We start from the raw sequence: 95,420 nt of genomic DNA, 5'->3' as shown, positions 1-95,420 counted from the left end.
CGTTCGGCTAGCGGTTCCCGTCATCAGGGTCCGCAGAGGACTTTCACCTCCAAGTCACCATTTGGTCACCACAGCCAAATGGATGGTGCTTGAGCACCACGCGCCCTGCCGGGCGCACATAAAAAAAAAGCAAGGCCCGGCGTAATAACACCGGGCCTTGCTTTATCTTTAACTGTCCAACAAACTATCCAGCCAGAACTTCCTTCATCTTATCAAAACCAAGGCTGTAGGCCTTTTTGTTCAGGTCCTTGAAGGCTTCCGGTACTTTCGCCAGAACAGCCTGCTCACCGGACTCGCGCTTAACAACGTCGGTCAAGGCAATCATCGCCCCCAGGGCAATAACGTTGGCTACAATTTCACGGCCGACATCAACCTTTGCGGTCCGCATGATCGGCAGACTGTAAACCTTGTAATTACCCTGTGGCGGGTTTTTAACAAAATCACTGTCGACCAGCAGCACACCACCGTCCTTAATACCAACGGCATATTTATCAGCAGCTTCCTGGGTCATTGCCAGACAGGCATCAACAACGGTTGCCTTAGGGTAATCGATCGGCTCATCGCCAATGATAACTTCTGACTTGGAAGCTCCACCACGGGCTTCCGGCCCATAACTTTGTGACTGTACGGCATGACGCCCTTCAATAATCGAAGCGGCTTCAGCCAGGATAATTCCGGCAGTGATCAGACCCTGACCACCCGCACCGGAAAAGCGAAGTTCATATCTTTCTGCCATGATTCTCGTCTCCTTATGGATGTGATCAGGCGCCTTGTACACGCGCAATGATTTTTGCGTAGCTTTCGCAGTATTCCGGACGGTCTTCCTTGTGGAGAACACCGGTCAAGGTCTTACCTTCGAGCTGCTCGGGTGTCATTTTTGCCGCTGCAGTCACCGGAACCGCGATTTCCTTGAGACGCTTCATCATATCCACGACACTGCGGAACTTGTTACGCCGCCCGTAAGTAGTGGGGCAGTCGTCCAGAACTTCGATAATAGCCATGCCTTTGTGCTTGATTCCCTCAGCGATCAATTTGTCAATCTGGTTCGCATGGAAAGCCGTCGTCCGGGCAACAAAGGTTGCGCCGGCACCGATCGCCAGTTTTGCCAGATCAAAACATGGATCAGGATTGCCGTAGGGAGTTGTCGAGGCCAAATGTCCGGTCGGAGTAGATGAAGAGAACTGTCCACCGGTCATGCCGTAGATGTAGTTATTCATCAAAACGTAGGTCATATCAATATTACGCCGGCAGGCATGAATAAAGTGATTGCCCCCGATCGCGGCACCATCCCCATCGCCGCCACAGCAGATGACTGTCATTTCCGGCTTTGCCATTTTTATACCGGTAGCAAAAGCTGCTGCACGACCATGAGCAGTATGCAGGGTATTAAAATCCAGGTACCCGGGCATCCGGCTGGCACAGCCGATACCAGAGACAATGGCGGTATTCTTTTTTTCAAGACCACAAGCATCCATGGCCCGAATCAGACCCTTCATGACAATGCCATGGCCACAACCGGGACACCAGATGTGAGGCAGCTTTCCTGGACGGATTGATTTTTCGTAATCGTAAGCCATTTAGAGAACCTCCTTAACCTGGTCGATGATTTGGCTTGGGGTGAGCGGATCGCCGTCAACCCGGTGGACGCCTGCGAGCTTACAGGAATTTTTCACAACCCGCTCCACCTCAAAGATCATCTGGCCAAGGTTCATTTCAGGGACAACTATCGCTTTGACCTGTTCGCCAATCTGAGCAACACGCTGTTCCGGGAACGGCCAGAGGGTAATGGGACGGAACATGCCTGCCTTAATGCCCTGCTCGCGCAGTTCATTGACAGCATACCGGGCTGAGCGAGAGGTAGATCCGTAAGCCAGGACAACGACCTCGGCATCATCAATCAGATATTCCTCATTTGACTCTATATCTGCACGGGCTTCCGGGCACTCAACCTTGCGGATCTGACGGCGCTCTTCAGCATCGACCAATTCGGCCTTGGTAGTTGGAAAACCATCCTCGGCCTTGTTTAACCCAGTAACATGGAAACGGTAGTCTGAGCCGTAAGCAGCCAGCGGTGGGACATCACCGAAAGAGGTATCAAACGGCTTATATTTCTCGGGCGGAACCGATGGCGCCGTGCGATCGATTACTTCGAGCTCACCTGGTTCCGGGAAGACAATACGCTCACGCATGTGACCGACGATTTCATCATACAGAACCTGAACCGGCATGCGATACTTTTCTGCCAGATTGAAGGCACGAACAGTCTCGGTAAAAATTTCCTGACAGGACGCCGGACACAGTGCAATAGCGGCATGGTCACCATGGGTACCCCACCGCGCCTGCATCACGTCAGACTGTCCGGGGCCGGTTGGCATCCCGGTTGAGGGACCACCACGCATAACATTGATGATAACGCAGGGAACTTCAGCGATACAGGCGTAGCCGATCAATTCCTGTTTCAGCGAAATCCCGGGACCGGACGATGCCGTCAGGGTTTTGGAGCCGGCGAGGGAAGCACCGATAATCGAGGCCATGGCGCCGATTTCGTCTTCCATCTGAATAAACTTACCACCAATTTTGGGAAGTTCACCTGCCATAACTTCCGCAACTTCAGTGGAGGGAGTAATTGGGTAGCCGCCGAAGAAGTTACATCCGGCATAAAGTGCGCCCTGGGCGCAAGCCTCATTCCCCTGTAAAAGAGCAATTTTTTTTGCCACGAACTGACCTCCTCTAGCTATTACAGCTTGTGAACTTTAATGGCGAAGTCAGGGCAACGCAATTCACACTGATTACATGCTATGCAGGCATCAGCGTTTGCAACCTTGACAACAAATGCATCCATCTCCAGGACCTTTGTAGGACAGAACTCTACGCAAATACTGCATCCCTTACAATAGGCTTCGATGATTTCAATTTCCGCTTTCGCGCTCATGAACGATTATCTCCTTTACTATATAGTGACTGTCGACAAACAGCTTTTCAAAGCGGCGGAATGCTAACATAAGCGACAACTCTACGCCAGCAAAAACATCCATCCCTGAAGCACCTGGAACAATGGTGCTTTCCTCATAAAAGCAGCGGGTTAGGTTCAACCCTGGGAATCGAATAAAAGATTTTCACAACAAAAAAAACGCTGCAACAGGTTTTTACAGGCATCTGATCCCATACCCGAACAATCACTACCCTGTTTGCAGCACCCCTGCACCATCGTTATTTAATTACCAGAGTGGAGCCTAAAACAGAAGGGCAGTCAAACGACTGCCCTTCTGAATCAAGAGCAATAATTCAATTAGAGATTCATGCTGCCGACGAGTTCTTTGACTGCGGCCACCGAGTTGTCCATCAGTGCCTGCTCTCCAGCATCGAGTTTCATTTCAATGATCTTTTCAATGCCACCGGCACCAATGACACAATGAACGCCAACGTAGAAGTTATCAACACCGTACTGACCTTGCAGCAAGGCGCAGGTCGGCAGTACCCGTTTTTGGTCCTTAAGGAATGACTCGGCCATCGCTACAGCTGACGAGGCCGGGCTGTAGAAAGCACTACCGTTACCAAGAAGCTTAACGACTTCGCCGCCGGCATTCTTGGTGCGCTCAACCATGGCGGTCATCACTTCCTCGGCTTTGGCTGCATTACCGTACTTCTGCTCAAGCAGTTCCATGACCGGAATGCCCGCAACATTGGCGTAACGTACCAGGGGAACCATGGTATCCCCGTGACCACCAAGGGTAATAGCAGTAACGTCCTTGACAGAAACACCCAGTTCCCAGGCAATAAAAGCAGCAAAACGAGCAGAGTCAAGGACACCGGCCTGACCACAAACACGCTCAGAGGGGAAGCCGGTAACCTTCTGGCACAACGTCACCATCGCATCAAGGGGGTTAGAAATAACGATAACAAAGGCATTCGGAGCATTTTCACGAATACCTTCAGCCACGCTGGTCATGATCTTTGAGTTAACACCGATCAGGTCATCACGGCTCATACCAGGCTTACGCGGCAGGCCGGCAGTAACGATAACAACGTCTGAGCCAGCGATATCTTTGTAATCATTGGTACCAGTAACACTGACGTCAAAGCCGTCTACAGGTGATGCTTCAGCGATATCAAGGGTTTTTCCCTGGGGCATATTTTCGACGATGTCGAACATCACCACATCACCCAGTTCACGCAGGGCACAAAGTTGAGCCAGAACACCACCAATTTGTCCGCCACCGATCAAAGCAATTTTTGGTCTCGCCATTTTCTCTCTCCTTGTTATTAATATTTTATATTTAATTAAGCCGGGACGACCGTTCGCCCCGGCTCGGCTGATTTACTAAAGACCACTACATGTTGTCGATAATAGCATTCAGAGTTGCACTTGGACGCATTTCCTTTTCGGTTTTGACTCGATCCGGACGGAAATAACCACCGATATCAATCGGCCTACCTTGCGCCGCAATCAATTCAGCATCAATTTTGTCGGCATTGTCAGTCATTTCCTTGGCAATCGGAGTGAAACGGGCTTTAAGATCCTGATCCTGACTCTGAGCAGCCAACGCCTGAGCCCAGTACAGCGTCAGGTAGAAAGTGCTGCCACGGTTGTCAAGCTCATTGACCTTACGTGACGGCAGCTTCTGGTTCTCCAGATAGGTACCAATCGCGGTATCCAGCGTTTCAGCCAGCACCTTGGCCTTGTTGTTGTTGAAATTTTTTGCAACCAGTTCCAACGACGGAACCAGAGCACAATACTCGCCTAATGAATCCCAGCGGGTGTGCCCTTCTTTCAGGAACTGCTGGACATGCTTGGGAGCAGAACCGCCGGCACCTGTTTCAAACAGACCACCACCGGCAAGCAACGGTACGATAGACAGCATCCGTGCACTGGTACCCAGTTCCAGAATCGGGAACAGGTCGGTCAGGTAATCCCGCAGCACGTTGCCGGTTGCTGAAATGGTGTTAAGCCCTTTACGAATCCGCTCCAGTGAGAACGTCATCGCTTCACGGGGAGCCATCACCTTGATCTCGAGACCGGCGGTATCATAGTCGGGAAGATATTTGTTGACCTTGGCAATAATCTGGGCATCGTGACCGCGCTTTTCATCCAGCCAGAACACGACCGGCTCACCCGATTCACGGCACCGCTCAACCGCAAGACGAACCCAGTCTTTGATGGCGATATCCTTGGTCTGGCAGGAGCGATAGACATCCCCCTTCTCTACCTTCTGCTCCATCAACACCTGACCGGCTGAATTGACAACCTGGAAGGTTCCGTTGCTCGGCGCTTCGAAGGTTTTGTCATGGGAGCCGTATTCTTCAGCTTTCTGCGCCATCAGACCAACGTTAGAAACACTGCCCATGGTCGAAGGATCGAACTGACCATTGGCACGAGCATTATCAATGATCTCTGCATACATGGTGGCATAGCAACGGTCAGGAACCATGGCGATAGTGTCCTGCAACTGATCTTGCAGATTCCACATTTTACCGCCATCCCGGACAACGTTAGGCATGGAAGCATCAACAATCACGTCGTTGGGCACATGCAGGTTGGTAATATTCTTGCGGGAGTCAACTATGGCGAGCGCCGGGCCGCTTTCGTAACATTTGTTGATGTCGGCTTCAATTTCGGCCTTTTTCTCAGCGGGCAGCTTATCCAGCTTAGAAAGAATGTCACCCATACCATAGTTGGGGCTGGCACCGATCTCTTTGAGGGTCGCAGCATGCTTTTCAAGGGCATCTTTGAAATACACTGAGACACAGTGACCAAACAGAATCGGATCAGAGATCTTCATCATCGTGGCCTTGAGGTGCAGTGACAACAGCACACCCTTTTCTTTTGCTTCGGCGGCGGTAGCAGTATAGAAATCGCGCAACTTGCGCACATTCATGGTAGAGCTGTCAAACACCTCACCGGCCAGCAGCTTGAGCTCTTTTAGGACCTTGGCATGACCACCTTCATCAACGAATTGGATCTTGACGGTATCAGCGCCATCCATGGTCACCGATTTTTCTGACTCATAGAAATCACCGCCATCCATGAAAGCCACACGGCACTTGGATTCACCGGCCGGCGGCCAGGGCTGCATCATTTTATGGGGATTTTTCTGGGCAAACTTTTTAACCGATGCGGCAGCACGACGATCCGAGTTGCCTTCGCGCAACACCGGATTTACCGCGGATCCGAGCACCTTGGAAAAACGCTCCTGCAGCTTGCGGTCCTCGTCGTTTTCCGCTTCTTCCGGGTAGCTGGGGATATCATAACCCTGTTGCTGGAGTTCCTTGATACAAGCCTGCAGTTGGGGAATCGAGGCACTGATATTCGGCAGCTTGATCACGTTGGCTTCGGGGTTCTTGACCAACTCACCCAACTCTGCCAGGTGGTCAGCGACCCGCTGTGCTTCGGTCAGGCGCTCCGGAAAAAGTGTCAGGACACGGCCGGAAAGGGAAATATCACGGGTTTCCACCTCGATGTCACAGCCTTTGGTGAAGGCTCGAACAATGGGCAAAAAGGCATAGGTGGCCAACGCCGGTGCTTCATCAATTTCAGACCAGATAATTTTTGCTGCCATTCGTCTCTCTCCTTGATTAATGTAGTGTCAAAACAAACCAGCTTATAACAAAGTTATAAACTGAGAATCCCGCATGGGAAAGCGTTGTATACAGTATACAAATGATGAGGGTCTGTCAAGAGGGTTCGGGGCCAACCGGCGATTAAAACTCTCCATTAAAAGACAGCTTAGCGCGGGTCACGCCAACTGACCGGAATCTCCAAAAAGCTTAAAGCGCAAACACTGTAACCAGGCTGCGCCCAAGCCATCAGAACAGATTCAGCTCCCGTGCTTCTTTGCGCGCCGATTCGAGCTCTTCACTGTTTTTATCGCGCGGGATATCAAGCATCTGGCCTGGCGCGATTTCCTGAGGGGTTTTAATCTGATCACGATTCGCGCGATAAATCAGCGGCCACAACAGCCTATCCCCATACACTTCGGGCAGATGAGCAATCTCGGCCAGATTCTGCCCGGCCCTGACTTCATAACGCTCAACCTTGGCGGGTTCGACTGGTGGTGATGGTGAGGGTGGTGGTGGCTTTGCCACACTGGCAGCGCTAGTTGCGCGTGCTGCTGCCTGCCGGGCTTCCTCCTGGCGGCGCTGTTCCAACTGCCGTTGACGCAAAGCTGCCTCCTGTTCAGCCAGTTCGCGTAAACGCTGATCTTCCTGCAAGCGGGCTTTTTCTGCTCGCTGCCGCTCCAGTTCGGCCTGGCGCGCAAGAGCTTGTTCCGACTCACTGCGCGCCTCTTCGGCGTAACGCCGGGCCAGACTAATGGTTCGCGCTGCAGCACGGTATTGCTGCTGTTCCATCTGCTCTTCAGCAGCGTCCAGGGCGGAGCGGGCCAACTGGTATTCACCCGGTGACCAGTCCGCGGCACCGATTTCAGCAGCATGGCGAACCAGATAACGTGCGGTTTCCAGCTCAGCCAGCGGAGGCTTGGCACAGCCGGCGAGAACCATGGCTGCGATACTGATGATAAGTAAAAATCTGACGGTCATTTAGACTCTTTTTTAGGATCTATTCCTGCTTTTTCCGCAGCCGGATACCAAGTTCCTGCAACTGTTTTTCGTCAACCGCATTTGGCGCATCCGACAACATGCAGGTCGCTTTCTGGGTTTTGGGAAAGGCAATCACATCACGGATCGAATCAGCAGCGGTCAGAATCATCATCAACCGATCCAGACCAAAAGCGATCCCGCCATGAGGTGGTGCCCCATAGCTCAAAGCATCCAGCAGGAAGCCGAACTTCAATTGTGCCTCCTGTTCACCGATACCCAAGAGCTCGAACAGGCGCGATTGTACCGCCTGGTCGTGGATCCGGACACTGCCGCCACCGACCTCCGAGCCATTCAGCACCAGATCGTAGGCTTGAGCCCGCGCCTTGCCCGGATCGCTGTCGAGTAACGGGATATCCTCTTCCAGGGGTGAGGTAAAGGGGTGATGGACGGCCACGTAACGTTTGGCCTCGGCATCCCACTCCAGCAGCGGAAAATCGGTCACCCAGACAAAGCGATACGCATCCTTGCTCGCCAGCCCCAGACGTTGCCCTAAATGACCCCGCAGACGCCCCAACGCCTCATTCGTAACCCCGGCCGTATCTGCAACAAACAACAACAGATCACCATCCTCGGCGGACAGTGCCTGATTAAGGCTGACCAACTCATCACCGGTGAAAAATTTGGCGATGGGGGACTGCCAGCCCTCTTGCGTCACCTTGACCCAGGCCAGCCCCTTGGCACCGTAAATCTTGACAAAATCGGTAAATCCGTCAAGGTCCTTGCGTGAAAAGTCGGCACCACCTTTAACGTTAATGGCTTTGACCAAGCCGCCGCCGGCAGCGACCTCAGCAAACACTTTAAACTGCGAATCAGCAACCAGGGCCGTCAGATCGACCAGCTCCAGATCGAAACGCAGGTCGGGATTATCAACCCCAAACCGGCGCAAGGCTTCAGCATAGGTCAGGCGCTCCATCGGCAGCTTAACCTCAAGCCCGATGGCTTCTTTAAAGATCGCGGCAATCAGCCCTTCCATGGTAGCAATAACATCGTCACTCTTAACGAAGCTCATCTCACAGTCGATCTGGGTAAATTCGGGCTGGCGATCAGCCCGCAGATCCTCGTCACGAAAACATTTGACGATCTGAAAATAGCGATCAAAACCGGACACCATGAGCAGCTGTTTGAACAACTGGGGGGACTGGGGCAGGGCGTAAAAATTACCGGGATTGACCCGGCTTGGTACCAGATAATCGCGCGCCCCTTCCGGGGTGCTCTTGGTCAGCACCGGGGTTTCCACTTCAAGAAATCCCTGGCTATCGAGGTAGGTTCTAACCGTTTTGGCAACCAGATGGCGCATCATCAGATTGCGCTGCAAGGCCGGCCGCCGCAGATCAAGATAGCGATATTTCAAGCGGATATTTTCAGCCACCTCGGTATATTCATCAATCATGAAGGGCGGTGTTTCTGAGCGGTTGAGGATCAATAACTCCGCCACCTCAATCTCAATTTTACCGGTTTTCATGCGTGGGTTGACCGTTCCTTCCGGGCGCGCCGAAACCGTTCCGCTGGCAGCAACAACATATTCGGTTCGCACTTGCTCAGCTTTCTTATGTGAAGCCGCATCACGATCAGGGTCAAGAGCCAGTTGCACAATCCCCTCACGATCACGCAGATCGATAAAAATCAGGCCGCCGTGGTCACGGCGCTTCTGCACCCACCCCATGACACAGACCTCCTGACCGATCAATGCTGCCGTCAGTTCGCCACATCGATGTGTTCGCTTCCAGCTTCCCAGTTTATCGTTTTGCACGGTGCCTCCAGATGCGCCCAAACAGCGCCTAAATAGTTATTGTTAAACGTGTTATTATATGGATTTCAATGACTGTCGGTCAAGCACTAGAAATGGGCATGAAAAAATTACGTCAGTAGGTCCAGCAGGGCATCAAGGCGAACGCTGGTCTGGCTGCCATCTGCCATCTTTTTGAGCTGCGCCTGACCGCTGCGCAATTCGTCGTCGCCGATGATCAGGGTATGGACGGCACCCAGCTTGTCCGCCCGTCGCATTTGTGCTTTCAAGCTTTTGCCCTGGAAATCCATGTCCGCGCGCACGCCCTGAACCTGCAGTTGCGACATCAGAATAAAGGCCTGCTCGACGGCAGCATCCCCAAGGGCAGCAATAAACAGTTCCGGCGCGGCAGTGCTGACAACATCCTGATCAAGCATAAGCACCAGCCGTTCGAGGCCGATGGCAAAGCCGATACCCGGCAGTGCCGGGCCGCCCAGACTTTCGATCAGCCCATCATAGCGTCCACCCGCTGCCACGGCGTTTTGTGAGCCCAACTGATCCGTCACCAGTTCAAAGGTTGTGCGCACATAATAATCAAGACCACGTACCATCCGCACGTTGACAGTGTAAGGAACCTTAAGCAGATCAAGATAATGCCGGACCTGACTGAAATGCTGATCACACTCGCCGCACAGATGTTCGACCACTGCAGGCGCATCAGTCGTAGCCGCACGGCAGGATTCCACCTTGCAGTCAAGCACGCGCAAAGGGTTGGTCTGATAACGCCGTTGGCACTCACTGCATAGCGGCTCCAGGCGTTGTTCAAGATATTGGATCAATTGCCGGCGATAATCGGGGCGGCAGGCCGGACAGCCCAGGGAATTAATTTCGAGGGAGACGGCATTGATGCCGATACGGTTAAAAAAATGATGCAGCATCATCAGTATTTGGGCGTCAATCTTGGGATCTTCGACCCCAATCGCTTCGACCCCAATTTGATAAAACTGCCGGTAACGTCCTTTCTGTGGACGTTCATAGCGGAACATGGGGCCGATATAAAAGAGCTTGGCAACCGGATCCTGGGCCGCCAGACGGTTCTGGATAATAGAGCGCATCACCGGAGCCGTCCCTTCCGGGCGCAAGGTCATGGAGTTGCCACTCTTGTCAGCAAAAGTATACATCTCTTTTTCAACGATATCGGTCGTTTCACCGATAGAACGACAGAAGAGTTCAGTCTTTTCCAGCACCGGGGTTCTGATTTCAGCAAACCCATAAGTACCAAACACCTCGCGCGCACTGCGTTCAAGAAACTGCCAGACCCCAACGGCATCCGGCAGCACATCGTTCATTCCCTTGATTCCTGAGATACTCAACGCTTTATCCTTTCATACTTAGGCTTGCCCTGATAAACGGCAAACCACTGACCATCATGACTGTGACCATACTCCGTTTTATCAGCGGCCAAAAGGGGATTAACAGGGGGCGAACGATCTGCAGATAATAACTGAAGAATGTCCGCCGATGTTATAAATCAAAGAAGAGGGAACAGCAAGAACTCGCTTTTTTAGGGGATGACTAACATTGAGGTTAACGAGTATCTACCAGATCGACGGCACTGCAGATGCTGTTACGCGATTCCTTGCCGGCGTACATGGCCTGATCAGCAAGACCGAGGAGGCGTTCCTGACTGGTGGCGTCATCGGGAAAGGTCGCAATACCGATAGAGAGGGTGACCTGTGATGGCTGATTGTCTTTTTCCAGAAAAATATGCTTTTCAATCAGCCCGCGAATCCGCTCGGCAACCACTCGGGCTGCACGTTGATCGGTCTCTACCAGCAAGGCGGCAAATTCATCGCCGCCAAAGCGGAACAGGGTGTCGACATCACGAACACAACCACGCATCAGCCGCCCCACTTCCTGCAGAGCCGCACTGCCGGCCAGATGCCCGTACTGATCATTGATCTCCTTGAACCGGTCCAGATCCATAAACAAAACAGAAAACTTCAAACCATAACGCTGCGAACGCATCATCTCCTGATTAAGGGCGATCTGAAGATAACGATGATTATAAAGACCGGTGAGGTCATCGGAATACATCAGTTGCTGGGCATTACGATAACGCGAGGCGTTGGCAAACCCCAGGGCAATCTGATCGCACAGGTAGCGCAGGTCAGCCGGAGAGAAATCGGTATCGTTAGAAACCGCATCACTGATCAGAATGCCGCCCTTCAACAGATCTCCGTCGCGCAATGGCAGCATCCAGATCTGTTCAGGCCGTTTATTCAGGCTGCGCAAACCTTCCAGGCAGTGTCCCGACGGCTGAACAACTCCACCCGCCTGATAAAATTCCGGCAGCAGCAGTTCAATCAACTGCTCGGCATCGCCGGCGTGGATCTTTTTAAGACCCGTCAGGTAGGTTGCCTCATCGTCGGCCAGGGTAAAGGAAAATCCCGATTCAGAGCCCAGTTTGCGCATCAGGGCTTCAAGGGATTGAGGAATCAGACACTCCAGGTCGATCAGCGAGGAGAGCGTCTGGCCGGTCTGAAACAGATTGATCTGGCGCTTAAGATGGGCATTTTCAGCCAGCAGGCGTCGCTGTTCCAGGCAGGTTGCAATCAGATGTTTTAACTCTTCCGGATTAAAGGGTTTGACCAGGTAGTCGCGGGCACCATTTTTGAGGGATTCAATCGCTGAATCGAGACTGGCATAACCAGTCACCATCACCACCTCAGGAGGGGACGGCAACCCTTTGGCGAAACGCAGCACGTCGATACCGCTGCGACCGGGCATGACCACATCACTTAAGACCAGATCAAAGGGGTCTGATTCCAGCAACCTGACAGCTTCATCACCATTAGCACAGATCACCACAGCGTAACCGGCATCTTCAAGGAGATCACGGTACAGATGACGAAAAAAAAGTTCATCATCAACAACCAGTATTTTAGCTTGTTCTACCATCATAACCCCTTAGCAATATTGTCATTTAAGTATCAGTCTTTGCCCCGCAAAGTCAACGGAAAAGGCCATTCTGCCATTTTTGCGGACGCCACCCGGCATCATCCAGCTGCACCCGAACCGTCCCGTCCAGGTCGGTTCGATATATCCTCAGCCCCTCTTCTTCTAGATGTTCCAAAAGGGTTTTTGACGGCAGCCGATAGACATTCTGGTAACCGACGGATACCAACCCGATCCCAGAACCGAGCAGAGAAAACAGGCGCTCGGTCTGTGATTTACCACTGCCATGATGGGGAAGCTTGAGCAAGGTTGCGGGACTCCGAATCCCTGCAGCCATCAAGCGCTGCACCCCCTGCGCCTCGAGATCACCGGCCAACAGCATCCCCTGCTCGCGTCCCGTCGCATCAACAGTGCGCAAAGAGAGGACCAGAGAGGCATCATTGGCATTAGCGGCCACAGCACCGGCATTGTATATCTCCAGCGTCCCCTCCTGCCAGTCGGCGAAGGAACTCCACCCCGGTTCTACCACCCGCACCGGAACATTGCGTTGCCGGACGGCGTCAACGAGGACCGGATGGTATTTTTCAAGGGGCTCACCAACGACCAGTTCCGCGACCGGAAAGCGTTCAAGCACATAAACCAGTCCTTTCCAGTGGTCTGCATGATCGTGGGTGAGGATAATCCGGTCAAAATGCTGAACGCCTAACTCACCAAAGGCCGGCGCCAGCAAACGCTGCCCGACATCAAAACGATCACCATAGAGGCCGCCCCCATCAATCAGAATATTCTGGCCGGTATTGTTTTGTAACAGCAGCGACTCCCCCTGACCGACACTGAACATGGTCAATGTCACCGGAGCATGTGACCCCAGGGGCAACTGCCACAGCAACACTGCCGACAGCAAACAACCAACTGTCAGCTTAAGCCATGGTCGGCGGGCCAACTGGGGAAACAAGAGTGCAGGCACCAAGAGTAAAGCGACGGCAAGATACTGACTGCGCGACCAGTAGAGATAGTTTCCCGCCAACGGCGAAAAGTCGGTCAGCCACAAAGAAAATTGATAGAGCTGTTCCAAAAAAAATCCACTGACACGAAATAAAAGCGCAGCTGCGGGTGGCCAAAGGGGAAATAAAAACAGCCCGACAAACCCGACCGGCAGGGCAACCAGGGTAACAATCGGCACACAGATCAGATTAGCCACCAAAGCTGCGGGTGCGAACAAGTGAAAGTTAAACAGGACCAAAGGCAAGGTTGCCAGGGTTGCGGCGAGGCTGACGAGAAAAATCTGGACCAGATAGCGCAACCCTGTCCATGGCAATTCCGAGACGTGCGCATGTTGCCACCAGGGTCGCCACAACAAAATGCCGGCAGCGCCGCAAAACGACAGCTGCCAGCTTGCTGACCACAACAGCAGCGGGTTATAGAGCAAAAAGATCAGCGCTACAGCGGCCAGCAGGTGGAGCGGATGCACCGGATAGCGCCACCAAAACAACAGTGACCCGATACCGGCCAGGGCAAAAGCACGGCGGGTCGACACCGCATCACCGGTTAACAGTAGATAAACAAACAGCAACGGCAACAGCAACAGCGGCAACACCCGTTGTGGTGGCTGCCAGTTAAGCAGCCAGGTTGAGCGTCGATAAAACGTCAGCAATAAACGATAGCCAAACGCCCCCAATATGCCAAGGTGCAGTCCGGAAATGGCAAACAGATGACTGACCCCCGCACCAGCCAGGGTTTCGCGTACGGCTTCCGGCAGTTGCCGCCCCTCCCCCAGTACCAGGGCCCGGACCAGGGAGGCGCTCTTTGCTGGCACCTTAGCCGCAATAAAGCCTGCAACCCGGATTCGCCACTGGACAATCGATCTGCGCAGCCCTCCTTCCCCCGCGGCCACGAGAGCGACCTGATCGATATTTTTAACCCAACTGGTCATATCGATATTCTGACTGATCACATAACGCGGCCAGTGAAATTCACCCGGGGTGCCGAACAACCGAGGCTGGCGCAGTCGGCCGGTAAAACGAATACGATCCCGGGGCAACATGGCATCATTGGTGCCGCCCTCTTCAACACTCAGGCGCAATCTCAACGGGCGTTGGAGTTCCAGCGCTTGCTGTTTATCCCATACCTCATCAATCAGCAAATCAATCCGGCTACGCCCATCGGTCAGCTGACGAACATCGGTTATTACCCCAACAGCAGTGGTTCTCCGGGACAGCTGGTCGATCCTGGTCACATCATCCACAAATTGTAACCGGGCAGCATATTGGCTGTTGAAAAAAAACGAGACAGCAAGGCAGGTCAGAAGCAGGGAAAGTCGTGGAAATCTCGAAAAACAACGGAAATAAAATGCCAGGGACAGACAGAGCAGGATAGCAATCCAGGCGGTCGTCGTCCCGACAGAAGAAACACTGGCAACGGCCAAACCACCAATGGCCGCCGCCAGCAAATAAAATAATAACGGCAAGGCCCCCTCCCCGTTCAAGACTGTTGAGATAAAGTCTCGTTGTAACTACTCAGCACTATCCTGGCACCGGGTCGGGAATCCTGTGGCAAGAGTTTTTGTCGCTATGGACGGCGACCAAAAGCGGTCATGGCTGACGAAAAGCGTCCCTTGACATAGGATTTCCGACCCGGGGCTGAACAGATACGTCTCATTTAAGAAAACTTACCCTGACGCCTTAACTGAGCGTCCTTTTTCGGCGGGAACGTCCTTTTTCCCCTCGTAGGTGCGCAGCATTTCTTCAGCCAGGGCAACATCGTCCTTGCAGCCGATAAAGACCGGGGCACGCTCATGAATCTGGGTCGGCAGCAGATCGAGAATCGGCTGGTGGCCATCGGACGCTGCGCCACCGGCTTGTTCGACCAAGTATGCCATGGGGCTGAGTTCAAACAACAAGCGCAGTTTGCCTCGGGGCAGGTCTTTGAGGTGCGGGTAGAGGAAAACCCCTTCCCCCTTGAGCAGCACCTGATTAATGTCCGGCACAAAACCGCCACTATAGCGCAACTTCACCCCGCGCTTCTCCAGCGTAGAAACATAGTTTTCAACCCCGGGAGTGTACTGATTACGCAAACCACCCGGTGAGTAAAGGTTGCCTTTTGGCTTCAGAGTAATGTGTTCTCGCAGCAGCGTATATTCCATCAGGTTGTTCATCCCGAATTCATAAACGCCGTCCCCGACACTATAAACCAGGGTGGTGCGCGGACCGTAAAGAATATATATGGCCGCTACCTGCTCACGCCCGGGGCGCAGCAGATCATAGCCGGGGAAAATAGCAACGATGGTGCCTACCGCCAGGTTAACGTCAACCAGGGATGAACCGTCCAGAGGATCAAAAGCAACCGAATATTTACCCTCCCAGTCGGTCGAAACAGGAATAATCTGATCCATCTCCTCCGACATCATATTAACGACCACGCCTGAATGATCAAGGCGTTTGCGCAAGATCCGATCCGCCAATACATCCAGAGCCAACTGTTTTTCACCATAAAGATTGGAGGTACCGGCAACCCCGAGGTCGCCGGTTCGAATGGAATGAATAATGTATTTGGATGCCTCGGCTATCTCACAAATGAGATGGGTCAGATTATCTTCAACACCGGTTTCACGCAAATGACGCCGCAGATCGACCTGAAACTTGGTTTTACCCGGTTCACTCATGAGATACGCTCCCCTTATCTAGTTATAAGCAATAATCGACCCTCAGGGTCAGCTGCCAGCTTCGACTTGAGTAACTACTTTAGCCCACCGGAAGATTTCCAGCAACCGTGAACTGACCTTAATGACAAAATTAATCAGCATTACTCGTCTGTGGACTTGCTTACGATGGCCTGCGCTTGATCACCTTGACGGCAGATCGCCAGCCCCTCTTCGAGGGTAGGATACAACAACCTGATTCCAAGCTTTTCCAGCATATGTCGATTGGTCATCCGCCGCGATTCTTGCAGAAATGACAATGTCAGGGGATTCATGATCTGTTGCGCTTCGTCCCAGGTCAACTGCTGTGGGCGCGGCAGATCATACAAATCGGCGACCGCAGTAAAATATTCGCTCATACTGCTGTGCTGACCATCGCAGACATTAAAAATGTCCCCCGCCTCCCCCCGTTCCATAGCAATCAGACAGATACGCACCAGGTCAAGGCTATGGATACGATTGGTTACCGGTGAATCTTCCGGTCGCAGCACCTGATGCCCTTTGTGCAATTGTGCCAACGGCAGACGTCCAGGGCCGTAAATCCCCGTCACACGTAGAATGATCAGGTCAAAACCCAGTTCTTTGGCTTGGTCGCACAACTGGCTTTCGGCGCTGGCTCTTCTTTTGGCGCGACTGGTTTGGGGATTGATCGGTGTTTCTTCGGTCACCAGGTCACCACCACAGTCACCATAAACACCGCTGGTACTGATGTAGACAATCCGCTGCGGACAGTTATCGGCGTTCAGCATACGGCAGAAATTTGCCATGCGGGCATCGATTGATCCCCCCCCTTGCGGCGGCATAAAATAATAGACCCGTTGGCGCTGGAGTAGCAGGAGCGGCAGGTCATCCCGACAATCGAAGTTGGCGACAATCGGCGTCAACCCCAATGCCAAGAGCTCTGCGGCCCCTTCGGCGTCGTGGGCCGTGGCCTGCACCTTATGTCCCTGGTTCAGCAGCTCCCTGGCTACCCGTTTACCGATATCTCCACAACCAATGATTGTGTAATCCATCATCCGCTCTCCTCTTCGCTTCAGACCAGACTTTTGTTGACAATTTCGTATAGGTCACGCGACAGATTCTCCTGTTGCAACGCCACCAGTTCCTCACGCAGCAGTGCCCGCCGCTGTGGTTCCAGGCGTTTCCAACGGGTCAGGGGGGTAGCCATGCGCGCCGCCACCTGGGGGTTGCGCTTGTCAAGGCGCCTGATCTGCTCGGTTAACAAACGATAACCATTGCCGTCTTGACGGTGAAAAACAGCCAGATTCTGGGCAAAAGCACCGAGTAAAGAGCGCGCCCGGTTCGGGTTGCTCAGGGTAAAATCAGGGTGCAACAGCAAACGTTCAATCTCGAAAAAGGTGTTTTCGTGACGCCCTGATGCCAGGGTTGAGAACCACTTGTCGAGCAACAGCGGGTAGTGCTTCCACTGTCGGTAAAAATCCTCTTTGACCTGATCACGCAGCGGACTCTGCCGGCAGTCAACCAGGGCGGCAAATGCTGCCAGCCGATCGGTCATATTGCCGGCTTGTTGATAATGACGCAGGCAACGATCCTGCAGCAGTTCATCTGGTTCCAGCATCAGCAGCGACAGGCAGCCATGGACCAGACGGCGGCGACCAACTGCGACAGGATTGAGGGAATATTCCCCTGCGCTCGAATAGCGGTCATAACACTGCAGCAGTTTCTCACGATGGACCGACAACAGGTGCCGCAGAGCCTGTTCACGCACCGCCCTGATCCGTTGTGGATCGACCTCATCCAATTGATCGGCAAGATACTGTTCGCTGGGCAGTTGCAGCATGCGCGCCAACAAGCTTTCATCCGCCTCGTTATCAGTCAGGACAACCCCCCAGGCATCAACAAACACCTGACTCAGGCCGGTGGACAGTTGCCCCTCCAGTTGCTGCCGGTAAAGTTGCAACAACTCAGCAACGGATAACTGCTGCCCCGCCTCCCAGCGGTTAAAGGGGTCACTGTCGTAAGCCATGCGAAACGCCAGGTCTTCGGGCCGATCCTCCATCGTCAAGCGGACCGGCGCGGAAAACCCGCGCAACAGCGACAGTACCGGTTGCTCCTGAACCCCGACAAAAGAGAATTGCTGGCGGGACTGGGTCAGCTCAAGGACTCGACTGGTGCCGCCGGGGGCTTCGTCGCTGGCCAACTGCAAGGCCAGGTCGGTACCATCATGACCAAGCAATCCCATCACCAGGGGCAGATGAAACGGCTCCTTGTCGGGCTGGCCAGGGGTGGCTGGGCAGCTCTGCTGACAGTCGAGGGTGAAGGTTTGAGTAGCGCAATCGTAATGACAGACCACCTGTACTTCAGGGGTGCCGGCCTGGGTGTACCAGCGGCGGAACCGGGTCAGATCGACCTCACCGGCCTGTTCCAGTGCGGCGACAAAATCCTCACAGGTCGCGGCCTGACCATCGTGACGCTTCAGATAGAGGCGAACCCCTTCGACGAACCGTTCCCGTCCCAGCAGGGTTTCGAGCATCCGAATGACCTCTGCACCCTTATTGTAGATCGTCGTCGTGTAAAAGTTATTGATCTCTACATAGGACTCCGGACGCACCGGATGCGCCATGGGTCCCGCATCTTCGGGGAACTGATACTGGCGCAGCAGGGCGACATCATCAATCCGCTTGACCGCAGCAGACTGCATATCGGCCGAAAACTGCTGATCGCGCAGCACCGTCAGCCCTTCTTTCAAACTGAGTTGAAACCAGTCGCGGCAGGTGACACGATTGCCGGTCCAGTTATGGAAGTATTCGTGGGCGATGACCGCTTCAATCCCCAGGTAATCATTATCGGTTGCCGTTTCCGGGCGGGCAAGCACGTATTTTGAGTTAAATACGTTCAACCCCTTATTCTCCATCGCTCCCATGTTGAAATCGTCCACGGCGACGATCATATAACGGTCAAGGTCATATTCCAGCCCGTAGACCTGCTCTTCCCACTTCATCGCCTTTTTCAACGACTCCATGGCAAAGTCGCAGTCGTTGCGGTTGCGCTCCTCGACAAAAATCTGCAGCAGAACCCGACGCTCGGACAGGGTAATGAAGTGATCTTCCAGACAGACCAGGTTTCCCGCCACCAGAGCAAACAGATAGCTCGGCTTGGGAAACGGGTCCTCCCAGCAGGCAAAGTGACGACCATCATCCAGCACTCCCTGGTCCACCAGATTGCCGTTACTCAACAGCACCGGGCAGTCGGCCGGTTCCCCTTCGATCCGTACCCGAAAGGGCGCCAGGACATCGGGGCGATCCGGGTAGTAGGTAATTTTTCGAAATCCTTCCGGTTCACACTGGGTACAGAAAATCCCGTTGGACTGATAAAGCCCCTCGAGCGCCGTGTTGTTCAGCGGATCAATGCGGGTGATGATGTGCACAGTGAGCTGCGCCGGCGGTGCAGGAATCGTCAAGCTGACATCATCGCACTGATAATCAGCCGGCTCCAGGGAAACACCGTCTACCTCGACTGCCACCAGCTGCAGATGTTCACCGTCAAGCACCAAGGGCTCAATAACCCCGTTGCGGTCCGGGTTCAACCGTAGTGCGAGGGTCGAGGCCACCTGGGTTGCGGTCGGGCTCAAATAAAAATCGAGCTCAACCTGATCAACCAGGTAAGCAGGCGTCAGATAATCCTTAAGATATTTGGTTTGTGGTGATTGGGTTGTCATAAGACTCCGAACGAAAAGGGTTGATATAGTAGCTGCCTCTTGCGCAGCAATCAGGCTTGAACGTTATAGTCGCGGTACAGCAGGCTCGGCTGAATCCCCTGATTATCCTGATATTTGCCGCTGGCGTAAGCATCACTTTCCCCCTGCAGGGCATGGTAATAAATCTGGCATATCTGCACTCCGGCATAAATCCGGATGGGCTGGACACTGAACATTTCAAGGGTCCAGAAGCCGCGAAAACCAACGTCACCAAACCCTGCCGTGACGTGCACGAACAAACCCAGACGCCCGACCGATGAACGCCCCTCCAGCATCGGCACCAGGTTGCGGGTTTCCGTATATTCCCGGGTCCGGCCGAGATACAGCCGGTTCGGCTCCAGAACAAAACCATCCGGCGGAATGGTCAGAGTGGTCCAGGGATTATTTTTTTTCATATCGAGCTGATTTTCGGTATAAATGAGCAACTCGTCATGTAATTCCAGATTGTAGCTATTGGGATTCAGGCGCGACTTGTCATAGGGACGGATAACAATGTCCTGACCCATACGGGCGTCGATTTCCCTGCCGGAGAGTATCATCTATGTTCCTCCCTGTGACCCTCATTAACGAACCATTAAAAAATCAGGGCAGCCGTTCCGACTCGATTATTGTCCTCTGCCCAGACAACCCTGTTCAGCATCATAACGATATGGTATCTATCCATCTACACGCAAACAACCACAACGCCAGCAGGCACCAAAGTGCCCTTCAAGGGTCTCCTGACATTGTGGGCAGCGCCAAGCAGGTGCGAGCGGATCTTTTTTGAGCCAGGCATCTACAAACATTTTCGCCCGGGGCCAGGCTTCATTATCAACTACCCAGAGTTCCGGACAGCACTCAATAAAGGGAATTTCACCAACAGCGGCGGTCAGCTCGACATTGCGCAAAACACAGTCAATCTCCTCGCGGATCAGGATATCCCGCAGCAGGCCGGCAAGGTACGCTTCATGAAAACCGAAAACATGTAGTTTTTTCATAGGTCGACAGTATAACAACAGCAACACAGGGAAAGAAACAGACCGGCATAAATTCAGGCCAGCAACGATGATACCGACGACGAACGGAGACGATGATGACCGACCTGTCCACCAACTATATGGGGCTTGCCCTGAAAAATCCACTGGTTGTCGCCAGCTGCTGCCTGACCGGCACCCTGGATGGAGTCCGTCAGTGCGCCGCAGCCGGTGCCGGTGCGGTGGTTCTGCGCTCCCTGTTTGAGGAACAGATCAGGGGTGACATCTCGTCCCTGAGCCGCCACGCCGAGGACTACTCGGGTTACGGTGAAGCGTTCCAGTATCTGCAAAGCTATGGGAACGCATTCGGCCCTTCGCAGTACCTCAAACTGGTCAGGGACGCCAAAAAGGCGGTAACGATTCCCATTATTGCCAGCCTTAATTGCGTCAGCGCTGATTCCTGGGCCAGCTACGCCCACCAGCTCCAGGAAGCCGGAGCTGACGCCATCGAGCTCAATATCAGCATCCTGCCGACCGACTCATCACGTCCCTGTGATCATATTGTTGCTGACTACCTTAACATTCTGCGTGAGGTCAAACACCAGGCCAGCATTCCGGTGGCGTTGAAAATCGGCCCCTACTTCACCTCACTCGCCCATGTGGCCAAACGCCTGACCAGCGACCAGGCCGAAGCGCCGAACTACAGCGTTGGCTGGATGGGGAAGGATCGTCAACCCGGCAAGATGATCCGTAAAGGAGCCGATGCCCTGATTCTGTTCAATCGCTTTTATCGTTTTGATATCGATATTGACAAGCAACAACTAACCCATGGTTCGCCCTACAGTTCCCCCCATGATATGGCCGACACATTGCGCTGGATCTCTCTGCTCTATGGCACCGTCAACTGCGATTTTGGCGCCACGACCGGCATCCATGACAGCACCGGAGTGATCAAGGCACTGCTCGCCGGCACCACCGTGACCCAACTCTGTTCGACCCTCTACCTGCATGGCCTCAGTTCCATCAAGGTCATCGAAAAAGAACTGCGCCAGTGGATGGAAAACAACGGCTACAGTACGTTAGCTGATGTGCGCGGACGCATGAGCCGTCACGCCAGCAACGCTCCGAAAGATTACGAGCGGCTGCAATATGTGAAAATGTTTATCGAACAAGATGGTCGAACACCTGGTCTGCGCTACGAATAACTTCAAAACCAACAGGAAAGAACCTCCATGCAGGAAATGATTCGCAAAATTCTGACCTCACGGGTTTACGAGGCGGCAGTCGAAACCCCCCTCGAAGAGGCCACCGAACTCTCACTGCAACTGGGCAACCGGATTCTGATCAAACGCGAAGATCTGCAACCGGTTTTCTCATTTAAAATTCGTGGGGCCTACAACAAAATCGCTCAACTCCACGAAACCGAACAGATCCGTGGGGTGATCTGCGCCTCCGCCGGGAATCATGCCCAAGGGGTCGCTTTTTCGGCCAAAAAGCTGGGCATCAAGGCGTTGATCGTGATGCCGGTAACCACTCCGAGGATCAAAATTGATGCGGTTAGAAGACTCGGCGCCGAGGTTGTCCTTCATGGCGATAATTATTCAGAAGCCGCTGACCACTGCGAACAGCTGCAACAGCAGCGTAACCTGACCTTTATCCCGCCGTTTGACGATGAAATGATTATTGCCGGTCAGGGAACCGTTGCCGATGAAATCCTGCGCCAGAGTGCCGGCAAACTCGATGCGATTTTTGTACCGGTGGGTGGTGGCGGTCTGATTGCCGGCATTGCCACCTATTTCAAGGCGCTGGCACCGCAGGTCCGGATTATTGGGGTCGAACCCCTCGACAGTGACGCCATGTACCAATCCCTGGTCGCGGACAAACGCATCACCCTTGAAACCGTTGGTATTTTTGCCGATGGCGTAGCGGTACGGCAGGTCGGCAAAAAAACCTTTGACCTGTGCCGCAAGCATGTTGATGAGATTATCCGCGTCTCAACCGACGAGATCTGCAGTGCGATCAAGAGTATTTATCAGGCCAGCCGCTCTATCGTCGAGCCCGCCGGGGCCCTGGCCATGGCCGGGCTCAAACAATACGTCAAACAACGGCAGGTCAGCGGAGAAACCCTGGTCGCCATCAACTCCGGCGCCAACATGAATTTTGAGCGGCTGCGTTATGTTTCAGAACGCACCCAGGTTGGTGAAGGGCTTGAATCCCTGTTTGCCGTCACCATTCCGGAAAAACCGGGCGCTTTGCGCCACTTTTGCAGCGAGCTGCTGGCCGGTACCAGCATCACCGAGTTTAGCTATCGCCTTGCCGATCGCGACAAAGCCCACCTGTTTCTCGGCGTTGCCATTGGTGGGGAACCGGCACGGCAAGCCTTTTGTGACCAGCTCAGCCGGCGCGGCTATCCGACCATCGATCTGACCGCCAACGAGCTGGCCAAAACCCATCTGCGCTACATGGTTGGCGGGCGCTCGACGGCAGCGACCAGGGAGCGCCTGTTCCGCTTCTGGTTCCCGGAACGTGCCGGCGCCCTGACCCGCTTTCTGGCCGACATGGGAACCAACTGGAATATTTCCCTGTTTCACTACCGCAATCAGGGGGGGGAATTCGGCCGCGTGCTGATCGGCCTGGAGTTGCCGCTCGGTGATGAAAACAAACTAATGGCGTTTCTTGACCGCATCGGCTATCGGTTTCTGGAACAGACAGATGATCCGGTTTACCAGCTGTTTCTTTGAATGATGGGGCCTGAAATGGTCAAAAGCGCCCTCTCACCCAATTTCTCTAAACTCATGAATCCATCTGCTGCTGGATATGATCAAGGGTGGTTCCCGGCCGCAACAAAATATTGCGAATTTTATAACAAAGCTCCATCTGCTGATCTGAACAAACCAGGGGTAGTGCCAGCCGATCTTCGATCCGCTTGGCGCAAACCTCGAAGTTCAGTGGTTCCTCACCACAGGCAACCAGCAACAAAGCAAAGGTCAGCTCATCAAAGCTGGTAACGAAATCTTGGTGCCGTACCTGGGAGATAATGCGTTGCGCCACCTCCTGCATCACCTGCCGGCGATCGGCAGGAGCAACCATCGCCCCGAAGGGAGCAAGGGTAACCGTCAGCATCAGGGGTTCTCCTGATTCACCTTTCGTCTCGACCAGCACCTGTTTCAGGACCTCGATAAAAGACCCCTTATCAACCAGGCCCGCGAAACGCCCTTTAAGGGGTTGGTCCTTGCTGAAATATCGTGGGTCTTTGCGGCGGGCACGGGCTCTTTCAATCTTTGTCAGATCGCTATCTACCCGGCGCATCCGTTCGGAACACTCAGGACAAGCCACCAGCCAGCCACATTTCTCGCAACCACCTCGGCTGAAGATCTTCTTTAATGCCTGGATCATCGTTGATTCCCTGTTGTTAGGTTTTGTTGGTTAGCCATTGCCGGGGGTCACGAGGTCAAAGAGGCTATTTTTAAGAGCAGCGGTATCAATTTTCAGTCTTGTTGGTACGGTGTGAATGCTTGACCCGGTACATTGCCTGATCTGCCCGGTTGAGCGCCACGTGAGGTTCCTCACCGGGGGAGAGTCTGACGGTACCGATGCTGCACCCAACCCTGATCACCTGATTCTTGATCGTCATCGGCAGGCTTAATTGCTCTTCAACCCGCATGGCTATCATCTCCGGATCGAGAGGATGCAAACCATCCGCCATCAACAACAACACAAATTCATCACCGCCCATCCGCGCCGCCAAATCCCCTTCGCGCAGCAAGTGACGAATCCTTCCAGCGACCACCTGCAGCACCAGATCGCCCGCTTCGTGCCCCATGCTGTCGTTGATGGGTTTGAAATTGTCCAGATCAATGTACAAGAGCGCCGCCGGTTGCCGATCCCTGAAAGGCAACCTGAGCACCTCACGAAATTTTTCCATAAAATAGCGACGATTAATCAAACCGGTCAGGGTATCGGTATTGGCCAGATCGACCAGTTTTTCCTGCGAACGGCGGCGCGCTTCAACCTCCCGATTCAGCTCGCGAGTACGGCGTGAAAGCGCACGCATGGCACGATTGAACGACAGCGTCAGTTCAGCAAATTCACCCCAGAACCGTTCTTTGATATGGACGTCGCTTTGGCCGATATGCAAGATTGAAGTCGCCTTGGTCAGTTCCCGCAGCGGGCGGGCGATCATGCGCGCCAAGGCAAGGGCCATCACAGTGACCAGGGCCAGAGCGAACAAGGTCATCACCAACAGATAGCGCATCTGACCCCAGAAAACATCATTCAACGAGGTCGGAGGAACGTGAACCAGCACATCACCGAAGCCATAACTGAGTTGCCGAACCAATGCTATTTGGTCGTGTTGGTAAACCGGGGGCATATTGTCCCCACCAGCAATTAATGAGCCGTCAAGACCGGGCGATTCTAACAAACGATAAAAAGCCTGATTAGCTTCCCCATGAACCGGACACTGGGTTCCCAGGATTTTTACGTTGTGATTCTCAGTCGGCAGCAGCAGAACATTTCCCATCCCGGAGTGCTCACAACGAAAATCTTCAAGCACGGCAACGATGTCGGCCATAGTGACCAGCAGATGAAGACTGCCGAGGTATTGATCTTCAAGATAGAGGGGTCCACTCACCCAGATGCAGGGGGTATCTTCGGCTAACCAGTGCAACTGCAGTTGCTCCGCCCCTGACTGCTGAACAGGGGGAATCAGTGAGCAGAGAGCCTCCGGATCCTCATTGTGAACTCCCGTTACCAGATCATCAGCGGGATTACGAATCCAGATACCGACAAAATGCTCCATGGACGCAAGGGCATCGCCGATAATCCGGTTCAATAGTTCCAGGTGGTGATGCTCACCGGTCTGGTGATAAGCCCTTAAACTGATCCGTAGCTGGGTTCGACTGTTTACCAGTTTCAGTTGTTCAAAAAGCCGCTGCAACTCCAGATTGATACGCCGCTGTTGCCCCTCGGCAATCTGGATCAGGTTCGATTCGATCTGATCAAGCGTGTTACGTTTGGAGATTTGATACTGGGCAAAAAAGAGAATCACTAAAGGAATCAGGGAAACCAGTAAAAAAGCCCCAATCAGGCGCGGACGCAAACCAACACCTGACCAGAAGCTCAGGGCACGGCAACGCAGCTTCTGCAGTCTGACCCTGCGCTGGAACCTGTCATCCTGAGCTTTGCCCATTGCTGTCCGCTCCCAATCATAAGTTGGTCACTTCGCCCTAAAGCAACAAAGGCCCCCTGACTTACAAAAAAAGACCCAGCTTCATACCGAAGTGGGTCCGACAACTGACTCTTCGGCAACCCGGCTGTCCGCGTGGGACCCGTGGCTTTGCGTCCCCGGATCGCGCCGGGTTTGCCCTTATCGGAAGCTTATTTAAATTTAACCAACTATAGCTCAAATCCATCCATTGTCAAATATAATTCAGCAACAATGACTGATGAATCGAATCATGTTGGCTCATATGCCCATCATGTCAGACCAGATGGCCGACCCCCAATCCTCGGTATAGCGATCCTACAGGACAAAACGGCCGGTCACCCTTGCCACAGAAACTCCGACCCTGCGCAAGGACAGTGGTAAATTAAGTTACAAACCATTTTGACATAACAGCTCCCTGGGCATTTAAGTTATCCCGCTATGGTTAAGGAATTAGCGCTGACCCTGATCCGATCATTCACCATGCTAGCATTCCTGCCATTGCGCAGAGCGTTTTTCAAGAAAGGCGCTGATCCCCTCTTCAGCATCGCTACAGGTAGTCAACGCAGCAAAAAGGTCATCCATATTTTCCAGGCCCTGATGGTAAGGGACATCCTGCAGGCGCCGCAAACCTTCTTTACCGGCCCGCAGGGCCAGCGGGCTTTTTGCGGTCAGGGTCTGGGCCAGCTTAAGGGTCTCAGCTGCCAGCGCATCGTCAGCGACTACGCGGTTGACCAGGCCCAGTCGTTGTGCTTCAGTCGCGCTCATGGTCTCACCAGTCAGAACCATCTCCATCGCCTTTTTGCGCCCGACCAGACGTAGCAGGGGCACTGCCGGCCCCAGACAGATCAGCCCAACGTTGATAGCAGTGGTACCGAACACGGCACTTTCAGTCGCAACCGTCATATCACAAGCGAAGGACAGCCCGGCACCGTTAGCCGCAGCATACCCCTGCACGGCAGCAATCGTCGGCTTATTCAGGCGATTCAGGGTATGGTAAAAAGCGTCAATCCGATGGAGAAAACGCCGCGCTTCCAGAGGGGTCTTGCCACGAAACTCCTCAAGGGAAATCCCCACACTGAAATGCTTTCCTCTTGCTTCAATCACGATGACCCGAACATCATCGTCCCGCTCCATTGCCCAAAGGCTCTGATCGAGCAGATCGGAAAATTCCGGGGTGAAGGTATTCAAGGCCTGCGGACGATTAAGGGTAATGTAGCCGATGTGATGTTCTACCCGGCTTAAAATTGGTGTTTCTGTCATAACAACCTCCCTGTGAGAAAGAATAAAACGGCGTTAGTATATATCAAAATGGCTTTGCGTCTATGGTTGAATGTGAAGGTTTCGGATAAAAAACGATCGGGCTACCTGCTTTCTTTGACCCGAACAAAGAAACGATCAAAAAAAGGCTTGAAAACAAACAAAGCCATATATATACTTATATGTATATTTACATCAAGGAGGAGCTATGCCGATTTTCGAGTATCAGTGCCCGCAGTGTGGAAAAATAACAGAAAAAATTCAGACAAGGTCGCAAACCGACATCCCCTGCCCGGTCTGCTTTAAACCGGCAGTACGCAGGGTCTCGCGCTCAGCGATCAGCACGTCCGGCAGTTCGTGTGGCTCGAGCAGCGGAGCAGGTTTTACCTGAGGATGACAAAAAAGGTGGCGTGACCACCTTACTACCCGGATTGAGCACAACCCGACAACCCGTAACCATCACCGAAGGAGAAAAATTTTGCTGAAAATAACTGATGTTGCCCGTGACAAAATCAAGGAACTGATGCAGGAGCACCCCGGAAAACACCTGCGGATTGTATTTGAAGGCTTTGGCTGAGGTGGCCCCCGTTTGGGGTTGGCTCTGGATGAGCTACAGGTAAGCCGGCAGGTTCACACCATCAATGACATTAATCTGTTGATCGAAGAGTCGGTCCTCCCTTTTACCCAGGATCGTCAGATCAACTATATCGATAACGAGTACGGTCAAGGCTTTTCTATCGGTGCCGCCAGCGGCGCAAGCTGCTGATCCGACAGAGGAGACAGTGAGCTTCGCACCCAACCTATGGACGACGGGTGCGAAGCTCTGTTTATTGGTGAATCTATAGCAGATTCCAGCGCTTGAGCAGCTTCACCGCACCAAAATACGACACCACAATCGATCGCTTGGCAAACGGAAGATGACGCTTTTTCAGCAGATAAAAACTGGAAATACCGATAACAAACAGCGAAGCAAGCAGGAATCCTGAGCTGGTGGCATGGCTGTCAGGGTGAAGGTGGCACGGGCCCAGCTCACCGTGCCCATATCGATCGACTCAATCGCAATTACCTCCCGCAGTTACTGTTTACGCTCACTAGAACCAGCGCTGTTGTGGTATCCAATAGGGGTACTATGGTTTTCACTCTAACAACAACAAACCACCGCCAAGAGGTCGGCATGTTACCATGACTATCAACCTGCCGGGACATGATTCAGAGCCGTTGCCAACCTGCCGCAAGGAGATGTCCAGGCGTGGCTGGGAGCAACTTGATGTGCTGTTTATCAGTGGCGATGCCTATGTTGATCACCCGGCCTTCGGTGTTTCCCTGCTGGCACGCTTACTCGAAGCAGCCGGTTATCGGATTGGTGTGATTGCCCAGCCGGATCTCAAGCAGCCTGAAGAACTCCAGCGCATGGGACGCCCTCGACTTTTTGCTGCCATCTCCGCCGGCGCTATGGATTCCATGGTCAACCATTATACGGCAGCAAAAAAAATCCGCCACAATGATGCTTATACCCCCGGTGGGAAGCCCGGTCTGCGGCCTGATCGCGCCACCATTGCTTATACCGCCGCAGTCAAAGGGGCCTTCAAAGGGGTAGCTACAGTGATCGGTGGCATTGAAGCGAGCTTACGCCGACTGGCCCATTACGATTACTGGTCTGACCGGGTCAGGCGCTCAATATTGGTCGACAGTAAGGCGGACCTGCTGATTTACGGGATGGCGGAAACCGCTATCCTTGAGGTAACCCGCCGACTCGATCGCGGGGAGGAGATGTCTGCGCTACGCGATATCAGAGGGTCGGCATATCTGTCCGGCCCAGAGCAACCACTACCGGAGCACTCGCTGCTGCCGAGTTTTGAGCAGGTAAGTGCGGACACCCAGCTCTACAACCAGGCTTTTCGCCTGGCAGCAGAGCAGTCCAATCCGTTTTCAGCCAAATCCCTGATCCAGCCCCACGGCAACCGCCAACTGGTTGTGCTGCCCCCGGCTTTGCCGTTAAGCGAAGAGGAAATGGACCGGATCTACGCCCTCCCCTTTACTCGTCAGCCCCACCCGGCTTATCGCGAACCCATCCCCGCATACTTGCAGATTCGTCACTCCATCACCAGCCATCGCGGCTGCTTCGGCGGCTGTTCCTTCTGCGCTATCGCCTCCCACCAGGGAAAACGGATCCAGTCACGCTCGCTTGCCTCAATCGTCAAAGAGGTCGATGCGATGAGTGCACAGCCCGACTTTAACGGGACCATCAGCGATGTCGGCGGACCAACCGCCAACATGTATGGTCTGGCTTGCGCCAACCCCGCCCAGGAACGCACCTGCCGTCGCAGCAGTTGCCTCTATCCTGAACGCTGCCGCCATCTGCAGATCGACAACCGCACCAACCTTAAGTTGCTGCAACAGGTGCGTAACCACCATAAGGTCAGGCACGTTTTTGTTGCTTCCGGTATCCGCTACGATCTGCTGCCGTTACAGCCTGATTATTATGATGCCCTGCTGGATCATCACATCAGTGGATTGCTCAAGGTGGCCCCCGAGACCTTCAGCGATTCCGTCAGCCGGGTCATGCACAAACCAGGGGCGGCAGTATTTACTGCCTTTCTCGATGATTATCGGCGGCGTTGCCGAGCAAAGGGCCGTTTTCCCGGTATCATTCCCTATCTGATCAGCGGCCATCCCGGCTGTACCCTGCATGACATGATTGAAGTGGCCCGGTACCTTAAACATCATCAACTTCGGGTTGAACAGGTACAGGATTTCACCCCAACCCCGGGCACCCTCTCGACCTGCATTTATTACACCGGGAGCGATCCCTTTAGTGGCAGTCGGATAGAAGTCGTGCGCTCAGCAAAAGAAAAAAGATTACAGAAGGCGCTGCTCCTTTACCACCGACCGGAATCCCATCGTGATATTGAGGAGGCTTTGCGCCTGTGCAGACGCACCGATCTGCTGCCGCTGCTGCTTGGCTCTCACAAACCGCGCAAAGCTGCTAACAGGTCTGAAAAAAACCGAAAATAGCCCGCTCTCATGCCCTTAACTTCTTGCTGTCATTTATAAAACCGGGTCTCGCTTCAGCCAAACGGTATGCCAGAAGGATTCAAATCGGGATAAACATATTCTGTAATTTTTTACCCTAAGTAAAATTATCCTTGACAATTTGCCCTATTTTTTGTTTGTTAGCGCTGTAAAAAACAGCGTTTTATGTTTCACTGGTGAATCATGTTGACTTGTCCCGGCGCTCACCTGGGGGCAAATCAAAAAAATCTTATTCCCATGAACCACCTGATCAACTTTTTAGTGCTTTAGTTTGTTTGATGTCATTGAGCTACAACAACATCAGACAATCGACTCAAAAACTTTTGTAAAGGGATGCCAACGATGTCAAACAACAAAATCAAACCCTCATTGCAAAACCCGCTCGCCGAAAAACACCAGGTCGACTTCAATATTCCCGGTGAAATTGCCGGCAAAGCAGGGGCGTATGAAGAGGTCATGCGTGAAGGCTACGAACTGATTGAGCGGCCGGTCAAGTCTGTCAGCGTCGCCCAGATCGAAAAACAGCACTTCAAAAAACGGATGACGGTCTGGGAACGCATCAACTTTTTAACCAGTCACGAACCCAATATCCTTTTCCAGAACTGGGGGAAAAACCTCGATGGCGCCTCTCTGGTCACCGGCATTCTCAACATCAATGGTCGAGATGTCGCTGTTTACGGGCATGATTTCACCGTCCGTGCCGGCTCTATCGACGCCACCAACGGCCAGAAACTGGCGCGACTGATGTACATGGCCGGCGAAAAAGGGATCCCGCTGATCGGCATGAACGACTCTGCCGGCGCTTTTGTCCCCGCCGGGGTTGGTGGTCTTGACGGTTATGCCGAAGCGTTTACCGCCCTGCGCAAGATCAGTGGCGTGATTCCGACGATTATGTGCATGTTCGGCTTTAATGCCGGTGGTGGCTCCTACCTGCCGCGCCAGGGCAGTTTTGTGATTCAACCGGAAGACACCTTCTTTGGTCTGACCGGACCCGGGGTTGTCAAATCGGTTCTGGGCGAAGACATCAGCCCCGAGGATCTGGGTGGACCCAAGGTTCATGCTGCTTCCGGGGTAACCGATCTGACCGTTTCCGATGAAATGGCCGCCCTGCGCACAGCTATCCGTTTGCTCAGTTACATCCCCGACAACAATCACAGCATGGCCCCGTTCCAGGAGACCAGCGACCCTCTTGATCGCAAAACCTGGGAGATCAACACCCTGCTGAAAAAAGCCTTTAACTCACCGACCGGCTTCAATACACCTTTCGATGTTTCCATCGTCATTCAGCAGATCTGTGACCATGGCGATTATTTTGAAATTCAGCCGACCCGTTCGCGGGAGGCTATCACCGCCTTTGGCCGCCTGGGCGGCAATGTGGTTGGTTTCGTAGCAAATAACTCCGCGGTTTCCTCCGGTCAGATCGACTGTGATTCGGCCCTGAAAATTGCCCGCTTTGTGCGCTTCTGCAACATCTACAATATCCCGTTGATTTTCATGGAAGACACCACCGGCTTCCTCCCCGGACGTGAACAAGAGGCGCGCGGTATTGTCCAGGCCGGTCGTTCCATGCTTGATTCGATTGTCGATGTCCGCACCCCACGGATCCTGCTGATCCTGCGCAATGCCTTTGGTGGCGCCTATGCCTCCTACAACAACTACCCGACCGGTGCCGACCTGGTGCTGGCATTGCCGACCACCCGCCTGGCCGTTATGGGCCCGGCCGGCAAAGAGTTTGTCTACAAAGATGAACTACGCAAGCTGCGCGGCTCGATCAAGGCACGCATCGCCCAGGGTGTTGCCGAGCGCATCAAGGCCGGTCTCGATGGCGCTGATGCCAAAAAAGATGCCGAGAAGGAAGCGGCTGAATGGCTCAGACGTGAGGAAGCCGCGCTGAATCTGCGTTACGAAAAAGAACTGATGAATCCGAGGGAAGGACTGGCGCTCGGCTCCATCTCCTCCCTGGTGATGCCGACCGACCTGCGCAAGGTGCTGGGGGAGAATCTCAATTTCTTCCTGCGTCATTATAAGCCATCGGCCTGGCAGGGCGTTCAGCGCGAATTCCATTGACCCTGTTCGCCATTAAACCTGTTGAGTGCTATTTTTCATCACATGAAAATTGGAGATAAAACTCATGCAACAAAATACCAACCTGTACTTTAATAACCCCTTGATCCACAAGGATCGTCGACTCAGCAAATCACCATCGAAGTGGATCAGTTCTTTTTCCTGCGAAGAATTAAAGCCGCTGATTGTCTGCCGTGGCCCGATCCGCAAAGAAGCGATGGACGTTTACGAAGAGATGGGGATCAGCCACTACGGCATCCTGTTGTCAGAAAAAGATTCCATTGTCTACCCGAATGCCCTCTCCCCGGAATTGCGTCAGCTGACTGATACCAGCAGGGTCCATCGGGTACCCGACTACACCGGAGCCTCCAAGGAAGAGCGCATTGAAAGGATCCAACAGATCATCAGTATTGCCATAGACAATGGCTACGACTCGGTTTTTGCCGGTTACGGCTTTATGGCGGAGGATGATGAGTTTGTTGCTGCCCTTGAAAATGCCGGTTTGCGCTTTATCGGGCCCTGCTCCGGCACCCAGCGCGCCGCAGGAAAAAAGGACGAGGCCAAGCGTACCGCCTTACAGGTAAATGTGTCCGTCACCCCGGGCGTCGATAACGTCACCGCCCGCACCTTGCTCAAGAAAAATAAAACCCGTGAACAATTGCGCGAACTGGTGAAAGCTGAAGGGCTGGACCTTGACCCGAAACTGATCAACGACAAGGACATTGCGCTGGAAGATCTGGCGGACGCCATCCTGTTCGCATCGTACAGCAAGGGAATTGATCTGATTTCCATCGAAGAGCTCGGCAATCAGGTGCAATACGAATGTGCGGAAATGTTCAAAAAATATCCCGGCGCCCGCATTCGCCTTAAAGCTATCGGCGGTGGGGGCGGCAAGGGACAACGGATCCTCGGCGCTTCGCTGTTGATGGTCAAACAACCGACGGAAAAACAAATTCAGGAGGCCGCTGCCGCGGCCCCCGGTCTGGTGCGGGAAATCCTCGGCGAAGTCAAAGCCAACGGTGTCGGCGACAATAAGAACGTGTTGATCGAGCTGAACATTGAGCAGACCCGTCACAATGAGATTCAGTTGCTGGGTAACGGCCAGTGGTGTATCGCTTTAGGTGGCCGCGATTGCTCATTGCAGATGCACGAGCAGAAACTGCTGGAGATTTCCGTTACCCAGGAGGGGCTGGCGCAAGAGATCGCCAAGGCGAAGAAGGCCAGGAACAGCAAGCAGGTCAAAGCCCTCGAGTCTGACCTGACCGTACTTAAGCGCATGGAAGAAGAATCCGAGCGTTTCGGCCTCGCGGTCGGGCTCGATTCGGCATCGACCTTTGAATGTATCGTTGATGGTGCGCGCCACTATTTCATGGAAGTCAACACCCGCATCCAGGTGGAACACCGAGTAACGGAACTGGTCTACAGCCTGAAATTTACCAATCCCGACAATAAAAACGAGTTCTTTATCGTCGAATCCCTGGTTGAGGCGATGGCGCTGCTGGCACTCCACAAGGATCGCCTGCCCCGCCCGGAGCGCGTTCCACGTTTTGGCGCTGCCGCAGAAGCCCGCCTGAATGCCACTGACGCCTCCCTGTCGCCGAGCGCCGGCGGCTACATCCTTTATTGGTCTCCCCCGATTGAAGGAGAAATCCGCGATGATCAGGGGATCAGCACCCCCAACCCCGACACCGGTCAATTCATGTTTTATCACCTGGCCGGAGCTTACGATTCCAACATCGCCCTGCTGTTAACCAAAGGGGAAGATCGCCTCGACAGCTACAATCACCTCTCCAAGGTGTTGTGCAGTACCATCCTGCGGGGACGCAACCTGGCTACCAACCTGAAGTTTCATTACGGCCTGGTCAACTGGTTCATTGGTAACAATGTCATGGCTAAGCCGACCACCCGCTTCATTGTTCCCTATCTGACCCTGGTCGGAAAACTCAAGGAAGAAGCACAGAAAATCGATATTGTTCACGCCTTCCTGTCAGCTAAAAAGCATTACGGCAAGCTCTTTGCTGATGACGCGGAAGGGGCCAAGGCGGCATCTGTTGCCCTGGATCGCAAAGGAACCTTGTTGACCCGGCCGATGGAAATGCTGCTGAACGATCCCCACCTGCTTTCAGGCTGGCTCAGCCTAAATAAATGCAACTACCGCATGGAACAGGGGAAAATTGTCTGGTTGCGCAATCCCTTGCTGGTCCTTGAAGATACCTACCGCTACCTCAACATGGACTGGCGGGCCGATGCGCCGGCGGCGGAAGTGATCTGGACCCATGACCGCGATCTGCTGGCAGATGCCCTTGCCTTCTATGCCAAACTGCGTGAAAAACTCTCCCTGACGGCACAGGACTTCGTAAAGCTCAACGATATGCTCGCCAAGGACAAGCCACAAGGGGGCTACGACAAGGAAACCTGGGCACGCATCCAGTCCGCCCATGCCGGTTACGAAATCGGCAACGAGTTACTTGGCCTGCTCTTTCTGGTCGCTGAGCATACCAATTTTTATGACCTGAAGGTCGAAGAAGATCTGGAAGTGACAATTCCTGAGTATCTCCACGATACCGACCTGCAGGCGGCGATGAAAAAGATTCTGGTTCCACCGCCTTCGACCAAGGCCGATGAGATCGTATCGCCTGGAGGCGGCATGTACTACGGTCAGGAAGCCCCAGGCCTGCCGCCCTTCGTCAGCGAAGGAATGCACTTTGAGAAGGGCCAGCCCCTGTTTATTCTCGAGGTCATGAAGATGTTCAATAAGGTTCCTGCACCCTTCTCCGGTACCATCGACAAGATTCTCATCGACAGTGGCGACGGGACCATCATTCAGAAGGGACAACCCCTGTTCAAGGTCACCCCGGACGAAAAGTTCGTTGAGGTTGATCCGCAGGAGATTATTCGCCAGAAGCAGGCTCAGACCAACGCCTACCTGGAGGTGGTTCTCTAAGCAACAGATACCATCAGGTAGATACAAGCATCGGTCCACCTGATGGGGGCTTGGCGTAAGATAATAAAAAAGCAGATACCCACAACCGGAGGTATCTGCTTTTTTGTTTCGTCAGCGCAATGGCAAGTTACGCCTGGGCCGTCCAGTGACCATGCAGATTGCAGTATTCACGGGCAGTGACTTTTTCTGCGGTGACTTTGAAGGTTGCCTCCGGGGTTTCACCGGGTTTAAGAAATTTACGATAAACCTTATCGTCAGCAATCAATTCAATCCACTCGATATAATGCGCTTCTTCCATTGGGTGAGATACGCTGCCAACCTTAACAGTAATTGTGCCATCACCTTTTTCAATCACTGGTACGTGCTTTTCGGTAGCAGCATCGACCGTGTTTTCAGTCATTAATTCCATGTTTTTGCCACAGCAAACCAGAGCGCCGGCTCCTGCGTGCATCACTTCGACAATATTCCCACAGATACTGCACTTGTACACTTCGAGACGTTTGGGCATCGTTTTCCTCCGTTAGTTTGGTGCCATGAGGGCACAGATCAATGAAAGGCCAATTAATCGACCTAACTTAACGCAACATTGTAGCACTAAATCAATCGCATTTCATCCCTTAGGATAACGCTTATTTTTTATCATTTGCTTTGATCTTTCCCGGCATTTTATCTATACTGAGCAGCAAAGACGATGATCGACTCTCTGCCCTGCAGGTGAGGTCAGAACGTCCACTCGGAATAGCAGTAATTCGGGGCACACTTTAGAAACCTGGTGAGCCAGCCCACCTCCAGAGTGGGACGCCTGAAAGGTTTACAGCATGCCCCACCTCATTGGCACTCGATGTGAGTCCAATGACCCACGGTAGCGGTGGAGAGTCGTCTGAAGCAAGGGGATCCGGCAACACACCGGGTCCTTTTTTTGTCTGCTCCTGTTGTTCCCCTGCTCCCCTTGGCAAACCGCTGAAATTCTGAAATCATGGTCCCCTTTAAGTCATTATGTTAATATGCACGTCTGTTTTTCTCTGTTGTGTCATTGGCCTGGATTTTCCTGGAGGAACCTGTGAACGAAACCCCCTTGCCCTCAGATGTCGTTCATCTGACGGTCGACAATAAAAACATCACCCTGATTGGCACCGCCCACATCTCCCAGGAATCGGTAGATACCGTTATCAAGGCGATTAACGACCTGCATCCTGATACCGTCTGTGTCGAACTCGATCAGCAGCGCTATCAGTCACTGATCAACAAAAAGGGGTGGGAGTCCCTCAATCTCAAAGAGGTGATCCGCAAGAAACAGTTGCCCTTTCTGCTCGCCAACCTTGCCCTTTCTTCCTACCAGAAACGCATGGGGCTGGCGACCGGAGTACAGCCTGGGGCAGAACTTGCAGCTGCCGCTCAAATTGCCGAAGAACGGGGGTTAAAAGTCGAACTGGTTGACCGCAATATCCGCACGACCCTGTTGCGGGTGTGGCGTATTACTGGTCTGTGGAACAAGATGAAGGTACTGGCCAGTCTGTTTGCCAGTCTGTTTGAAAAGCAGCAGGTCAACGAAGCGGAACTGGCCAAGTTGCGGCAGGCAGACAACCTTGCCGGCATGCTCGAAGAGATGGGGGAATTGCTGCCCTCGGTCAAGCAGATTCTGGTTGATGAGCGCGACACCTATATGGCTTACCATATCCGCCTGGCTCCCGGTGACAAGATAGTCGCCGTCGTCGGTGCTGCTCACCTGCCGGGAATCGTGGCGCGGTTACAAGGCGAACCGTCCAGCGCCATCGACATCGATCGCATCAGTACCATTCCGCCAAAATCCCTGACCTCGAAATTGATCCCCTGGGTTATTCCGATCCTGGTATTGACGCTTTTTATCGGTGGTTTTTTTTTCGCCAACCCTGAGCAGATGGCGCAGGCCGCCTGGGCCTGGATTCTCGCCAATGGCCTTTTTTCCGCCGCCGGCACCCTGCTTGCCTGGGGGCACCCGGCTACCATTATAACCGCTTTTATTGCTGCCCCCTTGACCTCCCTCAACCCGACGATTGGCGCGGGCTTTGTTACCGCCCTGGTACAATCCTTTGTTGCCCCACCCCTGGTGTCCGACATGCAACGGGTCGGCGAAGACCTGCTCAGTCTCAAAGGCTGGTGGCATAATCGCCTGGCACGAGTGCTGCTGGTTTTTCTGTTTTCATCCCTTGGTTCGTCCATCGGTACTTTCTTCGCCCTGGGCTGGATCAAAAGTCTGTTTTAATCCGGATATTTTGGAGTGATCAATGAACCAACCGTCTCGTCATCTTTTTTTTCTTAAAAACTCCCTGCGCGGGCGCTCACTTGTACAGATTCTGATTTATACCAATCTGGCCCTGTTCACCCTGGTTGTTCTCCACGGCACTATCCTCGGCCTGGGCATGCAGGTGATGTTCCGGCCACCGACAAATCTGCTGGTTTACTGGGGAGGTCAGTACTGGCCGTTGGTGCTGGAAGGCGGACAGTGGTGGCGTGCCATAACCTACGCCTTTACCCACGGTGGGCTGATTCATCTCGGTTTCAACATGATGGTTCTGTATCAGGTAGGTCCGTTACTGGAGCAGGAAATCGGCTGGAACCGTTTTCTGTCGGTCTATATGGTAACCGCTCTGGCTGCAACCGTTGCCGGACTGTTCTGGCATCCCCAGGTCGTAACGGTGGGAGCCTCCGGCGCGATCTTCGGACTGATCGGTTTTTCCGTCAGCTACTATCACCGTATCGGTGGTCATATCGGCATTCAACGCCGCAACTTCATGTTTCAGTGGGCAGTGATGGCTTTTGTTTTTGGGATTATTATCGGTGCCGACAATGCCGCTCACCTGGGCGGATTGCTCTCCGGCGCGGCCATCGGCTGGTGGATGCCGATCAGCATTCGCGGTGTGCGTCAGACCGATCGCCTGTTTCACATCAGCGGATTGATTTTCGCTGCCGCGACCGTCATCAGCATTCTCTGCATCCCGTTATCGTGGCTTGCCCGCTGACCATCAATCATCGGCTCTGAACAGCCATGGAGACCCAACATGAGCAAGCTCAAGATTTCGGCAACCAATGCCATCCGCTTTCTCAAACAGCATAAGGTCACATTTGTTCCCCACCTCTATCCTTATGAAGAAAAAGGGGGAACCAAGGCCAGTGCTAAAGCATTGAATGTCGATGAGTTTTCGGTGATCAAAACCCTGGTCATGGAAGATGACGAACAGCACCCCTTTATCATTCTGATGCACGGCAGTTGTGAAGTGTCTCTCAAGCATCTGGCCCGCCAGTTGAAAGTCAAACAGATCACCCCCTGCAACCCCGACAAGGCTGACCGAGTCACGGGCTACCAGACCGGAGGCATTTCACCTTTCGGCACCCGCCAATCGCTCCCCATCTATATGGAGGCCTCCATTGAACCACTGGGAAAAATCTGGATTAATGGAGGCAAGCGCGGTCTGCTGGTCGAGATTTCCCCGGCAGACCTGATCCGCACCCTGCAACCGGTCAAGGTATCGGTAGCCATCTGATCAAGGAGGACAGTGATGAGCGTAGCGGGACGTTTCTCTGAGGCGGCACAATGTATCCGTAATGCCGCCGCGCTGGTAATTACCACGGGTGCGGGCATGGGGGTTGATTCCGGCCTCCCGGATTTTCGCGGCAACCAGGGCTTCTGGAATGCTTACCCCAGGTATGAACGTTTAGGCTTAAGTTTTGTTCAGGCGGCAAACCCCGAACACTTTGAACAGGATCCACACTTTGGTTGGGGATTTTATGGACACCGTACCAATCTTTACCGCAATACCGTTCCCCACGCCGGATTCCACCTGTTAAAAACCTGGGGTGAGCAATTCAACCTGCTCACCTTTATCGCCACATCAAATGTTGACGGTCAATTTCAGAAGGCCGGTTTTGCTGAAGATCAGATTCTCGAAGTTCATGGCTCCATCCATCATCTGCAATGCACAACCCCTTGCAGTCGCCATATCTGGCTCAATCAGGAAGCCTTTGATATTGACGAAACAACCATGCGTTCCCTCACAACCCCTAAGTGCCCTGAATGCGGACGCGTAGCCAGGCCCAACATCCTCATGTTCGGGGACTACGCCTGGTTGCATCAACGCTCCGCCTCGCAGGAAGAGCGCTTCGATCACTTTCTGCAGCAGCACCGGGATAAACCCCTGGTCGTCATAGAAATCGGCGCCGGCACGGCGATTCCCACCATTCGCAATCTAAGTGAACGCCTGGGGCGACGACCTGATACCAGGGTATTACGTATCAACCCACGGGAACCGCAGATTCGCGGCGACCACTTTTCGTTTGCCGGCGGTGCTGTCGAGACCCTCTCGGCCCTCAACCAAGCCCTCAGTCAGCGTTAGCAGGTTTAACATGAATCTATTCACATAATATACTGAAAATAATACAAGATTTTCCCTGATTTCGGAAAAATAAGGGGTTGCAAGTAAATAGCACTAGCGCCATAATCAAAGTGGATGCACACGACGCTATATTTGCTATTCATTCGCGGGCAAACGCCAGAGCGACCCCCTCGAGGAACCCATGTCACGAAAAAAGTTTGGCGAGATTTTGCTGGAAAATCAACTGATCAATAAAGAGCAACTGGATGATGCTCTGACCCGCCAAAAAACGTCAAAAAAACCCCTGGGAAAAATCCTTGAGGACATGGATATCGTCCTTGAGGAGGATATTGCCAGAGCACTATCGACCCAGTTTGGCCTCCCCTTTGCGAAACAGCTCACCCGGCACAAATTCCCGCCGACCGTTCTAAGCACAGTCACCGCTGAAACAGCCCTGGCCCATCTGATTTTTCCATTGAAACGAGAAGGCAAAACCCTCTACCTGGCCATGGCAAACCCCCTCAATATGACGCTGCAGAGTGATCTGGGCTTCCAATTAGGGCTACGTATTGCTCCTTGTGTTGCGACCCCGGTAGATATCAAAATGGCGATTGAAAAGCACTACCAACAGAGTACGCCCGAAACCAAAGAGGATCACAGTTGGGATATTCTGCTGGTAGACAATCAGGAACTGGCGCTGAACGCTGCCGAAGCGGCACTACTAAGAAAGGGGTTTACCATTCACAAGGCGCGTACGGGTGTCGATGGGCTAAAATCGGCAGCACAACACCGGCCGAATCTGATTATTACTGACATCATACTGCCCCGCATGGACGGGATTGAACTGTTCAAAGCCCTGCAGGAGAATGCCGATTTGAGTGATATTCCGGTGATTGCCTATACTGGAAAATCAACGGCCGAAGATGAATACAAGCTACTGGAAATGGGCTTTTACGATTTTATTGCCAAGCCCATCAATCCGCTCCGGCTGCAGGCCAGAGTCAAGCGGGCGATACGCTGGTGCAATTCGTCGCGCCAGTAATTGGATTGGCCACCCCGGTCGTTACGGCTGCGGCAGCTGCCATAAATTCTCACAGGAGTAGGTCAGTCGCTTAACCCCTTCTTCAGCCACCCGCCAGGTATTTTCCACCCCGACCGCACCCAACCCCGGAAACACCGCCTTGGGTTCAAAGGCAAAGGTCATCCCCGGCAGCAGCACCTGATCATCAAAACCTTCAGCAATAAACGGGTATTCATCGACCTCAACACCAATGCCATGACCGATAAAACGCACCCGGGAAGATCCAGCCCCCATAAAATGTTCTTCATATCCCAGTTCGCAGGCGCGCTGATAACACTGGCGATATAAATCGGACCAACTCACCCCGGGACGGGCCAGATCAACCATGAATTTCTGGATCGTCAGCATATCGGCATAGGCCTGTTGTAATTTATCCGTCAGCGGACCGATCGAGAAGGTTCGGGTCTGATCAACCAGATAGCCATCGTAGGCGATAATAAAATCGACGATGATCGGCTCATGGGCGGCAATTTTTTTATGCCCGGCTCCTTGCCCCACGGCGGGAGTTGTCCCCAATCCCCCCAGAGGAGCATCAAGATGGGCTGGAACAGCGCTATCCACGCCGGAAAAAATGTGGCCGAAGAACATTTCAGCATTGAACCGGCGCATGCGAATCAACCCCTGATGCCCCTGTTTGAGAGCAAAGCCAAAGAGTTCGGCCATCACCTCATGGTCAGTCTTGCCGACCGCCAGCAGATTCTTTACCTCTTCATAAACCCGATCAGCCAGCAGGGCGCAATCCTTCATAATCTCAAGCTCGTAACCACTTTTTATCGCCCTTACGGTGCGCACCTGTGGGGCAATATCAACAAATTCAGTTGCGGGCAACAGCTTCTGGTATCGCTGTGCCTCAATGACCGGCAATACATCGAACTCCATCCCTGCGCGTCCTGGTAACGACACCCCAAAACGGCCAAGCTCGCCGACCAAGCTGGCGAGCCGATCGATGGGGACGACGTGACAAAGCCCTGATTCCATGCGCGCACGCCCTTGGTCACGAAAGACAAAATAGATCGGCTCCCCTTCTGCCGGCAGATAATAGAGTCCACGTTGAATAGAACCGGTAAAATAAAAAAGATCACTATTTTGCACCAGGATCGCCGCATCTAGCTGTTGTTCACGCAGCTGTTGCTGAAGGTTACGTGAACGCTCTGTCAATTCTGTCAACGGGGTTATACGCATGGGTGATATCCCTTTGTGGTCGTCAAAACCACCGGTTACTCAGCGCTATGGCACCAATGGTGAACAACTAAGGAACTATGGCGTTACCGCACAATCGGTTGGATCCCCTTTGAGTTTCGCCAGGGCATGGGGCAATACCGGTAACAATACGGAAAAGTTCTCTGAGGCCCCCTTGGGACTGCCGGGCAGATTGATGATCAGACTCTGCTTGCGCACGCCGACCAGTGCCCGCGACAACATGGCATGAGGGGTCTTGGCCAGACTGGCGGCACGCATCGCTTCAGCCATACCGGGGATCTGATAATCAAGAACCGAGGCGGTCGCCTGGGGGGTCTGGTCGCGAGGGCTCAGCCCGGTCCCGCCGGTAGTCAGAATCAGGTCAAGGCCCAGGTCATCGACCCAGCGGGTCAGCATCAGGGCCAGGGTCTGCATTTCGTCGGGAATGATCTGATAACGTACCACATCGCCCAAGGGGGCTACCATCTGAGATAGCAGTGGTCCACTCTCATCAATCCGCTCACCACGGGCGCCTTTATCAGACAGGGTAAGAATACCGATCCTGAATTTCTCTAAAGTCATCACACTGCTCCCTGCCGAGGGGATTATCTCTTTTTCGTGGATAGCATCCGCCTGGCATTATTGATGATCGGTTGCGTCACATTGCGACTGGTAGCCAGTTCTTTAATATCCCGCTCCGACAAAAAAGACATCAGCCTCATAGCCTGCTGTACCGGGGTGCGGGGGTGATAGACCAGGGCCTTTTTCATATCATACAGCTTCACCCAATCACGATTCAGCAGAATAATCCTGATCAGCTCTTCGGAGCTGCTGCGATTCAGGGCTACGGCGATGGCTTCGGCCTCAGTAATGCGCGGGTTACGCAGCACTGCGGTGTTAATCTGCTTGTTCGCCTCGCGGATCAGCAGGGTACGCCACTCCTTATCACCGGTAAGAGCCATTTTTATTTTTTCATTAACGCTCATTTCCTGCAGTTGCTGGTACTTGGACAGTGATTCATCATCAAGCTTGTCTTCGTTCTCGGCACCAGCTACAGCCTGATCCTGATCACTATCATCGGCCGCTGCTTCGATCTCTTTCTCCTCTGGCGGATCTGCTTTTTCCTGTGGTTCAACCCAGCCCAGACGCAAACGTGTTACTTTTTCGGTATTGGGATTATTGATGATTGCCTTGCGAAGGATGTCGGACTTGCGCAGAATCTTGTCATTGTCGGCCAACATGTCGAGGACCTGACCGGAACTGTTTTCAGCTATAAATAACAGACTTCTGATTCCGGTCATCGGGTGGACCAAGACCGCCTGCATGACGGCCTCGTCTTCAAAGCGCAGATGAACGATTAAGTCGATAATCGCAGGATGGAGTTCCGGCAGGGACAGAGCAGCCAGAATAATTTTCGCCGGCAGGGTCTGCAGGGTACTTAAGGCCTCTTCTTTAAGTTCCGGATTCTCGCCGTTATAAAAAACAAAAAGAACCATGACCAGATTCGAACCGGACATGGGCAGAGCTCCACGGGCAGCAGCCAGACGGACACTATGCCCGCCCCATTTGCTCATAATCTTTGCAACTTCCGCGGGGAGCTTGATCTGAACTTTTTCGCTTTTATCTTCGCGGTTCACAAAAAGTACCTATCAGCGCTCGACCTCGATACGGGCGCGCAATCCACTCGCATTGACCTGCGCGACGACCTCTTCAGCTGCCTTGAGTCCGTTGCGCACAACAACCAGCACGGAACCTTCGATGGTCGGCTGTGAATCCACTTGCGCCACCTGGATATCGCGCTCAGCGAGCTCACGCTGCTGACGGCGGGCGCGTTCACGATCGGAAAAAGACCCGATGTAGAGGGCCCAGCGGTCGCCATCAGGAAGTAAAAACGCTGAAGAATAATCTTTGTGCAGCTCTTCCAGACGAATCTGAGCCTGGGCCAGGGGATAGATTCCCTCCAGCAGCCGGATCATATCGACCCTGCCTGAGCCACGCTCCTGTTGCGGATCAAAACCACGTTCTCGCAACAGTGCTGCGGCCCGCTCCAGATCTCGTTGACTGATGAACGGGCCAACCAGCACGCGATGAGCCGGCTCAGCTACCGCTGCAACCGGAGCCTCTGTTGCAGGTGGCGGCTGGGCCTCACTGCCAACCTCCGCTGCCACGCTGGGGTCACTATCGTTGGTACCACCAATAACAGTAGCAGGGACGACAGCAAGGTGGGCCGCTACGTCCGCAACCACCTCGTCCACGGCTTCCTCCATCCCCCTAACAGCGTCCTCTTCAGCGGCGGCATCAGCGATTACCGGTTTTGCTGATGTGCCGCTATCCTGTCCCTCGGCAACTCCTTCCGGGGTTGCGCCGGTGCTTGTTAGCTTGGCACCTTCAAGGGGTTGCGGGCGCTCGGGAGCGGTCATCCGTTTTTCAACGCGAACCTGCGGTCGGTTGCCGGACTGACCGCTTAACAGATCGCCGTACTGGTACCAGCCACCGACAACACCGGCAACTACGATAATCAGTAAAGCCAGGATCACCAGGGGCCAAACCAATGAACCACCAACCCTGCTACCGCTGGTTACTTCCTGATCGGCAAGCGCGCTGAAGGTCGTTTTGGGCGCATCATCATCGATCAGCAGATCTTCGAGTCTTTTTTTATGGGCTGAAGTCTGCGGTTCTGATGCGCCGCTGGACGTATCCGGTGTAACACGGCTGTGATGGTTTTCCTCTGTCATTATTTGATTCCGGCGAAAATTGACGGCGGGGCAAAGCTGTCGATTGCCCCGCCGTACAGGTTAAGATTCTTTGGCTTGTTCTTCAAGAATCTTGGCGGTCTGATGGGAAGGCACTTCTTCGTACTTGCAGAATTCCATAGTGAACATACCACGGTCAGACGTCATTGAGCGCAACTCAGGCGCATAACGCAATACTTCAGCCATCGGCACTTCAGCACGGATGGTCTGGCTGTTGGCTTGGGGTTCAACCCCGACAACCTTGCCGCGACGCGAATTCAGATCGCCAATCACATCCCCCATGCAGTCATCAGGAACGGTTATCTCCATTGCCATGATCGGTTCGAGCAGCACCGGCTTGCACTGTTCCATGGCTTTTTTGAACGCCATGGAACCGGCCACCTTAAAGGCCATTTCCGATGAGTCGACAGAGTGATGAGAACCATCATAGAGACTGACCTGAACGTCAACCACCTGATTCTTGGTCAATGGACCGGTTTTCATCGCCTCAATAATCCCCTTATCAACCGCCGGAATGTAGTTACGCGGCACAACACCACCGACAACCTTGTCGACGAATTCGTAGCCGCTGCCACGCGGGAGGGGTTTGACTTCAATCCAGACATCACCGTACTGACCGCGACCACCGGACTGTTTCTTGTATTTTCCCTGAACCTGGGTGGAGACGCGAATGGTCTCACGATACGGCACCTTAGGCTCCTTGAGGATAACATCAGCGCCGTACTTACGCTTGAGGCGCTCCACTGCAACCTCCAGATGGATCTGCCCCATACCTGAGAGCACCATCTCCTTGGTGTCATCATCGCGGGTTACGGTCAAGGTTGGGTCTTCTTCCATCAGGCGCTGCAATCCGGTATAGATCTTGTCTTCGTCCCCTTTGTTCCGACCTTCGAGGGCGAAAGAGATAACCGGCTTGAGGGGCACCAGTGGTTCGAACATGATCGGGTCTTTCAGGTCACAGAGGGTGTCTCCGGTACCCGTTACTTTCAGTTTGGGGACTGCGATAATATCACCGGCGGCAGCGACCTCGATGGGGGTCTGTTTTTTCCCTTCCATTTTGTAAATGTGGCTGATGCGCTCTTTTTCATCCTTATTCGGATTTAACACAACCGTATCAGCCGTCAAGGTGCCTGAATACAAGCGCATCAGGGTCAATTTACCGGCATAGGGGTCATTAATGGTCTTGAACACCATGGCGGAGAAGGGATCGTCGGGACTCGGCTTGCGCTCCACCGGTTCGTCGGTGTTAGGCTTGAATCCGATCTGAATCCCCTTGTCGATCGGGGATGGCAGGCAGGCAACCACATAATCGAGCAGTTGCCGCACACCGATATTGGCGGTCGCACTGCCGCAGAATACCGGGGTAAAAACACCGGTCAAGGTGCCTTCACGCAACCCTTGCAAGATATCCTCCTGCGACAGGGTTTCCCCTTCAAGATATTTTTCCATCAACTCGTCGTCGGCCTCCGCAACCGCTTCGACCAGTTGCTCACGCAGACGCGTAGCTTCTTTCAGGTACTCCTCGGGAATGTCGATTTCATCATACTTACCGGTTTCGTCAAAGGTATAGACCCGCGCCTTCATCCGCACCAGATCGATAATTCCCTTGAAATTTTCTTCAGCACCAATCGGCTGGGTTACGACAACCGCCCGGGCACCGAGGGATTTTTCCATATCATCAACGGCTTTGAGAAAATCTGCCCGCTCTTTATCCATTTTGTTGACAAAGGCAATGCGCGGCACCTCAAAAGCGTCGCACCACTCCCAGATTCTTTTGGTCTGGGCCTTGGTCCCGGATATCGCCGAAACAATAACCACCGCTCCGCCAAGAACCCGCAGGCAACGTCGTGTGTCGTGGAGAAAATTGCTGACCCCGGGGGTATCAACAATATTCAGGTTGTAATCATTCCAGCGACAATGGTTCAGGCTCGCGCTCAGGGTCGACTTGCGTTTAATTTCTTCTTCTTCAAAATCCATGGACGAGGTGCCCAGATCAACCTTCCCCAGTTTATCTGTCATCCCGGTATTGAAGATGATGGCCTCCACCAGCGAGGTTTTGCCTGCGCCATTATGCGCCACAATGCCAAGATTTCTCACCTTTGTCGTGTCGTACTTCTCCATGAATCGCTCCTTTGCATGAAAAGTCACTCCCCGCAAACGTCTCTGCCCACATGGGTAGGGTCGCTTAACCGGAGCACAGAAAGATTAGTGGCCCGCTACTTTTTATTGCGCTCGTATAACAAACGGAGCCCCTCAAGGGTCAGATAAGGTTCTACCCGGTCAATGACAGGGGTCGCCGCAGCAATGGGGGCTGCCAGCCCGCCCGTGGCGACAACTAATGGCGACTGCGACATCTCGACTTTCATGCGACTGACAATGCCTTCCACCAGTCCGAGATAGCCGAAAAAAATCCCCGCCTGAATGCTGTTCACGGTATTCTTGGCGACAATCTGCCCGGGCTGTAAAAAATCAACGCGGGGCAATTTGCTTGCGCGCTCAAACAGCGCATCGGCAGAAATCCCGATCCCCGGAGCGATGGCCCCCCCCTGGTAGCAGCCATCGGCTGAGACCACATCAAAGGTGGTGGCCGTACCGAAATCTACCACAATCAGGGCACAGCGGGATTGGTCATAGGCTGCAACCGCGTTAACAATCCGATCAGCGCCGACCTCCCGGGGGTTATCATAATGGATCGGCATGCCGGTTTTCATTCCCGGCCCGACCAGATAGGGAACCAGTTGAAAATATTTTTTACACAGCCCCTCGACGGTGTTCTGCATGGACGGGACGACGGTTGAGACAATCACATCGCAAAGGTCAGAAAAACTGATACCAGCAAGCTGAAATAATTGTCGCATGAGCATGGCATATTCATCCACCGTGCGATACTTATCGGTAGCAACCCGCCAGTCGTAGATCAGCTTCTGATCCTGATATACACCCAATACGGTATTGCTGTTACCTACATCGATGACCAGCAGCATGGTAGCAATTTTCCTTTTACGTTGATCAGTTGACCAGGCGGACATCGCCGGCCACAATGCGTTCGATCGCACCGGAAGCGCATTGCAAGCGCAGGGCCCCATCCACTTCCAGACCCACGACCGTCCCAATCGGACCGGAGTCGACCGTAACCTGGCGATTGATGATCGGACACAGTTGCTCCCAACGTTGACGAATCGGTGCGAACCCTCGGCGGAGAAACTCAGCATAATAGCAATCGAGCCGCTCAAGCAACGCACGTAAAAAAATCCGCCGCACAACCGGCCGACCGGTTTCAAGCAAAACGGAGGTGGCCGGGTAGTTGAGTTTCGCCGGAAACTGTTCGGTGGTCATGTTGAGATTCACCCCAAGACCAAGAACAACGTAATTAATCTGTTCGGTTTCAGCACTCATCTCATTGAGCAGTCCGGCAATTTTGGCGCCGCCAACCAGGATATCGTTGGGCCACTTCACCTCCGCCCTGATGTGGCCAACCTCCTCAAGAACATCGACAACGGCAACAGCTGAAAGAAACGTCAACTGCGGAGCCTGTTGAACCGGAATCAGCGGCCGCAGCAGAACCGAGCAGTAAAGATTGACCCCGGCCGGCGAAGCCCACTGCCGCCCCAGACGTCCCCGCCCGGCCAATTGTTGATCAGCAACCAGCACGGTACCTTCTTCCGCCCCCGCTTCAGCCTGACGTTTCAACTGCAGGTTGGTTGAATCAACAGCCTGAAGAATTTGCAGGGAGCGACCAACGATTTGACAATCAAGTCCGCTGACAATATCACGATCAAACAACAGATCGGGAGGCTCAAGCAGTCGATAACCTTTGGCGTGGCGGGCTTCAATCGCCACGCCCAGGCTCCGCAAGGCGCTCATCTGCTTCCAGATGGCGGCCCGTGACAGGTGCAGCTCGGCACTGATCTTTTCACCTGACAGCCAACAGTCAGGGTGACTGCGCAGCAAGGCCAAAATACGATCACGAGAAGACAAGGCAGACGGAATCACTTGAACAGCATGGAGATGTCAGCCGCCGTAACCGAGTGGGTCAGCGCACCGACAGAAATGATATTGACACCGGTTTCGGCAATTTCTCGAACCCGTTCCAGATTGACACCACCAGAGGCCTCGGTCAGGGCGCGGCCGCCAATCAACGCTACCGCAGTCACCATGTCGGTGTTCGACATGTTGTCGAGCATGATCACATCGGCACCGGCATCAAGGGCCTGTTGAACTTCGTCGAGGTTACGGGTTTCGACCTCTATTTTAAGGACATGAGGCACTTTTTCCCGGGTCGCTGCAATCGCTTGAGCGATCCCGCCGACAGCGGCAATATGGTTTTCCTTGATCAGCACGCCATCAAACAAGCCGATACGATGATTACGCCCGCCGCCGGCACGGACTGCGTACTTATCAAGGAAGCGCAAGCCGGGGACGGTTTTGCGGGTATCCACAATAACGGCACCGGTGCCCTCGACCGCGGCGACAAACCGTGCGGTGAGAGTGGCAATCCCGGACATGCGCTGCAGCAGGTTCAAGGCGACCCGCTCTCCTTGCAACAACGTCAGGGCGGGTCCTTTCAACCAGGCAAGGACATCCCCTCTTTTCACCTTCTGACCGTCGATAAAAATCTTCTCAAAGCGAAGATCGGGGTCCAGTTGATGAAAAACAGCTGCCGCGACATCGAGGCCGGCAACGACAAAGTCCTCCTTGGCCACCAACTCGGCGCGTACCGTCGTTTCGGCCGCAACGACAGCCAGGGAAGTGACATCGCCTAAACCAATATCTTCCTGCAGTGCGGTGCGGACTATTCGTTCAATCTCAAAGTGCATTCTATGTATCTCCACCAAAAGGTGCCAACAACCTTGAAACCAATGACGTTATTTAAGAAATGAGGTCCATCTATGATGCTTTTGCACAGAGTATCAATTTAGCTGGATAAGCAAAAAGCGCCAAATGCAAGGCGCGTCATTGTGGAACAATGAGGCGTACATACGTACGTCGAAGCAGTGAAACAATGGCAGCAACGCAGCAGTTGGTGCGTTTTTGCGACGCCATCATCTATAGCATATTGACATCACCCATCGCAACTTAAAACAGGGTCGACTAGATGGCAAATCTCCTTTACATTTCCGTTACTTGTGGTAAAAATAAGGGACTTTTAGCGATCCTGTCGACTCACTTCTTGCGAGGAACAACACATGAAACCGTACACATTTCTCTTGCTGGCCAGCCTGTTGTTATCAACTGTCGGTTGTGTCAGCAAGAATAGCTATCAACAAAAGGTTAACGAAACCGAATTACTCACCGCAGATGTTGCTACCTTGAGCACAACAACCACTGAATTACGTCAGGAAAAACAGATATTGCAAGCCGACCTGGCAACCCTCAACTCGCGCCTGGTAGAGGTTTTACAAGAGAATTCGCAACTACAACGCGAACTGCTGGTTGCCACTGCGACAAAAGAACGGCAGGAGGGAAACCTTTCCCTTCATCAACAGCGTATCGATGCATTACAGAATAAAAACCAGGAACTGCAGGCGACAGTGGAAGCGCTGAATATTGCTCTGGACAAGGAACGGGTTGCGCGCGAAGCGCGACTGGCTCAGATCAAACACACTTATGAAGAACTGGTTGAGGCCCTTGAAGAAGAAATCACCCGCGGCGAACTCACCATTTCCAACCTGGAAGGCAAGTTGACCGTCAATCTGCTGAATCAGATTCTCTTTGACTCGGGCGCCACCCAACTGCGTGAAGAAGGGAAAAAGGTGTTGAAAAACCTGGGAGATGTCCTGCATCGCTTTCCTGATCGTGCCCTGCAGATTGCCGGGCATACGGACAATGTCCAGATCAGTTCACGCTTAGCGGAACGATTTCCCACCAACTGGGAGCTTTCTACCGCCCGCGCCACCAGTGTTATCCACTTTCTCCAACAGGAAGCCGACATTCCCGGAAACCGCCTGATCGCCGCCGGATTCAGTGAGTATCAACCCGTTGCCGATAACAGTACCCCGCAGGGACGTGCCCAGAACCGGCGCATCGAAATCCTGCTGGTGCCTTTTGCGTCGGAACTTGGCGAGTGAATCGGCGGTGCAACTGTCCAACATCGACTCGGGGGCCATGCCAGGGGGAACTTTTCGTCATCCCTGACCACGCGACTGTCGCCAGCCATAGCGACAGTCGCCCTTGACATAGGACCCTCTACCCTGCGGCAATCAAAACTGCAGCGATTTGGTCTGCAAAAACTCTTCCAAACCGTAACGCCCCAACTCCCGTCCGTTACCGGACTGCTTGTAGCCACCAAACGGTGCCAGAGGATTAAATCGACCACCGTTAATATCGACCTGACCGGTCTGCAGTTTTCTCGCCACCCGCTCGGCACGCTCGCTATTTGCCGACCAGACCCCTCCGGCAAGGCCATAGACCGTGGCATTGGCGATGGCAATGGCCTCATCATCGTCGCGATAGGTCATAATTGACAGCACCGGGCCAAAGATCTCCTCGCGGGCGATCTTCATCTCTTTGGTTACCCGGCCAAACACCGTCGGCCGCACGTAATAACCCAGAGGCAACCCAGCCGGTGGCTCGATGCCTCCAAGCAGGAGGTCTGCACCCTCTTCGAGGCCACTGCGGATATAATCAAGGACCCGATCACGCTGACCGGCAGAAATCAGTGGGCCGATACGAGCCTTTGTGTTGAGGGGGTTTTCCGGAACATAAAGTGCAGCATGCCGGCGAACCAGCTCAACCACAACCTCATATTTATCCTCGGGGATCAACATGCGGGTGTTAGCGTTGCAGGTCTGGCCGGAATTAAGAAAGCAACTGCTTAGCGTGGCCTTAACCGCGGTTTCAAGATCGGCATCATCCAGCAGAATGGCAGCAGACTTCCCCCCCAATTCCAGCGCTACGCGCGCCACTGTTTGGGCACCAAGAGCCATGATGTGCTTGCCAACGGCAGTGGACCCGGTAAATGAAACCATATCGACAGCCGGATGAGACGCCAAAGATTCTCCCGCCACCCTTCCCTCACCTGACACCAGATTAAAAACCCCTGGTGGCAACCCACTGGAATCAACAATCTCTGCCAGAACGAAAGCATTGAGGGGGGTCAGTTCGCTCGGCTTGGCAACGATGGTACAACCGGCAGCCAGGGCGGCGGCCACCTTAATCATCAGCTGATGGAGGGGATAATTCCAGGGGGTGATGGCGGCAACAACACCAACAGGTTCCTTGAGCACCAATGAGTTGCCAATGCGTTCGGAAAACGCAAACTCCCCCAGCAGCTTGATGTAGCTTTCCAGCACCACCATCGGCAACCCTGCCTGAATACGTTGACTGAGCTTGATCGGCATTCCCATCTCGCTGGTAATAACTTCAGCCAGCTCCGGCCCACGCGTCACCAACGCTTCATAAATCTGGGACAAATACCCAGCCCTGATCGCAGGTTTGGTAGCTGCCCACCCGGGCAGAGCATTACGCGCTGCGGTTACGGCTGCCGCCGCATCGTCGGCACTCCCGGCCGGAACCGTTGCAATAACCGCTTCCGTTGCCGGATTAACCACCTCAATCAGATCAGTGCCCAGCGGCGTACTCCAGACACCATCAATATACAATTTGCTGAAGGTTTTCATTTAATCCTCCGGAAAAATGAAACGGTGATTCACAACGACATCCTATGGACCTGTTACCAGTTCTACGAAACAATGTGGTAATGATTCAGCTGCAGTCCTTCGCGCAGGGCCTTTGGCTCCTATGGCAAGGCTCTTTGTCGCCATGGACGGTGACAAAGAGTGGTCATGGATGACGCAAAGCGTCCCTTGACATAGGATTTCCGACCCGCTGCTGAACAGATACAACATGTGGAAATTTGCGGGGAAAACTGCCAATCTCAGCTCATATGCGCCAATGGTGCTGTTAATACCTTAATCCGTTTTCGATATACCGGGTCTCTCCGATATCCAGCACTGGCGGAATCAACAGTATCATCCGGACAGCATAAACAAGACGTGCAGTCCGACTAATAAACCATGGTCAATGCTAACCATCAACAAAAAAAAGGCAGGTCAACTGCCTGCCTTATCGTTGATTTCTTTTTTTCGCACCACATCGATAGGCGTCATCACTACCGGTCAATTGATTTTCACCTCAACACTCTTGGGTTTGGCCGCCTCGACTTTAGGAATCACCAGATGTAACAATCCATCTTTGAAACTGGCATCAATTTTTTCGATATCAACATTCTCCGGCAGGGTAAAGCTGCGACTAAAACTGCCGTAAAAACGCTCGACCCGATGCATTTTTTCACTTTTGTCTTCTTTTTCCTGACGACTTTCTCCGCGGATGCTCAGCACCCGATCTTCAATAGTAATTTTCACATCTTCACGCTTGACCCCGGGCACATCCGCCTTGATGGTGAATCCCTGGTCCGTCTCACTGATATCGACCCGCGGTGCCCAATCGGCTCCTTCACCAGGAGTCAAAGCCCCGCCCCGGAACGGCCAATCCTGACGTCCAACCATGCCTTCCATTTCCCTGAACGGATCCCACTTTGTCAATTTCATTGCTTCCTCCTTAGCTCAACGCGGGAAAGTTGTTATCCGGCAAGCTACCCGCTACAGCCTGCCTAAGCTAAAGGAATTAGAGCAGAAACCAGCTTAAAATGATTTACGCTTCAACCATTAATCTATCAAGATGATAGCGCATTTTCGACAGAATTCAAGCGGCTGCAGAGGCAAGAGAACACCCTATGCTTTCACTTCAACCTGACACAAACATTGAGAGATGAACGCTAGCGGGATCTGACCAGGGACTCGGCAATGGCAACAATCAGGACGATTGACCCCCCGATCAGAACCGCCACAGATGGCACTTCGCGCAGAATGATCCAGGCCAGCAGAATGGAAACAACAGGCTGCATACAGCCAATCAACGAAACCGTTTTAGCTGCCAGCAGTTTCAGACTGACGGTGTACAGGGTATGGGCTGCCGCGGTTCCCAAAAACCCCAACAGCACCAGCAGCAGCCAGTCATAGGGACCAAGCAGACGGGTAGTCGACAGATCGACGACAGGAATAAACAACAGGGCAATCGCCACTAATTGATGAAACATCAGGGCGCTGCTGGGAGTCGCTGCGAAATAATATTTTTGACATAAATTTCTCAGGGAAAATAACAGGGCAGAGAACACCCCCCAGAAGGCCCCCTGAAGGATATTGCCGGACAATCCACCACCCAGGTCCTCCCAAACCATAATCAAGAGTCCGACCAACACGAGGAGACCGGAAAAGACATCCCGGGTCGACAGACGGGATCGGGTAAAAATAGGTTCGAGCAGAATGGTGATCATCGGATAACTGAACAGGGCAAGAATACCAACGGCCACGGTTGATATCTGCATCGCATGGAAAAAGGTGCCCCAGTGCACTCCCATGACCACACCAAGCCCATAAATCCCCAGCAACTGCTTAACGCTTTGTACCCCTAGCGGCATTCCAAAAAACCGGCAGAACAGGTAGAAACCCCCGATCGCAACCAGACTGCGTAATTGCGTTATGGAAAAAGCATCAAGGGGAATCAATTTGGCAAACAAACCGTTAAGGCTCAGCAGGGTCAGCCCGACATAAAGAAGCAAAATACCGCGACCGGAATCTGAAGGGATTGGAGGAGCAGCCATAGCAGTAGAGAACCGTCAGGCAAAGCCAGGTGGAGGTTAATGAAAACGCCGGAGGAGAAGGGGCGTAGATCTATAGGTGAATTAGTGGACGCGTTGTTCCAGCTGGATCAGCAGGCTTTTAAGCTGGTCAATGGTCTCAAGAAGCTGCAGGTTCCGACTCTCCAGCTCCACAATGGACTGACGGCTGGACTCAAGTTTTGCTTTCTGCTCACGATGTTCAGCGCGACACAGCTGTAATTCCTGGACAAGGCGACTGATCGCTGCAAGCTGTTTGCTCGCGGGAGCATCGGCAAGATACTGGTCGAGGGTATGCAGATCCCCACCAGCAAGAAAATCGTCAAGGTAACGTGCAACTTCCTGTTGTTGTGTCTGGACTGATTCCAGCGGCACTGAAGTTAGCTCTTTTTCTTCTGGAAAAAACAAAGCACATCCTGTCACCAGCAACGAGCATAACAACACTAAAGGCCACTTGCTCATTTCCTCTGTTCCTCCACCATATAGGTGCTGCCATCCTGCAACTTCAGGTACTCTTTGAGGCGAGCACAATCCTGACTGATTGCCAGACGCGATGGGTATTTGTAGCGGGTTGAATGAATTACGGCAATGGAAATCGACATCAGAGGGAATTTACGCTCCACACCATAACGATCTTTACCGACAAAAGATTGCGCCTGACGATCCTCCGGCGAGTAAAGGGTGGGCACCATCTGGTCAAAACGGGAAATGATGGTCTGTGCCAACAGTTCTCCTTTATCAAGCGAGGTCAAAACCACATAATCATCTCCCCCGATATGGCCAACCAGATCATCAGGGTTGCCGAATTCGTTAACAACCGCTTGAACCAGATCACCAACCTGGCTGATGACATCGCTCCCGGCTTTATAACCGTAGCGGTCTCCATAACTTTTAAAGTTATCGAGATCGATATACAGATGAGAAAAATCGATCTTCTGATTGATCCGGGTATCAATAGCGCGATCAATGGCCCGATTGCCCGGCAACAGGGTCAAGGGATTGGCATCAAGGTGCAACTGCTCAAGTTCACGCAGTTTTTCTCCCATCTGATAAAAATCATGGGCCAATTCTGAGAACTCATCACCGCCGGCAAGTTCCAGGTGATGATCAAAACGACCGGCTGATATCGATTGGGTTGCGCTTTTAAGCGCCCTCACCGAGCGATGGATGCTGAGGATAACCGTGATCGTCACCGGCGCCGAAAGGCAAATCCCGAACAGGGTCAGCATCGCGGTAGCACGAAAAGCGGCGCTGGTTTTCTGTGACAGCTGAGTCAAGTCGGCATTAATCTGCCGCTGCTGGCGTTCCCGGTAAGCTACCAGCAATTCAACGATCTGGGATCGTAGCGGCACCATCGTCCGGTCAGAAAGAGTCGTTGCCAGTTGCCAGTCTTCGACCTGCAGCGCTTCAGCCAGGTGTTTGTCGGCCTGAAGATACGCCTCGAGAACCTTCAGCAGGGTCTGGCTCTGTTCATTGACGGGCAATCCTTCCAGGGTCAGGACGTGATTGAACAGTTCTTCATTGCGATTCTGTCGCAACCCGACCAGCTCGATATCACGCAAGATCAGCAACTGTTTTTCGATATTCTCAAGGGCTAACAGATTCTGTTGCAGATCTCGCAGTAATTCAAAAGTTGAAAATTCGATCTGGACCAGATGTTCGGTATGGCGGGTTTGCTGGTGCAGCTGAAAAAGTGCATAACCGACAGCACATACAGTGAAAAGAACAATCACCAGATAGCCGATGACGACCTTTTTGGTCACCGTTGAAAACAGCTTAAGCATATTGTGTCCACAACCAGACCAATAAATCGCCAAGGGTCGGGTTAGATTCCAAGGTAGGCCTTACGTACATCCACATTAGACAACAGGTTTGCTGCTGAATCCACCAGGGTAATTCTGCCATTTTCCATAACATAGCCGCGATCGGCCAGCTTTAGAGCCTGATTGGCATTCTGCTCAACCAGAAAAATCGTGGTGCTGCTTTCTTTGTTAATCTGGCGAATTATCTCAAAAATCTGCTTGATGATCAACGGTGCCAGGCCCAGAGACGGCTCATCCAGCAACAGGACCCGCGGACGCGCCATCAAGGCGCGGGAAATGGCCAGCATCTGCTGCTCACCACCGGAGAGGGTGCCACCTAACTGGGATTGGCGCTTCTCCAGGATAGGAAACAAGGTCATGACATAATTCAGATCCTGTTGAATCTGGCGTTTGTTGGTGCGCAAAAAAGCACCCATTTCCAGATTTTCCAGCACCGTCATATCAGGAAATATCCGCCGGCCTTCCGGCACCTGGACAATACCCTTTTTGACAATATTTTCCGGGCTGAAATCATGAATCGGATCACCATCGAGAAAAATTTCTCCGGAACGGGGGGGAGTAATCCCGCAGATCGACATCAGGGTCGTTGTTTTTCCTGCGCCATTGGCACCAATCAGGGCAACAATTTCCCCTTCGGCCACCTCAATGGTCACATCTTTTAACGCTTGAATATTCCCGTAGTAGGTCTGAATATTCTGCACCTTAAGCATCGACTTCTTCTCCCAGATAAGCCTCGATCACCTTCGGGTTATCTCTGATTTCCAGGGGTGAGCCCTGCGCAATTTTCTTGCCATACTCCATGACAAAGATCGGATTAGAAATTTTCATGACCAGCTTCATATCGTGTTCAATCAATAAAATAGCAATCTGTTCCTCTTCGCTGATCCGGCAAATCAGTTGATCAAGCTCAGAGGTTTCATAAGGGTTCATCCCTGCGGCAGGTTCGTCGAGCAGCAATAATAAGGGATCAGTTGCCAGGGCGCGGGCAATTTCCAGGCGACGTTGGGCACCGTAGGGCAGATTGCGCGCGAACTCATTGACGAATTTTTCCAGACCGACCTTTTCCAGCAGGCGATAACTGGTCTCGACAATTTCCTGTTCTTCTTCACGGACGCTGCGATTACGGATAATTGAGCGGAAGATACCGGAGTAGGTACGACAGTGGCGTCCGATCATGACATTTTCCAGAACCGTCATCCCGGAAAAAAGACGAATATTCTGAAAGGTGCGCGCCAGTCCCATCTCGGTCACTTTATTGGGCTTAAGCCCATTAAGCCGCCGAGTTGCCAGCCCCTTGGGATGGAGCAGGATATCACCGCTGGTTGGGGTATAGATGCCGGTGACACAATTAAAAAATGTCGTTTTTCCGGCGCCGTTAGGACCGATCAGCGCAGCGATTTCCCCCTCGTGAACAGTTAAAGAAACACTGTCCACCGCGCGCAGCCCGCCAAAATCCATGGTCAGCCCTTTAACCTCGAGCAACTTGTGTTTTTTATCCGTCATGAGCCGCTTTTTCCTTAGAGCCTTTATATTGATAAATTTGCCGCAGATTGCTGATCAGTCCTTGAGGTCTGAAGATCATCATCAGGGTCATGGCCGCTCCGAACACCAACATCCGGTATTCAGAAAAGGCCCGCAGATATTCCGGCAGCAGCACCAGAATAAAAGCCCCCAGAATCACCCCGAGGATTGATCCCATCCCCCCGAGAACCACAATCGACAGGATGATTGCTGACTGCATGAAAGTAAATCCCGCGGGATTGATAAAGGTCGTTTTCGCCGCGAACAACACACCCACCATCCCGGCCCAGAACGCGCCAAGGGCATAGGCCGACAACTTGGTACGAGCCATGTCGATGCCCATGGCGACACAGGCAATCTCATCTTCGCGCAGGGCGATCCAGGCCCGTCCAACCCGGCTGTTTTTCAGGCGATTGGTGACGATGATGGTCAGCACGACCAGAGCAATCATGATGTAATAGATATAAACCGTCGACTGGGCCAGCGTCATTTCCAGACCGAACAATCCGGGTCGATCAATGTTGGCGATACCGCTCGGCCCTTTGGACAGAGTTTCCCAGTTTTCCATGACAACCTTGAAGATCATGCCAAAGCCCAGGGTTACAATGGCCAGGTAGTCACCACGTAAGCGCAGGATAGGAAAACCCAACACCACGCCGAACAGACAACCCAAAACCCCGCCAATGGGCAGCACGATCCAGAACCCCAGATCAAAATTGGCGTTCAGGATGGCATAGGTGTAGGCGCCAACTCCAAAAAAAGCGACATAACCCAGATCAAGCAGCCCCGCAAGGCCGACACCAATATTCAACCCCAACCCCAGCACGACAAAAATCAGGGCGGTCACCATGATGTTTGTCTGATAGGTATCAAACACCAGCGGGAAAATCACCGCCAGAACCAACAGCACTGCCATTGCGCGGTTACGTAACTGGACGTTATCGAGAGCGGCCTGGAGCGGGCCACGGGTATCGATGCCCTCTTCCGCCTTTTTACTCTGTTGCCGGCGCCGCGCCAGCATATAACGCCAGCAGTAGGACAGAAGAAAAGCGCCGATCGCCACCCACAAGATATTTTCCCAGCGCCAGACGACGATATTCTCAATCGTGTTGACCCGCACCACCATCAATGGAAAGGTCAGAAACACAAACCACAATGCGATCAGTAGCGACTGTTTGAATTCACGCACCATAACTTAAGACCTAGACTTTCTGTTTGCGAACCTTACCAAGAATCCCCGCCGGTCTGACAATCAGGATGACAACCAGCAGCACAAAGGTGAGGATATCTTCGTAATCACTGGAAAAATAACCGGCGGCAAAGCTTTCGGACCAGCCGATGATCAACCCGCCCAGTACGGCCCCGGGAATTGATCCGATACCACCAAGAACCGCAGCGGTAAAGGCCTTTACTCCGGCGAGAAAGCCAATATAAAAATTGACCTGGCCGATATAGGATGCCACCAGAACACCGCCAATAGCTGCCAGGACCGAACCAATGACAAAGGTCAGAGAAATCACCCGATCGACATTGATTCCCACCAGCCGCGCCATGCTCAGGTCCTGCTGGGTTGCCCGCATCGCTTTGCCGACCCGGGTTTTCTTGATCAGCAAGGTCAACAACACCATGGTTACCAGGGTGGTGACGAGGATGACAAGTTCGGCCGATCCGATAATATGGGCTACCGGGTCCATGAAGGCAAAGCTGGGGATCAGACGGGGAAAGGGCAAATAATCGGGGGTCTGGGCAAGGAGGACATAATTCTGGAGAAATATCGACATGCCGATGGCACTGATCAGCGGCGACAGCCGAGGCGATCCGCGTAACGGGCGGTAGGCAATTTTCTCCAGGGTGTAGCCGTAAGCTGCGGCGTAAAGAATGGCAATAGCCGCCGCCAGAATCAGAATCGCAAAGCCGCTCAAGCCGTAAATGGTACAGACCCCGGCCACAATCAGAGCAACAAAAGCGCCGATCATGTAGATCTCACCATGGGCAAAGTTGATCAGCTGAATGATGCCGTAGACCATGGTATAGCCGAGGGCAATCAGGGCATAGATGCTCCCCCGGGTCAGACCACTGAAGAACAGCTCTAAAAAGTATTCCATATCCATATAGGTAACCACCCGTAGGTTCGGGGCTGCCGGCTTGAGACAGTTCGGGGGACTGCGTGTGACCGCAGCCCCCCGCCTGATGCCAAAGAGGGCATCACCGTCAGGGCAATATCCCTGCTACATCAAGTGAGGTGAAATCTACTGCATTTCAACAAACTTGCCGTTTTGAACATTAAACATCGAGAAGCCAACACCTTCTGCGTCACCTTTTTCATCGAACTTTATCTTGCCAACCGGCGTATCCACGTATTCGTTGCGCAATGCCTTAACCACGGCATCATAATCGGTACTGCCGGCTTTTTCGATCGCATTAAGCAACGCCAGGGCAGCGGCGTAACCTTCCTGGAAGAACGCGCCGGGCTCAGCACCATAGGTCTCTTGATAGGCTTTTGCCGCCGCCTGATTCAGGGGCAGAGCAGACAGGTCCTTCGGTCCGGTCATATAGGCACCTTCGGCTGCGGAACCGGCAACATTAAGAAAACTATCGTCCTTAACCCCGTCATCGGAGACAAAGACGGCATCAACACGGCGCCGCTCAAGCTGGGTTACCAGCTTGGACGCCTCGGGATGATAACCACCAAAAATCAGGGAGTCGGCATTCTCGCGACGAACCCGCTGAACGACAGAAGAATAATCCATGGCACCAGGAGTAATCCCCTCGAACATCACCACTTCGATGCCCTTTTCGTCCAGTCTTTGTTTGGCGAATTCAGCAAACCCACGGCCGTAATCACCACGGTCATGAAGAACCGCTACTTTTTTGATGCCCAGTGTGTCAACGGCGTAATCAACCGCCAGTTTCGCCTGCATGTCATCCGAAGCGATGGTCCGGAAGAAGTTGGGATACTCACCACTCTGGGTCAACGGCGGATTGGTTGCTGACGGAGACATGACCGGAATCTTTGCCTCGCGATAGATACCAAGTGCTGCCCGGGTTGCACCGGAGCAGATATGCCCCAGGACCACGTGAGCACCGTCAGTCACCAGACGGGTCGCTACATTGGTAGCGATATTCGGATCACACTGCTCGTCCTGAATCAGCAATTCTACCTGTTTGCCGAGGATTCCACCTTTGGCGTTAACATCTTTGACCACCAGTTGGGCTGCCCGCATGGTAGGAATACCGTACGGCGCAAGGTCACCCGAATGGGGACCGGCAACACCAAGCTTAATGGTCTGGGCAGAGACGCCGGAGACAACAAAGCACAGCACTAAAGAGACACCTAAGACCAAGATTCTTTTCATGTTTAACCTCCTGATTTGTTACGAAATAGAGAAAACTGAATGAATTATCATCTATAAACTAACCGACCTAAATGGTCAACTATGAACCGGGCGACGGGTAAAATTGATCAAGCAATTCAATCAATCATTGCGACGGTACGATGCCTATTTCTGAGATAGAATCAGATTTTCCTCATTCTGGCGGCGCTCCTCAAGCAATTCTTTGCGTGCCTTTTGCCAGATCGGAGCAAGATCAGCTGATCCCATCAGGTCTGCCAGAACAATCTGGTCGGGACTTGAGATCTCAACCAGATCCAGGCAAGCCCCGGGTAGTGCCGCTACCGAGGTGGTCAAATCAACCTCCTGTTGCAGATCGTTTGTCCCCTCGAGGAAAAAACCCAGCGGATACCCGCTGTCGTAAAAAATCAGGGTTGTTCGATCAGCAACATATACCCGCACGCAAGCGCTAAGACCTTCTGAGGTGACCCGCTGAAGCATAGCCGCGACATCAAAGGAGCTTATGTCTTCCCCGCGATGCAAATAGCGTCCCTGCAGCAGGGCATGAATGGCAATGGCCAGATCTGCCGACAACTGATAGATGTTAAGACGGGCGTCCCCCATGATCGATATTTCAAAGATCCTGGCAATCGCATCATAAGCAATCTGTCGGGAGCCCTTTTCACTGGCGAAAAACACCGAGCTGATCAACTTGCCGCCCTGAAAAATCACGATTCCGGTGTCCTGCTGGGCATCGAAGCGCAAATAGCCGGTAAATCTTCCAGCGCGCAACTTGGCCATGGCCTCCGGCAGATTAATCCGTGCCGGGTTGACCTGCCGGCGCACTGCTTTTCCTTTGGGTAGATACACCATCTACGTGTTCCGGACTGTCAGCCGGCCTTTCCTTGAAATGGGTGAACCGCGACATCCTACCAAAAAAACAGGGAGATCGGTACACTTAAAGCGCTGTTGTCTACATTCAGCCTTCCTGCAGCTGCTCCCAGGAAAGGTACATATCATCCAATTGCCGGCGCAGCTGCTCATGGGTCTGACTGACCAGTCGCCATTTTTCCTGATCCTGATATAGATCAGGTTGGGCCATGGTTTTTTCAAGCTCTCCGAGCTTTCCTTCAGCCAAGGCTATCTTCTCTTCCAGGGCTTTCAGCTCACGGTCGCGCCGTTGCTGCTGACGTTGTTCATCTTTTCGTTGGGCATGGGCCCTGAGGCGGTCAGTCTTATCCTCAGGCGGCGCAGAATCAAGCGGTTTATCGATCTTCTGCTCAACCCGCCTGCTACTGTGAGAGATATCACCCAGCTGCTGACGTGCCGCCAGAAAATCTTCGTAGTTACCCGGATAGGAGTCGATTCCCCCGCCACCAACCGCAACCACCCGGGATGCCAGGGCATCCACAAAATAGCGGTCGTGAGAAACAAAAACAATGGTTCCCTGATATTTCTTTAACGCCTCAAGCAGCACTTCTTTTGACTGCAGATCCAGATGATTGGTCGGCTCATCGAGCAACAGCAGATTGACCGGCCGCAATAACAGCTTGGCCAGAGCCAGGCGATTACGTTCCCCCCCGGAAAGAACCCTGACCGGTTTTTCGATATCATCCCCGGAAAACAGGAAGGACCCAAGGATATTGCGCAAGCGGGGCACCATCGCTACCGGCGCATCGGCCATCAGTTCGGCATAGACGCTGCGCGCCGGGTCCAGGGTTACCGCCTGGTCCTGGGCAAAATAGGCCGGCACCAGGTTGTGACCTTCTTCGCGTTTACCGCAAACCGGCGCTTCGACTCCAGCCAGCAGGCGCATCAGGGTGGATTTGCCGGCACCATTCGGACCGACCAGCGCAACCCGTTCGCCCTGAAGAATGTCTAGGTCTATTTTTTCGAGGACCTTCAAGGTACCATAGTGTTGTGAAGCGCCTTTCAGTCCCAGGGCGATCCGGCCGCCTTTCGGTGGCGGAGGAAAGGTAAAAGCAATTTTTTTGCGCTGCGGCGGCAGGTCAATCCGCTCAATCTTTTCCAGCTGTTTGACCCGACTCTGGACCTGGGACGCCTTGTTTGCCTGATAGCGAAAGCGACTGATGAACGCCTCTATCCTGGCAATCTCCTCATCCTGCTGGTTTTTGGCGGCCTTGAGGGCGGCGATCCGCTCATCGCGAGCCTGAATATAGCGGCTGTAGTTGCCTGGGTACTCGGTCAGGGCACCATTCCAGACCTCGACAATCCGATGGACCACCTGATCAAGAAAAAATCGGTCGTGGGAGACCAGCACCACCGCGTAGGGATAACTCTGCAGATACCCCTCCAGCCAGTCGCGGGCCGGCAGATCAAGATGATTAGTCGGCTCGTCCAGCAACAGCAGATTCGGGCGCTGCAGCAGCAACTTGGCCAGGGCAATCCGCATCTGCCACCCCCCGGAAAAGTGTTCGCAGTGCTTGTCGAAATCCTCCGCCGAGAAGCCAAGACCGTGGAGCACCTTGCCTACCTCGGTTTCCATCAGATAGCCACCGCGCTGTTCAAAATCCTGTTGCAATTGCGCGTAATACTCCATTTCGGCTGGAGTCGTGTGGGCATCCAGGGAGCTTTCAAGCCGACGGATCTCTTTCTCCATCTGTTGCAGCTGCGCAAAAGCGCTGCGGGCCTCGGCCACCAGGGAGCGGCCCTGATGCACCAGCCCTTCCTGCGGCAAATAACCAAAGGTCGTCCCTTTGGCAACCTGCATGCTCCCACCATCAGGCTCTACCAGGCCGGCAAGAAGCTTGAGCAAGGTCGACTTGCCGGCCCCATTGGCGCCACACAAACCAATCCGGTCGGTCGGTCGAATATGCCAGTCGATGGCGGCAAACAAGCGCCGGTCGGCAAAATATTTATCAATATTTTTCAGCTGTATCATAAGACATCGGTCGAAAGGTTCGGATGGAGAAAAACAACAGGCGTTACTTTATACAACAAGATGACAGCCCGGGAATAAAAAAATGGAGGTCCGCATAGGGCGACCTCCATTTTTTCATGATGTTCAACATGTAACCCTGCAATTAGTCGGGTCACCGTCCATCAGCACCAATCAAGGGCCGGGCTACAAACGCTGGATATAGTCATCAACTAATTGTGCAAGTCCCTCGGTAGGCATCCGCGCATCATTCATGATTAAATGATAAACGGCCGGTCGCTCACTAACCTCGTTGACAAAGCGCCGCACAAAAGCCTCGCGCTGCCCCTGCAGTCTATCGATATGATCGCGCGCTGCGGCCTGGTCCATACCGTACTTGCTGGAGATGTTGGCGATCTTAAAATCCATGGGGGCGACCAGGCGCAAATGAATACAGTTTGGCAGGTCCTGGGTCACATAAGGGGCGCCACGACCGACAATGATGCAGTTGCCGCGCTTGGCAAAGCCCCGCATCACCCGGCGCATATGGGCAAAGACTTCGGTTTCCTCAGCACTGCTGCGATCCAGAAACATGGAAAAGATTGATTTCAAGGCCGCCGGGGTATTCTCCGAGTTGTCAATCTGCTCAGCAGTAAATCCTGACAGCTTGGCCACCTCATCAATCACCTGACGCCCGACAACAACCCACGGTTCTCCCTTGGTACGAGTATTAAGACGCTTTTGCAACGCCTCAGCCAGGGCGTAGGCCTGACAACCAAACTCACGGGTCAGGGTAATGCAGACAGCTGGTTTGCTCTGATCCGCCAGTTGCTGTTGTTTATACCAGGCCTGCAGCTTGGCTTCCATTTGTGGGGTCCAGACATGACTTTTGATCATGGTGTTCTCCTTTCCAAACGCTATTCACTCTCTCCATCGCCTTGTTAATTATAACTTGGCATAATAATAACCTATTTTTAAACCCTTTGTAAAAAAATCGTAACTATTCAGCACGATCCTTGCGCCGGGTCGGGGGTCCTGTGGTAAAGTTTTTGTCACCATGGACGGCGACAACAAGCGGTCATGGATGACGAAAAGCGTCCCTTGCCATAGGATTCAAAGGCCCGGTGCTGAACAGATACAAATTTTCAAGCGCAGATAATTCTCATATTCATTCAGTGGCATTCTCTGCTAGAATAACAAATCTGTTTGTTATGGCACGAAACCCGCTTCCGCAACTACTGTCGCGTCGAGGCCGTTGAGATATTTCACTCCACCTGATTCTCACTTCTGTGATGGTCTGGTGTTTTCCCATTCATTTAGTGACAACGTGCTGTTCCGCTGACCCCGCATTGCGGTGAGGTCCGGAGCAGTGGCTTGGCACCAGGCACCGTATAACTGTACGGACAGAAAGGTTTACCGATGAGCAAAAAGATGTTGATTAACGCCTCCCATCCGGAGGAAAACCGGGTGGCGATCGTCGTTGACGGGGTCCTGAGCGAGCTTGACATCGAACTTGCCGGTCAGGAGCAAAGTAGAGGAAACATCTACAAAGCGGCTGTTGTTCGGGTCGAAACCGGGCTGCAGGCCGCTTTTGTTGATTATGGCGCTGACAAACTCGGTTTTCTGCAAATCAGTGAAATCCACCCCGAAATCTATCCCGCCAGACACCAGACCAATGGCCGTCCACGGATCGCCGACATTCTCCATCGTGGCCAGGAAATTCTCGTTCAGGTTGTCAAAGAAGAACGCGGCCATAAGGGCGCAGCCTTAACCACCTTCTTGTCTCTGCCCGGCCGCTATATGGTGTTGATGCCGGACAGCACAACCAAAGGGGTATCACGAAAAATCACCGAGGAGGCGCAACGCAAGGTCCTTAAAAAAACCATGGCCGAGCTTCATCTTCCCGACCAGATGGGATATATCGTACGCACCGCCGGCATCGGCAAGGAGAAAGAAGAACTCAAGCGCGATTTTGACTATCTGGTACGCCTCTATGAAGGGATTATCCAACGTAAAGAGCAAGTCAAAGCACCGGCACAGCTCTACCAGGAGTCGAACCTGGCGATCCGCTCCATTCGTGATTATTTCAGCACTGACATGGACGAAGTACTGGTTGATGATGAGAAGGTATTCAACGACACCAAAGACTTTTTTGCCCTGGTAATGCCCGAACATAGCCACCTGGTGAAGCGCCATCGCGAACGCCGCCCGATCTTTTCTCGTTACCAGATTGAGGAACAGATCGACGCCCTGTCGCGCAACCAGGTCGCCTTACCTTCCGGCGGCTCGATCGTCATCGACCCGACCGAAGCACTGGTAGCCATTGATGTCAATTCCGGCAAAATGTCGAGCGAAAGCGGCATCGAAGCGACCGCGGCAAAAACCAACCTGGAAGCAGCTACAGAGGTCGGCCGCCAACTGCGCCTGCGGGATCTCGGCGGGTTGATTGTTATCGACTTTATTGACATGCGCGATCGCAAACATATCCGCGAAATCGAGCAGGAACTGCGCAAGGCTCTGAAAAATGACAAGGCGCGGGTGTCTGTGGGTAGAATCAGCCAATTTGGCCTAATGGAAATGAGTCGCCAGCGCATCAAGCCGGTCCTGAGTGTCGGAGCTTATCAGGAATGCCCCCACTGTCATGGACTTGGCCGGATCAAGAGCATCGAAGCCCAGGCGGTATCCTTTTTGCGCCAGGCCCATACGGCTGCCGCCAAAGGGCAGATCGGTCACATCGAAGCACGTGTCCCCTACGAGGTTGCCAATTATCTGTTGAATCAGAAACGCAACACCATTACCCAGCTGGAAATCCTCCTTGGCCTCAAGGTCACAATCCTTGGACAGTCAGACTTGCTTCCCGGCGAACTGCACCTTGAAAGCTTCAAGCGGGAAAAAGACACCAGTGACGACACCAAGAGCGTTCCAGTGTCCCATGCCAATCAGATTGAAATGGCCCTGGCTGAGGCACAGCTTGAGGACCAGCAGCCTGACTCCGTTACCGCTACCGATCCGGATTCTCCCCCTGATGGACACATAAGTACGCCGGAAGCAGTGGCCGAGGCCGACTCCGCAGTATCTTCGGATGAGGCTGAAACCCCTGCACCGGCAAAAAAACGTCGCCGCAGACGGCGGAAAAAACCGGCAGCACAACCCACCACGACCTCCTACGAAGAAGCAGCGGCAGAGAATCTTTCTGCTTCAGAGGAAACAACCCCCAGGGGCGATCAACAACCTACTGACATCTCCGGGCAGGAGACAAGTGACAGCCAATCAGCCAGGCCACTAACTGATGCCCCGGAAACCTCGGAAACAGCATCACCGACCCAGGAAAAACCCAGACGTCGTTCACGCAGACCCCGCAAAACAGCAGCTAAAAACACCCAGGGGGACGAGAGCCATGCGCAAGACCAGGAATCCGACGTACCAGCAGCAGATATCAACGGTGCACTGCAACCGGCGGCAGCGATGACAACAGATTCGACGTCAGGGGCAGAGGGTGCGGCGGACACAGGGGTTAAACCAGCGCGTCCGGCACGCAAGAGACCGACAAACAAGAGCCGGTCGGCGTCTACCGCCACGGCAGAAGCGCCCCCGGAGATACCTGCGGCAGACCAGCAACCACCGGTTGATGATGCGCCGCTCCCGTCAGAGAAGCTTCCTGAAGGTCCGCTACCGGTAAAAAAACCGGGCCGTAAACCCCGTCAACCTGGGACCAAGAGCTCTACTGCCAAAAGCGCCACCCCGACGATTCCAGAAAACGCGACGCAGGAAGCCCCGGACGCTCCTGCTGACAAACCGGCGCCGAAACGGCCACGCCGAACCCGCAAGACCAGCCCGCCGGCAGCGGCAGAGGACAACACCAGCGTTGCGGACGAGTCAAATAAAAAGGAAGTTGCTGGAGAAACTGCAGAAAAGAAGGTGGCCGCGACAGACAACAGTGCTGACCCGGGGCAGGCCCCGCCGACCGAGACAATCGCAGCCAGAACCCCTCAGCGCCGGCGCCGATCCAAGCCGACCAAAGCAGCGGCGACAGCTGAACCAACCGACCTGACACCGCCGGAGTCCTGACGGCTGGAATGATTCAGTTTGATTCTTCCGGTGCCAGACATTGCTGCGCCAGGGCCTGCAATTCGGTGATGGTCCGCTCCAGCAGTGCAAGCTGATCTTCAAGCTGCTGATGCTGGGTGGATTTTTTCTGCAGAGCAATGTCCATCGCTGCCCGGGTTGCAGCAATAATCTTGTCAAGCTGTTCATCAAGCTCAGAACCATAACGCCGAAAGCTCTCATCCAGGCCACGGCGTAAAGCCCAGTTCATCTGCTCGGTATTCTCATTAAGGAGTTTTTGCGTTTGCTCGCGCAGGCGCTGTACTGTGCGCCGATGACGGAAGCGCTTGGTCATCAGCTTACGGGAAATCTTTTGGCCGATGGGGTCCATATCTGAAATAAACAGATCCTGACTCCAGCCCGGTGGATCAAAATGGGCGTACACCCTCTCCACCAGCGGCGCATGATAGGGAACATTGAACAGTTCCGCGGCTGCCTTACGAACCTGTTCGATCAGCTGCTCAGCGCGTTTCTGATGCAGAGAGAGGATCTCTGTCGCCTGGCGCCGGATGGCATCATCAACCTGACGCAGTGCCGGAGCAAAAAATATCGGCAACTGATTTGCGACAATGGCACGTACCTGCCGCTCCAGCTCTTCGGTATCAGCCACCTCCTGAATGACCCCTTCCACCTTCGGCATGACCCGCTGTTTGGCAGCTGAGCGCAGCGCCTCAATCTGTTGGGTCAAGGCCGTGACAATCCGCTTCAGATCACCGGCCAGAACATCGGCTGAAGACTGTTTCTCACGCTCAATGGCGGGCAGAATTTCCTCAAACATGGTAATCCGCTTTTTCAGATCGAGCTCCGGCAAACGCAGCGCCTCAAGGGACAGCTGCAGATGCATGATCTGGGTATTGAGCTGATCCTTGACCCGGCGCCGTAATGACAATTCAAGGATCTGTTGTTTTTCCCGCGCGAAAAAATCAATCAGGTTCTGTTCTACCTGATACATGCCGCTGCTTTTCCACAGCTCCTTATCCTGTGTCAACCTGGCAGTCAGGCCGTTTTTGGCGGAGAGGGGCAGCACCTGCGGCGCACCGTCAAAAAGGGGTTTGAGCTGATCCGCCAGGAAGGTCAAGGAGACGACTTTGTCCTTCTCACTGAGAAAGTCGACCTTGTTCAACAGAAAAAAGGTTCGTGGCAGCAGTTCACGCACTTCGCGCAGGTAAGCAATTTCAGCTTCAGTAATCGGCGGATCGGGGGACACCAGAAACAGCGCCGCATCGCAGTGGGGCAGAATCTGATAAGCGACCTCAGTATTGTGCTTAAAGGTTGATCCAATTCCCGGGGTATCAATCAGCACCACTCCCTGCTTCAGAATCGCCGCCGGATGACCGATCTCAACCCGCTCCACCTGACGATGGTTATCAGGATTCCCGGCCTCGGTTACGTAGGCCTGCAAAAAATCACCGAAGCTCCCATCCTGTCCCTCTTCAAAGCGCACCGGATCGGTCTGGTTGAAAAAAAACACCCTGGCCGTTACTGAGTCGTCAGCGCCGATAAAGGTCGGGATGGCGGTAACCGGCAGGATATCGGTAGGTAGCAGGTCAGCGCCAAGCAGAGCATTTAAAAAGGTGCTTTTACCGCGCTTGAATTGCCCCAGAACCGCCAAGCGGAAGGTTCCTTCCTCCTGACGCGCCCGTAACGCCTGCAAAGGAGCATCCCCTGCCTGCTGCTGTGGGTCAATAGGAGCAAGAGCGTCAAGGGTGCGATCAATGATCGCATCGAGAGTGATATTCGCATCGGATGTCATAAACAAGGACTCTTCACAACAAAGGGGTTAATGCCCATAAGGGAGACATCACATCAACTTGAGAAGCCAACCGATCGATGTGATCGTCACGATGATTTTTTTCTTAATGAATTTATCACACAAGGGCGGGGATCGAAAGATGAATGGCTGTAGCAGGAACCTCTCACCCCTGCTGACGGCGCAGAAACAATACGATAGCGCCATCACCGCCGTACCGGCGCGGGGCTCGACCCCACTCGGCAACCAGATCTCTTTGACCACGCTGTAAAAATTCTTCGACCGCCGAACGTAGAACCCCCTCTCCTTCCGGTGAGTGCAGTCCTTTTCCGGTAATCACCAGCAGCACCTGCCAACCATGGTAGCGCGCATTGGCGATAAATGAGCTCATTTTTACCTCAACCTCCTGGCGCACAGTACCATGCAAATCCAGCGTTGCCTCGGGAACCAGGGTACCCCGACGCAGCTGTTTCATGCGCCGCGGCGCGCCCGGTGACAGCGGCTCCTCATGGTCAAGGTGATCAGCAAAGGGCACATTCAGCCCCGTCATCGCCGATAAAAAAAGATCCTGCTCGCAATCCTGCGGGTTGGTCTCAATCTCTACTGCCGGCGCGGCGCGATCCTCCTCCCCGGTTAATTTTTCAGAGTTCAGACGCTGCACGCCCAAGCGCGCCATCTGCGCATCAAAATCAACTTGCTCAGAAGCGTCAGACACAGGTTCATCAGCAGGGTTCTTAACCGGCACTGAAACCGGTGGTTGCTCGGCGGAAACAGCAAACCCCTTCAGCGAACCAAAGGGGTTGTTAAGATGCTTGCTGCCAACGGGTTTTGTTTTCTTATCCTTGGCCATTGCTTGCTACCTGAGCACCTGCTTGCGACGTCCGGTGAGGGCTTTGGTCTGTTTTTTGATGATCGCTCCCTGCTTTTCAAGATGGAACTGATACCAGGCGTCACCAAACCCCCTCATCTTCATTTTCTTACCGGCTTCGAGCAGAGCAACGTTTTCACTCAAACGCTCATCACCGCCGGTTTTCTTGATCCCCTTCTGTAACACCTCGATCGCCTTGTTGCGTTCCCCGATCTGATCCAGACAATAGGCATAAAGAGCATAGATCATCGGCTCTTTGCGGTTACCGGTCATAGCTTTATCAAAGGTCGCATGCATTTTATTACGCTTGTTTTTTTTCATGTAACTGATACCCAGCATGGCCATACTGACCCAGTTACGAACGAACCCTTTTTCCAGATAGGGAAGAGCCTCGTTGAACTCGCGCTTGAGGTAATGGATGCTGCCAATCTGGGAATTGATCTGCGGCTTGACATAAAATTGCCAGGTACCGTATTTCATCCCCTCCTGCAGCGATTTGATCGCGCGGTCGCCTCGGTTAGCGAGCACATCTTTTTGGGCCGACTGCATCAGCACACCAACTTTTTTCATCACCACGCGGGTAATCAGGATAAAAATCGCCAGAAAAACCAGTGTTGAAACAGCCATGGCAATCCAGGTACTATCAGTCGCAAAGCGCAGCATCAAAGCGGTGGTAAAAATTGATGCGGTAATCGAAATCAACAAATTAAGCATGGCCTTAAGGATCCTTCTGGTAAAATATTCGGGGGCAAAATACGGCGACAAAACAGCGGAAAAAACCGCAAAATCCTTATAGCAACCCGGTTACTAAAAGTCAAAAAAAAGGATGCGTTGCGCCGACATGAAGGGGTGAAGACATCAGCCCTGGCGACCAGCAGGAACCAGCAGAGTAAGTTTCTGGCCGGGGCGCAGAATATGCTCACGGGTCAGATCGTTCCACTGGCGAATCTGGTCGGTATTGACCGCGAAGCGGCGACCGATCCCCCACAAGGTATCGCCGGGTTCAACCTGATAGATCACCTCGGCCGTCGGTTGTGGCGATGTGCCGGCCTGTTGGGCTACACGACTTGATGGTTGGGAGACCAGCAGTACCTGCCCCGGCCGCAACATGTTACTCCACCCCAGGGTGTTCCAAACGCGCAGCTGTTTTTCCGTTACCTCAAAACGTCTGGCGATCGACCAGAGGCTGTCCCCCGACTGCACCGTGTAGCTGCGGCGACGACTGCGGACGTAGCCGTCCGCCAGGGATTCTACCGGGCGCTGGGTGAATCCTTCCCGTAACGGCAAAATCAGATCACGTCCAAGCTGCAGGGCCCGCGGATTACTGATGTTGTTCAGCGCGATAATATCATCAACCTGAATCTGGTAACGCTTGGCCAGCAGGAGAAGGGTATCGCCGGACTTGATCTGATGGCGATGATAGCGAACCCGCTGCTCGGCCGGCAGATCGGCATACAACTGCTTAAACTGCTCTGCCGTTCCCACCGGGACCCGCACCTGATAATTTTTGACCCCCGGTGGCGTCGACCAGCGTTTCAGGGCCGGGTTGAGTTCCTTGATCTTCTGATAGCCGGCACCGCTTAGTTCGGCAACGATTTCCAGATCGGTCTGGCTCTCGACCGTCACCACTTCGTAATCGATCGGCTCTGCCAGCTCAAGATCAGCAAAGCCATAGGCCTGCGGATCACGGGCCAGATGCAGGGCGGCTAGCAGCTTGGGGACGTATTCGATGGTTTCAGTGCGCAGCACCCCGCCGTCGGCCAGATCCCAGAAATCGCGACTGCCGCTGGCCCGTATCGCCTGGGAAACACGCCCCGGACCGGCGTTGTAGGCAGCAACCGCCAGGTACCAGTCACCATCAAAACGTTTGTACAGATCCTTTAAAAATCGGGCGGCGGCCCGGGTTGAGTGTTCGAGGTCAAGGCGGTCATCCTGCCACCAGTCATTTTTCAGCCCGTACATCTGTCCGGTACTTTCAATAAACTGCCAGGGTCCGGCAGCATGAGCCCAACTGTAGGCCCGCACATTGAATCCCGACTCAATCATCGCCAGATAAGCCAGATCAAGCGGCAGTCCCTCACTCGCAAAGACCAACTGCATCTTGGGGAGATAACGACCTGAGCGTTGCAACCAGGCAGTCAAGGTCGATTTTTGCCGCCCCTGATAACGATCAAGAAATGCCATCACCCGCGGGTGGTCGCTCAACGGAAAATCACCAACGTAGGGCAGCAAGGGTTGGGGTTGGAGAAAACTATCCAACGACTCAGATAGACCGCTGGAAAGTTCATGGCCTTTAAGAATCGAATGAACCAGCAACGGATCGGCGTCGGAAGGAACAACCGTTGTTTGTGCAGGATCAGTTTCGGTCCTGTTCGGTTTGACCTTAACATCAATAACCGGGTCAGGCACCACTGAACCCAGCTGACAACTGATCAGCCCGGGAACAAGGAAAAAGAGCAGATAAAAATATCGATACATCAACACATCACATCCTTTTACGCAGCCCGTTATAGTGCCGGGGGCTGGTTTTTCGCTGGAGCAGAATCATCCTGCTCGTTGCTTTCACCATCGTCAGCTGTCAGCATTTCTTCGGGCCAGAAACGGCGCTGCATTTCATCCAGCAACGGGCCAAAACTGCTACGATCAATCGCGCACACCGGAATAGCGTTGAACCGGCGACAGATGTGCGGAAGCTCTTCTTTGGACACCTGGTCTGTTTTGTTGAACACCAGCAGGAGCTTACTGGTGCCCAGGTTTAGATCAGCAAGAATCTTCTCTACCGCTCGAATCTGCTGCTGATAACCGGGGTTGGAAAGATCGACCAGATGCAACAGCAAGTCGGCATCTTCCAGTTCCTCGAGGGTCGCCTTGAACGCCCCGATCAGGCTCTCGGGCAGATCGCGGATAAAACCGACGGTATCGGTGATGATCACTTCCCGATCCAGAGGAAAGCGTAGCCGCCTGGTGGCCGTATCGAGAGTAGCAAACAGTAGATCTTCGGTAAAAACGTCACTTTGTGTCAATGCATTTAATAAAGTCGATTTACCGGCGTTGGTGTAACCAACGATTGAAACAATCGGCAAGCCGGCGCGAATCCTTTTTTGCCGGCGCTGCACCCGCCCTCGTCCGAGTTCATCCAACTGCTTTTCCAAACGCCTGATTTTATCGCGAATCCGCCGGCGATCAATTTCGATCTTGGTTTCACCCGGCCCACGGCCGCCGATTCCCCCCATCAGGCGGGACATGGCGGTTCCCTTGCCGGTCAGACGCGGCAGAATATACTTGAGCTGGGCCAGTTCGACCTGCACCTTACCATCGCGCGACTGGGCGCGGCGGGCAAAGATATCGAGGATCAACTGGGTGCGATCGATAACCTTCATCTCGGTGATCTCCGAGATGGAACGAATCTGATTGGGATTCAAATCCTGATCGAACACCAGCAGGGTGGCACGCTGTTGCAGAGCCCGGATAATTATTTCACGCAACTTTCCCGACCCCACCAGGTAACGTGGATTGAGCTGGCGCGGACGCTGGATCACCCGATCAATCACCACCAGGTTGGCAGTGCGGGCCAATTCTTCAAGCTCCGCCATGGAAGCGTCTACCGCTTCACGTCCGGTCTGGGCAACAGAAATCAACAGTGCGCGTTCGCGGCCATCGCTGAGATCGATGGTTTCGGCAACGAGCCCTTCCATCTCCTGATCAAGAGCCTGGATAAAGGCAGAAAAATCGAGCTTAAGCCGGTGAAAATCACTGAGATGAATGGTTTCGATCTGGGCTTTATCGGCGGTCGGGAGCAGGTGTGCATAAATCAGCGGTCCGGGCAGGCCGTCGTCACACACGCCGATGGCAGCCATCAGGTCAAGGCGTAACAGCTCAAGGTCAGCGATATCGTCCTGATTGAGGGGTTCCTGTTTGAGGTGGGTATGGACACAGCGCAGGCCACGCAGGCCGCTACGCCCAAGACCAAAACGCGACAGGTCGGGGATAACAATTTCGCGATCATCGCCGACAATAACGTGATGGATCACTCCAGCACGGTCGATAATCAACCCGATCTGGCGTTCGATGTCGCGGGAAAGTTCGGTGAGATAGCGCGCCAGGTCGGCACTGATCAACTCATTAGCGGGAACCTTGCGCCGATAGATACGTTCCAGCGCTTTGATCTGCCCGGCCTTCAGTCCGCTAGTTTTTCCCTCAATCATCGGCGACCGCCAAAACGATCACAACGAATAAAGGCCCCGATCGGGGCCTTTTCAGCAGGATCAGGGGAACAGCCGGGACTAACCGGCATTGAAGTTGAACCCGGCATCAACGTAGTGGATTTCTCCGGTCACTCCCGAAGCAAGATCAGACAGCAGGTAGAGGGAAGCCTTGCCGACATCCTCCTGGGTCACCAGTCTTTTCAACGGTGAACGCTCTTCTGCTACCCGTAGTTTTTCCTTGAAATTGGCAATACCGGAAGCCGCCAGGGTTTTAATCGGACCGGCAGAAACGGCGTTGACGCGAATCCCCCTTTCCCCCAGTTCGGCCGCCAGATAGCGTACTGACGACTCGAGGGCCGCTTTGGCAACGCCCATGACATTGTACTCGGGAACAGAGCGCACGGAACCAAGATAGGTCATGGTGACAATGCTGCCACCCGCCGTCATTACCGGCAGGGCACAGCGGGTCATGGAAATCAGCGAATAGGCACTGACATCGAGAGCCAGGCGGAAACCATCGCGGCTGGTCTGGCTGAAGGGGTTTTTCAAATCTTCGCGGTTGGCATAGGCGACCGCGTGAACGACAAAATCAATGGTGCCCCAGGCTTGTTTCAGCTGATCAAAGACCGCAACCATTTCTTCTTCATTCTGCACATCACAGGGCAGGATAATGGTAGAATCGACACTTTCCGCCAACGGCCGTACCCGCTTTTCCAACGCCTCACTCAGATAGGTAAAGGCCAGCTCGGCACCTGCAGCCCGCAGCTGCTGGGCAATTCCCCAGGCAATACTTTTATCATTGGCAACACCAAAAATTATTCCACGCTTTCCAGCCATCAATCCCATATTCAACTCTCCAAAGGGGGGTAATTAATCCGATGAGTACGACCGTTACTTTTAACAAAAGAACGGCCATAAGGCAAGTTATGATGAGATCGACAGTTCAGTTGTTTTTTTATCACGACCCTACCCTTCCGGAGGCAGATTAGGCTAGACTGACAATCACGTAAATTTTCAACACATTCTTAAGGAGAAGAGTCCATGGCGAAAACCCTGTACGATAAACTCTGGGACGCTCACCTCGTCAGTCATGATAAAAACGGCACCAGCCTGCTGTACATTGACCGCCAGTTGCTCCACGAAGTCACCTCGCCCCAAGCCTTCGAGGGACTTCGCCTGGCCGGTCGCAAACCCTGGCGCACCGACGCCAACCTGGCGGTGCCCGATCACAACGTGCCGACCAAAGATCGCGCTGCCGGCATCAGTGACCCCATCTCGCGTCTGCAGATCGAAACCCTGGAAAAAAACTGCAAAGATTTCGGCATCACCTTGTTTACCATGGATGATCCGCGCCAGGGCATTGTCCACGTCATCGGCCCGGAACAGGGAGCGACCCTGCCCGGCATGACCATCGTCTGCGGCGACTCCCACACCGCCACCCACGGGGCCTTCGGGGCGCTGGCCTTTGGGATCGGCACTTCCGAAGTCGAACATGTGCTGGCCACCCAGTGCCTGATTCAGAAAAAATCAAAATCGATGCTGATCGAAGTCCATGGTGAGCTGCCACCGGGTCTGACCGCCAAGGATATCGTGCTGGCAATTATCGGGCGCATCGGCACCGCCGGCGGCACCGGCTACACCATCGAATATGGCGGATCCACCATCCGCAGCCTGTCGATGGAAGGGCGCATGACGATCTGCAATATGAGTATTGAGGCGGGAGCACGGGCTGGCCTGATCGCCGTGGACCAGACCACCATCGATTACATCAAGGGACGTCCCTTTGCCCCGACCGGCCCGTTGTGGGATCAGGCGGCAAGGACCTGGCAGGAGCTCCGCAGTGACCCTGACGCCGAATTTGATCGCGTCGTTCGCATCGATGCCCGTGATCTGCAACCCCAGATCAGCTGGGGCACGTCGCCGGAAATGGTGGTGACCATCGACGCCTGCGTTCCTGATCCCCAGCATGAGCCCGATCCGGTCAAACGCGAAGGGATGATCAACGCCCTGACCTACATGGGCCTGACCCCAGGCATGCCGATGACGTCTATCCGCCCCGATATCGTCTTTATCGGTTCCTGCACCAACGGTCGCATTGAGGATCTGCGCGCCGTTGCTGCCGTGGTCAAGGGGCGCAAGGTGGCGGAGTCCATCAAGCAGGCGCTGATCGTTCCCGGTTCCGGCCTGGTCAAGCAACAGGCGGAAGCCGAAGGTCTCGACAAGATCCTGATTGACGCCGGTTTTGAATGGCGCGAACCCGGCTGCTCCATGTGCCTGGCGATGAATAACGATCGTCTCAAGCCGGGCGAACGGTGCGCGTCAACCTCGAACCGTAACTTTGAGGGACGGCAGGGACAGGGAGGGCGTACCCATCTGGTCAGCCCCGCCATGGCCGCCGCGGCAGCGGTCACTGGTCACTTTATCGATATTCGCCAATTGGAGGTGCTGGCATGAAACCTTTTCAAACCCTTACCGGCATGGTTGCCCCCCTTGATCGCTCCAACATCGATACCGACGCGATCATCCCCAAACAGTTTCTTAAATCAATCAAACGAACCGGCTTCGGTCCCTTCCTGTTCGACGAGTGGCGTTATCTCGATCATGGCGAACCCGATATGGATTGCAGCAAGCGCCCGGCTAATCCAGATTTCATTCTCAATCAGCCCCGCTATACCGCGGCCCGGATTCTGTTGACCCGCGCCAATTTCGGCTGCGGATCATCGCGTGAGCACGCCCCTTGGGCCCTGCTCGACTACGGCTTTGAGGTCATTATCGCGCCCAGCTTTGCCGATATCTTTTATAACAACTGCTTCAAAAACGGTATTCTGCCCATCGTCTTGCCGAGTGAGAAGGTGGATTTGCTGTTCCACGAAGTAGAAACCACTCCCGGCTATCAACTGACGATCAATCTGGAACAGCAGCACATCACCACTCCGACCGAAACAACCTATAGCTTTGATATCGACCCATTCCGTAAGCACTGTCTGCTGGGTGGGCTGGATGACATTGCCCTGACCCTGGAAAAATTAGCAGCGATAAAAGCCTTTGAAGAGCAACATCGCCAGCAGTCACCATGGTTATTCAGCTCTCATCCGGAAGCATGAGCATCCCGGCTTTGCAATATCATCAGTGATGTAATTGCTTTATAGAAGATTCAGGCTATCATCGGGGGTACTGACGCCCCGCCAGACCCATTGTCACCTCAGGTAAAGGTAAAGGATCTAAGGCCATGCTCCCTGCTTCATATCAAGAGTTCTTAACTGCCGTCAGCAAGACCCTGCCGAAAAAGCAATTGACTACCGATCCGCTGAAGACGGTCACGTTTGGAACCGATGCCAGTTTTTATCGGCTGATTCCCAAAATCGTCATCCAGGTAGAAAACCAGGACGAGGTAAAGCTGATTCTGCGCGAAGCCAACAAGCGCAAACTGCCGGTCACTTTCCGGGCGGCAGGGACCAGCCTCTCGGGACAGGCGATCAGCGACAGCATTCTGGTGCAGTTGGGCAAAGGCTGGCAGGGCTACCGGATCTTCGACAAAGCCCGCAAGATTGAGCTGCAGCCCGGGATCATCGGCAGTCGTGCCAACTTTTTGCTGGCTGAGTTCGGCAAAAAGATCGGGCCTGACCCGGCCTCCATTGACAGTGCTAAAATCGGCGGCATTGTCGCCAACAACGCCAGTGGTATGTGTTGCGGGGTAGCTGAGAACAGCTACAAGACCCTGGATAGTCTGAGATTGATTTTGGTCGATGGAACCGTTGTTGACACCGCTGATGACAAAAGCCGCTCCGCTTTCTCGCGCAGCCACCCCCACATCCTCGAAGGACTTGCCGAGCTGCGTGACCGGGTTGCCGCTGATCCTCAATTAAGTGAGCGCATCCGCTATAAATTTAAAATTAAAAACACCACCGGTTACAGCCTTAACGCCCTGGTCGATTTCAAGGATCCCTTCGACATCATGCAACAGCTGATGGTCGGTTCAGAAGGGACCCTCGCCTTTATCGCCAACGTCGTCTACAAGACGGTTGTCGAGCATCAACATAAAGCCAGCGCACTGATCATGTATCCTGACGTATCCACCGCCTGCAGCGTCATTCCGCTGCTGCGCGACAATCTCCCGGTTGCGGCTGCGGAACTGATGGATCGCGCTGCCCTGAGCTCCGTCCAGGACGAACCGGGCATGCCCGCCTATCTGGCCGGACTCGCCGATGGCGTCACCGCTCTGCTAGTGGAGACCCGTGCTACCAGTGCGGCCAAGCTGCAACAGCAGATCAGGCAAATTGGTGCAGCCCTGGCAAAAATCAAGACCGTCCGGCCACTGGAGTTTACCGACAATCCGGATGAATATAAGGTTTACTGGAACATCCGCAAGGGGCTTTTCCCCGCAGTCGGTGCCGTGCGCGAAACCGGCACCACGGTAATCATCGAGGATGTCGCCTTCCCGATTGAGCACCTGGCTGCAGCCGCCCTCGATTTACAGGAGCTGTTCAAAAAATATCATTATCACGAAGCGATCATCTTCGGCCATGCCCTGGAAGGCAACCTGCACTTTGTTTTTACCCAGGATTTCTCCCAGGAGGAAGAGGTTCTTCGCTACCGCCATTTGATGGACGAAGTCGTTACCATGGTCGTGGACAAGTATGACGGTTCCCTCAAGGCCGAGCATGGCACCGGACGTAATATGGCCCCGTTCGTGGAAAAGGAATGGGGAACCGCGGCCTACGAGCTGATGGTCCAGCTCAAGCAGCTGTTCGATCCCGATCAATTGCTCAACCCGGGGGTCATTATCAACCCTGATGCCGAAACCCATATCAAGAATTTAAAACCGCTGCCGGCCACCCACGAACTGGTCGACAAGTGCATTGAATGCGGCTTTTGCGAGCCGGTCTGCCCGTCACGCAACCTGTCCTTCACCCCCCGTCAGCGGATTGTCGGTCGGCGCGAAATCAGTCGCCAAATAGCCGCAAACGGGTCGCCGGAGCTGGTCAAACAGCTGCTCAAATCCTACCGTTATCCGGGCAAAGAGACCTGTGCCGCCGATGGTCTCTGTGCCACCCGCTGCCCGGTCGGCATCGACACCGGAAAGATGATCAAAGCCCTACGCGAAGAGGCCAACGGGGAGCTTGCCAATCATGTCGCCGACTGGGTTGCGCGCAACTTCAAAGGTGTCGCCACCGGCATCAATACCACCCTGAATGGTGTTGATAAAATCCACCAGCTGACCGGCACCGCTTTCATGGAAACGGCCTCTTCAGCCGCCCGCACCTTAAGCGGTAACCATCTGCCGCTGTGGAACCGTGAGATGCCGTCCGGTGTTGGAAAAATTCTTGCAGAAAAGATCAACCCGAACAACCCGCTTCAGGTTATTTATTTCCCGGCCTGTCCCAGTCGTTGCATGAGTGGCCCGACGCGGGGGGAAACGGAACCGGACGCACTGCCCCACAAAACCGCCGCCCTGTTGAAAAAAGCGGGTTATCAGATCCTCTATCCCGACAGCCTCGGCAAACTCTGCTGCGGGCAGGCCTTTGAAAGCAAAGGCTTCTTCAAACAGGCCGATGAGAAAAGTGAAGAGCTCAACCGGGCCCTGCTGACCATCTCAGACGATGGTGCAATTCCGGTTCTCTGTGACACCAGCCCCTGTCTGCTGCGGATGAAGGATAAGCTGGATAAAAAATTGAAGCTCTATGAACCAATCGAGTTTGTTCTTGAATTTCTCCAGGACAAATTGACCTTTACCCCCTTACCGCAAAAAATCGCCCTGCATGTGACCTGCAGTGCGCGCAAGATGGATCTGACGGATAAATTCGTGCGTCTGGCGCAGGCCTGTGCCCATGAAGTTGTAGTACCGGAAGACATCTACTGCTGCGGGTTTGCCGGGGATCGCGGCTTCAACTACCCGGAATTGAATGAATCGGCACTGGAAGGATTAAAAGAACAACTGCTGGGATGTGACGCCGGCTATTCTACCAGCAAAACCTGTGAAATCGGGCTGTCGCTGCGCGGCGAGATCCCCTACCGGTCGATTCTCTATCTGGTTGATGCAGCGACACAGCCCAAACAGACCCTGGCCGATTAACGACAAAGGAGTGTCTTATATGTTGACCACCGTCAATATTACCGATGACATATATTATATCGGAGTCAATGACCGGGAAACCTACCTGTTTGAAAACCTGTGGCCTCTGGATCGCGGCGTTTCCTACAATGCCTATTTGATTGATGATGAACAGACTGCTGTTTTTGACACGGTAAAAAACACCAAAACCCATGTTTTTATCGATAAAATCGCCGGCATCCTCAAGGACAGACCCCTGGATTATCTTGTTATTAATCACATGGAACCTGATCATTCCGGTGCCATCAAGGCATTACAGGATAAATATCCGGATTTGAAGCTGGTAGGCAATACCAAAACCTTTGAATTGCTTGAAGATTTCTACGGTCCTTTGAAAAATTACCATGTTATCAAGGATGGCGACCAGTTATCGTTGGGCACACACACCCTGAGTTTTTATTTAACCCCCATGGTCCATTGGCCGGAAACCATGATGTCCTATGAATCCACCACCGGCACCCTGTTTTCCATGGATGCCTTTGGTGGCTTCGGCACCTTGGATGGCGGCATCTTCGACGATGAAGTGAACCTTGAATTCTATATGGATGAAACCCGGCGCTACTATTCCAATATTGTTGGAAAGTACGGGGCCATGGTGCAAAAAGCGCTGAAAAAACTGAAAGATGCCAACATCCCCATGAACATTATCGCTCCCACCCATGGCCCGGTCTGGCGCACTGATCCCCACTGTATCATCGATCATTATGACCGCTGGTCGCGGGCGGAAACCGAAGAAGGGGTGGTGATTGTCTATGGTTCCATGTATGGCAACACCCAGAAAATGGCCGATGTCATTGCCCGCAGATTGTCCGAAAACGGTATTAAAAATATCCGTATTTACGATGCCTCAAAAACCCATGTTTCCTACCTGATCAGTGACCTCTGGCGTTTTAAAGGGGTGATCCTGGGCAGCTGTGCCTATAACACAGGGCTATTCCCGACCATGGAAACGTTGGTCAACAAGCTGGAAAACTCGCAGCTTAAAGACCGGCTGCTGGGTATTTTCGGCACTGCGTCCTGGAGCGGCGGCGGGGTTTCAAACCTCAATAAATTTGCCGAAAAAATCAAGTGGCAACGGGTCGGCGAATCCGTTGAGGCCAAGTCGTCGCCAAAAGAGAAGGATTTTCAACAGTGCATTGCGATTGCCGATGAAATGGCCGAACGGCTGATCAAGGAACGTGCTTAATCGGTGGAGATCTGTAGTCATCCACATGGTGAAATAAATCCTGTCCCCCCGATAGGGCCTCAGGCTCACCATCGTCTTAGCTGACATAAGCTACTGACGGACGGCGTCATCCAGTTCTTTACGGAGCTGGTGAGGCTGCGGGGATGATGCCAGACGACCCGATGTCGCCGGGAAAAAGACCAGACCAAGGTAGCCATCGATGGTCAGCAAATCACCGTTACTGATGATATCGGCGGCGCCCGCAATACCGGAAACACAGGGGATGCCATACTCGCGGGCAATGATGGCACCATGAATCAGCATGCCGCCGCGACGTTCGACGATGCCGGCGGCAAGGGGGACGATAAAGGTCATCACCGGATCAATGGCATCGCAGACGAGAATTTCGCCACGCTTGAAGTCGGCCAGGTCCTGTTCAGAGCGGATCACTCGGGCAACGGCTGTCGCCAGTCCGGCGCTGGCGGGCTGCCCCTGTAACTGGCGGGCACGAACAGCACGATCGCCTGCTTTTGCGCCACCAGGCGACGGGCTGCGCAAAGCGTTTTTACCCTCTGTCAGTTCTTCCAGCAATCGGCCAAACTCCGGTTTAATCCCCGCCCGACAACGACGGCGCACTTCCATTTCCCCACGTTTTACTTCCCGCTGCAGTTGTGCCAGGCTGATATTGTCATCATCCCGTAAGCGGTAGCTGGCCCGGCCGATCGCAAGAATTTCCTCGGCCTGGGGCCATTCTGTCGCGTTAAAATGGCGGCGGTAAGCGCTCTCCAAATCGTCACGGTGCAGTGCCGTCTGTGGTCGCTGCTGATCCGTTAATTGTAACAGGAGTCGGCCAAGCTGATCCGGCAATAGCCCGAGTTCAGCAGCCAGCTCATCAATTTCAGCGATGCTTGAACTGTCAGCCCCGCCATCCCAACGGCTGGCTAAATCCGCCATTCTGCGATTGCGCACCAGCGCGCGCAACTCGCCACCCCGCAGTAATTCAAGAAATTCAAAGGGATCCTGAGGTTGGAGGAGATCATTATAGAATTCCCCGAAGAGACGAATTCCGTGGGCCATGGGGATGCAGTCACGTCGATAAGTCTCTTCCCAATAGTGAAGCTGTTGCAACCGCTGCCTGACTTCCTCCTCACAGATCGCGTCAGACAGATTCGTCAGCTCAACCTGGGCGAACCGGGCAGCTATCTCTTCCATTCCCGGCATGATCTCGGTTTCAATCCGTTGCTGCAGTTGTTTGAGGTTGGTGAGACTGCGGTGCAGGTTGAAGTACCACAAGCGATCATCATCCGCCGGGACGGTGGTAACAGGTCGCGCCTGTAACAGGATCAACTGACCGTCACGCCAGGTCCATTCACAATCCTGCGGGGAGGAAAAATCCTGCTCAAGGGCCAGGACCTGCCGAGCGACAACTGCCAGATCTGAGTTGCTCAACACCGGTCCTTGCTCTGTCGGCGTGAGGGGAACGAGCTGCACCTGCCCATTTCGGGGGACCAGCTTGTGGCTGCTGTGCGCGGCGCGGTAGTTGATCGTCCGCAAGCTGTCCCGGTCGATCCGCCAGCTGTCCGGTTCGACACTGCCGTCGACCAGCCCCTGATTGAGACCCCGGACGGCTTCAACTATCAACTGCCGGCGATCGTCAGGTGCGACACTGAAAGCGACACCCGATGTTTCTCCCACGATCAACTCCTGGACCAGCACCGCCATACTGCTGTCGGCTACCGTCAGTCCCAACTCCTGCCGATAGAGCAAGGCGCGATCAGACCAGAGGGAGGCCCAGACCTTGCGGATTGCCAGCAGCTGCTCCTTCCTGCCACGGATATTAACGAAGGAATCGTGCAGTCCGGCAAAGGAACAGGTTGCAGAATCCTCGCCGGGGGCCGAGGAACGGATGACCAACGGTTGCTCCGGGAAATGCCGGTCGAGGGCGGTGGAAATTTCTGTTGCGAGGGACGTCGGTAGCGGGGTTGTCAGAAACAGGTTACGGATCCGCAGTGCCGCATCCCACAGCTCCTCCCAACGCATCTGGGCAAAGTCCTTGCGGCCGAGCTCCATGGTCAGCCGTGCTCCCAATCCGGTCGCCTGTAGATAATCGCGATAGCAGTCGCACGCAATGGCGAGGGACTGGGGCACCGAATAGCCGCGGCGGGTCAGTTTGGCCAGAGCTAGCGTTTTACCACCGAACTGGGGTAAATCAGCGGGGCTCAGCCGCTCAAGGGGTTGAATGCGGCGCATCGAAATCAAGCTCCAGCACATCCTGAAAGCGCTGCACCAGACTGTAGCGTTGGACCTTGATCAAGCACAGGGCGCAACCGGGCGAATGCACGAATTCAGCAAGGTAGGGGTGGTGGGCAAGAAACAGCTGCCGCAGCCGGTCCCGCTGCTCCGGCGGCACTTCACGAGCCGTGCCGATGGCGGACAAGGCGACGGCCTCACGAAAATCTTCGACCTGGTTGCTGCGGCTATCAATCAGCAGCGAAACCCGTGGGTCTGCCTGCAGATAGCCAAACTTTCGTGTCGCGCGATGGGTCGCGAACAACAATTCATCCAACTGGTCTGTCACGACAAAACCAACCAGACTGGTATACGGATGACCTTTGGCGCTGGTCGCCAGAACACCCAGGCTCTGGGTGCTGAGCAGGTCAATAATCTGTTGCCTGAGGGTGTCCAATCGATTCTCCTTTGCCCTGGTGTTTACCCTGTTTTTTCCGGGGATGATCATGAGCCGATCATAGCACTTTTACGCCTGAAAAAAGTCAGGCCCGGCCGGGCGCTTTATTGCCGATTCTCTCACCCCTCAGTTATCGAGGTCGCCATTAACGCGTTAATTTCCTGGATGATTTCAAGGTGCTGCGAGAGCTGATCAAACCAGCCATGAAGAACCTCGCCAGTAATCAAGCCCAGCAGCACACCAAGAACAATTCCGCGGTGAACATTATCACCACCAAGATTGGTATTCGCCAGCAAGGCCTGTTGCGGGGTCGCGGCATATTTATAAGCCAAATACAAGACACTGGGCCAGGAATCGGTAATGTAGCAGGCCGAGGAAAACACCCTGCCGACCACATGCCGGTCATCAAGCGACTTTTTCGTCAGGTTCTCAAGATCCAGGCCACAGCTGTTTTTTGCCGCGTGGACCAGGATGGCTGCGCTGTCCTGGTCGGGGTCGCGGAACAATAAATCGTCCAGCAACTGAACGTAGTCACCGCAAACACCGGCCAGCATCTCATCCGGGTGAGTCAAATAAAGATGTTGCAGACAATGCTCCTTCACCTCACTGAGTGAAACCCCTTGCAACCGCTCAGAAAATACGATCGGGGCAATCGTCACCAGACCCCCGATGGAGGGGGTATCATGAGTTTTGGCCGCGCACAATTCCCTGGGTTTACCGCTTTCAAGATTAGCAAAAAAACCGCGATGGTAGGATTCAGCGTAGGTGTCCGGATGTCGAGGCGGATAGGCGGTCATAAAATCAATATAATCATCGAGAAATCGTTGTTTGTCATAGTGTCCGCGGTTGGCCGTTAGAGTCCGGATCAGTACTCTGGCACAGTGGGCGTTCAGGGTGTTATCCCCGGCCAGCATTCCTTGGTGATAATGCTGGTTGGGCTGCCCCCAGAAGGGGCGTTTTCCTTTGAGGATCACGTCACCGACAATCTCCCGCTGCCGGCGGTTTTTTTGCTGAACACCGCGACCTCCGGCAAGGGTTGAATGCAGTGACATAATTGAAGAGGGGTGCATAGCTGGAGCGGCTTCAAAGCGGGTGACGCCCCCGGGAAAGGCCTTTTCAATATCGACCGGGTTGTAGAACCAGTGCACCGGCATGGCGAGGGCATCAGCCACAAACATGTTCTTTAACGCTGCTTCGACTTTTTTATGGGAAAGATTCATCACGTTAACTTCTTTCGCTCCGCGCCAGAAGGCCAATGCGCCGGGCCGCCTGGCGACAGATCAGGGCATAGGGAAAAACAGCCAATGGCATCTCGAAGATCAGCTCACAGTGGTTTTTGTCGATTGTTATCAGGCGGTGCCCGGTCGCCTGTATGCCGGCAACCTTCCAGCTCCAAAAATTTAAGGGCTCAAATCCAGTAATCTCAAAAGGAACCCAGAATCCGAGAACCGTCTGGAGGCACCCCTTTAGACCATCATCAATATATCGCCGGGGGCTCTGAACCGCCCTGACCGAAGGACCCCAGACCGGCCATTGGTGGGTATCGATCAGGACGTTCCAGACCTGCTGTGGCGATGCACCGATGACATGCCTGACCTGCATTGGCAAACAACCTCTTTTTTCTTATTTGTGATGCTATTTAAAAGCGTTAATAGTTCATACTTCAAATATCTTTACGTTTGTCTAGGACAAATATACACCTTATGGTGACAACTGGCAACTACAGCTGTCGGCCTGGATATGGGTACCGAAATTCCTTGGTCGATAACAGACCAGACGAAGGGGCTCAAACCCTGAGGATAAAAAGCATTATGTTGAGAAACAGAAACGTGAACCGAATGAGGGCAAAAAAACCAGATGGGCATTTGATGAGGCCTTACTTCATTACAAAACCGGGGGCACAATTCTATTCATGAAGATAAATACGGTACTGTGTCCCCGAAATTCCGCTGATTTCACTACCTCAAATACCGCATCAGCCAAGCCCCTTCTCCCGCAGTTGCTGCAGGGCATCGGGGGTTTTTGTCAACTCCAGCCCCATACCTTTAAGAACTGCGGGGGTTTTACTGAACTGGATATCGGCGTAGACCACAACCTGGATATAGTTCCCCCAGGGATCACGAAAATTAAGCCCAACGCCGGGGATCATCTCAACAGCGAGAGCTTCAAGACGTGCGCGCAGATTGCTGCGGTCATCAACGACCAGCCCGAAATGCCGATGTTGATCGGGATGGCGGTCACTGTTTTGGGAAAGGGCCAGGAATTGATCCCCCATGTCCATAAATGCCATATTGTCGCTGCGGCCACGCAGCTTGAACTGAAAAATCTGTCCGTAAAATTCAAGGGCTTGTTCGATATCACCTACTTCCAGAGCAACATGATTGATACCCACCAGGTGAGGACGGAGATATGTGTCATCGGGCATAGGGATTCACCTCGTTCAGTTTAGGTTTGATAGGTTTAACGCCATAGGATCCAGCGTCAATCAGCAGAGGGGTTGTTATTCCTTGAAGCACTCTGCTATCCCCTCAGCATAGGAGATCGGTTGGATCGAAAAGGTCTCCGCCCAGTTTTGAATGTCGCATTCATTACCTTCGAGCAGCATGGCTAACTGATCCTGCGTCAACGGAAACTTTTCAAAACCTTCCAGCAGTTTGACGAAAGGTTTGACCATGAATACCGGTTGATGAATTTTGTGGACCTTATCTTTACCCAGAGCCCTGCCCGTCAGATCGAGAATTTCGTCATAGCTATAACTTTTGGAGCCACCCAAATGATAAATCTCACCAATGCTCTCCGGCAGCGTGAGGGCCTTGACGAACGATTCGGCAACCTGATGAACATTCACCGGCTGGAGACGGTACTGCCCATCCCCGATGACCGGAATAACCGGTAGCTTACGGATCAAATCCGCCAGCATGTTGACAAATTCACCCCCGCGACCAAAAATCAGGGATGGTCGTAAAATGGTCCAGTCAAGGGCTGTGTCGCGTAAAAACTGTTCCGCCTGCCATTTGGTCTGATGGTAGTCAATAGTTGCTTCCAGGCGAACGCCATTGGCGCTCATCTGCAGGAAGCGCGTGATTCCCTGGGAAATAGCGGCATCAATGACATGGCGTGAGCCTTCAACATGCAGGCGCTTGAACGTCACCCCTTTGGCGGGGATTTCCCTGATAATTCCCACCAGATGAATCACCGCATCGCAGCCCTGCATGGCCGGCGGCAAACTGTTGGGCTGGGTCACATCCCCCGAATGGATTTGCACCTGGCTTGATGTGCCCATCGCCAGTTTGTCCTCTGAGCCGGAGCGCACCAGGGCAGAAACCTCATGCCCCTGCGCTACCAGTTGCCGCACGACCTCATTGCCGACAAATCCTGTTCCACCAGTAACAAAAACTTTCATCGTTTCGTCCTTTCTCCTGGGTATTTTCCCACAAACCCTGGCAAGCAGAGTGAAAGTCGATATTTCATTTGCAATCCTTGCCTTTAACAATGTTATCAATGAAACCACTTCTTTCAAGTTACCAGGCAAGTGGTGTTCTGGCCGATTTCATCCCGAACCGGAAAAATATGATAGAATAAAGGTGAAAATCGATCGAGTGGAAATCCGGACGAAATCTGCTGGCACCCGCGGCGACCCGGCAAAACGTCCGCAACCCCAAAAAAAGGAGTTTCATCATGACGGATCAATTTAGCAAGGCCATCAAAGAGTCCGGCGAAAAATCAGCATTTGTCTGTGTCAATTGTGGTCACCACAATATTCCTGAGAGTGATAAGAAAACAGGTCAACAGATGAGCCCGGTCAAAGACCAGTTTTCCGAAGCAATCAAGGAATCCGGTGAAAAATCAGCATTTTCTTGCGGGAGCTGCGGCCACGTCCAGCAACCCGTTGGCGATTGATCCCGGTTGGAATTTAACAAAAACATAACCGCTAATCCGCCCAATACACCAGGTCCTGGCGGCAGGGTGCGGCACGTCGATTTTCCCCGGAGGTGAAGGTGGCGTACGTGTAATTGAATCCGTCCTGTGCTCTATTCCAGGCACGGTGGCGGAGGCGCTGCCTTTTTCAATGCCAGAGAGTTCCCTCCCAGAACCAGTCCGATACCGGCAAAAGCCTCGGCCGTCCGGGGCCGATCCGACCGACCAGACTTAAGTAGCAGCCAAAAGCAAGCACCGAGCCGAACAGGGCGAAGTAACCAAGGGACCGCAGGTAATTAAGAGCAAACAAACAGAGTCCTTCTTTCACCCTACTGAACCACAACCCTTTTTAACCGCATAATCCGCCGATAGGACTCATCAATCCGGCGCTCGGAAATGACTCCGGTTGCTACCAGATTCCGGAGGATATTCACCACCCTGGGAACGATCTCCGGATCATAATCGAGGTTATTACCAAACAGCAGGATATCTACCCCGGCTTCGAGGGTCAGGCGCACCGCTTGGTCAAGACCGTAATGTTCGCTGATCGCGCCCATCTGCAGATCGTCGGAAAAAACCACACCGGCAAACCCTAATTGCCCACGCATCAAACCCGTGATGGTGGAATGTGACAGGGTCGCCGGATGATCAGCATCGAGATTGGCATTGAAAACATGGGCGGTCATCAGCGCCTGCACCTCCCCCGTTTCCAGCAGTTTGGTGTATGGCACCAGTTCGCGTTCTGTCCAGGAATTGGTCACATCGACAAATCCCAGATGAGAATCGCTGTGCGAACTGCCGTGACCGGGGAAATGTTTGATGACGGCGGTCACACCTTGAGTTTTATGGGCCAGGATGAACTGTCGCGCATGGAGAGTCACCTCGTCGGGCTGCGCTGAAAAACAGCGCTCAAGACGGGCAATCACCGGATTGTCGGGGTTGATACACAGATCCACCACCGGCGCGAAATTGACGTTAATTCCCACTTTGGCCAGGGTGACGGCGATCTCCGCACTCGCACTATAAGTCGCCTGCGGCTCGTCCAGCCGCCCCAGCTCGGCGTGAGACACCGTCCGGTCAAAGCCGTACTCCGGCTTCAGTCGAGCAACCCGTCCGCCTTCCTGATCAACAGCAACCAACAGTGGTGTCAGCGTAGCCTGCTGTAAAACTGCAATCAGATTTTTAAGTTGCTGCGGCGAGGTGATATTACGCCCGGGCTGGCGGGTCAGAACATCGTAATCGAAGAGAATGACCCCGCCGAGATGGTGCCGGCGGATATCACGCAGGATGAAATGTCCATCATTCAGCGCCGTTCCCCGAAATCCGACCATCAGCATCTGGCCTATTTTGTAATCCAGTGACGCGTTTGCCGCCGACCTGCCGGCAGCAACGCCGGTAGCACTAACGAACAGAGAACAACACAGAAGAAGGATCACCGAGACATTTCTCTGAACGCAACATATCCACCTGCAGCCCGTCCTCCTACTCCCGGTCATGATAAAACACCGCCAACCAGATACAATCCATTTCGTCGCTTGTCGAGACAACCCGATGTTTGCGATGCGCGGGAATCAACAGATAATCACCCGCCTGCAAGGACAAGCGTTCCTGCGGTTCCAGCAACTCGAGTTCCGCCTGCCCCTGCAACAGCAGCACAAATTCGTGTTCCTGCTGATCGTACCAGAAGCCTGATGGTGAGGCGTGGCCACGCGAGACAATCCGCTCGATTCGCACCTGATTCTTATCTGCAAGAACATCGACCAGCTCATTCGGCAACTGATCTGGTATGGATGAAAAAATATTGGCGGAGCTCATGGCCAGCACAGGCGCTACGAAGTTACAGCGCCGGACGAGGCCGATGACACCAGTCGCGCGTACTTGGCCAGGACACCCCGCCGGGCCTTGCTTACAGGAGCTTGCCAGTCTTCCCGCCGCTGTGCCAGCACAGCTTCCTCGACGAGCAGATTCAGGGTTTCAGAATCCAGATTGATCTCGATCTGATCCCCCTCTTCGACCAGCGCCAATGCACCACCAACCTGCGCTTCAGGGGAGATATGGCCGATCATGATGCCGTGGGTGCCGCCGGAAAAACGACCATCGGTGAGCAGCGCGACACGGTCGCCGAGACCAGCCCCCATCAGCGCCGCCGAAGGAGACAGCATCTCACGCATACCGGGACCACCTTGTGGCCCTTCATAACGGATCACGACAATATCGCCGGCAGTGATTTTCCCGCCGAGAATTGCCTGTAGAGCCTCTTCTTCGCGTTCAAACACCCGTGCAGTTCCACGCATTGTTTGGAGATTTTTGCCGCTTTGTTTTAGCACACACCCTTCCGGAGCCAGGGAGCCGAACAACATACGAATGTGTCTACCGGCAGCTGCATAGGGGCTGGAAACGGGGAATACCACATCCTGTCCCGCCGGCAGATCAGGAGCGCTCGCCAGATTCTCAGCCAGAGTTTTTCCCGTTACCGTCAGACAGTCGCCGTGCAGCAAGCCGGCACCCAGCAGGTGCTTCATCACCATGGGGATGCCACCCAGGGGATGCAGATCGTTCATCAGATAACGCCCGTAAGGTTTAAAGTTGCCGAGCAGCGGCACCTTGGCAGTAAAATCGGCCATCTCCTTCAGGGTCAAGGGCACATCAGCCTCGCGCGCTATAGCCAGCAGGTGCAATACCGCGTTGGTCGATCCCCCCAGAGCCCAGACCAGGGTGAGGGCATTTTCAAAGGCTTTGTGGGTCATGATCTGCCGGGCACTAATGCCGCGCTGAAGCAATGTCATCAGGGTTGTGGCGGTACGGCGGAGATCTCCCTGCTTATCGTTTGACAACTGATTATCCGCCTCCACTGCCATATTCGACGACCCGCCGGGAACGCTCATCCCCAGGGCTTCAATCGCGGCAGCCATGGTATTGGCGGTATACATGCCACCACAGGACCCGGCTCCGGGACAGGCGTGGCATTCGATCTGACAAAGCTCCTCAGCATCAATTTTTCCGGCGCTGTAGGCGCCTATTCCTTCGAAAGCGCTGACTATATTCAAATCACGTCCGCCATGATGACCGGGGCGGATACTGCCACCATAGAGAGTCAAACCGATCAGATCATTACGGGCAATCGGCATCAGAGCCGCCGGGATGGTCTTGTCACAACCGGACAGGGTCACCACCGCGTCCACCTGATAGCCCTCGGTCATCACTTCAATAGCATCGGCAATCACTTCACGGCTGACCAAGGAATACTTCATCGCTTCGGTGCCCATGGAGATACCATCGGATACCACCGGCGTACCGAAGACAATGACCTTGGCCCCAATCGCTTCCAGTTCAGCCTGGAGCAAATCGCCAAGGGTCCGGATATGATCGTTGCAGGGAGTTCCATTGGTATAAGGGACCGCGAGCGCCACCAACGGCTTGGTGAAATCCTCGTCATTAAAACGCACCGCCCGCAGCATGGTGCGCGCTGCAGTGCGTTCTACCCAGTTAGCCTGACCGGGATCACCGGTTAATGTACCGCTGCGTCGTTTCATATTTTTCTCCTTCAGCCAAAAAGGAATCGGGGTGCAACGCCGCCATTGACCAGCACCACACCCCGATATCATAACACAATCAATTATTTGTGAGCGGTGAACGGTAAGCAGTCAATTGCCTACTCCCTACTCCCTACTCCCTACTCCCTACTTTTCCATCGCCGTCACACCGGTACGGGCGATCTCAACGATATGCTCCTGACCGACTTCGTCCAGGAAGGCATCGATACGTCGGGTTGAGCCGGCGACCTGGAGGATATGGATATCATCACTTTTCTGTTCGAGAATCTCGAAGTTATAGCGACCTTGAAAGGTCTCAAGCACTGAAGCGTCTATTTCCAGTTTAATAATTGCCACCTCGCGCCAGTAACTGTGATCGGTATCCAGCTCTTTGACCGAGATAACTTCAGTGAATTTTTCCAACTGCCGAACAACCTGATCGACCCGGGCCTGATCGCTTTCACGCAGGGTGATGGTCATCCGGCTGACCCCGGGAATACGGGCACGACAGACGGTCAGGGTATCAACATTGTACATTTTTTTGCGGATCAGCATCGAAATCTTATTGAGAACCCCGGGGTGATCAAGGGTAAATGCAAGTATGGCGCGCCTTTTCATGCAGCTTCTCCTTGTTTGCTCTGATCTTTTTTCGGTGCATGGGGATGACGAATAATCATGTCGCCAAAGCCACCCCCAGCCGGGATCATCGGCAGGATCACTTCCGCCGGATCACAGATAAACTCAAGAACCATGGCACCCTTACAGGCGATGGCTTCCTCAAGGGCAGGCACCACATCCTCCAGCAACTCAACCTTACGATAAGGAATCCCGTAGGCCTGAGAGATCAACCCGAAATCGGGGCTCTGCATCGGGGTCCCGGCAAAGCAGCCGTCAAAGAAAAAGGTTTGCCACTGGCGCACCATCCCCAGATAGCCATTATTCAGGATGATGATTTTGACATCAATCTGCTTTTCCATGATGGTTCCCAGTTCCTGGAAGTTCATCTGGAAACCGCCATCACCACTAATCGACCAGACCCGCTCTTTTGGACGAGCGAGCTTGACGCCGATCGCCATCGGCAATGAACAGCCCATGGTCCCCGCGCCACCGGATCCAAACCAGCTATTGTTGGTCTGATAATTGTAAAAACGCGCGCACATCATCTGGTGCTGGCCGACATCAGGAATAATCAGATCACGCCCCCTGGTCACTTCCGACAGGCGATGGATGATCCCCTTCATCAGCAACTTATTGTCATTACCGATACCGACTTCGATCTCTTCACGCAGGTCTTCTTTCATCACCTCGCGGAAACTGTTGAGTTTGTCCCACCAGCGGCGGCGCGGAATGCAGGTCAGCATGGGATCACCCAGCAACACATGCAAGGTGCGATAGACATCAGCGTTGATGGCCACCGTGGTACGAACATTTTTATCGATTTCTGAAGCATCGATCTCCACGTGAATCACGGCTGCATTGCGGGCGTATTCATCCAGCTTACCGGTCACCCGGTCGTCAAAACGCATCCCCAGGGCAATCAGCAGATCCGCCTCCATAATCGCACGATTGGCTTCAACCGTGCCGTGCATGCCCATCATCCCCAGGTGCTGAGGGTGGTCCGCCGGGATAGCGGAAAGACCGTGGAAGGTAGAAGCGACAGGAATATTGGTCTTTTCGATAAAACGCTGGAGCAGATCGCCGGCATTGCTGTTGATAACGCCATGCCCGCAAAAAATCAGCGGCCTTTCGCTCTTGTTAATCAGTTCAATCGCCTGCCGGATCGGCTCACGCTCGGGGGTCGGGGTGTAAAAATAGCCGGGCAGATGGGGACGAAATTTTTTAGCATCAAAGCGGTAATCCTCGCCGGCCTGCTGGTTCTGAATATCCTTGGGCAGGTCGATAATCACCGGACCCCCACGACCGGTGGTCGCCACGTAACAGGCCTCGTGTACTGTCTTTTCAACATCTTCAGCAGCCAGTGGCATATAGGTCTGCTTACAGATCGGCATCATCACCCCGACGACGTCGCTCTCCTGAAAAGCGTCGGTAGCAATCACCCCGGTAGCCACCTGTCCGGTAATGGCCAGCATTGGAACCGAATCCATATGAGCGTCGGCAACGCCGGTTACCAGGTTCATCGCACCGGGACCGGAGGTCGTCAGGCAGACCCCGATTTGAGGAGTCGGGGTCGACAGGGAAGCCCGGGACAGACCCTGTGCCATAAAAGCAGCACCCTGCTCATGGCGGGCCATGACAAACTCAAAGGCTCCCATTCTTTCCATTTCATCGAAAACCGGCATAATGGCACCGCCGGTATAACCAAACAGGAAGCGGACCTTACGCTCCTTCAGTGCCTTGAGTAGTAACTGTTTTCCATTCATTGCTGCCCTCGATTTTCTTAAAAAATTTATCCGTTAAGACCCTGCCATAACAAAAACCACAACCTATACGCTAAAAAGACAGTGTTTTATCTGTCAGAATAGGGGAGATTGTCAAGCGCGAGTTGCCGGATCAGCAGAAAAATCCAAACCCCGGCAACTCAATCCTCCGGCTTAAAAATACCCGGTAAAACCAATACGCAGCCCTTCATCGATCGTCCAGTTGCTTCCCTGGGCATCTTCTTTGAGACGCAGGTTGTAGTACCCTAGCTTCAACCTTACCTTGGGAATCAGGGCATAGGTCAGGGCAATCTCGGTTTGCGTCAGGTTGTCCGCATCTCGGAAAGAAAACACCTTGGGCGCGTGATAAACTGCGCCGGCGATACCAAATCCGCCAAACTGTGGGGGTGCATAAGATGCCCGCAAGCCTAACGCCAGATTAATAAAATCGGTATTTTTCGCGGTTGAGCCACCATAGAGTCGCAACCCCATCCCCAGCCGGGTACCGGGATACTGCCCCGGGCTACCAACAAAGTCAGCTCCGACATGACCAAGGGTGGTGTCTTCATCGTCGTTGTAAAGAAAACCCGCCGTACCAGTGACCACCCCAAATTCATCCTGCACCAGCGGGCGTTCATACCCTAAGTGAAAGCTTTCATTATTAAAACCGATATCAACGGCATCGGCACTCGCCAGGGTGGCAGTAAAACACAATAGAACGGTCAAAAGAATACGTAGCTGCATGAAAATAACTCCTTGTCGATATTTTTAATATAAAAGCGCTATCATTACACAGGAAGCGCTGAGGGGACAATACAATCAGGATAACCCAAATCCACCACCTGAAAAAGCATAGATGGTCGCGACGTCTTTTTTAAGATATTTTTTCCTGCCTATACCCTGTTTTTACGTTACGTCAGGGTGAAAAATGTCGGATTTAGAAAAAATCGGCCT

79 protein-coding genes, 1 other RNA gene and 1 riboswitch are annotated in these 95,420 nt (G+C 53.6%); of the genes, 21 read left to right on the top strand and 59 right to left on the bottom strand.

The annotated features are described in order from the left end of the window. Nucleotides 1–184: 184 nt before the first annotated feature. The 16 genes from ICT70_RS12055 to ICT70_RS11980 form a co-directional block, all read right to left on the bottom strand. Nucleotides 185–736, bottom strand: a complete 552-nt coding sequence (locus tag ICT70_RS12055; RefSeq protein WP_191156995.1) for a 2-oxoacid:acceptor oxidoreductase family protein — start codon at nt 734–736, stop codon at nt 185–187. 25 nt (nt 737–761) lie between these two features. After that, complete coding sequence (locus tag ICT70_RS12050; protein WP_191156993.1) at nt 762–1,577, bottom strand: 2-oxoacid:ferredoxin oxidoreductase subunit beta; 816 nt, start codon at nt 1,575–1,577, stop codon at nt 762–764. Beyond that, nucleotides 1,578–2,717 carry a 2-oxoacid:acceptor oxidoreductase subunit alpha gene (locus tag ICT70_RS12045; RefSeq protein WP_191156990.1) on the bottom strand — a complete coding sequence of 380 codons (1,140 nt, stop codon included), beginning with the start codon at nt 2,715–2,717 and terminating at the stop codon, nt 1,578–1,580. 20 nt (nt 2,718–2,737) lie between these two features. Beyond that, nucleotides 2,738–2,932: a 4Fe-4S binding protein gene (locus ICT70_RS12040; protein WP_191156988.1), complete on the bottom strand. Its 195-nt coding sequence runs from the start codon at nt 2,930–2,932 to the stop codon at nt 2,738–2,740. Between the two features lie 357 nt (nt 2,933–3,289). Next, nucleotides 3,290–4,246 carry a malate dehydrogenase gene (gene mdh, locus ICT70_RS12035; protein WP_191156986.1) on the bottom strand — a complete coding sequence of 319 codons (957 nt, stop codon included), beginning with the start codon at nt 4,244–4,246 and terminating at the stop codon, nt 3,290–3,292. A gap of 85 nt (nt 4,247–4,331) precedes the next feature. Then, nucleotides 4,332–6,557 (bottom strand): NADP-dependent isocitrate dehydrogenase, encoded by a 2,226-nt coding sequence (locus ICT70_RS12030; protein ID WP_191156984.1) that lies wholly within the window; start codon nt 6,555–6,557, stop codon nt 4,332–4,334. 247 nt (nt 6,558–6,804) lie between these two features. Further along, nucleotides 6,805–7,536 (bottom strand): DUF4398 domain-containing protein, encoded by a 732-nt coding sequence (locus ICT70_RS12025; protein ID WP_191156983.1) that lies wholly within the window; start codon nt 7,534–7,536, stop codon nt 6,805–6,807. Nucleotides 7,537–7,555: 19 nt separating this feature from the next. Beyond that, entirely contained in the window at nt 7,556–9,346 is a 1,791-nt protein-coding gene (gene aspS, locus ICT70_RS12020) for an aspartate--tRNA ligase (protein WP_191156981.1), read from the bottom strand. 107 nt (nt 9,347–9,453) lie between these two features. Continuing rightward, nucleotides 9,454–10,671 carry a histidine--tRNA ligase gene (hisS, locus tag ICT70_RS12015; RefSeq protein ID WP_224747019.1) on the bottom strand — a complete coding sequence of 406 codons (1,218 nt, stop codon included), beginning with the start codon at nt 10,669–10,671 and terminating at the stop codon, nt 9,454–9,456. Nucleotides 10,672–10,909: 238 nt separating this feature from the next. Then, nucleotides 10,910–12,283, bottom strand: coding sequence for a GGDEF domain-containing response regulator (locus tag ICT70_RS12010; protein ID WP_224747016.1), 1,374 nt, complete (start codon nt 12,281–12,283; stop codon nt 10,910–10,912). Between the two features lie 52 nt (nt 12,284–12,335). Then, nucleotides 12,336–14,747 (bottom strand): DNA internalization-related competence protein ComEC/Rec2, encoded by a 2,412-nt coding sequence (locus ICT70_RS12005; protein WP_191156974.1) that lies wholly within the window; start codon nt 14,745–14,747, stop codon nt 12,336–12,338. A gap of 201 nt (nt 14,748–14,948) precedes the next feature. Then, the gene (locus ICT70_RS12000; protein WP_191156972.1) at nt 14,949–15,941 is read right to left on the bottom strand and encodes a class 1 fructose-bisphosphatase; all 993 of its coding nucleotides are present in this window, start codon (nt 15,939–15,941) and stop codon (nt 14,949–14,951) included. A 140-nt stretch (nt 15,942–16,081) separates the two neighbouring features. Further along, a complete protein-coding gene (locus tag ICT70_RS11995; protein WP_191156970.1) occupies nt 16,082–16,993 on the bottom strand; it encodes an SDR family oxidoreductase in 912 nt (303 codons plus the stop codon). A gap of 17 nt (nt 16,994–17,010) precedes the next feature. Then, nucleotides 17,011–19,656 carry an aminopeptidase N gene (gene pepN, locus ICT70_RS11990; protein ID WP_191156968.1) on the bottom strand — a complete coding sequence of 882 codons (2,646 nt, stop codon included), beginning with the start codon at nt 19,654–19,656 and terminating at the stop codon, nt 17,011–17,013. A gap of 50 nt (nt 19,657–19,706) precedes the next feature. Next, nucleotides 19,707–20,234: a dCTP deaminase gene (gene dcd / locus ICT70_RS11985; protein ID WP_191156966.1), complete on the bottom strand. Its 528-nt coding sequence runs from the start codon at nt 20,232–20,234 to the stop codon at nt 19,707–19,709. Nucleotides 20,235–20,351: 117 nt separating this feature from the next. After that, the gene (locus ICT70_RS11980) at nt 20,352–20,672 is read right to left on the bottom strand and encodes a DUF2007 domain-containing protein (protein WP_191156964.1); all 321 of its coding nucleotides are present in this window, start codon (nt 20,670–20,672) and stop codon (nt 20,352–20,354) included. A gap of 95 nt (nt 20,673–20,767) precedes the next feature. Between ICT70_RS11980 and ICT70_RS11975 the strand changes: the two genes are divergently transcribed. Both ICT70_RS11975 and ilvA read left to right on the top strand, forming a co-directional pair. Further along, complete coding sequence (locus tag ICT70_RS11975; protein ID WP_224747015.1) at nt 20,768–21,853, top strand: dihydroorotate dehydrogenase-like protein; 1,086 nt, start codon at nt 20,768–20,770, stop codon at nt 21,851–21,853. A gap of 27 nt (nt 21,854–21,880) precedes the next feature. Further along, entirely contained in the window at nt 21,881–23,389 is a 1,509-nt protein-coding gene (gene ilvA, locus ICT70_RS11970) for a threonine ammonia-lyase, biosynthetic (protein ID WP_191156960.1), read from the top strand. A 52-nt stretch (nt 23,390–23,441) separates the two neighbouring features. Here the strand turns inward: ilvA and ICT70_RS11965 are convergent, their stop codons facing one another. The 3 genes from ICT70_RS11965 to ICT70_RS11955 form a co-directional block, all read right to left on the bottom strand. Beyond that, a complete protein-coding gene (locus tag ICT70_RS11965; protein WP_191156958.1) occupies nt 23,442–24,044 on the bottom strand; it encodes a nucleotidyl cyclase domain-containing protein in 603 nt (200 codons plus the stop codon). 85 nt (nt 24,045–24,129) lie between these two features. Further along, nucleotides 24,130–25,839, bottom strand: a complete 1,710-nt coding sequence (locus ICT70_RS11960; RefSeq protein ID WP_191156956.1) for a GGDEF domain-containing protein — start codon at nt 25,837–25,839, stop codon at nt 24,130–24,132. 111 nt (nt 25,840–25,950) lie between these two features. Then, nucleotides 25,951–26,025: riboswitch (cyclic di-GMP riboswitch) on the bottom strand. 315 nt (nt 26,026–26,340) lie between these two features. Beyond that, a complete protein-coding gene (locus ICT70_RS11955; protein WP_191156954.1) occupies nt 26,341–27,117 on the bottom strand; it encodes an enoyl-CoA hydratase/isomerase family protein in 777 nt (258 codons plus the stop codon). A gap of 205 nt (nt 27,118–27,322) precedes the next feature. Between ICT70_RS11955 and ICT70_RS15295 the strand changes: the two genes are divergently transcribed. The 5 genes from ICT70_RS15295 to ICT70_RS11930 all read left to right on the top strand — a co-directional run bounded on the left by ICT70_RS15295 (nt 27,323) and on the right by ICT70_RS11930 (nt 35,155). Further along, nucleotides 27,323–27,505, top strand: coding sequence for an FmdB family zinc ribbon protein (locus ICT70_RS15295; RefSeq protein ID WP_191156952.1), 183 nt, complete (start codon nt 27,323–27,325; stop codon nt 27,503–27,505). A gap of 198 nt (nt 27,506–27,703) precedes the next feature. Further along, nucleotides 27,704–27,880: a hypothetical protein gene (locus ICT70_RS15340; RefSeq protein WP_191156950.1), complete on the top strand. Its 177-nt coding sequence runs from the start codon at nt 27,704–27,706 to the stop codon at nt 27,878–27,880. A gap of 416 nt (nt 27,881–28,296) precedes the next feature. Next, nucleotides 28,297–30,129, top strand: coding sequence for a YgiQ family radical SAM protein (locus ICT70_RS11940; RefSeq protein WP_191156948.1), 1,833 nt, complete (start codon nt 28,297–28,299; stop codon nt 30,127–30,129). A 360-nt stretch (nt 30,130–30,489) separates the two neighbouring features. After that, entirely contained in the window at nt 30,490–32,214 is a 1,725-nt protein-coding gene (locus tag ICT70_RS11935) for an acyl-CoA carboxylase subunit beta (protein ID WP_191156946.1), read from the top strand. Between the two features lie 64 nt (nt 32,215–32,278). Further along, on the top strand, nt 32,279–35,155 hold the full coding sequence (locus tag ICT70_RS11930) for a biotin/lipoyl-containing protein (RefSeq protein ID WP_191156944.1): 2,877 nt from the start codon (nt 32,279–32,281) through the stop codon (nt 35,153–35,155). 127 nt (nt 35,156–35,282) lie between these two features. Here ICT70_RS11930 and ICT70_RS11925 read toward each other — a convergent pair whose 3' ends face one another. Continuing rightward, complete coding sequence (locus tag ICT70_RS11925; protein WP_191156942.1) at nt 35,283–35,663, bottom strand: desulfoferrodoxin; 381 nt, start codon at nt 35,661–35,663, stop codon at nt 35,283–35,285. Between the two features lie 189 nt (nt 35,664–35,852). Between ICT70_RS11925 and ssrS the strand changes: the two genes are divergently transcribed. The 6 genes from ssrS to ICT70_RS11895 all read left to right on the top strand — a co-directional run bounded on the left by ssrS (nt 35,853) and on the right by ICT70_RS11895 (nt 40,546). Beyond that, a non-coding RNA gene (gene ssrS, locus ICT70_RS11920) (6S RNA) lies at nt 35,853–36,034 on the top strand. Nucleotides 36,035–36,215: 181 nt separating this feature from the next. Next, nucleotides 36,216–37,397: a TraB family protein gene (locus ICT70_RS11915; RefSeq protein ID WP_191156940.1), complete on the top strand. Its 1,182-nt coding sequence runs from the start codon at nt 36,216–36,218 to the stop codon at nt 37,395–37,397. Between the two features lie 22 nt (nt 37,398–37,419). Continuing rightward, nucleotides 37,420–38,154: a rhomboid family intramembrane serine protease gene (locus ICT70_RS11910; RefSeq protein WP_191156938.1), complete on the top strand. Its 735-nt coding sequence runs from the start codon at nt 37,420–37,422 to the stop codon at nt 38,152–38,154. Nucleotides 38,155–38,193: 39 nt separating this feature from the next. Further along, entirely contained in the window at nt 38,194–38,676 is a 483-nt protein-coding gene (ybaK, locus tag ICT70_RS11905) for a Cys-tRNA(Pro) deacylase (protein ID WP_191156936.1), read from the top strand. 15 nt (nt 38,677–38,691) lie between these two features. Further along, nucleotides 38,692–39,525: an SIR2 family NAD-dependent protein deacylase gene (locus ICT70_RS11900; protein WP_191156934.1), complete on the top strand. Its 834-nt coding sequence runs from the start codon at nt 38,692–38,694 to the stop codon at nt 39,523–39,525. 181 nt (nt 39,526–39,706) lie between these two features. Next, complete coding sequence (locus ICT70_RS11895) at nt 39,707–40,546, top strand: response regulator (protein WP_191156931.1); 840 nt, start codon at nt 39,707–39,709, stop codon at nt 40,544–40,546. Between the two features lie 21 nt (nt 40,547–40,567). Here the strand turns inward: ICT70_RS11895 and ICT70_RS11890 are convergent, their stop codons facing one another. From ICT70_RS11890 to nadC, 8 genes are all read right to left on the bottom strand, one after another. Continuing rightward, on the bottom strand, nt 40,568–41,767 hold the full coding sequence (locus ICT70_RS11890; RefSeq protein ID WP_191156929.1) for a M24 family metallopeptidase: 1,200 nt from the start codon (nt 41,765–41,767) through the stop codon (nt 40,568–40,570). Nucleotides 41,768–41,842: 75 nt separating this feature from the next. Next, complete coding sequence (locus tag ICT70_RS11885) at nt 41,843–42,346, bottom strand: MogA/MoaB family molybdenum cofactor biosynthesis protein (RefSeq protein WP_191156927.1); 504 nt, start codon at nt 42,344–42,346, stop codon at nt 41,843–41,845. Nucleotides 42,347–42,369: 23 nt separating this feature from the next. Continuing rightward, nucleotides 42,370–43,338 carry a hypothetical protein gene (locus ICT70_RS11880; RefSeq protein ID WP_191156925.1) on the bottom strand — a complete coding sequence of 323 codons (969 nt, stop codon included), beginning with the start codon at nt 43,336–43,338 and terminating at the stop codon, nt 42,370–42,372. A gap of 75 nt (nt 43,339–43,413) precedes the next feature. Beyond that, the gene (locus ICT70_RS11875) at nt 43,414–44,499 is read right to left on the bottom strand and encodes a hypothetical protein (RefSeq protein WP_191156923.1); all 1,086 of its coding nucleotides are present in this window, start codon (nt 44,497–44,499) and stop codon (nt 43,414–43,416) included. Between the two features lie 60 nt (nt 44,500–44,559). Next, nucleotides 44,560–46,638: an elongation factor G gene (gene fusA, locus ICT70_RS11870; protein WP_191156921.1), complete on the bottom strand. Its 2,079-nt coding sequence runs from the start codon at nt 46,636–46,638 to the stop codon at nt 44,560–44,562. A 95-nt stretch (nt 46,639–46,733) separates the two neighbouring features. Next, nucleotides 46,734–47,501 (bottom strand): type III pantothenate kinase, encoded by a 768-nt coding sequence (locus ICT70_RS11865; protein WP_191156919.1) that lies wholly within the window; start codon nt 47,499–47,501, stop codon nt 46,734–46,736. A gap of 25 nt (nt 47,502–47,526) precedes the next feature. Further along, complete coding sequence (locus ICT70_RS11860) at nt 47,527–48,495, bottom strand: biotin--[acetyl-CoA-carboxylase] ligase (protein WP_191156999.1); 969 nt, start codon at nt 48,493–48,495, stop codon at nt 47,527–47,529. Nucleotides 48,496–48,506: 11 nt separating this feature from the next. After that, nucleotides 48,507–49,334, bottom strand: a complete 828-nt coding sequence (gene nadC / locus ICT70_RS11855) for a carboxylating nicotinate-nucleotide diphosphorylase (protein WP_191156918.1) — start codon at nt 49,332–49,334, stop codon at nt 48,507–48,509. Between the two features lie 369 nt (nt 49,335–49,703). Between nadC and ICT70_RS11850 the strand changes: the two genes are divergently transcribed. Beyond that, a complete protein-coding gene (locus ICT70_RS11850) occupies nt 49,704–50,585 on the top strand; it encodes an OmpA/MotB family protein (RefSeq protein ID WP_191156916.1) in 882 nt (293 codons plus the stop codon). 132 nt (nt 50,586–50,717) lie between these two features. Here ICT70_RS11850 and ICT70_RS11845 read toward each other — a convergent pair whose 3' ends face one another. The 13 genes from ICT70_RS11845 to ICT70_RS11785 all read right to left on the bottom strand — a co-directional run bounded on the left by ICT70_RS11845 (nt 50,718) and on the right by ICT70_RS11785 (nt 64,644). Continuing rightward, nucleotides 50,718–52,136, bottom strand: coding sequence for an aldehyde dehydrogenase family protein (locus tag ICT70_RS11845; protein WP_191156914.1), 1,419 nt, complete (start codon nt 52,134–52,136; stop codon nt 50,718–50,720). A 498-nt stretch (nt 52,137–52,634) separates the two neighbouring features. Next, the gene (locus ICT70_RS11840; protein WP_191156912.1) at nt 52,635–53,066 is read right to left on the bottom strand and encodes an Hsp20/alpha crystallin family protein; all 432 of its coding nucleotides are present in this window, start codon (nt 53,064–53,066) and stop codon (nt 52,635–52,637) included. A 227-nt stretch (nt 53,067–53,293) separates the two neighbouring features. Further along, nucleotides 53,294–54,178, bottom strand: a complete 885-nt coding sequence (locus tag ICT70_RS11835; RefSeq protein ID WP_191156910.1) for a DMT family transporter — start codon at nt 54,176–54,178, stop codon at nt 53,294–53,296. An 81-nt stretch (nt 54,179–54,259) separates the two neighbouring features. Further along, a complete protein-coding gene (locus ICT70_RS11830) occupies nt 54,260–54,568 on the bottom strand; it encodes a hypothetical protein (protein WP_191156908.1) in 309 nt (102 codons plus the stop codon). An 83-nt stretch (nt 54,569–54,651) separates the two neighbouring features. Continuing rightward, nucleotides 54,652–55,977 carry a sensor domain-containing diguanylate cyclase gene (locus ICT70_RS11825; protein WP_191156906.1) on the bottom strand — a complete coding sequence of 442 codons (1,326 nt, stop codon included), beginning with the start codon at nt 55,975–55,977 and terminating at the stop codon, nt 54,652–54,654. Between the two features lie 41 nt (nt 55,978–56,018). Beyond that, nucleotides 56,019–56,726: an ABC transporter ATP-binding protein gene (locus ICT70_RS11820; protein WP_191156904.1), complete on the bottom strand. Its 708-nt coding sequence runs from the start codon at nt 56,724–56,726 to the stop codon at nt 56,019–56,021. Further along, nucleotides 56,719–57,519 carry an ABC transporter ATP-binding protein gene (locus ICT70_RS11815; protein ID WP_191156901.1) on the bottom strand — a complete coding sequence of 267 codons (801 nt, stop codon included), beginning with the start codon at nt 57,517–57,519 and terminating at the stop codon, nt 56,719–56,721. The genes ICT70_RS11820 and ICT70_RS11815 overlap by 8 nt, the downstream gene beginning before the upstream one ends. Next, a complete protein-coding gene (gene livM / locus ICT70_RS11810) occupies nt 57,509–58,729 on the bottom strand; it encodes a high-affinity branched-chain amino acid ABC transporter permease LivM (protein WP_224747014.1) in 1,221 nt (406 codons plus the stop codon). Before livM ends, ICT70_RS11815 begins: the two co-directional genes overlap by 11 nt. Nucleotides 58,730–58,739: 10 nt before the next feature. After that, the gene (locus tag ICT70_RS11805) at nt 58,740–59,648 is read right to left on the bottom strand and encodes a branched-chain amino acid ABC transporter permease (RefSeq protein ID WP_191156899.1); all 909 of its coding nucleotides are present in this window, start codon (nt 59,646–59,648) and stop codon (nt 58,740–58,742) included. Between the two features lie 138 nt (nt 59,649–59,786). Next, a complete protein-coding gene (locus ICT70_RS11800) occupies nt 59,787–60,893 on the bottom strand; it encodes a branched-chain amino acid ABC transporter substrate-binding protein (protein WP_191156897.1) in 1,107 nt (368 codons plus the stop codon). 144 nt (nt 60,894–61,037) lie between these two features. Further along, nucleotides 61,038–61,742: a hypothetical protein gene (locus tag ICT70_RS11795; protein ID WP_191156895.1), complete on the bottom strand. Its 705-nt coding sequence runs from the start codon at nt 61,740–61,742 to the stop codon at nt 61,038–61,040. A gap of 106 nt (nt 61,743–61,848) precedes the next feature. Then, the gene (locus tag ICT70_RS11790) at nt 61,849–63,771 is read right to left on the bottom strand and encodes an ABC-F family ATP-binding cassette domain-containing protein (protein ID WP_191156893.1); all 1,923 of its coding nucleotides are present in this window, start codon (nt 63,769–63,771) and stop codon (nt 61,849–61,851) included. A gap of 183 nt (nt 63,772–63,954) precedes the next feature. After that, on the bottom strand, nt 63,955–64,644 hold the full coding sequence (locus ICT70_RS11785; RefSeq protein ID WP_191156891.1) for a cytidylate kinase-like family protein: 690 nt from the start codon (nt 64,642–64,644) through the stop codon (nt 63,955–63,957). A gap of 522 nt (nt 64,645–65,166) precedes the next feature. On the opposite strand from ICT70_RS11785, the gene ICT70_RS11780 reads away from it, so the two are divergent. Further along, nucleotides 65,167–67,815: an Rne/Rng family ribonuclease gene (locus ICT70_RS11780; RefSeq protein WP_191156889.1), complete on the top strand. Its 2,649-nt coding sequence runs from the start codon at nt 65,167–65,169 to the stop codon at nt 67,813–67,815. Nucleotides 67,816–67,828: 13 nt separating this feature from the next. Here the strand turns inward: ICT70_RS11780 and ICT70_RS11775 are convergent, their stop codons facing one another. The 6 genes from ICT70_RS11775 to fabI form a co-directional block, all read right to left on the bottom strand. After that, entirely contained in the window at nt 67,829–69,604 is a 1,776-nt protein-coding gene (locus tag ICT70_RS11775) for a dynamin family protein (protein ID WP_191156887.1), read from the bottom strand. 163 nt (nt 69,605–69,767) lie between these two features. Next, nucleotides 69,768–70,451, bottom strand: a complete 684-nt coding sequence (locus ICT70_RS11770) for a Smr/MutS family protein (RefSeq protein WP_191156885.1) — start codon at nt 70,449–70,451, stop codon at nt 69,768–69,770. A gap of 6 nt (nt 70,452–70,457) precedes the next feature. Then, nucleotides 70,458–71,183: a tumor necrosis factor receptor family protein gene (locus ICT70_RS11765; protein ID WP_191156883.1), complete on the bottom strand. Its 726-nt coding sequence runs from the start codon at nt 71,181–71,183 to the stop codon at nt 70,458–70,460. 144 nt (nt 71,184–71,327) lie between these two features. Next, nucleotides 71,328–72,947, bottom strand: coding sequence for a LysM peptidoglycan-binding domain-containing protein (locus ICT70_RS11760; protein ID WP_191156881.1), 1,620 nt, complete (start codon nt 72,945–72,947; stop codon nt 71,328–71,330). A gap of 29 nt (nt 72,948–72,976) precedes the next feature. Then, the gene (hflX, locus tag ICT70_RS11755; RefSeq protein ID WP_191156879.1) at nt 72,977–74,674 is read right to left on the bottom strand and encodes a GTPase HflX; all 1,698 of its coding nucleotides are present in this window, start codon (nt 74,672–74,674) and stop codon (nt 72,977–72,979) included. A 78-nt stretch (nt 74,675–74,752) separates the two neighbouring features. After that, nucleotides 74,753–75,520, bottom strand: a complete 768-nt coding sequence (gene fabI / locus ICT70_RS11750) for an enoyl-ACP reductase FabI (protein ID WP_191156877.1) — start codon at nt 75,518–75,520, stop codon at nt 74,753–74,755. 195 nt (nt 75,521–75,715) lie between these two features. Between fabI and leuC the strand changes: the two genes are divergently transcribed. The 4 genes from leuC (at nt 75,716) to ICT70_RS11730 (ending at nt 81,972) form a co-directional block, all read left to right on the top strand. Then, on the top strand, nt 75,716–77,128 hold the full coding sequence (gene leuC, locus ICT70_RS11745; RefSeq protein WP_191156875.1) for a 3-isopropylmalate dehydratase large subunit: 1,413 nt from the start codon (nt 75,716–75,718) through the stop codon (nt 77,126–77,128). Next, nucleotides 77,125–77,778 carry a 3-isopropylmalate dehydratase small subunit gene (leuD, locus tag ICT70_RS11740; protein ID WP_191156873.1) on the top strand — a complete coding sequence of 218 codons (654 nt, stop codon included), beginning with the start codon at nt 77,125–77,127 and terminating at the stop codon, nt 77,776–77,778. The genes leuC and leuD overlap by 4 nt, the downstream gene beginning before the upstream one ends. A 125-nt stretch (nt 77,779–77,903) precedes the next feature. After that, nucleotides 77,904–80,747, top strand: coding sequence for an FAD-binding and (Fe-S)-binding domain-containing protein (locus tag ICT70_RS11735; RefSeq protein WP_191156871.1), 2,844 nt, complete (start codon nt 77,904–77,906; stop codon nt 80,745–80,747). Nucleotides 80,748–80,766: 19 nt separating this feature from the next. Continuing rightward, nucleotides 80,767–81,972, top strand: a complete 1,206-nt coding sequence (locus ICT70_RS11730) for an FprA family A-type flavoprotein (RefSeq protein WP_191156869.1) — start codon at nt 80,767–80,769, stop codon at nt 81,970–81,972. A 90-nt stretch (nt 81,973–82,062) separates the two neighbouring features. Here ICT70_RS11730 and ICT70_RS11725 read toward each other — a convergent pair whose 3' ends face one another. The 6 genes from ICT70_RS11725 to ICT70_RS11700 all read right to left on the bottom strand — a co-directional run bounded on the left by ICT70_RS11725 (nt 82,063) and on the right by ICT70_RS11700 (nt 88,040). Next, nucleotides 82,063–84,201 carry a PEP/pyruvate-binding domain-containing protein gene (locus ICT70_RS11725; RefSeq protein ID WP_191156867.1) on the bottom strand — a complete coding sequence of 713 codons (2,139 nt, stop codon included), beginning with the start codon at nt 84,199–84,201 and terminating at the stop codon, nt 82,063–82,065. Then, nucleotides 84,179–84,637: a pyridoxamine 5'-phosphate oxidase family protein gene (locus ICT70_RS11720; RefSeq protein ID WP_224747013.1), complete on the bottom strand. Its 459-nt coding sequence runs from the start codon at nt 84,635–84,637 to the stop codon at nt 84,179–84,181. Before ICT70_RS11720 ends, ICT70_RS11725 begins: the two co-directional genes overlap by 23 nt. Nucleotides 84,638–84,756: 119 nt before the next feature. Continuing rightward, a complete protein-coding gene (locus ICT70_RS11715; protein ID WP_191156863.1) occupies nt 84,757–85,857 on the bottom strand; it encodes an ADP-ribosylglycohydrolase family protein in 1,101 nt (366 codons plus the stop codon). A 4-nt stretch (nt 85,858–85,861) separates the two neighbouring features. Continuing rightward, nucleotides 85,862–86,239, bottom strand: a complete 378-nt coding sequence (locus tag ICT70_RS11710; RefSeq protein WP_191156861.1) for an SRPBCC family protein — start codon at nt 86,237–86,239, stop codon at nt 85,862–85,864. 373 nt (nt 86,240–86,612) lie between these two features. After that, complete coding sequence (locus tag ICT70_RS11705) at nt 86,613–87,062, bottom strand: VOC family protein (protein WP_191156859.1); 450 nt, start codon at nt 87,060–87,062, stop codon at nt 86,613–86,615. 75 nt (nt 87,063–87,137) lie between these two features. Continuing rightward, entirely contained in the window at nt 87,138–88,040 is a 903-nt protein-coding gene (locus tag ICT70_RS11700) for a complex I NDUFA9 subunit family protein (protein WP_191156857.1), read from the bottom strand. Between the two features lie 49 nt (nt 88,041–88,089). On the opposite strand from ICT70_RS11700, the gene ICT70_RS11695 reads away from it, so the two are divergent. Together ICT70_RS11695 and ICT70_RS11690 are read left to right on the top strand one after the other, a co-directional pair. Then, nucleotides 88,090–88,332 (top strand): hypothetical protein, encoded by a 243-nt coding sequence (locus tag ICT70_RS11695; RefSeq protein WP_191156855.1) that lies wholly within the window; start codon nt 88,090–88,092, stop codon nt 88,330–88,332. Beyond that, nucleotides 88,316–88,537, top strand: a complete 222-nt coding sequence (locus ICT70_RS11690) for a hypothetical protein (RefSeq protein ID WP_191156853.1) — start codon at nt 88,316–88,318, stop codon at nt 88,535–88,537. Before ICT70_RS11695 ends, ICT70_RS11690 begins: the two co-directional genes overlap by 17 nt. 347 nt (nt 88,538–88,884) lie before the next feature. On the opposite strand, the gene ICT70_RS11685 is transcribed toward ICT70_RS11690, so the two are convergent. From ICT70_RS11685 to ICT70_RS11660, 6 genes are all read right to left on the bottom strand, one after another. Next, nucleotides 88,885–89,991 (bottom strand): glycoside hydrolase family 3 protein, encoded by a 1,107-nt coding sequence (locus ICT70_RS11685; RefSeq protein ID WP_337906856.1) that lies wholly within the window; start codon nt 89,989–89,991, stop codon nt 88,885–88,887. 46 nt (nt 89,992–90,037) lie between these two features. Beyond that, on the bottom strand, nt 90,038–90,370 hold the full coding sequence (locus tag ICT70_RS11680) for a cupin domain-containing protein (RefSeq protein WP_191156849.1): 333 nt from the start codon (nt 90,368–90,370) through the stop codon (nt 90,038–90,040). Between the two features lie 14 nt (nt 90,371–90,384). Then, nucleotides 90,385–92,088 (bottom strand): dihydroxy-acid dehydratase, encoded by a 1,704-nt coding sequence (gene ilvD / locus ICT70_RS11675; protein WP_191156847.1) that lies wholly within the window; start codon nt 92,086–92,088, stop codon nt 90,385–90,387. Nucleotides 92,089–92,235: 147 nt separating this feature from the next. Beyond that, on the bottom strand, nt 92,236–92,706 hold the full coding sequence (gene ilvN, locus ICT70_RS11670; RefSeq protein ID WP_191156845.1) for an acetolactate synthase small subunit: 471 nt from the start codon (nt 92,704–92,706) through the stop codon (nt 92,236–92,238). Then, nucleotides 92,703–94,469 (bottom strand): biosynthetic-type acetolactate synthase large subunit, encoded by a 1,767-nt coding sequence (gene ilvB, locus ICT70_RS11665; RefSeq protein ID WP_191156842.1) that lies wholly within the window; start codon nt 94,467–94,469, stop codon nt 92,703–92,705. The genes ilvN and ilvB overlap by 4 nt, the downstream gene beginning before the upstream one ends. Nucleotides 94,470–94,640: 171 nt before the next feature. Continuing rightward, a complete protein-coding gene (locus tag ICT70_RS11660; RefSeq protein ID WP_191156840.1) occupies nt 94,641–95,210 on the bottom strand; it encodes a YfaZ family outer membrane protein in 570 nt (189 codons plus the stop codon). Nucleotides 95,211–95,420 lie beyond the last annotated feature (210 nt).

The sequence above is a fragment of the Pelovirga terrestris genome (genome assembly GCF_014773365.1).
In the GTDB taxonomy this organism is placed as follows: Bacteria; Desulfobacterota; Desulfuromonadia; order Desulfuromonadales; family Geopsychrobacteraceae; genus Pelovirga; species Pelovirga terrestris.
This window is presented reverse-complemented; position numbering and strand designations above follow the sequence as displayed.

What these genes read in the sequence shown, in the direction of transcription:
- livM (WP_224747014.1), bottom strand. Translation starts at nt 58,729, where the DNA reads ATGGTGCGTGAATTCAAACAGTCGCTACTGATCGCATTGTGGTTTGTG.
- ICT70_RS11690 (WP_191156853.1), top strand. Translation starts at nt 88,316, where the DNA reads ATGACGGATCAATTTAGCAAGGCCATCAAAGAGTCCGGCGAAAAATCA.
- ICT70_RS11910 (WP_191156938.1), top strand. Translation starts at nt 37,420, where the DNA reads ATGAACCAACCGTCTCGTCATCTTTTTTTTCTTAAAAACTCCCTGCGC.
- ICT70_RS11865 (WP_191156919.1), bottom strand. Translation starts at nt 47,501, where the DNA reads ATGCTGCTGGTCATCGATGTAGGTAACAGCAATACCGTATTGGGTGTA.
- ICT70_RS12000 (WP_191156972.1), bottom strand. Translation starts at nt 15,941, where the DNA reads ATGAGTGAACCGGGTAAAACCAAGTTTCAGGTCGATCTGCGGCGTCAT.
- ICT70_RS11960 (WP_191156956.1), bottom strand. Translation starts at nt 25,839, where the DNA reads ATGGGCAAAGCTCAGGATGACAGGTTCCAGCGCAGGGTCAGACTGCAG.
- ICT70_RS11940 (WP_191156948.1), top strand. Translation starts at nt 28,297, where the DNA reads ATGACTATCAACCTGCCGGGACATGATTCAGAGCCGTTGCCAACCTGC.
- leuC (WP_191156875.1), top strand. Translation starts at nt 75,716, where the DNA reads ATGGCGAAAACCCTGTACGATAAACTCTGGGACGCTCACCTCGTCAGT.
- ICT70_RS11885 (WP_191156927.1), bottom strand. Translation starts at nt 42,346, where the DNA reads ATGACTTTAGAGAAATTCAGGATCGGTATTCTTACCCTGTCTGATAAA.
- ICT70_RS11935 (WP_191156946.1), top strand. Translation starts at nt 30,490, where the DNA reads ATGTCAAACAACAAAATCAAACCCTCATTGCAAAACCCGCTCGCCGAA.
- ICT70_RS11735 (WP_191156871.1), top strand. Translation starts at nt 77,904, where the DNA reads ATGCTCCCTGCTTCATATCAAGAGTTCTTAACTGCCGTCAGCAAGACC.
- ICT70_RS11895 (WP_191156931.1), top strand. Translation starts at nt 39,707, where the DNA reads ATGTCACGAAAAAAGTTTGGCGAGATTTTGCTGGAAAATCAACTGATC.
- ICT70_RS11965 (WP_191156958.1), bottom strand. Translation starts at nt 24,044, where the DNA reads ATGATCCAGGCATTAAAGAAGATCTTCAGCCGAGGTGGTTGCGAGAAA.
- hflX (WP_191156879.1), bottom strand. Translation starts at nt 74,674, where the DNA reads ATGATTGAGGGAAAAACTAGCGGACTGAAGGCCGGGCAGATCAAAGCG.
- fusA (WP_191156921.1), bottom strand. Translation starts at nt 46,638, where the DNA reads ATGGAGAAGTACGACACGACAAAGGTGAGAAATCTTGGCATTGTGGCG.
- ICT70_RS11875 (WP_191156923.1), bottom strand. Translation starts at nt 44,499, where the DNA reads ATGACAGAGGAAAACCATCACAGCCGTGTTACACCGGATACGTCCAGC.
- ilvA (WP_191156960.1), top strand. Translation starts at nt 21,881, where the DNA reads ATGCAGGAAATGATTCGCAAAATTCTGACCTCACGGGTTTACGAGGCG.
- ICT70_RS12010 (WP_224747016.1), bottom strand. Translation starts at nt 12,283, where the DNA reads ATGGTAGAACAAGCTAAAATACTGGTTGTTGATGATGAACTTTTTTTT.
- ICT70_RS11710 (WP_191156861.1), bottom strand. Translation starts at nt 86,239, where the DNA reads ATGCAGGTCAGGCATGTCATCGGTGCATCGCCACAGCAGGTCTGGAAC.
- ICT70_RS11785 (WP_191156891.1), bottom strand. Translation starts at nt 64,644, where the DNA reads ATGATCAAAAGTCATGTCTGGACCCCACAAATGGAAGCCAAGCTGCAG.
- ICT70_RS11975 (WP_224747015.1), top strand. Translation starts at nt 20,768, where the DNA reads ATGACCGACCTGTCCACCAACTATATGGGGCTTGCCCTGAAAAATCCA.
- ICT70_RS12025 (WP_191156983.1), bottom strand. Translation starts at nt 7,536, where the DNA reads ATGACCGTCAGATTTTTACTTATCATCAGTATCGCAGCCATGGTTCTC.
- ICT70_RS11980 (WP_191156964.1), bottom strand. Translation starts at nt 20,672, where the DNA reads ATGAAAAAACTACATGTTTTCGGTTTTCATGAAGCGTACCTTGCCGGC.
- dcd (WP_191156966.1), bottom strand. Translation starts at nt 20,234, where the DNA reads ATGATACTCTCCGGCAGGGAAATCGACGCCCGTATGGGTCAGGACATT.
- ICT70_RS11930 (WP_191156944.1), top strand. Translation starts at nt 32,279, where the DNA reads ATGCAACAAAATACCAACCTGTACTTTAATAACCCCTTGATCCACAAG.
- ICT70_RS11890 (WP_191156929.1), bottom strand. Translation starts at nt 41,767, where the DNA reads ATGCGTATAACCCCGTTGACAGAATTGACAGAGCGTTCACGTAACCTT.
- ICT70_RS11700 (WP_191156857.1), bottom strand. Translation starts at nt 88,040, where the DNA reads ATGAAAGTTTTTGTTACTGGTGGAACAGGATTTGTCGGCAATGAGGTC.
- ICT70_RS11790 (WP_191156893.1), bottom strand. Translation starts at nt 63,771, where the DNA reads ATGATACAGCTGAAAAATATTGATAAATATTTTGCCGACCGGCGCTTG.
- ICT70_RS11775 (WP_191156887.1), bottom strand. Translation starts at nt 69,604, where the DNA reads ATGACATCCGATGCGAATATCACTCTCGATGCGATCATTGATCGCACC.
- ICT70_RS11795 (WP_191156895.1), bottom strand. Translation starts at nt 61,742, where the DNA reads ATGGTGTATCTACCCAAAGGAAAAGCAGTGCGCCGGCAGGTCAACCCG.
- ICT70_RS11780 (WP_191156889.1), top strand. Translation starts at nt 65,167, where the DNA reads ATGAGCAAAAAGATGTTGATTAACGCCTCCCATCCGGAGGAAAACCGG.
- ICT70_RS11715 (WP_191156863.1), bottom strand. Translation starts at nt 85,857, where the DNA reads ATGAATCTTTCCCATAAAAAAGTCGAAGCAGCGTTAAAGAACATGTTT.
- ICT70_RS11725 (WP_191156867.1), bottom strand. Translation starts at nt 84,201, where the DNA reads ATGCGCCGCATTCAACCCCTTGAGCGGCTGAGCCCCGCTGATTTACCC.
- ICT70_RS11765 (WP_191156883.1), bottom strand. Translation starts at nt 71,183, where the DNA reads ATGCTTAATTTGTTGATTTCGATTACCGCATCAATTTTTACCACCGCT.
- ICT70_RS11800 (WP_191156897.1), bottom strand. Translation starts at nt 60,893, where the DNA reads ATGAAAAGAATCTTGGTCTTAGGTGTCTCTTTAGTGCTGTGCTTTGTT.
- ICT70_RS11770 (WP_191156885.1), bottom strand. Translation starts at nt 70,451, where the DNA reads ATGGCCAAGGATAAGAAAACAAAACCCGTTGGCAGCAAGCATCTTAAC.
- ICT70_RS11835 (WP_191156910.1), bottom strand. Translation starts at nt 54,178, where the DNA reads ATGGCTGCTCCTCCAATCCCTTCAGATTCCGGTCGCGGTATTTTGCTT.
- ICT70_RS12030 (WP_191156984.1), bottom strand. Translation starts at nt 6,557, where the DNA reads ATGGCAGCAAAAATTATCTGGTCTGAAATTGATGAAGCACCGGCGTTG.
- ICT70_RS11680 (WP_191156849.1), bottom strand. Translation starts at nt 90,370, where the DNA reads ATGAGCTCCGCCAATATTTTTTCATCCATACCAGATCAGTTGCCGAAT.
- ICT70_RS11825 (WP_191156906.1), bottom strand. Translation starts at nt 55,977, where the DNA reads ATGCTTAAGCTGTTTTCAACGGTGACCAAAAAGGTCGTCATCGGCTAT.
- ICT70_RS12055 (WP_191156995.1), bottom strand. Translation starts at nt 736, where the DNA reads ATGGCAGAAAGATATGAACTTCGCTTTTCCGGTGCGGGTGGTCAGGGT.
- ICT70_RS11705 (WP_191156859.1), bottom strand. Translation starts at nt 87,062, where the DNA reads ATGCCCGATGACACATATCTCCGTCCTCACCTGGTGGGTATCAATCAT.
- ICT70_RS11900 (WP_191156934.1), top strand. Translation starts at nt 38,692, where the DNA reads ATGAGCGTAGCGGGACGTTTCTCTGAGGCGGCACAATGTATCCGTAAT.
- ilvB (WP_191156842.1), bottom strand. Translation starts at nt 94,469, where the DNA reads ATGAATGGAAAACAGTTACTACTCAAGGCACTGAAGGAGCGTAAGGTC.
- ICT70_RS12050 (WP_191156993.1), bottom strand. Translation starts at nt 1,577, where the DNA reads ATGGCTTACGATTACGAAAAATCAATCCGTCCAGGAAAGCTGCCTCAC.
- ICT70_RS11995 (WP_191156970.1), bottom strand. Translation starts at nt 16,993, where the DNA reads ATGATGGATTACACAATCATTGGTTGTGGAGATATCGGTAAACGGGTA.
- mdh (WP_191156986.1), bottom strand. Translation starts at nt 4,246, where the DNA reads ATGGCGAGACCAAAAATTGCTTTGATCGGTGGCGGACAAATTGGTGGT.
- nadC (WP_191156918.1), bottom strand. Translation starts at nt 49,334, where the DNA reads ATGCACTTTGAGATTGAACGAATAGTCCGCACCGCACTGCAGGAAGAT.
- ICT70_RS11815 (WP_191156901.1), bottom strand. Translation starts at nt 57,519, where the DNA reads ATGACGGATAAAAAACACAAGTTGCTCGAGGTTAAAGGGCTGACCATG.
- pepN (WP_191156968.1), bottom strand. Translation starts at nt 19,656, where the DNA reads ATGACAACCCAATCACCACAAACCAAATATCTTAAGGATTATCTGACG.
- ilvN (WP_191156845.1), bottom strand. Translation starts at nt 92,706, where the DNA reads ATGAAAAGGCGCGCCATACTTGCATTTACCCTTGATCACCCCGGGGTT.
- fabI (WP_191156877.1), bottom strand. Translation starts at nt 75,520, where the DNA reads ATGGGATTGATGGCTGGAAAGCGTGGAATAATTTTTGGTGTTGCCAAT.
- ICT70_RS11820 (WP_191156904.1), bottom strand. Translation starts at nt 56,726, where the DNA reads ATGCTTAAGGTGCAGAATATTCAGACCTACTACGGGAATATTCAAGCG.
- ICT70_RS11805 (WP_191156899.1), bottom strand. Translation starts at nt 59,648, where the DNA reads ATGGATATGGAATACTTTTTAGAGCTGTTCTTCAGTGGTCTGACCCGG.
- ICT70_RS11760 (WP_191156881.1), bottom strand. Translation starts at nt 72,947, where the DNA reads ATGTATCGATATTTTTATCTGCTCTTTTTCCTTGTTCCCGGGCTGATC.
- leuD (WP_191156873.1), top strand. Translation starts at nt 77,125, where the DNA reads ATGAAACCTTTTCAAACCCTTACCGGCATGGTTGCCCCCCTTGATCGC.
- ICT70_RS11850 (WP_191156916.1), top strand. Translation starts at nt 49,704, where the DNA reads ATGAAACCGTACACATTTCTCTTGCTGGCCAGCCTGTTGTTATCAACT.
- ICT70_RS11880 (WP_191156925.1), bottom strand. Translation starts at nt 43,338, where the DNA reads ATGAGCAAATGGGGCGGGCATAGTGTCCGTCTGGCTGCTGCCCGTGGA.
- ICT70_RS11660 (WP_191156840.1), bottom strand. Translation starts at nt 95,210, where the DNA reads ATGCAGCTACGTATTCTTTTGACCGTTCTATTGTGTTTTACTGCCACC.
- ICT70_RS11730 (WP_191156869.1), top strand. Translation starts at nt 80,767, where the DNA reads ATGTTGACCACCGTCAATATTACCGATGACATATATTATATCGGAGTC.
- ICT70_RS11845 (WP_191156914.1), bottom strand. Translation starts at nt 52,136, where the DNA reads ATGAAAACCTTCAGCAAATTGTATATTGATGGTGTCTGGAGTACGCCG.
- ICT70_RS15295 (WP_191156952.1), top strand. Translation starts at nt 27,323, where the DNA reads ATGCCGATTTTCGAGTATCAGTGCCCGCAGTGTGGAAAAATAACAGAA.
- hisS (WP_224747019.1), bottom strand. Translation starts at nt 10,671, where the DNA reads ATGAACGATGTGCTGCCGGATGCCGTTGGGGTCTGGCAGTTTCTTGAA.
- ybaK (WP_191156936.1), top strand. Translation starts at nt 38,194, where the DNA reads ATGAGCAAGCTCAAGATTTCGGCAACCAATGCCATCCGCTTTCTCAAA.
- ICT70_RS11925 (WP_191156942.1), bottom strand. Translation starts at nt 35,663, where the DNA reads ATGCCCAAACGTCTCGAAGTGTACAAGTGCAGTATCTGTGGGAATATT.
- ICT70_RS11955 (WP_191156954.1), bottom strand. Translation starts at nt 27,117, where the DNA reads ATGACAGAAACACCAATTTTAAGCCGGGTAGAACATCACATCGGCTAC.
- ICT70_RS12040 (WP_191156988.1), bottom strand. Translation starts at nt 2,932, where the DNA reads ATGAGCGCGAAAGCGGAAATTGAAATCATCGAAGCCTATTGTAAGGGA.
- ICT70_RS11840 (WP_191156912.1), bottom strand. Translation starts at nt 53,066, where the DNA reads ATGAAATTGACAAAGTGGGATCCGTTCAGGGAAATGGAAGGCATGGTT.
- ilvD (WP_191156847.1), bottom strand. Translation starts at nt 92,088, where the DNA reads ATGAAACGACGCAGCGGTACATTAACCGGTGATCCCGGTCAGGCTAAC.